96 protein-coding genes and 1 pseudogene (1 of these 97 only partly in view) are annotated in these 111,992 nt (G+C 62.5%); 43 read left to right on the forward strand and 54 right to left on the reverse strand.

Annotated features, from left to right (window positions below; all coding sequences use genetic code 11):
- Window positions 1-1,510, forward strand: the 3' portion of a protein-coding gene (gene pdxR, locus NCR93_RS27165) for a MocR-like pyridoxine biosynthesis transcription factor PdxR (RefSeq protein ID WP_175980320.1). The gene continues 8 nt to the left of window position 1, outside the view; the window shows 1,510 of its 1,518 coding nt (coding positions 9-1,518); the start codon falls outside the window, past its left edge; it ends in the stop codon at window positions 1,508-1,510.
- Between the two features lie 10 nt (window positions 1,511-1,520).
- Here pdxR and NCR93_RS27170 read toward each other — a convergent pair whose 3' ends face one another.
- The 8 genes from NCR93_RS27170 to NCR93_RS27205 all read right to left on the reverse strand — a co-directional run bounded on the left by NCR93_RS27170 (window position 1,521) and on the right by NCR93_RS27205 (window position 9,220).
- Complete coding sequence (locus tag NCR93_RS27170; protein WP_008346072.1) at window positions 1,521-2,054, reverse strand: cytochrome b; 534 nt, start codon at window positions 2,052-2,054, stop codon at window positions 1,521-1,523.
- A complete protein-coding gene (locus NCR93_RS27175) occupies window positions 2,051-3,112 on the reverse strand; it encodes a catalase family peroxidase (protein ID WP_175980319.1) in 1,062 nt (353 codons plus the stop codon). Before NCR93_RS27175 ends, NCR93_RS27170 begins: the two co-directional genes overlap by 4 nt.
- A gap of 162 nt (window positions 3,113-3,274) precedes the next feature.
- Complete coding sequence (locus tag NCR93_RS27180) at window positions 3,275-4,312, reverse strand: hypothetical protein (RefSeq protein WP_175980318.1); 1,038 nt, start codon at window positions 4,310-4,312, stop codon at window positions 3,275-3,277.
- A gap of 2 nt (window positions 4,313-4,314) precedes the next feature.
- Entirely contained in the window at window positions 4,315-5,871 is a 1,557-nt protein-coding gene (locus tag NCR93_RS27185) for an MBOAT family O-acyltransferase (RefSeq protein ID WP_175980317.1), read from the reverse strand.
- 195 nt (window positions 5,872-6,066) lie between these two features.
- Window positions 6,067-6,396 (reverse strand): ribbon-helix-helix domain-containing protein, encoded by a 330-nt coding sequence (locus NCR93_RS27190; RefSeq protein WP_033536923.1) that lies wholly within the window; start codon window positions 6,394-6,396, stop codon window positions 6,067-6,069.
- A 90-nt stretch (window positions 6,397-6,486) separates the two neighbouring features.
- Window positions 6,487-8,070, reverse strand: coding sequence for a GMC family oxidoreductase (locus NCR93_RS27195; protein ID WP_008346081.1), 1,584 nt, complete (start codon window positions 8,068-8,070; stop codon window positions 6,487-6,489).
- A 36-nt stretch (window positions 8,071-8,106) separates the two neighbouring features.
- Window positions 8,107-8,748 carry a twin-arginine translocation signal domain-containing protein gene (locus tag NCR93_RS27200; protein ID WP_250532309.1) on the reverse strand — a complete coding sequence of 214 codons (642 nt, stop codon included), beginning with the start codon at window positions 8,746-8,748 and terminating at the stop codon, window positions 8,107-8,109.
- Between the two features lie 73 nt (window positions 8,749-8,821).
- Window positions 8,822-9,220 (reverse strand): VOC family protein, encoded by a 399-nt coding sequence (locus NCR93_RS27205; protein ID WP_008346085.1) that lies wholly within the window; start codon window positions 9,218-9,220, stop codon window positions 8,822-8,824.
- 303 nt (window positions 9,221-9,523) lie between these two features.
- Here NCR93_RS27205 and NCR93_RS27210 point away from each other — a divergent pair, with 303 nt between their 5' ends.
- From NCR93_RS27210 to NCR93_RS27220, 3 genes are read left to right on the forward strand one after another with little or no spacing between them, the layout of a single operon-like run.
- A complete protein-coding gene (locus tag NCR93_RS27210; RefSeq protein ID WP_008346087.1) occupies window positions 9,524-10,810 on the forward strand; it encodes an MFS transporter in 1,287 nt (428 codons plus the stop codon).
- Between the two features lie 24 nt (window positions 10,811-10,834).
- Complete coding sequence (locus NCR93_RS27215; protein ID WP_175980316.1) at window positions 10,835-13,249, forward strand: glycoside hydrolase family 31 protein; 2,415 nt, start codon at window positions 10,835-10,837, stop codon at window positions 13,247-13,249.
- Window positions 13,250-13,280: 31 nt separating this feature from the next.
- Window positions 13,281-14,471: a porin gene (locus NCR93_RS27220; RefSeq protein WP_175980315.1), complete on the forward strand. Its 1,191-nt coding sequence runs from the start codon at window positions 13,281-13,283 to the stop codon at window positions 14,469-14,471.
- Between the two features lie 11 nt (window positions 14,472-14,482).
- Here the strand turns inward: NCR93_RS27220 and NCR93_RS27225 are convergent, their stop codons facing one another.
- Window positions 14,483-16,045, reverse strand: coding sequence for a glycerol-3-phosphate dehydrogenase/oxidase (locus NCR93_RS27225; RefSeq protein WP_175980314.1), 1,563 nt, complete (start codon window positions 16,043-16,045; stop codon window positions 14,483-14,485).
- 1 nt (window position 16,046) lies between these two features.
- Window positions 16,047-17,570, reverse strand: a complete 1,524-nt coding sequence (gene glpK, locus NCR93_RS27230) for a glycerol kinase GlpK (protein WP_175980313.1) — start codon at window positions 17,568-17,570, stop codon at window positions 16,047-16,049.
- Between the two features lie 224 nt (window positions 17,571-17,794).
- Between glpK and NCR93_RS27235 the strand changes: the two genes are divergently transcribed.
- Together NCR93_RS27235 and NCR93_RS27240 are read left to right on the forward strand one after the other, a co-directional pair.
- On the forward strand, window positions 17,795-18,562 hold the full coding sequence (locus NCR93_RS27235) for a DeoR/GlpR family DNA-binding transcription regulator (RefSeq protein WP_175980312.1): 768 nt from the start codon (window positions 17,795-17,797) through the stop codon (window positions 18,560-18,562).
- A 99-nt stretch (window positions 18,563-18,661) separates the two neighbouring features.
- Entirely contained in the window at window positions 18,662-19,585 is a 924-nt protein-coding gene (locus tag NCR93_RS27240) for a DMT family transporter (RefSeq protein ID WP_175980311.1), read from the forward strand.
- A gap of 3 nt (window positions 19,586-19,588) precedes the next feature.
- On the opposite strand, the gene NCR93_RS27245 is transcribed toward NCR93_RS27240, so the two are convergent.
- The gene (locus NCR93_RS27245) at window positions 19,589-21,331 is read right to left on the reverse strand and encodes an IlvD/Edd family dehydratase (protein ID WP_008346097.1); all 1,743 of its coding nucleotides are present in this window, start codon (window positions 21,329-21,331) and stop codon (window positions 19,589-19,591) included.
- Between the two features lie 325 nt (window positions 21,332-21,656).
- On the opposite strand from NCR93_RS27245, the gene NCR93_RS27250 reads away from it, so the two are divergent.
- From NCR93_RS27250 to NCR93_RS27265, 4 genes are read left to right on the forward strand one after another with little or no spacing between them, the layout of a single operon-like run.
- Window positions 21,657-22,763 carry a sugar ABC transporter substrate-binding protein gene (locus NCR93_RS27250; RefSeq protein ID WP_008346098.1) on the forward strand — a complete coding sequence of 369 codons (1,107 nt, stop codon included), beginning with the start codon at window positions 21,657-21,659 and terminating at the stop codon, window positions 22,761-22,763.
- Window positions 22,763-23,773: an ABC transporter permease gene (locus NCR93_RS27255; protein WP_008346099.1), complete on the forward strand. Its 1,011-nt coding sequence runs from the start codon at window positions 22,763-22,765 to the stop codon at window positions 23,771-23,773. The genes NCR93_RS27250 and NCR93_RS27255 overlap by 1 nt, the downstream gene beginning before the upstream one ends.
- On the forward strand, window positions 23,773-24,564 hold the full coding sequence (locus tag NCR93_RS27260) for an ATP-binding cassette domain-containing protein (RefSeq protein WP_175980310.1): 792 nt from the start codon (window positions 23,773-23,775) through the stop codon (window positions 24,562-24,564). Before NCR93_RS27255 ends, NCR93_RS27260 begins: the two co-directional genes overlap by 1 nt.
- Window positions 24,565-24,583: 19 nt before the next feature.
- Window positions 24,584-25,327 carry a FadR/GntR family transcriptional regulator gene (locus NCR93_RS27265; protein WP_008346102.1) on the forward strand — a complete coding sequence of 248 codons (744 nt, stop codon included), beginning with the start codon at window positions 24,584-24,586 and terminating at the stop codon, window positions 25,325-25,327.
- Window positions 25,328-25,581: 254 nt separating this feature from the next.
- Here NCR93_RS27265 and NCR93_RS32060 read toward each other — a convergent pair whose 3' ends face one another.
- A complete protein-coding gene (locus NCR93_RS32060) occupies window positions 25,582-25,995 on the reverse strand; it encodes a hypothetical protein (protein ID WP_175980309.1) in 414 nt (137 codons plus the stop codon).
- A gap of 40 nt (window positions 25,996-26,035) precedes the next feature.
- Here NCR93_RS32060 and NCR93_RS27270 point away from each other — a divergent pair, with 40 nt between their 5' ends.
- Window positions 26,036-26,944, forward strand: a complete 909-nt coding sequence (locus NCR93_RS27270; protein ID WP_175980308.1) for a lipopolysaccharide biosynthesis protein — start codon at window positions 26,036-26,038, stop codon at window positions 26,942-26,944.
- Here the strand turns inward: NCR93_RS27270 and NCR93_RS27275 are convergent.
- The 10 genes from NCR93_RS27275 to NCR93_RS27320 all read right to left on the reverse strand — a co-directional run bounded on the left by NCR93_RS27275 (window position 26,937) and on the right by NCR93_RS27320 (window position 35,822).
- Entirely contained in the window at window positions 26,937-27,257 is a 321-nt protein-coding gene (locus NCR93_RS27275; RefSeq protein ID WP_175980307.1) for a Rieske (2Fe-2S) protein, read from the reverse strand. The two genes, NCR93_RS27270 and NCR93_RS27275, sit on opposite strands and share 8 nt — an antisense overlap.
- Window positions 27,254-28,072, reverse strand: a complete 819-nt coding sequence (locus tag NCR93_RS27280; RefSeq protein WP_175980306.1) for an intradiol ring-cleavage dioxygenase — start codon at window positions 28,070-28,072, stop codon at window positions 27,254-27,256. Before NCR93_RS27280 ends, NCR93_RS27275 begins: the two co-directional genes overlap by 4 nt.
- The gene (locus NCR93_RS27285; RefSeq protein ID WP_175980305.1) at window positions 28,069-29,124 is read right to left on the reverse strand and encodes a maleylacetate reductase; all 1,056 of its coding nucleotides are present in this window, start codon (window positions 29,122-29,124) and stop codon (window positions 28,069-28,071) included. The genes NCR93_RS27280 and NCR93_RS27285 overlap by 4 nt, the downstream gene beginning before the upstream one ends.
- Window positions 29,125-29,138: 14 nt before the next feature.
- Entirely contained in the window at window positions 29,139-30,602 is a 1,464-nt protein-coding gene (locus NCR93_RS27290) for an aldehyde dehydrogenase family protein (protein ID WP_175980304.1), read from the reverse strand.
- Window positions 30,603-30,692: 90 nt separating this feature from the next.
- The gene (locus tag NCR93_RS27295; RefSeq protein WP_033536888.1) at window positions 30,693-31,688 is read right to left on the reverse strand and encodes a hypothetical protein; all 996 of its coding nucleotides are present in this window, start codon (window positions 31,686-31,688) and stop codon (window positions 30,693-30,695) included.
- A 38-nt stretch (window positions 31,689-31,726) separates the two neighbouring features.
- Window positions 31,727-32,218 (reverse strand): cupin domain-containing protein, encoded by a 492-nt coding sequence (locus NCR93_RS27300; protein WP_033536925.1) that lies wholly within the window; start codon window positions 32,216-32,218, stop codon window positions 31,727-31,729.
- A gap of 137 nt (window positions 32,219-32,355) precedes the next feature.
- The gene (locus NCR93_RS27305; RefSeq protein WP_008346123.1) at window positions 32,356-32,802 is read right to left on the reverse strand and encodes a nuclear transport factor 2 family protein; all 447 of its coding nucleotides are present in this window, start codon (window positions 32,800-32,802) and stop codon (window positions 32,356-32,358) included.
- Between the two features lie 23 nt (window positions 32,803-32,825).
- Window positions 32,826-33,203, reverse strand: a complete 378-nt coding sequence (locus NCR93_RS27310; RefSeq protein WP_175980303.1) for a c-type cytochrome — start codon at window positions 33,201-33,203, stop codon at window positions 32,826-32,828.
- Window positions 33,200-34,924 (reverse strand): FAD-dependent oxidoreductase, encoded by a 1,725-nt coding sequence (locus tag NCR93_RS27315; RefSeq protein WP_008346126.1) that lies wholly within the window; start codon window positions 34,922-34,924, stop codon window positions 33,200-33,202. Before NCR93_RS27315 ends, NCR93_RS27310 begins: the two co-directional genes overlap by 4 nt.
- A 25-nt stretch (window positions 34,925-34,949) precedes the next feature.
- Window positions 34,950-35,822: a transporter gene (locus tag NCR93_RS27320; RefSeq protein WP_033536889.1), complete on the reverse strand. Its 873-nt coding sequence runs from the start codon at window positions 35,820-35,822 to the stop codon at window positions 34,950-34,952.
- Between the two features lie 287 nt (window positions 35,823-36,109).
- Between NCR93_RS27320 and NCR93_RS27325 the strand changes: the two genes are divergently transcribed.
- Window positions 36,110-36,955 carry a helix-turn-helix domain-containing protein gene (locus tag NCR93_RS27325; protein WP_175980302.1) on the forward strand — a complete coding sequence of 282 codons (846 nt, stop codon included), beginning with the start codon at window positions 36,110-36,112 and terminating at the stop codon, window positions 36,953-36,955.
- A 13-nt stretch (window positions 36,956-36,968) separates the two neighbouring features.
- Window positions 36,969-37,934, forward strand: a complete 966-nt coding sequence (locus NCR93_RS27330) for a LysR family transcriptional regulator (protein WP_008346131.1) — start codon at window positions 36,969-36,971, stop codon at window positions 37,932-37,934.
- Between the two features lie 6 nt (window positions 37,935-37,940).
- Here the strand turns inward: NCR93_RS27330 and NCR93_RS27335 are convergent, their stop codons facing one another.
- From NCR93_RS27335 to NCR93_RS27355, 5 genes are all read right to left on the reverse strand, one after another.
- Window positions 37,941-38,861 (reverse strand): AEC family transporter, encoded by a 921-nt coding sequence (locus NCR93_RS27335; protein ID WP_175980301.1) that lies wholly within the window; start codon window positions 38,859-38,861, stop codon window positions 37,941-37,943.
- 119 nt (window positions 38,862-38,980) lie between these two features.
- A complete protein-coding gene (locus NCR93_RS27340; RefSeq protein WP_250497473.1) occupies window positions 38,981-40,027 on the reverse strand; it encodes a catalase in 1,047 nt (348 codons plus the stop codon).
- Window positions 40,028-40,029: 2 nt separating this feature from the next.
- Window positions 40,030-40,350: a c-type cytochrome gene (locus NCR93_RS27345; RefSeq protein WP_241814147.1), complete on the reverse strand. Its 321-nt coding sequence runs from the start codon at window positions 40,348-40,350 to the stop codon at window positions 40,030-40,032.
- Between the two features lie 98 nt (window positions 40,351-40,448).
- Window positions 40,449-40,814, reverse strand: a complete 366-nt coding sequence (locus tag NCR93_RS27350) for a hypothetical protein (protein WP_175980298.1) — start codon at window positions 40,812-40,814, stop codon at window positions 40,449-40,451.
- Window positions 40,815-41,135: 321 nt separating this feature from the next.
- Complete coding sequence (locus NCR93_RS27355; protein ID WP_239295284.1) at window positions 41,136-41,405, reverse strand: hypothetical protein; 270 nt, start codon at window positions 41,403-41,405, stop codon at window positions 41,136-41,138.
- 375 nt (window positions 41,406-41,780) lie between these two features.
- Between NCR93_RS27355 and NCR93_RS27360 the strand changes: the two genes are divergently transcribed.
- A complete protein-coding gene (locus tag NCR93_RS27360) occupies window positions 41,781-42,248 on the forward strand; it encodes a zinc-finger-containing protein (RefSeq protein ID WP_175980297.1) in 468 nt (155 codons plus the stop codon).
- 31 nt (window positions 42,249-42,279) lie between these two features.
- Window positions 42,280-42,753, forward strand: a complete 474-nt coding sequence (locus tag NCR93_RS27365; protein ID WP_175980296.1) for a hypothetical protein — start codon at window positions 42,280-42,282, stop codon at window positions 42,751-42,753.
- A 15-nt stretch (window positions 42,754-42,768) separates the two neighbouring features.
- Here the strand turns inward: NCR93_RS27365 and NCR93_RS27370 are convergent, their stop codons facing one another.
- The 3 genes from NCR93_RS27370 to NCR93_RS27380 form a co-directional block, all read right to left on the reverse strand.
- The gene (locus NCR93_RS27370; RefSeq protein WP_239295285.1) at window positions 42,769-44,907 is read right to left on the reverse strand and encodes a TonB-dependent receptor; all 2,139 of its coding nucleotides are present in this window, start codon (window positions 44,905-44,907) and stop codon (window positions 42,769-42,771) included.
- 1,373 nt (window positions 44,908-46,280) lie between these two features.
- On the reverse strand, window positions 46,281-47,258 hold the full coding sequence (locus NCR93_RS27375; RefSeq protein ID WP_034470099.1) for a ParB/RepB/Spo0J family partition protein: 978 nt from the start codon (window positions 47,256-47,258) through the stop codon (window positions 46,281-46,283).
- Entirely contained in the window at window positions 47,255-48,466 is a 1,212-nt protein-coding gene (locus NCR93_RS27380) for a ParA family protein (RefSeq protein WP_033536892.1), read from the reverse strand. The genes NCR93_RS27375 and NCR93_RS27380 overlap by 4 nt, the downstream gene beginning before the upstream one ends.
- Before the next feature lie 643 nt (window positions 48,467-49,109).
- Here NCR93_RS27380 and NCR93_RS27385 point away from each other — a divergent pair.
- On the forward strand, window positions 49,110-50,516 hold the full coding sequence (locus tag NCR93_RS27385) for a replication initiation protein (protein WP_008346150.1): 1,407 nt from the start codon (window positions 49,110-49,112) through the stop codon (window positions 50,514-50,516).
- Between the two features lie 24 nt (window positions 50,517-50,540).
- Here the strand turns inward: NCR93_RS27385 and NCR93_RS27390 are convergent, their stop codons facing one another.
- Entirely contained in the window at window positions 50,541-51,707 is a 1,167-nt protein-coding gene (locus tag NCR93_RS27390) for a YbfB/YjiJ family MFS transporter (RefSeq protein ID WP_175980365.1), read from the reverse strand.
- Between the two features lie 494 nt (window positions 51,708-52,201).
- Between NCR93_RS27390 and NCR93_RS27395 the strand changes: the two genes are divergently transcribed.
- The 6 genes from NCR93_RS27395 (at window position 52,202) to asnB (ending at window position 61,179) form a co-directional block, all read left to right on the forward strand.
- Window positions 52,202-54,313, forward strand: a complete 2,112-nt coding sequence (locus NCR93_RS27395) for a phosphocholine-specific phospholipase C (protein ID WP_175980295.1) — start codon at window positions 52,202-52,204, stop codon at window positions 54,311-54,313.
- Window positions 54,314-54,644: 331 nt separating this feature from the next.
- Window positions 54,645-55,091, forward strand: coding sequence for an NUDIX domain-containing protein (locus NCR93_RS27400; RefSeq protein WP_051078963.1), 447 nt, complete (start codon window positions 54,645-54,647; stop codon window positions 55,089-55,091).
- A gap of 208 nt (window positions 55,092-55,299) precedes the next feature.
- Window positions 55,300-55,428: a hypothetical protein gene (locus NCR93_RS31950; RefSeq protein ID WP_275446092.1), complete on the forward strand. Its 129-nt coding sequence runs from the start codon at window positions 55,300-55,302 to the stop codon at window positions 55,426-55,428.
- A 999-nt stretch (window positions 55,429-56,427) separates the two neighbouring features.
- Window positions 56,428-57,762 carry a glucosamine inositolphosphorylceramide transferase family protein gene (locus tag NCR93_RS27405; protein WP_175980294.1) on the forward strand — a complete coding sequence of 445 codons (1,335 nt, stop codon included), beginning with the start codon at window positions 56,428-56,430 and terminating at the stop codon, window positions 57,760-57,762.
- A gap of 215 nt (window positions 57,763-57,977) precedes the next feature.
- The gene (locus NCR93_RS27410; protein WP_008346158.1) at window positions 57,978-59,111 is read left to right on the forward strand and encodes a glycosyltransferase family 4 protein; all 1,134 of its coding nucleotides are present in this window, start codon (window positions 57,978-57,980) and stop codon (window positions 59,109-59,111) included.
- Between the two features lie 46 nt (window positions 59,112-59,157).
- Window positions 59,158-61,179 (forward strand): asparagine synthase (glutamine-hydrolyzing), encoded by a 2,022-nt coding sequence (asnB, locus tag NCR93_RS27415; protein ID WP_008346159.1) that lies wholly within the window; start codon window positions 59,158-59,160, stop codon window positions 61,177-61,179.
- Between the two features lie 210 nt (window positions 61,180-61,389).
- Here the strand turns inward: asnB and NCR93_RS27420 are convergent, their stop codons facing one another.
- Window positions 61,390-62,523, reverse strand: coding sequence for an MraY family glycosyltransferase (locus tag NCR93_RS27420; RefSeq protein ID WP_033536894.1), 1,134 nt, complete (start codon window positions 62,521-62,523; stop codon window positions 61,390-61,392).
- A 781-nt stretch (window positions 62,524-63,304) separates the two neighbouring features.
- Between NCR93_RS27420 and NCR93_RS27425 the strand changes: the two genes are divergently transcribed.
- From NCR93_RS27425 to NCR93_RS27470, 10 genes are all read left to right on the forward strand, one after another.
- Window positions 63,305-65,545, forward strand: a complete 2,241-nt coding sequence (locus NCR93_RS27425; RefSeq protein WP_033536895.1) for a polysaccharide biosynthesis tyrosine autokinase — start codon at window positions 63,305-63,307, stop codon at window positions 65,543-65,545.
- Between the two features lie 93 nt (window positions 65,546-65,638).
- A complete protein-coding gene (gene tviB / locus NCR93_RS27430; protein ID WP_008346170.1) occupies window positions 65,639-66,916 on the forward strand; it encodes a Vi polysaccharide biosynthesis UDP-N-acetylglucosamine C-6 dehydrogenase TviB in 1,278 nt (425 codons plus the stop codon).
- A 115-nt stretch (window positions 66,917-67,031) separates the two neighbouring features.
- Window positions 67,032-68,243: a glycosyltransferase family 4 protein gene (locus tag NCR93_RS27435; protein ID WP_008346171.1), complete on the forward strand. Its 1,212-nt coding sequence runs from the start codon at window positions 67,032-67,034 to the stop codon at window positions 68,241-68,243.
- Window positions 68,236-69,306 (forward strand): SDR family oxidoreductase, encoded by a 1,071-nt coding sequence (locus NCR93_RS27440; RefSeq protein ID WP_175980293.1) that lies wholly within the window; start codon window positions 68,236-68,238, stop codon window positions 69,304-69,306. The genes NCR93_RS27435 and NCR93_RS27440 overlap by 8 nt, the downstream gene beginning before the upstream one ends.
- Window positions 69,303-70,469 carry a glycosyltransferase family 4 protein gene (locus NCR93_RS27445; RefSeq protein ID WP_175980292.1) on the forward strand — a complete coding sequence of 389 codons (1,167 nt, stop codon included), beginning with the start codon at window positions 69,303-69,305 and terminating at the stop codon, window positions 70,467-70,469. The genes NCR93_RS27440 and NCR93_RS27445 overlap by 4 nt, the downstream gene beginning before the upstream one ends.
- 13 nt (window positions 70,470-70,482) lie before the next feature.
- Window positions 70,483-71,646 carry a glycosyltransferase family 4 protein gene (locus NCR93_RS27450; protein WP_008346177.1) on the forward strand — a complete coding sequence of 388 codons (1,164 nt, stop codon included), beginning with the start codon at window positions 70,483-70,485 and terminating at the stop codon, window positions 71,644-71,646.
- Entirely contained in the window at window positions 71,646-72,665 is a 1,020-nt protein-coding gene (locus tag NCR93_RS27455) for a hypothetical protein (protein WP_175980291.1), read from the forward strand. The genes NCR93_RS27450 and NCR93_RS27455 overlap by 1 nt, the downstream gene beginning before the upstream one ends.
- A 47-nt stretch (window positions 72,666-72,712) precedes the next feature.
- Window positions 72,713-73,819, forward strand: coding sequence for an EpsG family protein (locus tag NCR93_RS27460; RefSeq protein ID WP_235366307.1), 1,107 nt, complete (start codon window positions 72,713-72,715; stop codon window positions 73,817-73,819).
- 5 nt (window positions 73,820-73,824) lie between these two features.
- Complete coding sequence (locus tag NCR93_RS27465) at window positions 73,825-74,835, forward strand: polysaccharide deacetylase family protein (RefSeq protein ID WP_175980290.1); 1,011 nt, start codon at window positions 73,825-73,827, stop codon at window positions 74,833-74,835.
- A 124-nt stretch (window positions 74,836-74,959) separates the two neighbouring features.
- On the forward strand, window positions 74,960-76,897 hold the full coding sequence (locus tag NCR93_RS27470; protein WP_239295286.1) for an acyltransferase family protein: 1,938 nt from the start codon (window positions 74,960-74,962) through the stop codon (window positions 76,895-76,897).
- 10 nt (window positions 76,898-76,907) lie between these two features.
- Here the strand turns inward: NCR93_RS27470 and murJ are convergent, their stop codons facing one another.
- The 3 genes from murJ to NCR93_RS27485 all read right to left on the reverse strand — a co-directional run bounded on the left by murJ (window position 76,908) and on the right by NCR93_RS27485 (window position 80,528).
- Window positions 76,908-78,293, reverse strand: coding sequence for a murein biosynthesis integral membrane protein MurJ (murJ, locus tag NCR93_RS27475; protein ID WP_175980288.1), 1,386 nt, complete (start codon window positions 78,291-78,293; stop codon window positions 76,908-76,910).
- A gap of 171 nt (window positions 78,294-78,464) precedes the next feature.
- On the reverse strand, window positions 78,465-79,028 hold the full coding sequence (locus NCR93_RS27480) for a serine O-acetyltransferase (RefSeq protein ID WP_008346189.1): 564 nt from the start codon (window positions 79,026-79,028) through the stop codon (window positions 78,465-78,467).
- 1,158 nt (window positions 79,029-80,186) lie between these two features.
- Complete coding sequence (locus NCR93_RS27485) at window positions 80,187-80,528, reverse strand: hypothetical protein (protein WP_241814146.1); 342 nt, start codon at window positions 80,526-80,528, stop codon at window positions 80,187-80,189.
- On the opposite strand from NCR93_RS27485, the gene NCR93_RS27490 reads away from it, so the two are divergent.
- Window positions 80,506-81,381 (forward strand): hypothetical protein, encoded by an 876-nt coding sequence (locus tag NCR93_RS27490; protein ID WP_239295288.1) that lies wholly within the window; start codon window positions 80,506-80,508, stop codon window positions 81,379-81,381. The two genes, NCR93_RS27485 and NCR93_RS27490, sit on opposite strands and share 23 nt — an antisense overlap.
- A gap of 69 nt (window positions 81,382-81,450) precedes the next feature.
- Here NCR93_RS27490 and NCR93_RS27495 read toward each other — a convergent pair whose 3' ends face one another.
- From NCR93_RS27495 to NCR93_RS27505, 3 genes are all read right to left on the reverse strand, one after another.
- A complete protein-coding gene (locus NCR93_RS27495) occupies window positions 81,451-82,662 on the reverse strand; it encodes a GDSL-type esterase/lipase family protein (protein ID WP_239295289.1) in 1,212 nt (403 codons plus the stop codon).
- Between the two features lie 260 nt (window positions 82,663-82,922).
- Window positions 82,923-85,271 carry a transglycosylase domain-containing protein gene (locus tag NCR93_RS27500; RefSeq protein WP_175980286.1) on the reverse strand — a complete coding sequence of 783 codons (2,349 nt, stop codon included), beginning with the start codon at window positions 85,269-85,271 and terminating at the stop codon, window positions 82,923-82,925.
- Between the two features lie 83 nt (window positions 85,272-85,354).
- Complete coding sequence (locus NCR93_RS27505) at window positions 85,355-85,882, reverse strand: Lrp/AsnC family transcriptional regulator (protein WP_008346196.1); 528 nt, start codon at window positions 85,880-85,882, stop codon at window positions 85,355-85,357.
- Window positions 85,883-86,034: 152 nt separating this feature from the next.
- Between NCR93_RS27505 and NCR93_RS27510 the strand changes: the two genes are divergently transcribed.
- Window positions 86,035-87,051, forward strand: a complete 1,017-nt coding sequence (locus NCR93_RS27510) for a 1-aminocyclopropane-1-carboxylate deaminase (RefSeq protein ID WP_175980285.1) — start codon at window positions 86,035-86,037, stop codon at window positions 87,049-87,051.
- On the opposite strand, the gene NCR93_RS27515 is transcribed toward NCR93_RS27510, so the two are convergent.
- From NCR93_RS27515 to ppnP, 3 genes are all read right to left on the reverse strand, one after another.
- Window positions 87,048-87,917: a nucleotidyl transferase AbiEii/AbiGii toxin family protein gene (locus NCR93_RS27515; RefSeq protein WP_175980284.1), complete on the reverse strand. Its 870-nt coding sequence runs from the start codon at window positions 87,915-87,917 to the stop codon at window positions 87,048-87,050. The two genes, NCR93_RS27510 and NCR93_RS27515, sit on opposite strands and share 4 nt — an antisense overlap.
- Window positions 87,895-88,911: a type IV toxin-antitoxin system AbiEi family antitoxin gene (locus NCR93_RS27520; RefSeq protein WP_175980283.1), complete on the reverse strand. Its 1,017-nt coding sequence runs from the start codon at window positions 88,909-88,911 to the stop codon at window positions 87,895-87,897. Before NCR93_RS27520 ends, NCR93_RS27515 begins: the two co-directional genes overlap by 23 nt.
- Window positions 88,912-89,057: 146 nt before the next feature.
- A complete protein-coding gene (gene ppnP, locus NCR93_RS27525) occupies window positions 89,058-89,378 on the reverse strand; it encodes a pyrimidine/purine nucleoside phosphorylase (RefSeq protein ID WP_008346204.1) in 321 nt (106 codons plus the stop codon).
- A gap of 356 nt (window positions 89,379-89,734) precedes the next feature.
- Between ppnP and NCR93_RS27530 the strand changes: the two genes are divergently transcribed.
- Window positions 89,735-90,172 (forward strand): YqaA family protein, encoded by a 438-nt coding sequence (locus tag NCR93_RS27530; protein WP_008346207.1) that lies wholly within the window; start codon window positions 89,735-89,737, stop codon window positions 90,170-90,172.
- Between the two features lie 127 nt (window positions 90,173-90,299).
- Here the strand turns inward: NCR93_RS27530 and NCR93_RS27535 are convergent, their stop codons facing one another.
- On the reverse strand, window positions 90,300-91,154 hold the full coding sequence (locus tag NCR93_RS27535; protein ID WP_175980281.1) for a class II aldolase/adducin family protein: 855 nt from the start codon (window positions 91,152-91,154) through the stop codon (window positions 90,300-90,302).
- A 774-nt stretch (window positions 91,155-91,928) separates the two neighbouring features.
- On the opposite strand from NCR93_RS27535, the gene NCR93_RS27540 reads away from it, so the two are divergent.
- Complete coding sequence (locus NCR93_RS27540; RefSeq protein WP_008346211.1) at window positions 91,929-92,660, forward strand: Crp/Fnr family transcriptional regulator; 732 nt, start codon at window positions 91,929-91,931, stop codon at window positions 92,658-92,660.
- Window positions 92,661-92,758: 98 nt separating this feature from the next.
- Here the strand turns inward: NCR93_RS27540 and NCR93_RS27545 are convergent, their stop codons facing one another.
- The 6 genes from NCR93_RS27545 to NCR93_RS27570 all read right to left on the reverse strand — a co-directional run bounded on the left by NCR93_RS27545 (window position 92,759) and on the right by NCR93_RS27570 (window position 99,332).
- A complete protein-coding gene (locus NCR93_RS27545) occupies window positions 92,759-93,577 on the reverse strand; it encodes an ABC transporter permease (RefSeq protein WP_175980280.1) in 819 nt (272 codons plus the stop codon).
- A 14-nt stretch (window positions 93,578-93,591) separates the two neighbouring features.
- Entirely contained in the window at window positions 93,592-94,845 is a 1,254-nt protein-coding gene (locus NCR93_RS27550; RefSeq protein ID WP_175980279.1) for an ABC transporter permease, read from the reverse strand.
- Window positions 94,846-94,871: 26 nt separating this feature from the next.
- Window positions 94,872-95,918, reverse strand: coding sequence for an ABC transporter substrate-binding protein (locus tag NCR93_RS27555; RefSeq protein WP_175980278.1), 1,047 nt, complete (start codon window positions 95,916-95,918; stop codon window positions 94,872-94,874).
- 1 nt (window position 95,919) lies between these two features.
- Window positions 95,920-97,101, reverse strand: a complete 1,182-nt coding sequence (locus tag NCR93_RS27560) for an ABC transporter ATP-binding protein (protein ID WP_175980277.1) — start codon at window positions 97,099-97,101, stop codon at window positions 95,920-95,922.
- Between the two features lie 19 nt (window positions 97,102-97,120).
- The gene (locus NCR93_RS27565) at window positions 97,121-98,251 is read right to left on the reverse strand and encodes an aromatic ring-hydroxylating oxygenase subunit alpha (protein WP_008346220.1); all 1,131 of its coding nucleotides are present in this window, start codon (window positions 98,249-98,251) and stop codon (window positions 97,121-97,123) included.
- A 154-nt stretch (window positions 98,252-98,405) separates the two neighbouring features.
- Complete coding sequence (locus NCR93_RS27570) at window positions 98,406-99,332, reverse strand: LysR family transcriptional regulator (protein ID WP_008346221.1); 927 nt, start codon at window positions 99,330-99,332, stop codon at window positions 98,406-98,408.
- Between the two features lie 175 nt (window positions 99,333-99,507).
- Here NCR93_RS27570 and NCR93_RS27575 point away from each other — a divergent pair, with 175 nt between their 5' ends.
- The 7 genes from NCR93_RS27575 to NCR93_RS27605 all read left to right on the forward strand — a co-directional run bounded on the left by NCR93_RS27575 (window position 99,508) and on the right by NCR93_RS27605 (window position 107,430).
- Window positions 99,508-100,848 carry a flavin-containing monooxygenase gene (locus NCR93_RS27575; protein WP_175980276.1) on the forward strand — a complete coding sequence of 447 codons (1,341 nt, stop codon included), beginning with the start codon at window positions 99,508-99,510 and terminating at the stop codon, window positions 100,846-100,848.
- A gap of 31 nt (window positions 100,849-100,879) precedes the next feature.
- Window positions 100,880-101,323, forward strand: coding sequence for a RidA family protein (locus NCR93_RS27580; protein ID WP_008346225.1), 444 nt, complete (start codon window positions 100,880-100,882; stop codon window positions 101,321-101,323).
- Window positions 101,320-101,997: a DUF1028 domain-containing protein gene (locus tag NCR93_RS27585; RefSeq protein ID WP_175980275.1), complete on the forward strand. Its 678-nt coding sequence runs from the start codon at window positions 101,320-101,322 to the stop codon at window positions 101,995-101,997. The genes NCR93_RS27580 and NCR93_RS27585 overlap by 4 nt, the downstream gene beginning before the upstream one ends.
- Window positions 101,990-103,153, forward strand: a complete 1,164-nt coding sequence (argE, locus tag NCR93_RS27590) for an acetylornithine deacetylase (protein WP_008346228.1) — start codon at window positions 101,990-101,992, stop codon at window positions 103,151-103,153. Before NCR93_RS27585 ends, argE begins: the two co-directional genes overlap by 8 nt.
- Before the next feature lie 77 nt (window positions 103,154-103,230).
- The gene (locus tag NCR93_RS27595) at window positions 103,231-104,652 is read left to right on the forward strand and encodes a purine-cytosine permease family protein (RefSeq protein ID WP_175980274.1); all 1,422 of its coding nucleotides are present in this window, start codon (window positions 103,231-103,233) and stop codon (window positions 104,650-104,652) included.
- Window positions 104,653-104,893: 241 nt separating this feature from the next.
- Window positions 104,894-106,225, forward strand: coding sequence for an epoxide hydrolase family protein (locus NCR93_RS27600; RefSeq protein WP_175980273.1), 1,332 nt, complete (start codon window positions 104,894-104,896; stop codon window positions 106,223-106,225).
- Window positions 106,226-106,410: 185 nt separating this feature from the next.
- Window positions 106,411-107,430 carry an alcohol dehydrogenase gene (locus NCR93_RS27605; protein ID WP_008346234.1) on the forward strand — a complete coding sequence of 340 codons (1,020 nt, stop codon included), beginning with the start codon at window positions 106,411-106,413 and terminating at the stop codon, window positions 107,428-107,430.
- Window positions 107,431-107,469: 39 nt separating this feature from the next.
- On the opposite strand, the gene NCR93_RS27610 is transcribed toward NCR93_RS27605, so the two are convergent.
- From NCR93_RS27610 to glyA, 6 genes and pseudogenes are all read right to left on the reverse strand, one after another.
- Window positions 107,470-108,072: a dimethylsulfoniopropionate lyase gene (locus NCR93_RS27610; protein ID WP_175980272.1), complete on the reverse strand. Its 603-nt coding sequence runs from the start codon at window positions 108,070-108,072 to the stop codon at window positions 107,470-107,472.
- A 13-nt stretch (window positions 108,073-108,085) separates the two neighbouring features.
- A complete protein-coding gene (locus NCR93_RS27615) occupies window positions 108,086-109,279 on the reverse strand; it encodes a M24 family metallopeptidase (RefSeq protein ID WP_175980271.1) in 1,194 nt (397 codons plus the stop codon).
- A 12-nt stretch (window positions 109,280-109,291) separates the two neighbouring features.
- Window positions 109,292-110,422: an FAD-binding oxidoreductase gene (locus NCR93_RS27620; RefSeq protein WP_175980270.1), complete on the reverse strand. Its 1,131-nt coding sequence runs from the start codon at window positions 110,420-110,422 to the stop codon at window positions 109,292-109,294.
- 101 nt (window positions 110,423-110,523) lie between these two features.
- Window positions 110,524-111,072, reverse strand: a complete 549-nt coding sequence (locus tag NCR93_RS27625) for a GNAT family N-acetyltransferase (protein ID WP_175980269.1) — start codon at window positions 111,070-111,072, stop codon at window positions 110,524-110,526.
- A gap of 27 nt (window positions 111,073-111,099) precedes the next feature.
- A complete protein-coding gene (locus NCR93_RS27630; protein WP_175980268.1) occupies window positions 111,100-111,702 on the reverse strand; it encodes a helix-turn-helix domain-containing protein in 603 nt (200 codons plus the stop codon).
- Between the two features lie 104 nt (window positions 111,703-111,806).
- A pseudogene (gene glyA, locus NCR93_RS27635) lies at window positions 111,807-111,992 on the reverse strand (serine hydroxymethyltransferase); the annotation flags it as partial.

Raw genomic sequence — 111,992 nt, forward strand, 5'->3', positions numbered from 1 at the left:
CCGTCCTACCGCGATGCTTTGGGCGCAGCTCTTCGAGCGCTCGCGGGTCTCGGGGATGAGCCTGCAAAACCAGATCCGCCAGATGATCGTCAATGCGATCCTGAGCGGTCATATCGCGCCCGATTCCGCCTTGCCTTCGAGCCGCGAACTCGCCGATCAGCTCAACGTGTCGCGCAACACCGTCGTGCTCGCGTATCAGCAACTCGTCGAGGAAGGCTACCTCGTCTCGCGCGAACGCAGCGGCCATTTCGTGAATCCGGCAACCGACGAGTTGCAACGCGGCTTCACCGCAGCGGGCGTCGCGGAAACATCGAGCATCGAGACGCAGCAAGGTCATCCCGACTGGAGCGCGCGCATCCGGCACGCCCCGTCGCATCAACGCAATATCGTCAAGCCGTCGAACTGGCAGAGTTACGAATATCCCTTTATTTACGGGCAATTCGACACCGAACTCTTCCCGACGAGCGACTGGCGCGAGAGCTGCATGCACGGCTTGTCGGTGATGGAAATCCGCAACTGGGCGCCCGATCTCATCGAACGCGACGACGAAACGCTCGTCGAACAAATACGCACGCGCGTGCTGCCGCGTCGCGGTGTCTTCGCGATGCCCGAAGAGATCGTCGTCACGAACGGCTGCCAGCAGGCGCTCTATCTCATCGGCGCGTTGTTGTGCGGCACGCAGACGAAAGTCGGCATGGAGAACCCCGGCTATCCCGATGCGCGCAACATCTTCCAGCATCACAACGCGCAAATCGTGCCGCTCGAGGTGGACGGAGACGGCGCCGTCATCGACGATGAAAGCGTGATCGCGCCTTGCGATTACGTGTATGTCACGCCGAGCCATCAATGTCCGACGACCGTCACGATGCCCATCGAGCGGCGACGCAAGTTGCTCGACCTGTCGGTGAAGCATGATTTCATCGTCGTGGAGGATGACTACGAGAGCGAGAACACGTTCTCGGGCACGCCGCATCCCGCGTTGAAGAGCCTCGATACGGCAGAGCGCGTCGTCTATATCGGTTCGCTGTCGAAGACGCTCGCGCCAGGACTGCGGCTCGGTTATATCGTCGCGCCGCGCGAGCTGATACGCGAGCTGCGCGCGCTGCGCCGTCTGATGATTCGTCATCCGGCCGCGTACATCCAGCGCGCATTCGCGACCTTTCTCGCGCTCGGTCATCACGACACGCTATTGCGCAAGCTCGGGCGCGTCTACAAGGAACGCGCCGAAGTGCTGATGGATGCGCTCGCCACGCATCTGCCGGAATTGCGCGCATCGAACGTGACGGGCGGCGCTTCGTGCTGGGTCGAAGGTCCGCCGTGGCTCGACGCGACGCGTCTCGCGAAAGACGCGCAAGCGCTCGGCGTGCTCATCGAACCGGGCAGCGTGTTCTTCGCCGATCCCGCCGATGGTCAGCGATGCTTCCGCATGGGTTTTTCAGCGATACGCGCGGAGCTGATCGAGCCGGGTGTGCGGGCGCTCGCCCAAGTCGTGCAGCAGCGGCGCCCCTGAACGTGCGCGTCTATTTCCACGGCGCCATCGCGTGAAAGACGCCATCGCGACGCACGAGCGCATGAAACAGCGCCGCCGCGAGATGCACGACGATCAGCGCGAAGAAGCACAACGCGAGGAACCGATGCGCGTTCCAGAGCAGCGTGTGCAACGAATTGCTATGCGGCAAAAGTGACGGCAGGCGATAGCCGCCTATCACGACCGGATAATCCGCCGCCGACAACATGCCATAGCCGAGCAATGGCAGCGCGATCATCAACGCATAGAACGCATAGTGCGATAGATGCGCGGCGAGCTTCATCGGCTCGGGCATGTTCGCGGGCAGCGGCGGCGCACCGCGCGCGATTCGCACGGCGAGACGGATCAGCGCGAGCACGAGTATCGCGATGCCGAGCGGCTTGTGTATCGACACGAGCGTCAGATAGTCCGGCCTCACCGTCGACACCATGCCGACGCCGATGAACAGCATCGACAGAATGCAGATCGCCATGATCCAGTGCAGGGCGCGTTGCAGCGGCGAGAACCGCTCGTTGATCGCGTTCATTGCTGCGCTCCTTGCGAAGGCGTGTGCGGATAGGCCTTGTCCTCGGCGGTGCGTCGATTGAACGATACGGAATAGGCAGCCGAGCGCGCGGCAGGAAACGGATCGTCCGATACGCGCATGCCCGAGGGCAGCACGGTCGGATCGAAGTTGAGATCGCGGCAAGGACCGTCCGGCTCCGGCTCGATGGCTTTCACGACGAGCGTGCCCACTTCGACCGTATGCCGGTCTTCCGGCCACGCCTTGCTCGGGTCCGCGGTCGGATCGCCGGGATTCGCGACGGTGACGACCATCGCCCAGCGTTGCGGCGCGCCTTGCACGCGCTGCGTGATCTCGGCATCGAGAAAATTCGCGCCCTTCTGCTTCAATTCGTCCGGCGTCAGCGTCTCGGGCTTCGCGGCGGGAATGAAGGACCAGCGCACCGTCTGATCCTGTCCCTCCGCGTTCGTGAAGACGAAGCTGTTGAGGCTGTTGTAACGCTCGTCCGCATACGATGCCGTCCACGGCGCACTGCCGGCCCACGCGCCGAACGCAGCGATCTCCGGGTGCGCGGCGGCGAACTTCTGCATCGACTCGGGATCGCTCTTGTTCGCGAGCGCGCGTTGCAGGTCGAAAAAGGCCTGCGGTGTCGCAACGGGGAAGAACGGCGCATCGATCATCGCGGAGCGCCACTCGCTGCCGTCGGGCATCACGATGCGCAGGCTCAGGCCGCGCACGCGCGCCATCGCATCCGATGCTTTCGGGTCCGGCGTCGCGAGATTGAAGCGCCCCGTGACGGGATACGTACCCGGCATGAACATCCTGGCTTTGGAGATTGCCGCGCCCGAGCCGTTGGATTCGAAATCGCCGCTGAAGCAGATGCCCTTCGCATGATTGCGTCTGAAGCCCGGCACCGCGCCGCCCGGTGGCGCGAGGCTGCCCACGATCTTCGCCGGTGTGAGGCGATTCGGCGTGAGCCAGCCCGCCGTGTAGGCGAAGGCCGCGACCAGCACGGCGACGATGGCCGCGATTAGGATCAGCGCGGGAAGAGGCGAACGCGGGGAAGCGGATTTGTCAGGCATCGTAGTCTCTCGATCAACGATTCTGTTGCACGGTAATCTAGCAGCGTGACGGAAATCGTGCCAGCAACGCGCAAAATTCGCAGATACCCCCGCTTCGCATTGTCTCCTGGTTCGAAAAAGGAAGTTATGGCCTGCCGATAGCCGCTCGCGATAACTTCGCGTTCATCGCAAGTCGAGCCATTGCTTCAATGCGGGATGGCTTTTGATCGAGTCTTCGAGCAATCCGGTTCTCAATGTCCTGCCTTCGGTGTTCATGTGGAGGTCGGTGTTCAGAAACAGTTTGCGGTTGAAAAGAAGCTGGTTCCGGTCGTCGAGCACGGTTCCGAGCGGAGAAATGGCGCTGGCGAATTGCTTCGATGCCTCTTCGACCCGATCCGCGCGCGTCGTGCTCGTCTGCACATAGGGCGTATTGGCGAAGTAGACCGACACGCCCTTGTCGTGCATCGCATGGACGAATCGCTTCAGCACGAGAAAGCTATCCGGACAGATTTCCGTTTCCTGTTCCGCCGATTCCGGACGTCCCGTGTAATTCGAGCCATCGATCTGCTGCATGTTGCCCAGGCCGTCGAGGTGATACGCGGAATAGGCGAATGATGTCGGCGGCGGCGCATCGATGAATCTCGTCACGATTTCCTGATCGTGAAATGCGCGAAGCCTGTCTTCGATGGATTTCGGAAACCATGTCTCGCGAATTCGAGCCTGCGCGAGTTCGAAGATGAGTCCGGGACCCATCGATGTAATTGCGTCCAGCCGCCGGAATACCGACCACGTCCGCCAGCGGTCGTGATCCCAGGCGATGGCGTTTCGCGCTCTCCAGGTGGCATTCTCCTTGTTGGCATCGTCGCAATAGTATTCGCGCTCCAGTGCGAGAATCACGGTGTCGTCGTTCTCGGCGACGGACGTCACTTCGCCAAGGATTTCATCGAGCGCGAGTCCCGCGTGAAATCCGTAATTCAAAACCGGAATGCCGAGATCCTTGCTCAGTTGCGTCGTGTCCACGCTGAAAAGCACGTTCGATCCGGCCGCTACGATCAGCTTTCGCTGTCCCTTGTAATGCTGCGCGATGCTCCGCTTCACGACCGTCATTTCCCGTACCCAATACTCGCCGGCAATTGGCGCGGGCGCGAGCATCAATGCCGCCGAGAACCAGGCAATCGCGATAATGGCCAGCGACGTCGCGAAGATTTTCAAGTACGTCATGGTCAGAACTCGAAATAGAGAAACTCCGATGGACCCGCTGATCCAATAGCCAGAACCACGACGAAAAAGAGCAACGCCGAAAGACTTGCGGCCAATAACGTAGCGTCGACCCGGCGCGGCAATATCCGGTTCCGGACGCGCGTGAATGAAAGTTCAGCCGACCTGTAGCGCTCCAGCAAACGCTGCAGGTTCGGAAATCCCCACACGAGAACGAAGCCGAACAGCAGCGTGACGAACACCATCGACGGAATGCCGACGGATGGCAGAAAGCCGTCGAAACGCAGCTTCGAACCGAGAACGGGAGCGATATGCCGTTCCAAAGACGCGGGTAGCGAAACACCGTGAAAGCCCGCCATGCCCGCGAGCATGTTCCAGGCGGTCTGAAAGTTCTCGGCCCTGAAGAATACCCATCCCACGACGACGGCTAAAAAGGTCAGCGCTACGCCTGCGATTCGCGCGAACCGGCTCGAACCATCTATTCCCAGACGCGGAGACACGGCGCGCCAGCCGTGATTCACGATCAGATACGCGCCATGCAATCCGCCCCACGCGATGAACGTCCATCCGGCGCCGTGCCACAAGCCGCCCAATAGCATCGTTATCATCAGATTGACGTAGCGGCGCAGCGGGCCGCCGTGTTTGCTTCCGCCGAGCGGTATATACAGGTAATCCCGCAGAAACGCGGATAACGTCATGTGCCAGCGCCGCCAGAAGTCGATGATGCTGGCCGCCTTATAGGGCGAATCGAAATTGATCGGAAGTTTGACGTTGAAGAGCAGTGAGATGCCCACGGCCATATCGCAATAGCCGGAAAAGTCGAAATACAACTGGAGCGTGTACGCGAGCGCGCCCGTCCAGGCTTCCAAGAAAGTCAGCGGCACGCCCGCACTCGCCGCGCTGAAAAGCGGCACGGCGCCTTTGGCGAGCGTGTCTGCAATCAGAACTTTCTTCGCGAGCCCCAGCACGAAAACCGTCAATCCGGCGGATATGTTCTCCGGATTCATCCGGAAGGTTTTCGGATTGCCGAACTGCGGCATCATCTGACTGTGATGCAGCACCGGGCCTGCGATCAGATGCGGGAAATACGTGACGAACAGTAAGTAGTTGACGAAGTTATATTCGCGCGCGATGCCGCGATAGACATCGACGAGAAAGGCGATCTGCGTGAACGTAAAGAACGAGATTCCCAACGGCAGAATGATGTCGAGCGCCGCAAGATTCATCCCCAGCAGATGATTCGATGAATCGATGAGAAAGTTGGCGTATTTGTAGTAGCCGAGCAGACCCAGATCGATTGTTATGGCGCCGATAAGAATCAGCTTCGGATGGCCGCTTTTCCTTTCGCTTTCCCTGCCGATCCACCACGCGGCGGCATAGTTGAACAGGATGGAACCGAGCAAGAGCACGACAAAGCGTGGCGTCCATATTGCATAAAACCAAAGCGACGCCAGCCCGAGCCAGAGCGCAGCGAGCCGATGGCTATAGCGCCCGAGCAGAAACGCGCCGACGAAAACCACGGGAAGAAACGCGAAGATGAACGAATAGGAATTGAAAAGCATGCTCGAGACTCCGCGGCAAACGGCGTCCGGGCGTGCATCACCGCGGATGCGTCGTCGTTCGTTGTCGGTCGAACAGGATGCTAGATGCTGAATGGGACGGCGGGCGGCGCTTGGCCGATGTCACCATCGCTTTGGCTGACGGAAAGGGGCACGCCGAAGCCCGGCGCGCTCGCGTTCAATGAGGAATGCGTCGAACTAGCCCGCTTTCAGCACACGCAGGGCCACCGCGCCCGCCGCCTCGCCTTCGGCCGCCTGCTTCGCCTCGCGCATCGACAGATAGCGCAAACAGCACACGCGCAGAAACGACGCGAAGTTGGTCGGCGCTTCGCCGCGCAGCGCGATCAGTTCGTCGTAGAGCTTGACGGCGAACTGGCTCGTCGTGAGATTTTCGCGCCCGGCGATTTCGTGCAGCACGTCCCAGAAGAGATTTTCGAGCCGGACGGTAGTGATCACACCATGAATGCGCAGCGAACGCGTGCGCGATTCATAAAGGATCGGATCGGCGTTGATGTACACCCGACACATGACGTTGATCTCCAGGAAACGGGCCGCCATGCTCGTCGCACGACGGCCGACCGAACAAACTACTCCGCTACGCGATCATCGGCAATCACGTCAAACCCTGCGCTGCTTCATCTGGCCGGCGATGTAGTCGGCCTGACGGATCGCCAGCGTGACGATCGTGAGCGTCGGGTTTTCCGCCGCGCCCGTCGTGAACTGGCTGCCATCGGAGATGAACAGGTTCGCCACTTCGTGCGTCTGGCCATGCGAATTGCAGACGCCGTCGGCGGCTTTCGCGCTCATGCGCGCGGTGCCGAGATTGTGCGTCGACGGATACGGCGGCACGAGATACGTCGCCTTCGCGCCCGCCGCTTCGTACACCGCGCTGCCCTGCTTGTACGCGTGCTGGCGCATCGCTTCGTCATTCGGATGATCGTCGAAGTGGACGTTCGGCACCGGCAAGCCGTACTGATCCTTCACGTCGGTGTTAAGCGTGATGCGGTTCTGTTCGCGCGGCATGTCCTCGCCGACGATCCACATGCCCGCCGTGTACTGATACTGATCCATCGCCGCCGCGAAGTTCGGCCCCCACGAGCCGGGATCGAGAAACGCCGCATAGAAGGGCAGCCCGAGCGAAAGCGTCTCCATGTGATAGCCGCCCGCGAAGCCGCGCTTCGGATCGAACACGGATTCATCCTCGATGATGCCGGCCATCGTCGTGCCCTTGAACATCTCGACCTTGTCGTTGAACACGCCGTAGACCGAGCCTGTCGTGTGCCGCATGTAGTTGCGGCCGACCTGGCCCGAGCCGTTCGCGAGGCCATCGGGGAACTTGCTCGACTGTGAGTTGAGCAGGAGCCGCGGCGTCTCGATCGCATTGCCCGCCACCGCGACGACGCGCGCCCTCTGCCGTTGCAGCTTGCCGTCCTTGTCGTAATAGACGACGCCCGTCGCCTTGCCGCGCGCATCGTGCTCGATCTTCACGACATGCGATTGCGGGCGCAATTCCATGCGGCCCGTCGCCTGCGCGCGCGGCAGTTCGGTATAGAGCGTCGACCACTTCGCGCCCATGCGGCAGCCCTGAAAGCAGAAGCCGCGCTGAAAGCAGTGCGTGCGATCGTCGCGGACCGTGCTGTTGATCGCCATATGGCCGGTGTTGCACTCCTTGTAGCCGAGCTTCGCCGCGCCCGCCGACATCACTTTGAAGTTGTTGTTGCCCGGCAGGCCCGGATTGCCGTTCGTGCGCGTGACGCCCATCTTCTTTTCGGCGCGGTCGTAGTAGGGATCGAGCTCCGCGCGCGTCACCGGCCAGTCGAGCAGATTGGCGCCCTGCACGTCGCCGTAAGTCGTCTTGGCCTTGAACTCGTGCGGCTGAATGCGCAGGCTCGCGCCCGCCCAGTGGACCGTCGTGCCGCCCACGGTCTTGCAGATCCACGCGGGCAGGTTGGGGAAATCTTTCGCGACGCGCCAGTTGCCCGATGTCGTGCGATTGTCGAGCCATGAAAGCTGCTTGAACGCGCTCCACTCTTCCGTCGCGAAATCGCCTTGCGTGTGCATCGCGCCTGCTTCGAGCACGACCACGTCGACGCCCTTCTGCGCGAGTTCGTTGGCGAGCGTCCCGCCGCCCGCGCCCGATCCGATGATCACCACGACGTGATCGTCGTTGTGCCTGAACTGCACCTTGTTGTCCGTGTACATGTCTGTCTCCGTTTTCCGTCGGATCGCTCGAATGGGTTAGCTGTCTTTCGGAATCGGACCGCTGTTCGCGAGAGGCGGATCGGGCAGCCATGACAGGTTGTTGAAACCCTGATAGAGATAGCCGCCATCGCCCTTCGATGCGCCATAGCCGAAGTGCTGATACGCCAGCGCATTGCTGTACAGGGACACGACGGCCGTGCTGCGTACGGTGTTGAAGAACGGCGTGCCCGCGAGCGCGGCGACGTCCTGCGCCTTGTCGTTCGCGCCGCGCCTCGTCCAGTCGGAGCCGGCTTTGGCGTCGAGCTGCGCGACGCCGTCGGCGAGTTGCTGGCGCACGGCGGGATCGGCTTTCGCCTTGGCGTCGAGATCCTTGACGACGAGCGCGTAGACGGCGTCATCGAGTGTTGCGTGCGGATAGATCTGTCGCGTGACTTGCAGCAGCACTTCGCCCTGATGCGTGTCGAGCCCCTGCATTTCGAGCGCCCAGACGCGGCTCGGCGCGAGGCTCGCGAAGATCGAGGTCGCCGCGATGGTGCCGACCAGCACGCCGGTGCCGTGCAGAAATTCGCGTCGCGTCAGTGCGATGTTCGGTGGCGCGGCGATGTCGTCGTGGTCGTGATGCTCTTCACCGTCGTGCGCGCGCCGCTGCGCGACGATCGGGATGATCGTGTCTCGCATGTCTCTCTCCTTGTGGGGCACTGCAACAGCTTATTTATGTGTGTGGTCCCGCGTGATGCCGCTGACTATCTGACTATTCGTAATGTCCATGCCGTTCGAGAACTTCGATCTTGTAGCCGTCCGGATCCTGAATGAAGAAGTAACGCGCGATGAGCGAGCCGTCGTCGTTCTTGAATTCGCGCACGTCGTTGGGTGAGAGACCGAGGCCGATCAGACGCTCGCGCTCCGCCTTCGCATCCGGCACGCTCACGGCGACGTGGCCGTAGCCGTCGCCATGTGTGTATGGCTCGGCGCGTCCCTTGTTCCAGGTGAGTTCGAGCTCGGCGTTGGTTTCGTCGTTGCGCAGATAGGCGAGCGTGAAGTCCGGAAAGTCCAGCCGGTGCGCGACGCCGAGATCGAAAGCCTTCTCGTAGAAATCGAGCGAGCGTTGCAGGTCCTGCACGCGAATCATCGTGTGAATGAGCTTTGACATGAGCGCCTCCCCTTTTTAGTGAAGTTTAGGAAGCCGCGCGCGCAAAGGGTAATGGCCGGTTAAATCGGGCGTAGGCGTTTGCCCGGGGCTTGCGCATTGGCTCGACGCCACATGATCGCAAACGAACATTCGATCGATGAAACGAAACTATTTGTCGCAATTGAGATAAATTTCGGTCGCCGAGAGTAGGATTGAACCGGCTTTTCGATGCCGAACGTTCGAATTCGATCATCGCGATAGCCGAACAGAAAGGGCACTGCGCGCCGCCGCTCATCGCCCGTCGAGAACAACGGAGACTCAATCTTGAAAACAGTCATCGGCTTGCGCTGGTGGATCATCGCGCTCGTCTGCGCGGGCACGATCGTCAACTATCTTTCGCGCAACGCGCTCGGCGTCATGGCCGCCGAGCTGAAAACGCTCATGAACATGAGCACGCAGCAGTATTCCTATGTCGTCGCCGCGTTTCAGGTCGGCTATACGATCATGCAGCCGGTGTGCGGACTCATCATCGATGTAATCGGGCTGCGGCTCGGCTTCGCGCTGTTCGCGTGCCTCTGGTCCGCGACCGGCATGGCGCACGCGCTCGCCGGCGGCTGGGTGTCGCTCGCGGCGCTGCGCGGACTCATGGGCCTCTCGGAAGCCGTCGCGATTCCGGCGGGGATGAAGGTCGTCGCAGAATGGTTTCCGAATCGCGAGAAGTCGGTCGCGGTCGGCTACTTCAACGCCGGCACGTCGCTCGGCTCGCTGTTCGCGCCGCCGCTCGTCGTCTTTCTTTCGCTGCGCTACGGATGGCAAAGCGCGTTCGTCGTGACCGGCGCGATGGGCTTCGTCTGGGCCGCGTTCTGGTACTGGCTGTATCGCGGGCCGCGCGAGCATCCGAAGATCGGCGAGCAGGAGAAGAACGCGATCATCGAAGGGCAAACGCCCGTGACGAACCGCCCGGGCGAGCAACGCCGCATCCGCGAAGTGCTCGGCACGCGCCGCTTCTGGGCCATCGCGCAGGCGCGCTTTTTCGCCGAACCCGCGTGGCAAACCTTCAGCTTCTGGATTCCGCTCTATCTCGCGACCGAGCGTCACATGGACCTCAAGCAGATCGCCATGTTCGCGTGGCTGCCGTTTCTCGCCGCCGATCTCGGCGGGCTGTTCGGCGGCTATCTTTCGCCGTTTCTGATGAAGCGTTTCCGCGTGCCGCTCATCGCGTCGCGCATCGCGGGCGTCGTGCTCGGCGCGTTCATGATGATCGGGCCCGCGTGCATCGGGCTCGTCGCGTCGCCGTATGAAGCCATCGCGCTGTTCTGCGTCGGCGGCTTCGCGCATCAGATGATCTCGGCGCTCGTCAACACGCTCGCCGCCGATGTCTTCGAGCCCGGCGAAGTCGGCACCGCCGCGGGCTTCGCGGGCATGGCGGCGTGGATCGGCGGACTGGGCTTTTCGCTCGTCGTCGGCGCGCTCGCGGATTCGGTGGGCTTCACGCCGCTCTTCGCCGCGCTCGGCGCGTTCGACCTGATCGGCGCGGCGCTGCTCGTCGTGCTGATGCGCGGCGTGACGAGCGACGCGAATCCGCCCGGCGCGGCGCATCGGGCCGCCTGAGATCGAATGAACGGGAGACACATCATGGCCAACTTGAAGAATCGTCCGCGTTTCGCGATTTCGGAGCGAACGGACAACCGCGTCGCGCTGAGTTCCGCCGATGGCGCGGGCATCGAACTGTTCGTCCTCGCCGATGACATCATCCGCGTGCTGGTCTTGCCGCACGGCGAGCTGCGCGGGCCGCGCACCTGGGCGATCGCGCCCGGACAGGACGACGTGCCGCTCGAAGGACGCGACCGCTACGATACGAGCGGCTTCGCGAGCGCACCGTTCACGATGTCGGACGATGACCAACACGTCGTCATCGAGACAGCGATGATCCGCTTGACGATTGCGCTCGACGGCGGCTTCTGCTCGTGGCAAATCGTGCGCGACCACCAGTGGCATCACGTCATGAACGATCGCAAGACGCAGGCGTACAACTTCGGCTGGTGGGACGAGCGCGTGTATCACTACATCGCGCGCAAGCCGGGCGAAATGTACGTGGGACTCGGCGAACGCGCGGGTTCGCTCGACCGCGCGAATCAAAGCTACGAGATGCGCAACGTCGATGCGATGGGCTACAACGCCCGCACGACCGATCCGCTCTACAAGCACATTCCGTTCTACGTGACGTGGCAGCCGGAGACATCGACGGGCTTCGGTCTCTTCTACGACACGCTCGCCGATTGCCGCTTCGACATGGGCCGCGAGCTCGACAACTATCACGGGCACTATCGGCACTTCATCGCGGAGCACGGCGATCTCGACTATTACTTCATCGCGTCACCCGACACGCCGCTTCACGCCGTGCGCCGCTTTACATGGCTGACGGGTCGTCCCGCGTGGATGCCGAAGTGGGGCCTCGGCTACTCCGGCTCGACGATGAGCTACACCGACGCCCCCGACGCGCAAAAGCGCATGGCCGAATTCATCGACCGATGCCGCGAGCACGACATCCTGTGCGATTCGTTCCATCTTTCGTCGGGCTATACGTCGATTGGCGGCAAGCGCTACGTGTTCAACTGGAATCGCGACAAGTTTCCCGATATCGACGGTTTCGTGACGAGCTATCTGCGCGAAGGCGTGCGGCTGTGTCCGAACATCAAGCCGTGTCTGCTGCGGGATCACCCGCTGTTCGATTCCGTCGCCGATGCCGGTCTCCTGATCGAAACGCGCGACGGCGAACCGGCGTGGGTGCAGTTCTGGGACGAAGTCGGCGCGTATCTCGACTTCACGAATCCGCGGACCATCGACTGGTGGAAAGCGCGCGTGAAGGAAAGCCTGCTCGCGCACGGCATCGCCGCGACGTGGAACGACAACAACGAGTTCGAAATCTGGAGCGCGGATGCAATCGCGCGCGGCTTCGGCGAGCCGTTTCCGGCGCGCGAGGCCAAGGTCCTGCAGACGCAACTGATGATGCGCGCCTCGCGCGACGCGCAGCGCGAACATGCGCCCGGCGTGCGGCCGTTTCTCGTATCGCGCTCGGGCGGCGTCGGCATGCATCGATATGTGCAGACGTGGTCGGGCGACAACTACACGTCGTGGGACACGCTGCGCTTCAATCTCAAGATGGGCCTCGGTCTCGCGATGTCGGGCGTGTCGAACAGCGGGCATGACATCGGCGGCTTCGCGGGGCCCGCGCCGGATCCCGAACTGCTGTCGCGCTGGGTCGCGTTCGGCATCTTTCTGCCGCGCTTTTCCATCCACTCATGGAACGACGACGGCACCGTCAACGAGCCTTGGATGTATCCGCAAACTACCCATCTCATCGCCGGTCTCATCAAGCTGCGTTACCGGCTGATTCCGTACCTGTACCAACTGCTGTGGCGATCGCATCGCGCGTACGAACCGGTGCTCCGTCCGATGTTCGCCGAATTCCCCGACGATCCGCTCTGCCTCGAAGACGGCGACGACATGATGCTCGGCTCGTCGCTGCTCGTCGCGCCGGTCGTCGAGGCGGCGCAAAGCGAGCGACGCATCCATCTGCCGAAGGGCGCGCGCTGGTCGTCCTACTGGAGCGGCGAAGTCTTCGACGGCGGCCAAACGGTCACGCTGCCCGCGCCGCACGATCGCCCCGTCATGCTGATCCGCGAAGGGCATGTGATTCCGCTGAACATCGCGGAGCAGCACTTCGCGCGTCCCGCCGATGAACGCGCGTTCATCGCGTTGCCTTGCGCGGGCGCCGGCGTCGCGCGCGGCGATTGCATCGAAGACGACGGCGAATCCGAAGCGTGGCGCGACGGCGTGCACGGGCGCTGGCGCGTCGTCATCGAAAGCGATGCGCGAAGCCTGCGCATCGCGATAGAACGCCACGGCGCGATGCCACGCGTACAGAACGAAGTCCGCGTGAGCGTGCCCGCATCGGATACGCGCGTCGCGACCTGCGCGACGGGCGAGCTGGCCGGCGAGCGCATCGCGGACGGCTGGCGTCATATCACGCTGCGTCTTGCAGACTGAGCCTCAACACTTCACGGGAAAGTGATCAGCAATGAAGTCCTTGAATCGCGCACGGACGCGCGCAGGCGTCCTCACGTCCATTTCTCTCGCCGTCGCCCTGTTCAGCGGCACGGCGACGGCCCAAAGCAGCGTCACGCTCTACGGCGTCGTCGATAACGCGTTCGCGTATGTCAGCAACCAGCGCGGGCAGTCCAACGTCTACATGAGCCAGGGCAATCTGCAGGCGAGCAAGTTCGGGCTTCTCGGCGCGGAAGACCTCGGCGGCGGCACGAAGGCGATCTTCCGGCTCGAAAGCGGCTTCAATTCGCTGACGGGCGCGCAAGCCAGCGCAAACGCGATGTTCAATCGTCAAGCCTATGCGGGCTTGAGCCACGAGCGTTACGGCACGCTGACGCTCGGCCGCCAGTACACGCCTTACTTCAGCATGGTCGGCGCGCTCGGACCGACGGGCGTGCTGACCGGCGCGACCGGCGCGCATCCCGGCGACGTCGATGCCCTCGACACCACGCTGCGCTTCAACAACGCGGTCACGTATGCGTCGCCGGTGATCGCGGGTCTCGCGTTCACCGTTCAATACGCGCTCGGCGGCGTGCCGGGCAGCATCGCGAGCGGCAGCAACTTCAGTGCCGCGCTTCGCTACGACTACAAGCCTTTCGCGATCGCGGCGGGCTACGTGAAGCTGAAAGACATCGCGACCAGCCCGGCGCTCGGGAGCTTCGCGATCAACTCGCCGGTGAACAACGGCTACGCGAGCGCACAAAGCGCGCAACTGATCGCGGCGGCGGCGCGCTACACGTACAACGATCTGATGCTCGGCCTCAACTATTCCAACGTGCACTATGCGCCGGGCCCGCGCTCGCTTTTCGCCGATGAAGCCGTGTCCAACAGCTACGGCGCCATCGCCGCTTACCGGTTCACGCCCGCGGTGAATGTCGCGGCGGGCTACAGCTACACGCGCGCGAGCAGGGCCAACGGCATCGGCGATGCGGCGCAGTATCACCAGATTTCGTTCGAGGAAACGTACAGCCTGTCGGCGCGCACTACGTTCTATGCGCTGCAGGCGTATCAGCACGCGCGGGGTCAGTCGCTCATCGCGTCGGGCGGAACGGGCGGCGTGGCGATTGCGAATGCCGTGGCGGTCGTCGGCGATTCGCAGAACGCGTCGCCTTCGTCGGGACCGTCGCAGTTCGTCGCGATGGTCGGCATCCGGCACGCGTTCTGATCGACGCGCCGCTACGACAGCATCCAGGTTCGCGCGAACGCATCGAAACGCGCGATTTCCTCCGCTTGCCATTGCGCGCCGTGCCCGAGTTCTTCGGCCATGATTCTGGCGACTTCGGGCGCGGCATCGCGGGCGGCGGCGGCATCGAGAAACAACGCGCGATTGCGCCGCGCGAGCACATCCTCGACACAGCGCGCGAGTTCGGCCCGCGCCGCGAAGCGCGTCTGCGCCTCGGTCAGGCCGCTCGCCTTCACCAGAACGTTTTGCGCGCCCGGCAGACGATCGATGATTGCCCCATCGGAACCGTAGTAGCCGTGTTGCTCCGCCGTCGATCCATGCAGCGGCAACGACGCCGTTCGGCACGGCGCAGCGCTCAGCAGTTGCTTGGAGACGGCGAGATCGATCACCTGCTGCGCCATCAGACGGTACGTGGTCCACTTGCCGCCCGTCACGGTGATCATGCCGGTCGCGTTCATTTCGATGGTATGTTCGCGCGACAACGACGCGGTCGATGCCGCGCCGTCACTCTTCACGAGCGGACGCAGCCCCGCCCATACGCTCAGGACATCGTCGCGCGTCGGCTTGACGGACAGATAATCGGCAGCCGTCGCGAGAATGAAATCGATGTCCTCGTCGCTCGCGCGCGGATCGAGCGGCAAGTCGTGACGCGGCGTGTCGGTCGTACCGACTATCGCGTGACCGTGCCACGGCACGATGAACAGCACGCGCCCGTCCTGCGTCTTGGGCACGAGGATCGCGCTATCGCTGCGCAGGAAGCGGCCGGGCAAGGTCAGATGCACGCCCTGGCTCGGCGCGACGATCGGGCGCGCGCCGGGCTCGGCCATCGCGCGGATCGAATCGACCCAGACGCCCGTCGCATTGACGACGCAGCGCGCGCTCACCGCGAACCGGTCGCCGCTTTCGACGTCCTCCACCTCCAGCCGATGACGCCCCGCCGCGCGATCGAACTGCACGCCGCGCACCGCCGCATTGTTCAGCGCGACGCCGCCGAGATCGAAGAGCGTGCGCATCAGCGTAATGGCGAGACGCGCGTCGTCGAACTGGCCGTCGAAATAAAGCGTGCCGCCGCGCAGCGCGTGACCGTGCAGCGATTCGGCGAGCATCGGCGATTTCGCGCGGGTTTCGGCGAGATCGAGGCTGCGGCTCGCGCGCAGGTTGAGCGAGCCCGCGAGCCAGTCGTAGATCTTGAGGCCCGCGCCGTACGTCAGCTTGTCGCCGAGCCGGTACGCGGGAACGATGAAACCGAGCGCGTGCACGAGATGCGACGCATTGCGCGCGAGCAGTCCGCGCTCTCGCAACGCTTCGCGAACGAGCGGGATGTTGCCCTGCGCGAGATAGCGCACGCCGCCGTGCACGAGCTTGGTGGCCTTGCTCGATGTGCCCTTCGCGAAGTCGCGCGCTTCGAGCAGCAAGGTCCGATAACCGCGCGACGCCGCATCGACGGCCGTGCCGAGACCGCTCGCGCCGCCGCCGATCACGACGACATCGAAGAACGGCGTCTGATCTGTTTCGCGCAAGAGCGCCGCGCGTCCGGATGGCATGTTCGTTTTCATGTCAGACCGTGGAAAGCGGTTCTTCCGCGGGATGTTCCCAGGCGCGGGCGCGATCGATCGCGCGATGCCAGCGCTCGATGTGCATCGCGCGTTCCGCCGACGCCATCGCGGGTTCGAACCGGCGCGCGGGCGGCCACGCGCTCGCGATTTCGTCGCGGCTCGACCAGAAGCCCGATCCGAGTCCGGCGAGGCAGGCCGCGCCGAGCGCGGTCGATTCCGTGACGCTCGGGCGCACGACGGGACGGCCGAGCAGATCGGCCTGAATCTGCATCAGCAGGTCGCTCTGCGACGCGCCGCCGTCCGCGCGCAGCTCGCTCACGGCGATGCCGGCATCGGCTTCCATCGCGTCGAGGACATCGACCGTCTGGAACGCGATGGCTTCGAGCGCGGCCCGCGCGATATGCGCGCGATTCGTCCCGCGCGTCATGCCGAGCAGCGTGCCGCGCGCGTAGGGATCCCAATACGGCGCGCCCAGACCCGCGAATGCGGGCGCGAGCACGACGCCTTCGCTCGACGAACATTGCGCGGCGAGCGCGCTGATTTCCGCCGCGCTTTCGATGAACCCGAGACCGTCGCGCAGCCACTGGACGATCGCGCCGCCCATGAAAACCGCGCCTTCCAGCGCGTAGGTGCGCTGCCCGCCGAATTCCCAGCCGATCGTGGTCAACAGCCGATGCCGCGATGCGACCGGCTGCGCGCCTGTGTTCATCAGCATGAAAAGGCCGGTGCCGTAGGTATTCTTGACGAGGCCCGGCTCGACGCAGCCCTGCCCGAAGGTCGCGGCCTGCTGGTCGCCGGCGACGCCTGTGATCGGAATCGGCGCGCCGAACAACGCGGCGTCGGTATGGGCGATCGCTCCGCTCGATGCCACGACTTCGGGAAGCACGGCGCGCGGGATATCGAAGAGCGCCAGCAGCCCGTCGTCCCATGCGCCTGCGCGGATGTCGAAGAGCGCGGTGCGCGCGGCATTCGATACATCGGTTACGTGGCGGCGGCCTGCGCTCAGTTGCCAGAGGAGCCAGCTATCGACGGTGCCGAACGCCAATTCGCCGCGGCACGCGCGCGCGCGCAGGCCGGGCGCGCTGTCGAGCAGCCACGCGAGCTTGGTCGCGGAAAAGTATGGATCGATGCGCAAGCCCGTCTTTTCTTCGATGAGCGATTCCGCGCCGGATTCGATCAGACGGGCGCAATGCGCGGCGGTGCGGCGGTCCTGCCAGACGATCGCGGGTCCGACGGGCGCGCCCGTTTGCCGGTCCCAGAGCAGCGTGGTTTCGCGCTGATTGGCGATGCCGATGGCGGCGATATCCGAAGCCCGCGCGCCGGCCTTCTGCATCGCTTCGTGCGCGACGGCGAGTTGCGACTGCCAGATGTCGGCGGGATCGTGCTCGACCCGCCCCGGCTGCGGATAATGCTGCGCGAACTCCCGCTGCGCGCTCGCTATCACGCTGCCCGAATGGGCGAACAGCATCGCGCGGGAACTGGTCGTGCCCTGGTCGAGGGCAAGGATAAAACGTCGCTGGCTCATGCGGCCACTCCAGACAGCCGGTTCGGAGAATGTTCGAATACGAATCTGAATATTCGTTTTCAACCATCGTAGCATCGCGTGGCGTCGACGGAAAGATGGCGGACGCACTGTTCGAGCGCATGTGAACCGGCAATTTCAGAGCCGGCGTTGGTCGGCGGCGGCTTTCGTCGTACACTGCGCGCATCCGATAATTTTCATTTTTTTGCGATTCCGAGCAGCTTTCGATGACATCCGACCAAGCACTGAACGGCAGGCAGCGCGCGCTGCTGGATCGCGTCGCCCGAGACGGCTTCGCGACCATCGAAGACCTCGCGGCGCAATTCGACGTCACACCGCAGACGATCCGGCGCGACGTCAACTGGCTGTCCGATCGGAACCTGCTGCGCCGATATCACGGCGGCGCGAGCGCGCTGACGAGCTCCGAGAACGCCGCGTACACGGCGCGTCAGGAGATGTTTTTCGACGAGAAGCGTCGCATCGCGAGGCGGGTCGCGGCGGAGATTCCGAATCACGCGACGCTCTTCATCAATCTCGGCACGACGACCGAGGAAGTGGCGCGCGCGCTGCGCCAGCATACGGGCCTGCGCGTCATCACGAATAACCTGAACGTGGCGAACATTCTCGCGGACGAGTCCGACGCGGACCTGATGGTCGCGGGCGGCAAAGTGCGCGCGCGCGACAAGGGCGTCGTGGGCGAGCAGGCCGTCGACTTCATCCGGATGTTCAAGGTGGACTTCGGGATCATCGGCATTTCGAGCATCGAGGAAGACGGCACGCTTCGGGACTTCGACATCGCGGAAGTGCGCGTGGCGCAGGCGATCATCGAGCAGTCGCGCACGGTGTTTCTCGTTGCGGATCATTCGAAGTTCGGCCGCGCCGCGCTCGTGAAACTCGGGCATCTCAGCCAGATCGACGCGCTCTTCACCGACGCCCCGCCGCCCGAATGGATCGCGGAAAGTCTCGCCGATGTCGCCGTGCATGTCGCGGATTAAGGCGACGCGATCGGCGAACGGTCCTTGTCGTCCGCAGCGTCGCGGACACTACAATCGGGTACTTTGACAGCATCCGCTTACAAGCACGGGGACGCGAACATGGCGCAAGCGCCGCACATCGGCCGGAAGGAAGACCGCAGCACGCACAACGAACGCCGCTGGCTCACGACCGGCGGTCCGATTCTCTTTCTGCTGCTCTGGTCCGCGGGCTTTCCGATTGCGAAAACCGGCCTGCATTACGCGTCGCCGCTGACGTTTCTCGCAATACGCTTCGCATTGAGCGTCGGCGTGCTGCTCGCGGTATGCGCCGTGAAGCGTCCGAAATGGCCGCGCAACGCGCGCGCGTGGCTGCATCTCGGCGTCGTCGGCTTTCTCGTGCAGGTGATGTACTTCGGACTGAGTTATCTGTCGATGACCGCGGGCATCGCGACGTCCGTGCTCGCGCTGATCGTGTCGTTGCAGCCGATTCTCGTCGGCGTGCTCGCGCCGAAGTTCGTCGGCGAACGCATCGGCGTGCGCAGATGGATCGGCTTGCTGCTCGGGCTCGCGGGCGCGGCCGGCGTGATCGTCGCGCGCGGGCCGCTGCATGCGGAATCGCTCGGTCCGGTGCTGATGGCGATCGGCGCGCTTGTCGGCATCACGGCCGCGATGCTCTATGAAAAGCGCTTGGGGACCGCGCAAGATCCGGTGACATCGAATCTCGTGCAATACAGCGTCGGCTTCGTGTTTTGCGCGCCGATGGCCTTGCTCTTCGAGCACACGCAAGTGCAATGGACGCCGGCATTCATCGCGACGCTCGCGTATCTCGTCGTCGGCAATTCGCTGATCGCGATCACGCTGCTGCTCGCGATGACGCGTGCGGGCAAGGTCTCGCAGGTCGCGTCGCTGTTCTTCTTCGTGCCGCCGGCAGCCGCCGTGCTGTCGTACTTCTTTCTCGGCGAAGTGCTGCCGAGGACCGCATGGTATGCGATGGGCGTCGCCGTGCTCGGCGTCGCCATCGCCACATGGAAGCCGCGCAGATAGCGGCTAGTGCGAATGCTTCGGCACTTCCGCGCCACGGCATCCGACGAGAAAGTCGAAGTCGCAACCTTCATCGGCCTGAAGAACGTGCTCGACGTACAGCTTGCGATAACCCGTTTTATCCTCGGGAATCTCGCTCTTCGCCGCGTTCCACGCATCGAGGCGCGCGCGGATTTCATCGTCGCCGATGTCGATGCGTAGCACGCCGTTGTCGCAATCGAGCTCGATCCAGTCGCCATCGCGCACGATCGCAAGCGGCCCGCCCGCGCGTGCCTCGGGCGCGACGTGCAGCACGACGGTGCCATACGCGGTGCCGCTCATGCGCGCATCCGACACGCGCACCATGTCCGTCACGCCTTGCGCGAGCAGCTTCGGCGGCAAGCCCATGTTGCCGACTTCCGCCATGCCCGGATAACCCTTCGGCCCGCAATTCTTCATGACGAGCACGGAGTCCGCCGTGACATCGAGATCGGGATCGGCGATACGGTGCTTGTAGTCGTCGAAGTTCTCGAACACGACCGCGCGCCCGCGATGCTTCAGCAACGCAGCCGTCGCCGCCGACGGCTTCAGCACCGCGCCATTCGGCGCGAGATTGCCGCGCAGCACGCACAATCCGCCATCGGCGACGAGCGGCTTGTCGAGCGGGCGAATCACTTCGTCGTTGTAGAGCGGCGCTTCCTTCACGTTCTCCCACAGCGTGTGGCCGTTCGCGGTGAGCGCATCCGGATGCGGAATCAGGTTCGCTTCGCCGAGACGCCGCAAGACGGCGGGCAAGCCCCCGGCGTAGTAGAACTCTTCCATCAGGAAGCGACCCGAAGGCTGCAAATCGACGAGCGTGGGCGTACCGCGACCGATGCGCGTCCAGTCGTCGAGTTCGAGCTTCACGCCGATGCGCCCCGCGATCGCCTTCAAATGAATCGCCGCATTCGTCGATCCGCCGATCGCCGCGTTCGCACGAATCGCGTTTTCGAAGGCCTCGCGCGTGAGCAGCTTGGACAGACGCAAATCCTCGAGCGCCATTTCGACGATACGCATGCCCGACAGATGCGCGAGCACATAGCGACGCGAATCGACCGCCGGAATCGCGGCGTTGTGCGGCAGCGTGACGCCGAGCGCTTCGGCCATGCACGCCATCGTCGATGCAGTGCCCATCGTGTTGCAGGTGCCCGTCGAGCGCGACATGCCCGCTTCCGCCGACATGAACTCGTGAATCGAAATCTTGCCCGCCTTCACCTGCTCGCTGAGTTGCCATACGACCGTGCCCGAGCCGATGTCGCGTCCTTCGTGCTTGCCGTTCAACATCGGTCCGCCCGAGACGACGATCGCGGGCACGTCGCAGCTCGCCGCGCCCATCAGCAACGCGGGCGTCGTCTTGTCACAGCCGACGAGCAGCACGACCGCATCGACGGGATTGCCGCGTATCGCTTCCTCGACGTCCATGCTCGCGAGATTGCGCGTGAACATCGCGGTGGGACGCAAATTCGATTCGCCGTTGGAGAACACCGGAAACTCGACGGGGAACCCGCCCGCTTCGAACACGCCGCGCTTCACGTGCTCGGCGAGCTTGCGGAAGTGCGAATTGCACGGCGTTAGTTCGGACCACGTATTACATATGCCGATGATCGGCTTGCCCGCGAACTCGTGGTCCGGAATGCCCTGGTTTTTCATCCAGCTCCGGTACATGAACCCGTTCTTGTCGGCGGTGCCGAACCACGCGGCCGAACGGAGCTTGGCTTTTGGGGCGCTCATGGCTTTGATCACTTGATGGGAAAGACCTATAAATAGCATGACTATATCGATGGGGCGTACCGGGAAAACGCTAATCGCCACGTCAAAACACTCTGCATATAGTTTGTCTATTGAAGTCAGCGCGCGGGCTTCGTCGTCCCAATTACTAGTTCAAAACGCCGCGCTCTCGAATCGCCCTCTCGCACTGTTCGCATGGTCATCCGCAACGCTTCGTTCTTTCATCGATGAAAGCCGCGTGTGTATGACGTGCCGTGAAACCCAGTATCTGACAGCGATCGACGATGAGTCGACCCATCGACCAACGAAGAAGAGACCGGAGGAACACATGGCGCAGAATCGGGATGACGACGCAAACGACAGCAAGCTCATCAGCGCGGGCCGGCGCGGCATCATGCAGGGCGCGGGACTCGGCGCGGCGCTGTCGCTCCTGGGCGGCGTGACCGGTGGCGGCGGTTTGATCTCGTCCGCGCAGGCGGCCGAAGCGGCGTTTCCGCAGCACAAGAAATGGAAGATCGTGTTCGTCAATCATGTGACGACGAACCCGTTCTTCGTGCCGACGCAATACGGCATTCAGGATGCGTGCTCCATGTTCGGCATGGACTATCAGTGGACCGGCTCGGCCACGTCCGACGCGGGCGAAATGGTGCGCGCGGTGAATTCTGCGATCGCTGCGAAAGCCGATGCGATCGCCGTGCCGATCGTCGATCCGAACGCATTCGACAAGCCCATTCAGGCCGCGCTCGACGCCGGCATTCCCGTATTCGCTTACAACGCCGATGCGCCGCGCGGCAAGACGAATCCGCGGCTCGCTTACATCGGACAGGATCTGTATCTGTCGGGTTATCAGATGGGCGAGCGAATCGCCAGCATGATCGACAGCGGCATGGTCGCGCTTTTCATCGCGACGCCGGGACAGTTGAACATTCAGCCGCGTCTCGACGGCGCGAGCGATGCGATCAAGAAATCCGGCAAGAAGATCGACATTCAGACCGTTGCGACGGGCGCGACCGTCAACGAAGAACTGTCGAAGATCAAGTCGTTCTATCTCGGCCATCAGGACCTGAAAGGCATGTTCGCAGTCGATGCCGGCAGCACGCAAGGCGTCGCGCAAGTGATGAAGGAATCGAACCTGCCTTCGAAGGGCGTGCATGGCGGCGGCTTCGATCTGTTGCCGCAGACGATCCAGCTCATCCACGAAGGCTTCCTCGATTTCACCATCGACCAGCAGCCGTATGTGCAGGGCTTCTACACGGTGATGGAAGCGTTCGTGTTCCTCGCGTCGGGCGGGCTCGTCGGGCCGGCGAACATCAATACCGGTCTCAAGTTCGTGACGAAGGATACGGTGGAGCCGTATCTCAACACGTCGACGCGTTATGAAGGCAAGACCACCAAGCCGCAAATCGTGCCGATGAAAGGGGCGATCAAGTCCTGATGAACACAGTGAACGAACCCCGTAAAGCAACGACGCCCGCGCGGATCGCCAGTCCGCGCGGTGCGTGGGCGTCGCATTGGGCGCCGGAGTTGCGCATCCTCCTCGTGGCCGTGCTGCTCGCGGCTTACTTCCAGTTCATCAACCACGACTTCCTGTTCAGCAACGCGAGCCTCGTCAACCTTTCGCAGTATGTCGCGCCGGTCGCGATCATCGCGTTCGGCGAGATCATGCTGATGATCGGCGGCGACATCGATCTGTCGGCGGGCATGGTCTTCGCATTCGCGCCGTTCATGATGGTGTTCGCGAACGAAGCGGGCGCGCCGATGTGGCTCGCGGTGATCGCGGGGCTCATCGCCGCGGCGATCATCGGCTTCGTGAACGGCGCGGTGACGGTCTTTCTGCGCCTGCCTTCGTTCGTGACGACGCTCGGCACGCTCTTTCTCATCAACGGCATCACGCTGACCGTCTCGCGGGGCACGCCCGCCGCGACGCCGGGCTCGCCGGAATTCGCCGCCGTGATGGGCGCGTGGGGCTATAGCGAGATCATCTGGACCGTTGCGATCGCGTTCGTCATGCATGTGCTGTTGCGGCATACGCGCTGGGGTCTGCACACGCAGGCGGCGGGCGCGAATCCGCTCGGCGCGAGCGAAGCGGGCATTCATGTGAACCGGCTGCGGCTCGGCAATTTCGTGCTCGCGGCGGTGCTCGCCGGATTCACGGGCATTCTCGAAAGCTTTCGCATCACGTCGATCGATCCGCAAGCGGGCGGCAATCAGATCATGTTCCTCGCCGTGGCCGCTGCCGTGATCGGCGGGACGCCCTTGACGGGCGGCTCGGGCACGATTGTCGGCGGACTGCTCGGCGCGGCGGTGCTCGGCATTCTGAGCGATGGCTTCACGCTCATCGGCATCAACGCGTTCACGTTCAACATCATTCTCGGCGCCGCGATTCTCGCCGCGATGATCTTCAATATCCACATCGGCCGCATTCGCCGCAAGGGAGCACGGTGATGGCAGACCCGCAAGCAGTAGCCGCCACCGATCTCGCGCTGCGCGGCGACAAGCTCGTCAAACGCTTCGGCGCGGTGACGGCGCTCGACGGCGTGTCGCTTACGCTCGGCCGTGGCGAGATTCTCGGCATTCTCGGCGACAACGGCGCGGGCAAGTCGACGCTCGTGAAGATTCTCACGGGCTTTCATCAGCAGACGAGCGGCACGCTGCATGTGCACGGCGAGGAAACGCTGCTGAAGTCCGTCGATCATGCGCGCGCGCTCGGCATCGAATGCGTGTATCAGGACCTTGCGCTCGCGAATTCGCTGTCGATTTATCACAACATGTTCCTCAATCGCGAGATCGTGCGGCGCGGTCCGTTCAGGCTCGTCGACCACAAGCAGATGCGCGAGCGCGCGGCGCAATGTCTCGAGGATATCGGCGTACATGTGCCTTCGGTCGATCTGCCGGTCGAGCGTCTGTCGGGCGGTCAGCGTCAGGCGATCGCGGTCGCGCGCGCGGTGCATTCGAACGCGAAAATCCTGTTGCTCGACGAGCCGCTCGCCGCGATGGGCGCGCGCGAGGCCGCGCTCATCATCGATCTCGTGATGCGTTTGAAGGAAAAGGGCGGCCTCTCGATCATCATGATCATGCACAACTATGCGCAGACGCTGGACATCGCGGATCGCATCATGTTGATGCAGCGCGGCCGCGTGACTTACGAGCAGCGCAGCGCGAACACATCGGTCGCGGAACTGATGGATATCGTGAGACGGGAATATCGGGCGATGCGCGCGACGACCGCTCAATAGCCGTTTCGAGCTGCGCGTTATGGATTACCGCAACCCCAAGCAACGCAAGAGCATGCACGGACGCATCGTGCAGGAGCTCGGCATGCAGATCGTAAGCGGGCGCATTGCGCCGGGCGAGCGTCTGCCCGCCGAGCCCACGCTCTGCGAAAGCTACGGCGTGAGCCGTCCCGTGCTGCGCGAAGCGACGCGCGTGCTCGTCGCGAAGGGGCTCGTCGTATCGAAGCCGCGCGTGGGCAGCGTCGTGCGCGCGCGCGACGAATGGCACATGCTCGACCCCGACGTGCTCGTCTGGACCATCAGCCATCTTCCCGAAGGCGAGTTCTTCCGCTCGCTGATGACAGTCCGCCAGATCATCGAACCGGCCGCTGCCGCGCTCGCGGCCATCTCCGCGACGGATGACGACATCGCGCGCATCGGCGCTGCGTATGAGCGCATGGAAGGTGCGCAGACCGCCGCCGATCTGCTCGTTCCGGACCTCGAGTTTCATCGCTCGATCATGGCGGCCACGCACAACGACATGCTCGCGTATATCGGCAACATGCTGTCGCTCGCGCTCAGCGAGTCGATCAAGCTCACGAGCCGCCACCCGAATACGCACGCGCTGTCACTACCGCGTCACAAGGCGATCTTCACCGCGATCGCGAACCGCGATGCGCTCGCGGCGCGTCAGGCGAGCGTCGTGCAGCTCGACAACGCACGCGCCGACGCCACGTCCATCCTCGGCGGCGCGGCGCTCGAACCGGACCGTCCCCTCTCCGGGTAAGTTTTCCCGATCTTTCGCGTCGTAACGTTTGCATCGGACGAAATTCGTTCAAGTCCCGTTCATCCCTGCCGTAAACCCTATTGAGACCGGCTTCGACGCGGTCTCCTCTTCGCCCCACGTGTCCGGCAGCGCCCTCTTCCGGACGGCTCACCGGGGTTAATCGACAAGCATTCCACCGTTCCTGCGTCCGACGCGGGACGAAGGTCCGTTACCGGTCCGTCCGCGTTCGTCCGGACGACTCGCGCAACGTACGCCTACTTCGTGGAGATGGATGTCAGCCACTTAGTAATCCGTATTGAAATGACGAACTTCGCTCCGGCCTTCCGCTTCATCCGATTCAAGTCTATTGCGCTCGTTGCAGCGGTGAGCGTGTTGGTCGCCGCATGCGGCGGCGGCGGTGGCGGCGGCAGCGACAACGCATCATCGAGTAGCGCCGCGCAGAGCGGCAGCGCGTCGGCTTCTTCCGCGAGCGTGACGGGATCGGATACATCGCCATCGGGCACGGGGACGACCAAGCTCACGACGAGCCCGCCCGCCACCGCGAGCGACACCTCCGACGACGCCGCGTCGAGCGGCACATCTTCGCCCACGGCCAGCGCGCCCGCTCCGGCGTCGAGCACGGATAGCACGAGCACCGATAACTCGAGCACCGGCAACACAGGCACCACGACGCCGACGCCGACGCCGTCCGCGCGACTCTTCTACGGCGTGAACGGTCACAACAATGAAGGCGGCGCCTACGATATCTCCAGCCCCGCGCTGCAGCTTTCGCAATTGCAGGATCTCGGCGCGAAGCTGTATCGCAACGAGGTCTATAGCCAGGGCACCGCGAACAAGCTCGCGGGCATCGCCGACATCATGGCGGCAGGCGGCGTCACCGTGTATCCGGTGATCCTGATGGATATCGCCACGTTCATCAACGAAACCGACGGCTACAACGCCGGTTTCGCGCTCGGCCAACAGACGGCGAGTTCGCGCCGCTATGCGTACTACGAGGTCACGAACGAGATGGAATCGGCGCTGTTGCTCGGCAATGTCGATGGCGTGCTTCCGTCGCAATACGATGCCGTCAAGTTCAGGATCCTGCGCGGCGTCATTCGCGGGATGATCGCGGGCATCAAGTCGGTCGATACGTCGGGGAAGATCATTCTGGGCGGCGGCACCTGGCTGCACTACGGCTTCGCGCAAATGCTCGCGGCCGGCACGGAGCCGGATGGCAGCACGGGGCATGAGGTCGTGAATTGGGACATCACCGCGTGGCACTGGTACTCGGACATGAACGACATCACCAACGCGTGCGGCGGCACGGGCTGTCACAACGTGCTCGCGGCGCTTCAGGCGCTCGGCAAGCCGATCTGGATCAACGAGGCCGGCGTGCGCCCGAACTTCGGCACCGATCAGCAGATCGCGGCATATCTCGTCGGCAACAAGATGTTGGCGCAGTTCGTCGCGCTCGCATCGACCTACGGCATCGAATCGGTTCAGACGTACCAACTCTACGACGATCCGGCGGGTCTTCCGGGCGGCGGCGCATACGGCTTGCTCGAGAACGACGGCCACACGCAGAAGGACGCCTATGCCGCGTACAAGAATTTCGTCGCGGCGCATCCTATGTGATGCTTTCCCCTTCGATCAGCACGCGGCCATTGTCGATGCAGATGGGTATGTGCCTGAGACTCGCGCCAAGGCATGGACCATCGACGCACACGCCGTCTTCGAAGCGAAACATCGCGCTGTGATGCGCGCACATCAGCAGCGCGCCTTCATAGGTCCAGAACGCGTCGGGCTCGTAGTTGAGCGGTATCGAGAAATGCGGGCAAACGTTGCGATACGCCCACGCATCGCCGCCGCGTCGCAGAACGAGAACCGATGGCGCGGCTTCGAAGCCGCCGCCATCGGGAATGTCGTCGAGCGCGCAAAGAACGTTCACGCGGGCTCCTTCACGAGCAGCGTGAAATCGCGCGCCACCTCGTAACCGCCCTCCTTCGCCACATACTCGATGACGAGCGAGCGCTTCACGCCGAACACTGCATCGGAGTTCACATACGGATCGTCGGACGAGTAGAGCGCGGTTGTCAGCGGCTCGTAGCCGGGTGCGTCGATACGAAAATGGATGTGCGCGGGACGCATCGGATGACGTCCCGTCGCGACGAGCATCTGGCCGACGGGACCATCGGTCGGAATCGGATAGCTCGTCGGCTTGATCGAATGGAACGCGTACGCGCCGTCGGCATTCGTGCGAAAGCGCCCGCGCAGATTGCCTTCCGGCTGATCCGGGTCTTGCCCTTCGTACATGCCGTTCGGCGCGGTTTGCCAGACTTCGATCAGCGCATCGGCGACGGGCTTGCCGTTCACGTCGCCGACCGTGCCATGAAAGAACACCGGCTCGCCATCGCTTTGCGCGATGTTCGCGCCGAACGCCGATTCCTTCACGCCATCGCGATAGAACGGGCCGAGCAGACTGCTCTCGGTCGCGGCTTCATCGTGATGCTGATTGATGTCGTCGAGCACGATGGAAAGCCCCAGCGTATCCGACAGCAGAATGAACTCCTGCCGGATGCCGTCGCACTTCTTGCCCGTCGCCGTGAGGAACTCGATGCCGCGTCGCCATTCGTCGTGCGTGAGGTTCACTTCGCGCGCGAACGCATGCAGATGACGCACCAGCGCGACGACGATCTCCTTCGTGCGCGCATCGGCGCATTGGCCGAAGGCGTCGGCGACGGATTGCGTGAGGTGTTCGTTCATGGTCGTCGTCCTTCGTAGGCCGCTTCGATCAGCGCACGCAGCGGCGCGCGTTCGACCGGACGCGGATTCCAGTACGGGCTTTTCAACGCGATATCGACGGCGATGTCGATATCGCTCTCCTTCATGCCGATGTCCTTGAGCGCGGTCGGCGCGCCGTTCGCCCGTGCGAGGTCGAATGTGCCTTGCGCGGCATCGTCGGCGTCCAATGCGCGAGCGATGCGCTTCATCGCGCCGGGCGCGGCATCGCGGTTATAGGCGAGCGCGTGCGGCAGCACGATGGTATGCGTTTCCGCGTGCGGCAGATTGAACGTACCGCCGAGCGTATGACACAGCTTGTGATGCAACGACATGCCTACGCTTCCGAGCACCGCGCCGCACAGCCAAGCGCCGTAGAGACAATCGCTGCGCGCATTCATATCCTCAGGATTCCGGACGACCTTGCCGATCCCTTGCGCGAGCGCGCGAATGCCTTCTTCGGCCATCAGGCTCACGATGGGATTCGCGTCCTGCGCGTACAGTCCTTCGGCAGCGTGCGCGATCGCGTTGATGCCGCTCGTCACTGAAAGCGACGCAGGCAGCGAGACCGTGAGTTGCGGATCGTAGATCACGGTTTTCGGCAGCACGCGCATGTCGCGGCCGGTCTTCTTCAAGCCGGCTTCGGTGAGGCCGTAGATCGGCGTCATTTCCGAGCCTGCGTAAGTGGTCGGCACGGCGAGTATCGGCAATGACGATGTCAACGCGATCGCCTTGCCGAGACCGGTCGTTGAGCCGCCGCCGATGGCGATCGCGCAATCCGCGCCGATGCGCTCCGCATACTCCCGCGCCGCGCGCGCCGTTTCGACGGGAACGTGCATCACCGCTTCGGCGAACACGCCCGCCGCGCGATGTCCGATGCGTTCGGCGAGCGCTTCGGCCTGATCGCGTTGCGGCGGCGTCGAGAGAATGAGCGCGCGCCTTGCGCCCAGAAGTTCGATCTCGCGTTCGACGTGTTCGATGCTTCCGGCACCGAACACGACGCGCGACGGCATGCCCTGATAAACGAACGATTGCATGATTTCGGGTGCGCTCAACGTGGATAGTAAGGCGGAATATTGGCGTCGACATTCACCCACACCGACTTTGCCTGAGTATATTCGCGCATCACTTCGAAGCCCATCTCGCGTCCGTATCCGCTCGCGCCGACGCCGCCGAAAGGCGATCCCGGACTCACGCGCTTGTAGCAGTTGATCCACACCATGCCGCTCTTCAGTTGCCGCGCGAAGAGATGCGCGCGTTGCAGATCGCGCGTCCAGAGTCCCGCGCCCAGGCCGTATTCGGTGCCGTTGGCAATCGCCAGTCCTTCTTCATCCGATTTGAACGTGCTGACGGTGACGAACGGGCCGAACACTTCCTCCTGCGCGACGCGATCGGTCGGCTTCGCCTGCACGATGGTCGGTTCGACATAGCAGCCTTTCGCGAGCCCCGCGGCGTCCGGCGACTTGCCGCCCGCGAGCACGCGACCGCCCTGCTCCCGCGCGACATCGACATACGAAAGCACGCGATCGCGATGCATCTGCGATGTGAGCGGACCCATTTCCGTGGACGGATCGAGCGGATCGCCGATGCGGATCGAGCGCGCGAGCGACGTAAAGCGTTCGAGCAAGTCATCGGCGATGGATTCGTGCACGATCAGCCGCGATGCCGCAATGCACGCCTGCCCTTGATTATGAAAGATGCCGAACGCGGAACCTTGCACGACAGCATCGAGATTCGCGTCGCCGAACACGACGTTCGCCCCTTTGCCGCCGAGTTCGAGCTGCACTTTCTTCAGATTGCCGCTCGATGCCTGCACGATCTTGCGGCCCACCGCCGTCGATCCGGTGAACGCCACCTTGCCGATCTCCGGGTGCTCCGCGATGTATTGACCCGCGACGTGACCGAGACCCGGCAGCACGTTCACGACGCCCGCCGGAAAGCCGACCTCGGCCATCAACTGCGCGATCGCGAGGCTCGACAAGGGCGTGAGTTCGGCGGGCTTCATCACGACGCAATTGCCCGCCGCGAGCGCGGGCGCCATCTTCCAGCTCGTGAACATCAGCGGAAAATTCCACGGCACCACTTGTCCGACGATGCCGACCGGTTCGCGCGTCAGATAGTTGAGAAAGCCGGCTTCGACAGGAATCACCGAGCCTTCGAACTTGTCGGCCATGCCGCCGAAATAGCGGAACGTCGCGGCCGTGCGCGGCACGTCGAGATTGCGCGTATCGCGAATCGGATGGCCGGTGTCCATCGATTCGAGGCGCGCGAGTTCATCGGCGTTCGCTTCGATAGCGTCGGCGAGTTTCAGGAGCAGGCGTCCGCGATCCGCCGCCGCCATCGCGCTCCACGCCGGGAATGCCTTTTTTGCGGCTTGAACCGCGCGATCGACATCCTCGCGGCCGGCCATCGAGACTTGCGCGATCTCGCTGTTGTCGTGCGGATTCAGTGTCGCGAGCGTTTCGCCGGACAGGGCGGCCACGAAGCGGCCGTCGATGAAGAGTTGCGTTTGCATGTCTTGCTCGTGTCGAAGATTGAAGACGAAGCGTTCCCCGCGACGCCTTTTTCAAGGCATCGTTCTTGTCGAAGGGAAACCGTAGGCGGCTTAGAACGCGACCGGATACGGCGGCAGTTCGCCGCTTTCGTAGCGCCTCGGCAGATCGGGCGTCGCGTTCTCCCAGACGAGAAGCATCGAGCGTTTCTGCGAATAACCCTTGTGGCGGATGTCGGCGGGCATCGCGGCGATATCGCCGGCGTTCATCGTGATGCGCGCGCGCGGCTCGCCGGTGTCCTTGTCGGCCACATCCCAGATGATCTGATCCGACAGTTGCAGGAACCACTCGACGCGATCGTTGCCGTGAAAAACCGGCAGCACGAATTCCTCGGTCGTCGGGCAAAAGAGGCTTTGCTTGCACACGGACGTGACCGATGGATTCCACGTCACGTCCGAACGCGACAGATACTTGAAGAGGCTGAACGCGTGCAATTGCCCTTCGAATTCAGGCTCCGCGTGAATCTCCGGCTCGTCTTGCGATACATCCGCGAACTGGCGATTCACCGGGAAGTCGTCGCGCAACGGCGAATCGCCTTCGAGGCCCGGCATGCGCTTCGTCGCGATGCGCGTGCGGTCGATCGCCGCGATGTTGTCGCCGTGCTTGGCGCCGAATGCCGAGCCGGTTTCCTCGGGAGCCGCGAACGGATCGAAGCCTTCGTTCACCCAGTCCTTCAGGATTGCCTTGAACGTCGCCATGATGATCGGCGTTTCGAATTGCTGCGTGTAATCGACGCCCGCTTCGCGGAAGCTCGCGTTGTACGCGCCGGCATACATGTCGACCTTGCCGTAGTGATTGCGCGTGCCGATCACTTCATCGAAATTGACCCAGCCGTAGAAGAAACCCCACGCGACGTCGCGCATCATCGCGCGCAGGAAGTCGTCGGCGTGCATCTGATGCGAGCGCGTCTGTCCTTCTGCCGGCCACTTCACGGTGACGAAATACGCGTCGCGGCTGAACTCGAACTCGCCGAGCTTGAACGTGCGATAGCCGGTGGACGCATCGGGGTCGGTGGCGACGACGCTTTGCAGAAAAATGGCTTGATCCATGATGTTTTTGCTCCGAAAGATGAGAGTTCGCGGCGGCGTTACTGGATGCAGATGTCGGCCCATTTCTCGACCGATTCCGCGCCGGCAATCGTCTGCACGAGCAGCACGCCGGTCTTTCTCGCTTCGAAGCGATACGCCGCGCCCGCAGGCAGCAGCGCCTGATGTCCGCGACGCAAGCGCACGAAGCCCATCTTCTGGCCTGAGGGCTCGCCTTCGAGTTTCACCGAGCCTTCGATATCGGCGCTTACGAGCGCGCCATCTGAAGGCTTGATGAAGTGCACGTCGATCTCGCCATCGAGCGCGACGACGAATTCATCGTGCGATGCCGTGAACCACGCCGACACGCCTTCCGCGCGCAGCGTTTCGATCACGTACTTGAGGTTCTTGCCGACGACCACTTTTTCGTACGGCGCGGACTGGCTCGCCACGTCGAACACGTTGGACATCACGTAATGCGATGCCTGTCCCTTGATGATTTCGATATTGCCTTTGCGATAGTTATCGAGGCTGCCGAGTCGGGTCTGTTGCATGTCTGTCTCCATGTCCGCGGTCACGTTCGCGGTGTCGCGCTGGAATCAAGATTAGGGCGGCGAGCGCTGCGAGGCAATGAATCGAGGTTCGCGTTTGCCGAACGATGCGTGCTCGATCGCAGCCCTAGGGAAAGTACTTACTTTTGCGCGTTTTTATCCGCGAGCCACGGATAGCGCTGCGTGTCCGCGCTTTCGTAATCCGGGTCGAGATAGATGAAGCAGCGCTGGATCTTGAAGTCGCGGATCTCGAAGACATCGATCCAGCGGCCCGCGTGCGTGACGCCCGCGCGCCAGTCGACGCCGCTTTGCGTCGTGCCGTAACTCGTGCCTTCGATGACCACCGTATCGCCCTGCTGGATCACGTTCAGATACGCGAGATCGTGCTTGAACTTCGCGACGATCGAGCCGAGGTCCGCGAAGAGTTGTTCAAAGGCCGCGCGGCCTGTCGCGATGCCCCATTTGGGGAAATAGACTTCGGCGTGATCGTCGAAGAGATCGAAGAATGCTGCGCCGCGATCGAGCCTGCGCAGATATTCGAGCGCGATGGTCTTGCGCTGTTCGTCGCTCATGGTGATGGGGTTCATGCTTTAGTCTCCTGATGTCGGATTCAATGCAGCGTGCGCAGATACGCGATGATTTTTTGCCGCCGTGCTTCGTCGCCTTCGAAATAGGTCATCGCGTTGCCGGGCGCGACGGCTTGCGTGTCGGTGAGCCACGCGTCGAGCAGCTTGTCGTCCCAGACCTTGCCCGACGCGGCCGCCTTCATGCCCGCCGAATACTTGAATCCGGGCTCCGATGCCATCGGCTTGCCGACGATGCCGAAGAGATTCGGCCCTTGTCCGTTGGGTTCGCCCTTGCCGAAGGTGTGGCACACGGCGCAGTTGTTCGTCGTGAGTTTCTTGCCGATCGCGACGCTGTCCTGCTGGGCATGTGCCGCAGAACTGGCGAGCGCGAATATCGCAATTAAGTTAGCCATCCGAATCATGATTGACCTCCATTGGCTGATTGCGCCGCGCGATACGCGAACGCGATGATCGGTCCGAGCGTGCCGCCGCCCGCCCAGTAAGCACGCGCGGACGCCGACGCCACGCAATTGCCCACGCCGTACAAACCCTTGATCGGCTCGCCGCGCGTATCGAGCACTTGCCCATGCGAATTGGTCTTCGGACCGCCTTTGGTATCAAGATTGCCTGCGACGATGAGCGCCGCGTAATACGGTCCTTTGGCCGAGAGCGGATACATCGTCTCGTTCTTCTGATCGGCTTTCTTCGATACGGGTCCGTTGAAAAGCTTCTCGACGATGCGCTCGCCGCGATGGAAGTCCTGATCCACGCCCGTCTTCGCGAAGCCGTTGAAACGCTTGATCGTCGCGTCGAGACTGCGCACGAAGTCGTCGCTCAACGTGGCGCTACCGAGCGCGCTCTGGTACTTCGCCATGCGTTCGCGAATCGCGCCCGCCAGTTCCGCAAGCGTGTTGCCGCGCAGTACGTGCCGGTCGTTCGATCCCTTGGGAACGATGAGGCTGCCGTAGTCATCGCTTGCGCAATGCTCCTGCGCCTGCTGATCCCAGATGGAAACGAGCGTGAGATTCGGATACTCGCCCTTCGCGCCGTCCCATTCGGAGAACGCCGCACAGACCTCGTTGTATGCGAGCTTCTCGTTCACGACGCGCTTGCCGTACTTGTTCACGTAGAGCATCGAATCGCCCGTGGGCGTGAAGATGCCGGACAGCGAGCCATCCTTCGCGATGGCCTTGTCGAGCGAGATCGGCGCCATCCACGAGTAGTTCATGTTGCGCAACTGCACGTCGAGCGCGCTGGAAATCCGCACGAAATCGCCTTCGTTGGTTGGCGCTGCACAACCGCCATACACCGCGCCGTGCAGGAAGTTCTTGCGCAACTCGGGATCGTGCGTGAAGCCGCCGGTCGCGAAGATCACCGCCTTCTTTGCGCGCACGCGAAAGAGCGTGCCCTCTTCCGTCAGCGATTCGACGCCGATCACCGCGCCCGTTTCATCGACGAGCACTTTCTGCACGCGATAACCCGTCTTGATGTCGATGCCGTCTCGGCGTGCTGCCGCGCTCATCGTGCGGATCGCGACGCGGCCGCCGTCCGACATGCTCGGCAAGCCGTCTTTAGGAAACAGCACGCGGCCGCGCGGCGCCTTGTCTTCGGGCAACTCGGCCCAGTAATCCGGCACCGCGCCTTCATGCCGATACGGCAGCGCGCCCTTGCTCGCGAGCAACTCCGCCGCCGGCGATGCGCTGTCGTAGATCGCCTCGCACATCTCGTACTCCCAGTCGGACAGACCGAGCTTCGGCAATGACGGATCGTATTGCTCGGGCCGCGACAGACGCGCGACATAGCGCATGTAATCAGGCTTCGGATCGGCGATGCCCGCGCGGCGCATCGGCTCGTTGTTCGGCACCCAGTACCAGAACGCGGCCTTCGCGGCCGTGCCGCCTACGCTGCCTGCCTTCTCGAGAATCACGACGCGGTTTCCCAGCCAGCGCGAGAACAGCGCGCACGGCAATCCGCCGCCACCGCCGCCGCACACGACCACGTCATACTCCGCGTCGAACTTGACATCGCTCGCCGCGCGCGCCGTGAGCGACACCGCGCCGAACGCCGCCGCCGCCGTTCCTGCGCCAGCGGCCTTGATGAAGCTGCGCCGCGATGCGGCAGAAAGCTTGTTGGTCTCACTCATGTTTGTCTCCATCGTTTGAATGTGCTCACCAGTAGTGCCACGCCTGCACGAGAATTCCGTTGGTGAGCGTGGTGTTGCGGCCCGAAACCGAGTGTTGGTATTGGATCGAAAGCTGGTCGTACATCTTCTGGTGCAGGAACGGCAGGCTATTCGGCTTGAACTGGAACAGCACGCCGAGTCCCACGGTCGTTTCGCGGCTCGCGCTGTTGGAAAGCGGCATCCCCGCCGTCTGATTGAAGGTGCCCCCGCTCGTCTGATAGTCGAGGCCGACGAAAGGAATCGCGAAGGGGTTGTCGGGCGGCGAGATGCTGTAGCCGACACGCAAATTCAGATGGAACGTGTTGCCCGGGCTCAGATCGTCCTGACCCGAGCGCAGCGTGCGTCCGCGCAGAATGCCGCCGAGCAGGAGGTCTACGTTCAGGTGTCCGTACCAGTCGTCATAGAAGACTGACGGCCAGAACGACCACGTATTCGTCGATACCGCGTTCTGCCCGACGGGCACTTGTACATAGGTCTGAAAGCCGAGCGTCGTCGCGGGCGCGGGGTTGTACCAGACGAGCCCGCCGACGAGCGGATCGCCAATGCCGCTTGCCGAGAATTGCGAGCCCTGCGTGCGGATCGCGGGCACCGTAATGCTCGCGTTGAAGCCGACATGCGGCAGCGACGGCACTTTCCAGTAGTGGATGAACGTCGATAGCCCGACGAAGGTGTTCGTGCCCGGACCCGCGACCTGATTGCCGTGTGAATCGAATGCGCGGCTGTCGTGATTCCATTCGAGGTTCTGGCCGAAGGAATCATAAGTGCCTTCGAAGTCGCTGCTGAACTGCCACGTTTGCGGACGGTCCGTCGCGAAGGGAATGCCCGACGCGTGGGCCATCGTGCAGGTTGCGCCAAGCATGGCGAGCGCGCATGCGTGACGTCGTCGTATCTTTGATTTCGGGTGCCGCATTTGCATCGTCGTCTCCGGTCGTTGGTGTCGTATGAGCGAACGTTACGAAGGCGCGGCGTATCGGTCTTTCAGGTTTCGGAAATTACAGATTCCGGCGGATGCGGGTTTACACCACGCACAAAGCACGCACGCGGCGTTCGCAAACGGCGACCCATCGCGCGTGCAAGAGCTTTGCGCTCGCATCTATACTCGCGTGGACAGCGGCATCGAAAGCCGCGAGAAAAGGAGACGTAACGATGAGCGCCATTGCAGCGCCCGCTCGCATCGACCGCTTCAGCAAGCTCGCGGGCGTTCCGGGACTCGAATACTGCATCTCGGGCCCGCGACCTTATTCGCTGGAATTGAGCAATTCGTCAGACATGATCTGCCTGCTGCTCGGCACGATCGTCTCCGATACGCGCTACGACGACGGCCCCGCCGCGCCCTTCACGTTTCGCGCGGAAACGGCCGCGTATCATCCGCGCGGCGGCAGCATGCGTATCGACGCGCACGATGTGCGGCATGGCTTCATCGCGTTTCGATATGCCGATGGGTTCGTGGACCGCATCGCCGATCGCAACGCGGAACCGTTGCGTCGCGCGGGCAGCCGCAGCAATCTCGACGCCGATCCGATCCGTCATCTCGTGCGCTATGCGCGTCAGAAAGCGCATGACGGATCGGGCAAGATCGATCCGTGGGAACTGCAGTGCGTCGCTACGCTCGCGTGGATCGAGACGACGCGTCATCTCGAACGCGCCGCGCGCGAACGTAAATCGGCGCTGACGGACGCTACATTCGCAACGCTCGCAGCTTATGTCGCCGACAACATCGATCAGAACCTGTCCTGCGCGGATATCGCCGCCGAGCTCGATCTGCCCGTGCGCGCGGTCTTCGATGGCGTGAAGGCGCGTACCGGTTATTCGCTCTATCGCTATGTGCTGGAGAAGCGCATCGGCGCCGCTGCGCGCATGTTGCGCGCGGACGATGCGCCGCTTGTCGATATCGCCGCCGCGTGCGGATTTTCGTCGCAGCAACACATGACGGCGCTCTTTTCGAAACGGCTCGGAACCACGCCACTGCGCTATAGAAAAGCCGCGGGATAAGCCAGGAGGAAGCATGGACCTCTTCATGTCGATGGAGGCCTTCGTTCGCGCAGCCGAAGCACAGAGTTTCGCGAGCGCGGCGCGGCAGCTCGGCGTGGCGAAATCGGTTGTCACGTCGCGTGTGAAGCAACTCGAGGAGCACTTCGGCGTCGCGCTGTTTCATCGCTCGACGCGTGCCGTGCGGCTTTCGGAAGTCGGCGAATCCTACTATCAGGATTGCCTGCTGCTCGTGTCGAAAGTGAACGAGCTGTCGGGACGCGCGATTCCCGAAACGCAATCGCTCTGTGGCACGCTCAACGTTCATGTCTTGCCCGGCTTCGCGCTCGGACACTTTTCGCAGGCGCTGATCGCGTTTCGCGAGGCGCATCCGCGCATCGAGTTCGTCGTGACGGTGAACGATCGCGTGATCGATCCCGTGCAGGAAGGCTTCGATCTCGCTCTGCAGATTTATCCGCCCGCGTCGAACCTGCTCGTCGAGCGCAAGCTCTTTCCGGTGCGCGGCGTATTGTGCGCGACGCCCGCGTATCTCAAGGAAGAGCCTGCGATCGAGACGCCGCTCGATTTGCTGCGTCACGATTTCGCGCGTTACGCGCACTATCCGTGGGGCGACAACTGGCCGCTCATGAAGGGCAACGAGTGCTATGAGATCGCGCTCAACGCGGTGCTTAAAACCAATAGCGTGCATCTGCTGCTCGAGTTCGCGCGCGCGGGCGCGGGCGTCGTCTATCTGCCGACGATGGTCGCCGCGAGCGATCTGCTCGAACGCCGTCTCGTGCGCGTGCTGCCCGATTACGCTGCGCCGCCGTTGTGGCTGTCCGCGGTGTATCCGACTTCGCATCGTTCGACGACCAAGGTGAAAGCGTTCGTCGACTTCCTGCGCGAGCGCTATCTGAGCGAGCCGCAATGGGACAAGGCACTCGGCATTTCGCCGCCCGATGACGAAGAGCGCAACGTCGACGAAGAACTCGGCGACGTGTGATCGCAACTAGAGCACGTAGAGCCACGCGAGCAAGGTGACGATCGAAATGAGCGTGGTCATCGAGATGACCGCGCCGACCACGCCCTTCTCGACGTCGTATTCCGAAGCAAGCACGTATGCGCTTTTCGCGGTCGGCACGGCGGCGCACACGACCGCGGCGATGGTCGCGTCGTGACCAAGTCTTGTCGCGAGGCACAGCGCGTACACGACGAGCGGCACGATCGCGAGCTTGAGCGCGGTCAACAGCGCGTAGAGATTGACGCGTCCGCGCAACTCGTCGAGCGTGAGATCGAGACCGATCGCGAAGAGCGCGCATGGCGTCAGTGCTTCGCCGAGTATCGTGAGAAACGATGCGACAGGAACCGACAGCGTCAATCCGACGACGGACCACAGCAGTCCGCAAATCGTCGCGAGAATGACGGGATTGGTCGCGATCTGCCGAACGAGCGCGGTGACATCGATCTTGCGCGATGCATCCATCCGGCCGATCTCGACCAGCACGACAAGCACAGGAAACATGATCGCGCCGACGAACACCGTCGCGACCGCCGCCGCGAGCACGCCGGGCTTGCCGTAGAGCGTCTTCAGGATCGGCAGTGCGACGAAGCCGGTGTTGGTCATCGCGACGGCAGCGGCGAGCATCGCAGCGGATGCGAGACTCGCGCCGCGCACGATGCGCGCGACGAGCAACACGGCGGCGAAGCAGATCATCGAGCCGCCGCCGAACGCCGCGAGAAAGCGCCATTCGAGCAGCGAGCGAAGCGACTCGTCGGCGATGGTCAGAAAAACCAGCGCGGGCATCGCGACGTAATAAGCGAAGCGCATCAGGGAAGGCGCGAGCGCATGCGGCATGTAGCCCGACACGCGCGCCACCCATCCGGTGAGAATGATGGCAAAGATCGGAAGGATCATGCCGGCAAGATGCATGGCGGACTCCGATATCGATGCAGCGCCCGGCGCGAGCGCTCGCTGCTGAAATGGGCATCATTATCGGAGAAAAACGACGCGCGACGTGCGATCTTGCGCAGCCGCGCGACGCTCGTCCGCTAGCGTGCTGCCAGCAACGCTCTCGCTTCCTCGCTCGACAGCACACCTCGCTCCTCGCGATTCGCGGCGCTCGCCGCGTAGACATCCTTGCGTGCGTGCGTGATGCCGAGCGGCGCGAAGCCGTTGGCCGGATTGAACGCGAGCCGTTCGATACGCGCTTCGTCGTCGACGGATGGCGGTGCATCGATTTCGAGTTCGCCGATGGTCACTACATCCGACTTCCACGCGATGGATGCATCGTTGACGGGCGTCGTTTCTTCATCGACGAAGAATTGCACGCCGAGTTGCCACTTGACCGGACCTTGCTCCAGACGATTGCAGATATCGGCGCGCAGATAGTTGTCGCCATGACGCTCGGCGTTCGTCCCCGAGGACGTCGACGGATGCGGATGCAGCGAATACTTGATCGCCGCCTGCCCCAGTTGCACGACCGATCCCCAGTAATGCTCCGTCGCCAGGCTGTCGACGTGATGCACTCTGGTTTCCTTGAAAAGGATCGCCAGAATGCGCGCGCCCTCGACGGGCCCGAGTCTTGCCATCATCATCTCGCGCAAGCCCTGCGCGATCCCGCTCACCGTGCCTTCCGCAAGCAACGCGACGATGATATCGGCGACCGCCATGAACTGAGCGGCGTCGCGCGCATGTGAGCGACCGCCTTCGTTGGTCATCAGCAGATCGGTTTCGGCGCCCTCTTCCGTGAAGAACTTGAGCGCGATGCCGCGAACGTCCGGCGACGTGTCCGGCTGCGGACACGGCTGTCCGTTGGAGATGCGGCATGCGGCGCGATACGTCGCCGGGTGCTTCGCGAAGGGGCCGAATCGCGCGGCATCCGGAATATCATCAGCTATCCGAAGCAATCCGAAAGCGCCGAGCAATGACTTCTGATGTTGCGCTCGATCGACCTGTCCGTTCAGCCCCGTGTGTTTGCTCGCGGCCAGCTTCGTCTGCTGCGCGCCGATCGCCGTGACGAGCATCGCCAGCGTGGCGGCGTCATCGAGCTTGTCGGTCCAGCCGGCGCCGTCGCCGGCGGATTGAGGGGAGTTCACGATCAACCTCCGTTCGCGCCTGGAGTGATAGCGCGCTGTTTAAGTGTAGGTGCGTCAGCTGACTCGTCTGACTCACGCGCCGGCACCGCGCCTGCCGCAATGCTGCCGTCGGCGCGCGCCGCGAAGTAGCGATAGATCGCGTCGATGTGATTCTCGATCAGCGCGTTGCCGCGATAGGCCGGCATACCCAACGGCGGATTGCCGTCGAGAATCGCGGCGATGAAGCGCTCGCGGCTCTGCGTGCGCGCAAAGCCGACGATCGTCGGCGCGGCGAGTCCTTCATGATCCTTGCCATGGCAGCGCGCGCAGTCGGCGACGCGCACGGCCCGCCATGCATCGATCAGCGAGTTGTCGGCTGCGGCCGCTGCGTGAGCATGGGCGACCAGCCAAACGCCGACGATGCCGGCAAGCGCTGCGCGAATCAATGATTGCGTCCTGAGATTCGGCCGACGTACTTCCATCCCTGATCGCGTATCCATACGTAAGTGAAGCCCGTTGGACCGTCGATGAACACGGTCATCGGCCGCTCGCCCGCCGACGCTTCCTTTTGCGGTTCCGTCGACGCCTGCGTGATGCGCGCTTCCGTCGGCTTCAGGTTCGCATCGCGATCGTCGAGGCGCCAGCCGTCGTCAACGGCGTAAATGAGGCGTGACGTTCCGCCCGTTGGCGTCTGAACCGTGAACGCGAGCGGATCGGCGTCGGTCGCGGCAGTCGCGGCGAAGGTGCTGGCGCACGTGAGCATCGTGATCGCGAGGAACGTCGCACGCTTTGTCTGTTGGGATCTCATTTCGGGTACCTCCTTACGGGCCGCGCGGTCGCGGCTGTCCAGATGGGCTTATGCATAGAGAACGAACGTGGCCTCGACGAATGTGAAGCCCGGAGATCCGCGTGGCTGACTATTTGATTTCGCTGCGGACAAGAGTCTGTCGTGTGGAAGCATCGCCACGCGGGGCCGATGAGCGGCCGTCTTTTGATGGGCTCAACTATCGACCGAACGATCGTCTGGAAAAACCATGCATCGGGAGGGATTCAGCCCCGCCATTGGGGGACTGCGAAATGGAACGAGGATCGAATTCGTCGAAGGCGTCCCCGCCGCCTTCGCACATTGCTACTGGCCGCTATAGATGTTGCAGCTCAGGCCCGGCGTGCAGAGTTGCATCGTGCTGCCCGTCCAGGCATCGCGCGATGCGCTGCCGGACTTGCTCGTCGACATCGCTCCGCCATAGCTGGAATCGTTCGTTGCCGTGCTGCCGTCTTGCGCATTCTGCTGCGCGGTGCTGCCTTGGGCCGGCGCCATCTGCATGTTCTGCGTTTGCGCGACGGCGCTCATCGCGAAGACGCTTGCGGCCGATGCGGCCAATAGAAGAGTTGCTCTCATCGCCATCACCTTCTTGAGTCAAGAAACCGATTGAGGACTGCAAGCCTGCGACGAACTCGCGGGCACGCATGCTGGGACCCGGTTTCGAGCGCGAAACGCCGCGCCTTCCGGGCTTCTGATCGAACTTGAGGATGGGGCTTGTAAGCCCCGAAAGCGCGTGGCGGGTAGCACGCACTCCTACCCTATACCGCGGATCGGAAAAGTAAATTCCCGATCCGCGGTTTCCTTGGCCGGCGCGCATGGCAGCATCTGCGCGAACGCGCTTGCTTAAGCAGATTGCGATATCGCGGCATGCATCGAGCTTTCAATCGCGTGGCGTTTCGAAGACGATGCACGGTTTTGCTATATTGGATTTCCCGCCCGGGATTTTCGACGATGCGTGTCGGCCGACCTGTCAAACCTCTGCCTCATCCGAATTGCGATTACTGCGGCGCGCCCGCGACCCTGACGCGCGCGGGCGATGAGGCCTATCCGTATCGCGAAGACCACGGCCCGCTCTGGTTGTGCGCCGATTGTCAGGCGTGGATCGGCATCTTTCCACGCAGCACGCGTAATGTCCCGCTCGGCCGTCTCGCCGATGCCCGCCTGCGCGATCTCAAAGTGAAACTACACGCCGTTCTCGAACCGCTCGTGCAGGCGAAGGTCCGGCGCGACGGCTGCAATGTTTTCGAGGCGCGCTCCAAGGGCATGAAGTGGCTCGCGCAGGCGATCGGCGTCGAGCCGGAGAAATGCAGCATCCACACGCTGGACGCCGATCAATGCGAGCGCGCGATCGCCGTCGTCGAACATTTTGAACAGGAACGCGCCCGGCACCCTTCAGATTCGACGATCGATGAACGTTAACCTGAAAAGGTCAACGTTCATCGGTCCTCGCATGTCACGCACTATTCCTTTTCAGCGCTCGCCGCAAGCGACGCGCGCGCGGCTCAGCAAAGCGCAGCTGCTTCCCATCCCGCGCGCAGTGGCGGACGAGCTCGCACTCGTGGCGCATATGTCGCTGACGGCGTTGCGCTCGGGTTCGTCGGATGTCGCGCCGGCGCAGCATGTCACCGAGGCGATTTATCTCGCCAAGTTCCTCGCCGAAGCGGGACACGGCGATTTCTCGCATGAAGAACTGCTGCTCGCGGATCAGTCGATGGCCGCCGTCTTCGACATTGGACGCACGTCCGGTTCGTGGATCCTCGCGCCCGAGGACTTCGAGCGGATCGCGGCGATCGTGTCGCTCTACGATCATCAGTTGCGGCGCGCGTCGCTCGCGGCCTTGTCGGTTGCGAGCGAACGGCTCGAACGCTTCAAGGCCGGCGAGCCGTATCAGTCGACGCAAGCCGGCAAGTCGGCGCGCGTTTGACGCTCGCGTTCGCCGTCAAAAGGCGGTACGCAAGCCGATCATCACGCTGCGGCCGCCTTCCGGCGCGATGTCCCGCACGACCGAGCTCGCGTAGCGCACTTCCTGATTAGTCAGGTTCTGGCCGCGCAGAAAGGCGAGCCAGTTCGTCGCGCCGACGCGAAATTTGTACGTCAGGATGACGCCGAGCGTGGTGTAGCTCGCGGTCGGCAGTTCGTTTTCCGGCACGCGATGCTGCGCCCACGCGTGAACCAGTTCGGTTCTCGCGCCGTACGGCCCATACGCGTAGTCGAGCGCGAGCGTCGCGCGCAGCGGCGAGATGCGTGGCAATGCCTCGCCGGTATCGATGTTGCGCGCGTGCGTGTAGTCCGCGACGATTTCGACATCGAGACGTTGCGCGCCCTTGTCGAAGACGCGCCAGGTTCCGTCCAGTTCGACGCCGTAGAACTCCGCGCGCACGCCGCGATAGACGGCTTCGTTGAGCGCATCGTCGGTGCCGGGCGCGACGGGTTCATCGTCGTCGTTGACGAGCCGGCCGGTGTTGAATTCCGTCAGATAGTTGCGAAAGCGGCTGTAGAAGACGCCCGCGCTCGCCTTGTTCGCGCCGCTCGCGAAGCGCATCGACAAATCGGTCGAGATCGCTTTTTCTTTTTGCGCGTCAGGGTTGCCGATCAGATATTGGCCGGTCGCATCGTGCGGACCGTTCGAGTAAAGCTCGTAGTACGTGGGCGCGCGTTCCGTGTACGCGACATTGCCGGCGAGGCTCCACGCCGAGTTCAGCTTGAACAGCGCGCCGGCCGAGACGCTGCCTGCGTTGAAATCGCGCTTCGGGGAATCGGCGAATTTTTCGTTTCCACCCGACGTCGGATCGATGTTCACGTGTTCGTAGCGTGCGCCGATGCTCAACTTCAGCGCATCCGTGACCGTCCACTCTTCCAGACCGAAAAGCGCCGCGTTCGTCGTCTGCGATGTCGGCACGAGCGCTTCATCGCCGAGCGCGGAGAACGTGTTCTGGCCGAGTTGCACGCCGATCGCGCCATCGAGCGGACCGATCTTCCGGTGCCGGGCCTCGATGCGCGCCTCGTATCCGTGATTGCGGAAAATCGTGCCGGTCTCGCCGTCGTCGATCTCCTTGTGCTCGTAGTCGGTGTAGGCGAAGTCGAGCTTCAACCGGCTGAAGGGGCCTTGCAGATTGCGTATCTCCGACGACGCCGCGATGTGATCCTGATGCATGCGAAGACGCACATCGTCCTCGGCGACCGAGCCATAGTTCGCCTCGTATCCGTTGTAGCTGATGCCCGCGTAACCGTCCGTCCACGTGTAGGACGAGCCGACGGCGCCGCCGTGCCAGCGGCCGTCACTGTTCGGAATGCTGCCGTAGGGTTGCGCGACATCGGGGCCGTCGAGCGCGCGTTGACCATCCGAGTGCGCGAATCCGGGGATGCGCTCGTTACTCGTCTCGCGATCGAAGGCATCGACGTGGAAAGCGAATCGGCCATTTCCGCCTTCGACTTGCGCGGCGCCGGCGCGGGCATCGTTGGCGCCGCCGTAGCTGGCATCGACTTGTCCCGACACGCCTTTGATCGGGTCGCGCGGGATGCGGTTGTCGACCGTATTCACTACTCCGCCGATCGCGTTCCCGCCGTAGAGCAACGCCGCCGGCCCACGCACGATTTCCACCCGTTCCACTGAGAGCGATTCTTGGGGCACGGCGTGGTCGTAGGACAACGACGATGCGTCGTAAGCCGCGACGCCGTTCTGCAGCAAGCGGATTCGGTCCCCGTCCATGCCGCGGATGATCGGCCTTCCGACCATCGGACCGTAGGTTGTCGTCGAGACTCCGGGGAGTCCGTTCAGGGTTTCGCCGAGGGAGTCGGCGCGTCGCAGTGTGAGGGCAGTGCCGTCGAGGACGCTTGTCGGGGATGCCAAGGCGTTTGAGCCTAGCGGGTTTGCGGTTACGAAGATCGGTTGGAGCGATGTGTCATTTATCGGTTGAGATTGGGCGCTGGCCGCAGTTGTGATTAGGAGCGCCGTCCAAGGCAGGACGTTGAGGGCGCGGGCGGGCGTCGATGTTGGGTTTGGACTGAACACGGTCGCTCTATGTGATGTTATAACGTTTCGTTTGGTCGGCGCTGTCCGGGCATGGAGGCGGCGCATCGCTGTGAACGACGAAATGATATAACGTATCGCGTGGTTTGGCTCGGTCGGATTATGGTGATTTTCAATGGTCGACGACTTGAACTTTACGGATTATGTAGTGTTTGATACGGACGGCGAGTTGCGGGTGTCTTTCGGGCGCTCAGATTTGGCGACCGGGCTGCTTCGCGATGATCCGGACTGTTCGGTGGACCTCTTTTCGTGAAACAAGTTGAGTTTGTTTATATAACCAATTGATTTTTAATTGGTTTTTTGAATGCTATTGTGGTCCGCTTTGTTCCACGCACGAGTAGAGGTTTCGATACCCGTCACGTTGGCGCATTGGTCTTTGGCTAGCCACGAATGATCGGCCGGCCGCACCGAGCACCGATTTTGTTCGCCTTGCGATGGTCCTGAGCCACCGTTGAGTCAGTCCGCGGACATTCGTTATCCATGCACGCTAACTACAAGGTATGGCGTGGCGAATGGACCAGTTTGGATAGCGTCGCATGGTCCGCTCTTGTCTCTGGCGGCAACGATAAAGAATCACCACTCCTCCTCGACCCTCGCCATTCACTTCAGCTAATGGCAATCGGGCGCCAAGGCGGGTTGCAGGTTTAACAGCGGTAACGGCGTCGGCGCGCCTCATTGGGCGAGACAGGGACGTACTCAGCGTTCTTCATTTTCGAGTGCCGTCGAGCACTTCCGCTTTCCGCGGTCGCAAGCAGAAGGTCGCGGTCCGTCGGCTTGGGGTGTGAATGAAGATGGCGGTGTTCGCGAATCGACGCGAGGAGCACAGGCGCGGGCAGAGCATTCCTCCACGCGTACGGATTGCCGGAGATTCGTCGTCGCATGCTGTCCAATCGATGTTGTCACTGCGTGGGTTTTTGATGTTCTCGTCTCCCACTGAGTGTCCGAATTCGGACACTCCGCGTGCAACCGCTTCCGCTGGTGAGGAGCGAAGTGATCGGTGGCCTCGAGTCGCGAACACGGCTGAGCAGCGTCGCGCCTTCCGGATTCGGATCGCTCGTTACGGTCGCGCTGTCGGAGCGGAAGGCATTTTTCGGCTGGTGCGCTCCGTCATGCGATCGAGGCCCGTTAGCGAAAGCCTCGCCTGCAGCCCACGGCGGGCAAGCCGGCCATACATGTCCGAATTCGGACACTAAGGTCGCTGGCAACGATGGTCTCGCATCCTGCCTACGCCGTCGAACCGGGGCATGTGTCCGAATTCGGACACGAAGGTCGTTGGCAACAATGGTCGCGCATCGTGCCTACGCGCTCGAACCCGTGCGTGTGTCCGAATTCGGACACATGCCACTCTCGTCCTTGATCTTTCGTCACGCGAAACTTGGTTTGTCGCCCATAAAGAAACCCGCCGAGGCGGGTTCAAAAAATCACTCAGACCGAATCGAGAACATCTTCCCTATGTGTTCTCTAAGTTGACTTTCCTGCTCCTCTGTCATCACCCCGGCTTTGAACTTGAAGGTCAGTCCCTTGACATCCTTCGTGATGCTCCCGGCTTGGACCTTTCCGGCGAAGATCTTCAGGATGCTCCGCCCACCGGCATCCGTCGCCGATTCTCCACGGCTGGCCTGTGCATTCAAACTCGGCGCAACCTTCGTCTGAACCAGGTCGCCCGACAGCACCATCGGCCATAATTCTTGCAGCACCTTGAGTCCATGTTCGCCCGTCTTCTTCAGTGCGTTCGCGATATCCTGAGCCGACGATGCTCCGAGCACGGACGGGTTCAAATCCAGATCCCGCTTCACGAAGTCCGGGAGCGCATCATATGCAAGAAACCGATACAGGTCGCTACGAGTAATGCCCATAGCTTCCGCGAGCCGCGTTCGGTTCGGAAATTCCGCTTCCGCACGACGAATCGCGATGGCGATTTCATAATCAGACAGATCATCGCGCGTCACGTTTTCCATCAACGCCAAAGCCGCCATGTCCTGATCCGTGCAGTCGATCACCACTGCGCGAACAGTCGCCTTGTTGATCAGTTTATGCGCGCGCCAGCGTCGTTCGCCCGCAACGAGTTGGAACGATTCTCCGACTCGTCGAACCGTTACCGCCTGCAACAGCCCAACCTCACCGATCGACCGCGCCAACTCGGAAAGCTTGCCTTCGTTGAATTGACGACGCGGTTGCCATGGATTCGGCACGATCGCATCGACCGAGATCTCTGTGTCGACACCTCGGGCTTCGAGTTCCTGGATCCGAAGCTGTGCAGCAGCTAGCGCACTCGTGATTCCCGGCATCGTCTGCGGGCCACGAGTGGTCTTATCCTTTTTGTTCTCGCCTTTGAAATCCGCGGGCTTCGGCAGGTTGGCCGTCTTGGCCATGAGTTGTTCTCGGATGTTATTACTCATGCCGACTCCCTCCACGATTTGACGAACATATCATCCAGCCATTTGGCATATTGCATCATGGGCTGCCGCACTCGCTGAAGCGACTTCGCCGTTGAATGCGTGCTGACCACGTCGAGTGCCGTCGAGAAGGAAAGCGCGCCTCCGCTCATGACCGAGCTGGCCGGAATCTCGAACGGGTCGAGCCAGCGCCCGTATGCGCTTTGCGCCCATTGCCGAACAACCGGCGCGGACGACGTCTTGCCGTAATCCACCTTCGACAACAAAATAGAGATGAAGTCGTAGACCTTATCCTCCTCGTAAGGAAGGAAGTCTTCGGCAACATCCGAGAAGAGTCGCCAGAACGCGAGCGAACTAATGAAGTCGAGATTCTCGGGAATCATCGGCATGACGAGCGCGTCGGCGGCGAGCAGCGCGTTCAAATTCATATACGACAGCGACGGTGACGTATCGATCAGGATGTAGTCGTACTGCGAGCGCAATGGCTCGAGACCCTCGCGCAAGACTGCCCAGAATCGATAGCCCTGAATGGTCTTCTGGCGAGCCGGCAGCAAGAACTCCGCTCCATATAAGAATGTATGGCCGGGGATGATGTCGAGCCCATCCCAATACGTCGATTGCACGCTCGCGCCGAGACCGCCCTCTACGTTTTGATCGTAGATATAGGGCAGCACGGTGTCGTCGCCGGAGATTTCCTTTTCGGCATAGAGACCGCACAGCTCCGAAGCCGAAGCTTGCGGATCGAGGTCGATGAGCAATACTTTGCGGCCAAGAAGCGTCAGCGCCTGTGCGAGGCAAACCGTCGTTGTGGTTTTCGCGGAGCCGCCCTTCAACTGAGCCGTTGTCAGCACCTTGCCTCTGAACGTGCCGTTGCTGTCGTCGAGCCGGGTCTGGTAGATATCGGAAGCCATCTTCACCCAGACGCGCACTTCAGGCAGAGTAAATGTCCGGCTGCGGCCGCTGCCGTTCAGCGTGCCTGTCGGAAGCCCGCCTTCGCCTTTCGTGACCAGATATTGAATTTGCTGCCGAGTCAGATTGCACATCTCGGCCAGTTCGCTAATCGTATAGAACGGCGCGAGCTTACGCGGACGCGGCGCCAGAATCTGTTCACGAAGGTTATCCGAGAAGGGTTCCAGGTTATCCGCGAACTCAGCAACTTCGCGGAGCGTAACCTTCCGGTCTTCCATAGGTAGCGTGCCTACGTTTGCCATTCTGCGCTTTCTCCAAGTATTGACGTCGAAGCGCAGAATACACGAATACGCGTAAACAAGGTTGTATTGCGTCGAGTTTTAACCGATCGGCCAGCGGTGTATATCCAACCCCTTGATTTTTCGTTCTTTTCTAAATAGGCCGCTCAGTGCCCTGAATTGAGTAGACGGCGAAGAACGAGTTGAATCCTTAGCATCGTGAAATCACTGCGGCGTCCGCACAAAAACCACCCCGGGGGCGGTTTTTGTGCGGTTCGCTCTCATCCGCTTTTCTATATTAGATTCAACGACTTAACGAAATTCATTCGCCGCAGCGAGCGTAAACTCAGTCGATGTCAGTTCAGTCTTTTTGTAAACCTAGACCCACCCACCAACAAACAGCGCCACCCATTTCCCTTAAAAATCAACACGCAACCCTGTGGATAGAGGCGCTTTTTGTGATGCCTAGGGCGCTTTTTGTGCGGACGGGACCGCAATTTGGGCCGCACGAGGCGGAAATTGTGGCGACCGGGGTGGAAATTGTGATCCGCTTCAGCGAGCGGGGCGATTTTTGTGCGGATAACGTCAAGCGGGAGCGGGGTGGTTTTTGTGTTGACACCCCTCGCTCGCCTGATAGAGTGCCGGGGATCGAAGCCGAATCGGAAGCATGGAAAACCAAGACCTCACTGTCACACCGCAGCAGTTGGCGCTGGACATCTACGAAGACATGTCCGCGCAGGGATCGGCGATCTGCGAGTCGACGAGGGACATCGGTTTCCTGCGCAACAACATCTTCACGCGGGTCGGCGGATTGGGCATCGCCGCGCGGCGCGTGCTCGATGCGGCGTACTTCATCGTTGCGACGAAGGCGCCCGAAGAACTCATCGACGACAAGGTCTATACGTTCACGGCCGACGTCAACTACTTCAAGTGGTTGATGCGCTACGACAGCCGCAACCACAGTCATCTGATCGCGCAGATGCGAGCCGCGGCCCGGGCGCGCGTCGAAATCATGACCGCGCCGTCGATCGAGGAACTGACCGAGAAGGACTCGTGGGGCACCATCAGTTTGCTGGGTGACTGCTACATCGAGCGCAACGTCGTGTGCGTCCTGCTTGCCGGGCGGGTCATCAAATATCTGATCAGCCCGTACAAGGCGCATTGGCTGAGCCTGCGCGCATCGACGGCTTTTTCGCTTTCGCTCGCCCGCGCGATTTACGACCGCCTCATTCCGTGCGAAGGCCACGGTGTGACCGAGTGGTTCGCATTCGAAGACGTGCTCGAATGGCCCGGCAAGGTCGGCGAATCGCGCAAGGAAGTGAAGGAATTCAAGAAGCGGTTCCTCGAGCCCGCCATCGACCAGCTCAACGAAGTCTCCGATTTCGATGTCAGCTGGGAGCCCAATGCCGATCGCGTTCCGGCGGACAAGCTGAAAATCCGTTTCCGCTTCACGAAGAAGCAGGGCGCCGACGCGGCGCGCGCCGGCATTCAGGATTCGATGTATCTGCTTCTGCACAACGAATTCGCTTTCGATACCCCCGACTTCGAGCGCCTCGCGAAGCGGCGCGACGTGTGGACCGACGAGCGGCTCGAACAGGCGATCGAATACACGCGATACAAGCTCAACGAAGGCAAGGTGACGGTCAGCCCGCGCGGCTATCTGTTCAAGGCGCTGGAAGGAAATTACCGCATCGGCGAAGCGGACCGGAAGATGGCGTCGATCAAGGCGAAGCAACTCGAGGACGACAAGAAGGACCGCCGTTCGCGCGATACGGCGCAGGCGCATCTTGAAGCCAGCATTCAGGTTCAGAACGATACGGCCAAAGCCAAGATGAGCGAGGAGATCCGCGCCGGCCGCGAGTACTTCGAATCCGTCGATGCGCCGGCACGCAAGGAACTGTGTCACTCGTTCGTGAGCCAGCTGATTCCGCAGCGGCTCATCGAGAAGCAGGGCGTTTCACGCGAGAGCCTGAGCGCCGACAACATTCTCACCGTCAATCGCGTGGTCGCCGACGCCTTCTGCTCGCATGTCTACGCGAAGATGAAGAAGGCGCGTGCGGGCAACCGAATCTGATCTGCGCGAAGGGTCGAGAATTTCTCAGGCATCCTGTCTATTCAGCAAGGTTTTCTGACAGCCCGCGAGCACCGCGCCGGCAGCCAGCACGAGCGCCGAATAAACCAGTCCGCGAGTGAGCCCGGCGCTGTCCGACACCCGTCCGATCACGACCGGACCGACGATCTGCCCCAGCGCGAACACGATCGTGAACGCGTTGATCCCACGCGGCCACTGATTCGCCGGCAGATTGTGCCGCACGAAAGCCGTCGTCGATGCCACCGCCGATAAAAACGTCGCGCCGAACAACGTACCCGAGACGAACGCCGCCAGCGGATGCGCGAACATCGCGGGAATGAGCGTTGCGGCGGCGAGCAGTCCGTTGAGGATCGCGAGCGCCTGACCGCCGCGCATGCGATCGAGCAGCCCGGACCACATCCGCGCCGATACGACCGTCGCCACGCCCAGCAGGATATAAAAGCCGATCACGACCGCCGCGCTCATGCCTGCGTTGCGAAGCAGGGCGACGATGAACGTCATGTAGCCGATATAGCCGATACCGAAGCACCCGTATCCGGCGAGCGCGAGCGCGAAACGCCGCCGCCGAACCGGCGCGCCCGCGGCGCTGTCCGTACCTTGACGCGTCGCCGAAACAGGCTGCGCGGATTCGATACGCCGCGCGGCCCAGACGGCGGCGCCGGAACACGCCGCGCAACCCGCGGCGAGCGCGAACCACGCGACGCGCCAGCCGTGCGCGACCGGCAGGACCGTCAGCGGAACGAGTATCGACGAGATCACGATGCCCCAGCCCGTGCCGCCGTAATACAAGCCGATGACGAGTCCGGCGTCGCGCGGCGACATCGATGCGAGCCGTGCCGCCAGCACGCCGCCGCTCACGAAGACGAGCGCGCTGCCGATTCCCGTCGCGACGCGTAACGCGAGCAGGGCGTCGGTATCGGTCGTCGTGCCGCTCGCCGCCATCAGGACGACGGTGAGCGCGCAGCCCGCGACGAACAGCGTGCGCGACGGCGCGCGCATCGACAATCGTAAGAACGCGAGTGCGCCGAGCAGGTAGCCGAACGCATTCGCCGTATTCATCGCGCCAGCCTGGGCGAAGTTCCACGCGAGGTCGAGCCGCATCGGCGGAAGCAGCAGCGCGTAGGAGAAGCGCGCGAGCCCGAGCGCGATGGCGCTGCCGAGCGATAGCGCCATCGCGAGCAGAAGCGCCTGTCTGCGAAGTTCCCCGCTTGCATCGTCACGCTGTATCACGCTCTTTTCGTCCTGTTGTCGATACGCGGCCTATGGTATCGCGGACCGGTCATATTGCTTACACAAGCCGTGGCTAAGCTTCGCAGCGCTGTATCGATCTGCGACCGAAGCCGGAGAAACCGATGTCCACTGTTGCATGCCGTCACGCGCTCGTGGCGTGTCTCGTCGTTTGCGCCAGTGCAATCGTTTGCGGTTGTGGCGAGCGGGACACGGAATCATCGGCCTCCGCCGGGCTCACGCGCGACGTATCGTCCGAAACATCCGCGACATCCGGCCCATCCGCGACGAGCGAGCTTCAGAATTGGGCGAAACAGGCCACAGGAGGCGCATCCGATGAAGCGGCGCAGCCCGCGATAGCGCGAGCCGCGTCGGAACCGCTCGCGACACCGGTGATTCACACGGTTGACTGACCCATCCATTTACTTCCCGCAAAACGAATGAAAAACACGAACCGTCGTGACTTTCTGCGCGCGGCCGCCCAGGCCGCAGGCGCGACCGCCGCACTGAACGTGATGCCGCTCGGCATTCGCCAGGCGCTCGCGATTCCCGCGAACAACCGTCATGGATCGATCGAGGACATCGAGCACATCGTCGTGCTGATGCAGGAGAACCGCTCGTTCGATCACTACTTCGGCACCATGCGCGGCGTGCGCGGCTTCGGCGACAAGACCGCCGTGACGCTGCCCAACGGCAAGCCGGTGTTCAATCAGCCGATCGCGTCCGGTGCGGGCGAAGTGCTGCCGTTCCACCCGGACGCCGCGAATCTCGGCCTGCAGTTCCTGCAGGATTTGCCGCACGGATGGACGGACGGGAAGGGCGCGTTCCACGACGGCCGCTATGACCAATGGGTGCCGTTCAAGGGCACGACGACGATGGCGTATCTGCAGCGCGACGACATCCCGTTCCACTATCAGCTCGCCGACGCTTTCACGATCTGCGACGCGTATCACTGCTCGACGAACACATCGACCGATCCGAACCGCTACTACATGTGGACGGGCTATGTCGGCAACGACGGCACCGGCGGCGGCCCGGTCGTCGATAACGCGGAAGCCGGCTACGGCTGGTCCACGTTCCCCGAAGTGCTGGAGCGCGCGGGCATCTCGTGGAAGATCTATCAGGACATCGGCACGGGGCTCGACGCGAAGAATTCGTGGGGCTGGACCGACGACGCGTACATCGGCAACTATGGCGACAATTCGCTGCTGTACTTCAAGCAGTATCAGAATGCGCAGCCCGGCAGTCCGCTGTATGAAAAGGCGCGTCGCGGCACGAACGCGGTCGCCGGCGACGACTACTTTTCGATCCTGAAGCGCGATGTGGCGGCGGGCACGCTGCCGCAAGTCTCGTGGATCGTCGCGCCCGAGGCGTTTTCCGAGCACCCGAACTGGCCCGCGAACTACGGCGCCTGGTATATCGATCAGGTGTTGCAGGTGCTGACGTCGAATCCGGATTTGTGGAGCAAAACGGCGCTGCTCATCAACTACGACGAAAACGACGGCTTCTTCGATCACCTCGTCCCGCCGTTTCCGCCGACGTCGAGCGCGAACGGTCTTTCGACGGTCGATACCAGCGCGGAGATCTTTCCGGGCAGCGCGAAATACGCGAGCGGCCCCTACGGCCTGGGCGCGCGCGTGCCGATGCTCGTCGTGTCGCCTTGGTCCAAAGGCGGCTGGGTATGCTCCGAAACCTTCGACCATACCTCGGTGATCCGCTTCATCCAGAAACGCTTCGGGCGCGCGCACAACCTCGCCGAGCCGAACATCTCGCCGTGGCGTCGCGCGATTTGCGGCGATCTGACGTCCGCGTTCGACTTCCGCAATCCGAATAGCGCGATGCCGACGCTGCCGGCGACGAGCGGCTACGTTCCGCCCGACAAGCAGCGCCATCCCGACTATGTGCCTGTCCCGCCCGCCGCGCAGGCGCTGCCGAAGCAGGAGTCCGGCGTGCGCGCCGCGCGCGCGTTGCCGTACGAGCTTTTCGTGCGCGCGCGCCCGGATGCGTCGAAGGACGCCGTCTCGTTCGACTTCGTCAACACCGGACGCGCGGGCGCGGTCTTTCTGCTGTATCGCAATGCGAGCGCGGATGCGCCCCGCACCTATACGGTCGAAGCGCGCAAGCGTCTCGCGGACAGCGTCGCGGCGAACGCGGACGGCAGCTTCGATTTCGTCGTGCACGGCCCGAACGGCTTTCTGCGGCGGATCGCGGGCAAGGCGAGCGCGCAGTCGCACTGGTGGTCGCGCGAGCAGGCCGCGCCGGATGTCGCCGAAGGCTACGACGTCGCCAACGGCAACCTGCAACTGCGGCTCGCGAACCGCGGAACCGCGGCATGCACCTTCAGCGTGAAGAATGCCTACGATCCGTCGAAGACGATCACGCGGCGCGTGCGGGGCGGCGACACGGAGCAGCTCTACGTCGATCTGCGCGACGCCCACGGCTGGTATGACATCGAAATCACGGTCGACACCGATTCCGCGTTCCTGCGCCGTCTCGCCGGTCACGTCGAAACCGGGCGCGACAGCATGAGCGATCCGGCGTTCGGCGCCTGACGCGATCGCGTCGAGCATTGCCGGCCGCGCGCATCGACCCGCGCGGCCGCGTCGACTTTTCCTCCGCCATCCGCCAGTCCAGCGGAACTCCGCAGCTCGACTCCACTCCCAAAGTCTCGCAAAGGCGGGCATTTTTTGCCGGCCAGCCTCGTCGTGCAGCGCACATACGTGGGACATCACGCATTGCGAAGCGCGACAAAGCCTGTGAAGATCGAACGTGTACGTCAATTCACGCTCAGGTTCGACGCGACGGTGAAATCAAAATGGCACGCCGCGCGCCGTATCGCAGCATCGATCCAATAACGAATTGGGGTGCAACACGGAGACGGGGATGAGAGAACGAGCAACCGTGCTGCTGGTTCGTCGCCAGTCAGTGCTGCTGGTCCGGGAGCGTGGCGGACCGTGGCTTCTGCCGGGCGGAGCGGTGGCATACGACGAATTGACGATTGTTGCAGCGATCCGAGCGCTGCACGAAGACACCGGCGTCGAGGCGAGCGCTGCGGCGTTTCTGTTTCAGCAGGCGTCGGCGCATCATCTGCATCATGTTTTTCGCATTGCGATACCGGACGAGGTGCATCTGCGGCCGAAAGCCGGCGCGCGATTCCATGAGTTGCTGTGGATCGATGCGCCTCAACTCGCGCAAGTCAGTGCGACGCCTGGCACACGCGCGATCCTGACCCGCGCGATGGGCGGCAGCCGGGAGCCGGCGCGGCACGCGTGGAAAAACGGCGACGCCGATGCGGCCATGACGGCCGGCGCCGGCAGGCGCGGGCGCTGAATCGGGTCGCCGATCGGTCGCGTCGAGGCTTTTTTCGTCTGCGCAAATCGCGAAGGCACCTTGTTTCGCCACGAAATGAATACTTTTCCGGCGAACTTATGCCTATGCTAGCGTTGGGACGGTTGCCAGGCGCACCGGCGAGTATCGTCGGACGCGAGCGGCAGCTTGAGCAACGGAAGCATTCGCCCTTTGACTGGCGGAGGAAACCATGAAGCTCGTCAGCCTATTCGCCGGAACCGTCGGGTTCGTGGCGGTGGTCGGCCTTTCCTTATTGGCGGTAGCGGACATTCTCTTGACAACGTCCGACAAACCCGCGGAAAAAGAGGGGCTCGCGTGAAACGCGCTTTCTTACTTGCTGAAATGATCGGTTAATCGTCGGTCAAATAGGCGAGACGACTGGCGGCAAATCGGGAATATCGACGCGCGCATTCGAATGACGCGCCGTTGTCTTTCGAAATCCGCATCTCGACGTGTAATACGCTCTGCATCGGTCTCCGAATAAATCGCGCCGGCCTTCGCGTCGCAGCGGTCGATGCGCGTCCCCGGCCCGCGCCGCACTATGCCGTTCGTCCGCCCGCGCGGCCGCGCTGCCCGGCGAGCGGTCCACGGAACAGATGCGCTTTCACCCTTCTGTTCAGGGATTTGCACGGGCCGCATCCGTCCGAAAATCATCCACATAGGTCCGTCACGCGGAAATTGGCCGATTTCCGATGTGATATAATCCGCGAATAAATCAAAATTTCATTCGGCCAAAACTTTCAGCGGCAGGTTTTATCTAATGCTTGATTCAACGCGTACGAGCGCGGAGGAAGCATGTCTGTAGGCGGTGTTATAGGCGCAATTGTTTTTTTCGCAATAATCGGCCTCGCTTTGCTGGCCGTGTTCGAAATTATCTTTTCGCCTTCTTCCAAACATAAGGCAGATGAAATGAGCAAGCCGGCTCATAAGCGGCCTGCGTGGTATCGCAGGCGCGAGGTCGCCGTGCGCCGCGACGAGCCTTGATCCGCGACAAAATTTCCTGATCCGCCAACAAGTTAGGTCTCCCTCCGTATCGGCCCGTGGCCAGCGCCCGGCGCGCCGGCCATCGCACTGCGCAGCCATTCCGGCACAGCCGTTCAAAATCCCTCGCATTATTTAGCTGTCGCAACTGTGTGCGATAGCGCACCGCAGTCACGTGCCCCAGACTCTAGTCTTTCTTCGCCGGCATCATCATGAAATGTAGGTTCATCATTTCGAAAGCGCCGGAACACAACACATATAAAAGACAGTTAAGCGCTTAGCTAAAGATTTCAATTCTATCGACTGGCGAATCCGCTGCTGTCTGAGGGAAAAGAAAATGGCGCAACCCGCATATCCTTCCGTGCTTGAATGGTGGACGCGCATCGAGAAGCGGCTCTACGGCGACCCCGAAGAGACACCGCGACGCGCTCACGTTCGTGCTCCAATCACCGTCCTGTACGACGGCCACGAGAACATCGAGGCGCTGTGGAAAGCGCTGCTTCAGTGCCGAACGCCACATATCCAGGCCGTCTGGAAGTCCCCCGACTCCGGCGAAATGCGACTGCTCGCCGAGTCGTATGTCGCGATACCGGAGAAGCTTTTCTTCCTGAAGTCGTTGCAGACGAGCCTGCAGCGCGTCGCCGTTCTCGTCGACCGGGCGCAGAAGCGGCTCGACGCGAACCCGCCGCTGCGCGATCTTCCGCTCGTCAAGCCGAAGGCTCGGCCCGCGCGTCTGTCGGGTTTCACTTCGGCGTGCTTCGCGCTGCGCCATCTCGGCCGCAAAGTGCTGAATCAGCCGCTCAAGCTGCTGGTTCAGCGCGGACACTGGGTCCTGGCGTATCGGCGCACCGATGCCCCGTCCGCGGACGGCGACGAAAGCCGCAACTGGGTGACGCTTCCCGGCATGACGTCGCAGTTCCATGCCGATCCGTTCCTCTGGCGCGGCAAGAACGGCGACTATCACCTGTTCTTCGAAAGCCTGCCCTACGACACGAATCGCGGCACGATCAGCCATATCGCGTTCGATCCGGCCACGCAGACTTGGCAAGAGACGCCGCGCGTCGTGCTCGACAAGAACTATCACCTGTCGTATCCGTTCCTCTTCGAGCATGAGGGCGAGGTCTTCATGATTCCGGAGACCTGTGGCAACCGCACGATCGAGATGTACCGCGCGGCGTCGTTCCCGACGGAATGGGTGCTGCACAAGGTGATCATGCGCGATGTCGTCGCCGCCGATACGACGCTCCATCACGACGGCAAGACATGGTGGATGTTCACGAGCATGACGGAGGACGGCGGATCGAACTGGGACGAACTGTCGATTTTCTATTCCGACAGCCCGTTCGGCGAATGGACCGCGCATCCGATGAACCCGGTCGTTTCCGACTGCCGCCTCGCGCGCATGGCGGGCAACCTGTTCAAGGACGGCCAGAACCGCCTGATTCGCCCCGCGCAGAATTGCGAGCGCGAATACGGCGCGGCGCTGACGTTCCGCGAGATCACCGAGCTCACGACGACGACCTATGCCGAGCGCACGGTGTCGGTTCGCACGCCGCCGCGCGGTCATCAGGGGTTGCATACGTGGAATGCGGTCGGCGGGATCACGGTCATCGATCTCAAGACGCAGCTTCGCAAATGGAATCCGTGGCGCGGTGCGATGAGGCGCGCCTGACGCCCGCAGGACGCGCGCGGACAGGAGAACCGGCGTGTGGCACGTCGCACAGTGCGTGCCACCGCGCCGGCTTACATTGATGACTCGCCGGAGCGTGCCCCGGCGAGGCAGCCCATCGTCATAAAACACACCCGTCAGTACAAGCATTGCCGCCAGCGACGCGCGCGTCGGTTGCCTGGAGACGGGCCCATCGTAGAAAAACGGCAGCCGGGACCATGAAGCTTCTCCATGTCATCGTTGCGCTCAATGCGGACGGCGCTGAACGTATGCTTCAGCGCCTCATCGAGTCGCACATCGAAGATCCGCGATTTCGTCACGTCGTCTGCTCGCTGACGACCACCGGCAAGATCGGCGAAGAACTCGCCGCGCGCGGCATCGACGTTCATAGCCTCGGCATGAAATCCCCGCTCGGCTTTCCGCGCGCGTTGATGCGCCTCGTGAAACTGATCCGCGAAGAACGCCCCGACATCATTCAGACGTGGATGTATCACGCCGACTTTCTCGGCGGGCTCGCCGGACGGATCGCGGCGCACAAGCGCATCGTCTGGGGCGTGCGCACCACCGATGTCCGATCGGGCGGCTCGCGCGTGACCGTGCTGCTGCGCAAGATCTGCGCGTGGCTGTCGTACTACGTGCCGCAGACGATCGTCTGCGCGGCCGAGGCGTCGCGCCGCGCGCATGTGTCGGTCGGCTACGACGCGAGCCGCATGATGGTCGTGCCGAACGGCTTCGACGTCGCGCGCCTGTGCGCCACGCCGGAGCAACGCAGCGCGATCCGCGAGCAATGCGGATTCGGCGAGCGCGACGTCGTCGTCGGCGTGCTCGGACGCTTTCATCCGGTGAAGGATCACCAGAATTTCGTGCGCGCGGCGGGCATGTTGGCCGCGCGCCATCCCGATGTGCGCTTCATGCTCGTCGGCCGCGATCTCGACGCGAACAATCGCGAGCTCGCGGACTGGATCGCGCAGACGGGATTCGCATCGCGCTTCGTGCTGCTCGGCGAGCGGCGCGACGTGCCCGCGTGCCTGTCGGCGATGGATGTGTTCTGCCTGTCGTCGCGCACCGAAGGATTTCCGAATGTCGTCGGCGAAGCGATGGCGATGGCGCTTCCGTGCGTCGTCACCGACGTGGGCGACGCGGCCATGCTCGTCGCGAATACGGGCGTGGTCGTCGAGAAGGAAAACAGCGACGCGCTCGCGGCGGGACTCGATCGCATCGTCGACATGAAACCCGACGAGCGCCTTCGTCTGGGTCAGATGGCGAAAGCGCGCATCCACGCCGAATTCACGATGATGCGCGCGCGCGAGCGTTTCGAAGATATCTACCTGCGGCTCGTCGAAGAGAAATGAGCATCGCATAAGCGCGGCCTATGGCCGGATCGTAAGGAGAACCAATATGTGCGGTATCGTCGGCTTTCTGGGTGGACGCGGCTTCGGCGCGGGCGACTCGAAGACAACGGTGCGGAAGATGGCGCTCGCCATCGCCTATCGCGGCCCCGACGACGCGGGCGACTGGACCGATGATTTGCGCGGCATCGCGCTCGGTCATCGGCGGCTGGCGATCATCGATCTGTCGTCGGCGGGACATCAGCCGATGGCGTCGGGCAGCGGGCGATATGTCATCGCGTTCAATGGCGAGATCTACAACCATCTCGACCTGCGCGACGAGCTCGAAGACACGCAACGCGCGCCCGCGTGGCGCGGCAGCTCCGACACCGAGACGCTCGTCGCGGGCTTCGATGCGTGGGGCATCCAGGCGACGATAGAGCGCGCGGTCGGCATGTTCGCGTTCGCGGTGTGGGACCGGCAGGAATGCCAGCTCACGCTCGCGCGCGACCGGCTCGGCGAAAAGCCGCTCTACTACGGCTGGCAAGGGCAGGGCGAGGAAGCCGCGTTCCTGTTCGGCTCCGAGCTCAAAGGGCTGCGCGAGCATCCCGCGTTCGAGAACAACGTCGATCGCGGCGCGTTGACGCTGCAAATCCGCCACGGCTGCGTGCCGTCGCCGTATTCCATTTTCGAGGGCATCCGCAAGCTCGAACCGGGCAAGATGCTCACCGTCTCGCTCGAACGGCGCGAGCCGCGCGTGTGGTCGTACTGGTCGGGCGTCGATGCGGCGGTCAACGGATCCGCACGCGGTTTCGCGGGCAGCGCCGAAGACGCCGTCGATGAACTCGAGCATCTGCTCACGGACGCGATCCGTCAGCAGATGCTTTCCGACGTGCCCCTCGGCGCGTTTCTGTCGGGCGGCGTGGATTCGTCCACGATCGTCGCGCTGATGCAGAAGCAGTCGTCGCGTCCGGTGAAGACCTTCACCATCGGCTTCAACGAAAGCGATTTCGACGAAGCCAAGCTCGCGAAGGCCGTCTCCAGGCATCTCGGCACGGAGCACACCGAGATGTACGTGACGGCGCGCCAGGCGCTCGATGTGATTCCGCGTCTGCCGGAGCTATACGACGAACCGTTCGCTGATTCGTCGCAGGTGCCGACGTTCCTCGTCTCGCAACTCGCGCGGCAGCACGTCACGGTCTCGCTGTCCGGCGATGCCGGCGACGAGCTTTTCTGCGGCTATCAGCGTTACAAGACCGCGCCGGGCATGTGGGACAAGATGACGATGATGCCGGCGCCGTTGCGCAAGCTGGCGGCATCGGGTATAGCCGGAATCTCGCCGAAGCGCTGGAACAGCATGGCGGGCCTGATGGAGCCGATTCTGCCGTCGTCGCTGCGCGGCGTGAAGGTCGGCGACAAGCTGCACAAGGGCGCGGAACTGCTGTCGTGCCAGTCGCGCGACGAGGTGTATCTGCATCTCATGTCGCAATGGAACGACCCCGCCGCGCTCGTGATCGGCGGATACCAGCCGCCCACGCTGATGACCGGCAATGCGCCGGCCTTCACCGGCCTCGACGACGTGCAGCGCATGATGGCGCTCGACATGATTACCTATCTACCCGACGACATTCTCACGAAAGTCGATCGCGCCGCGATGGGCGTGTCGCTCGAAACGCGCGTGCCGTTCCTCGATCATCGCGTCGTGGAGTTCGCGTGGCGTCTGCCGCAATCGATGAAAGTGCGCGACGGACAGACCAAATGGGCGCTGCGCCAGGTGCTCTATCGCCATGTGCCGCGCGCGATGATCGAGCGGCCCAAGCAGGGCTTCGGCGTGCCGATCACGCACTGGCTGCGCGGCGAGCTGCGCGACTGGGCGGAGGCCTTGCTCGATGCGTCGCGGCTGCGTCGCGAGGGCTTCTTCGACGCCGCCACGGTGCGCGCGAAATGGCAGCAGCATCTGTCGGGCGAGCAGAACTGGCATCGTCAGTTGTGGAACGTGCTGATGTTCCAGCAGTGGCTCGAGCACCAGCAGGCATCGTCGATCCCGCTCTTCGCGTCGCACACGGCGGATCTCGCGAGCGTCGCAAGCTGATATCGAATGCGCCGCGCTCGACGCGGTTCGAATGACGAAGGCCTTGATCGGAAGCGATCAAGGCCTTTTTTTATGCGTCGATTGCACGCGCCTCACTGCTCAGGCTCAGTGCATCGCTGCTTTACCGCTTGACTGCATCGCTAAAACTAAAAGGCCCCGGTCGATTCGACCGGGGCCTTTCGTGATTACGTCTGGACGAACTGCTCAGGATCACTTGTGATGTGTCGTCTGCTCGGCAACCGCGCTGGCAACGACGCTGCGCCGCTGACTGCCGAGGAGCCATCGCGGCGTCTTGAACCGCACGATCGCCGTGTAGAGCCACACGTACGCCACCGCGAACACGACCGCCGTCACCGCGAGCACCACCGGGTTGTGCCAGAAGAGCGACGCGGGCACGATGCCGATCATGCTCAGCACCCACAGATACGGCGACGTGCGCGCGTTTCTGCGCTGACGCTGACGCGGGTCCGTTCCTTTGCGCACGACTCGCTTGAAGATGAGCGTGTGCAGATGGATGCCGTCGGGCGCGCCGACCGGACGCCCGCGCACGATCCGGCGGCGGTAGATCGAGAAGAGCGTTTCGAAAAGCGGATAAATCGCGACGACCATTGCATACCACGCACAGACGTTCGGATGCCGCGCGACCAGCAGCACGAGCAATTCGGCGATCGTGAAGCCGATGAAATACGCACCGCCGTCACCGAGAAAAATCGACGCAGCCGGATAGTTCCAGATCGCGAAGCCGCCGATCGCGCCGATCATCGTGAGCGCGGTGCTCATCACGAGCAGATCGCCGACTTCATGCGCGACATAGCCGATCGAACCGAAGATCAGAATCGCCACGACGGCGGCGAGTCCGTTGAAACCGTCGATGATATTGACCGCGTTGGTGAGTCCGGCGACCGCGAGCACGGTGAGTCCGATCGCAATGGGCGTGACGGCGAGGATCGGATCGACGAGCGGCAGATCCACACGGCCGACGACGCCGTTGAGAATGAACGCGCCGAGCAGCGCGGCCAGCATCGCGCTCAGGAGCCGCGCCCGCACGCTCACGCGCTTGGTCAGGTCTTCGATCACGCCGCTTCCGAATGCGGGCGCTGCGCAAAGCAGCAGCAAAAGGGACTCGTCGCGCGGATTGCCGCCGAAGATCGCGGCGATGGGAAACGTCACGCAGGCCGCGACCATCAATGCGATGCCGCCGACCCGCGGAACCGGATGAGAATGGTTCTTTTGAACCCCGTTCAAATCATGATCCAGGGAAAGCGCCCCGTAGCGTCCCGCGAATCGAACTATAAGTAGCGTCATGCAGAAAGAACTGATGAAGCCAAGCGCAAGGTTTAACATTTTTTTCACTCACGAAGAGGGCGCATCTCTTTTCGAATATCAATACCCGAAAGCCTATGGTAGGTACAACCCCTGCCATTGTCCACGCATTTATGGCGCTTTAATGTGTGAAACCGAGCCTACTGCGATTTTATTGGGGCTTCCCCCGATTATTCATACAAACCCGAAATTAATAGCGCGTTAAAACACGGATTTCATATAAAGGACTTAATGCGCGCTTTTGAAATTCGCGCCTTGTCCGTACGCAAGCCCACCTTCGCGCGCATATTCTTGTGAGGGCCGGTACGTTTTTCCCTGCGTTAGAGCGCAGCGGGCCGGCGCTGCCGGCACAACAGGCCCGACGAGCCCGTCCCGGCGGGCGAAAAAATGTCCGCAAATCGAACCCAGGCTAAACCGGTTTTCTTCATAGAATTAGCAGTTCGATTAATAGCGATTATATGTGCGGTGCCGCGCATACAACAAGGCGGCCTATGCTACTTTTCGATTTGCTCAAATGGCCCGCATACTCGTTAAATTCTTAAAAGCGGGAAAGCGAACACTCGGTCGCTCTGAAAGGTTCGATAAACAACAAAAATCGTCTGTGGGAATTTCTCTTTTTTTGGGTCGTGTGTTTCAATACGACTGCAATGCCGGGGCGGGATTTTAACGGCCCTGAATGCAGGCCTGAATTCAAGAATAAGGAAATGATGTTTGCGCCCTTAGGGGTGCGCCGCAGGTGTTTCGATCCGCATCCGGTGCGCTTGCCGCGCCGGTCCCATAAGAGCCTGTAACGAGACGTTCTATGAAAGTTAAAAATCAGGCGTCAGCCGTAATGGCCGAGAGCGAGAAAGAGATCGAGCTAACGTCGATTCTCGAAACGCTGGGCCGTCACTGGAAGATGATCGCGGCGACCGTGGCGGTCGTCTTCAGCATCGGGGTGGTGTACGCGTATTTCTCGGCCCCGATTTATCAGGCCGGCATGCTCGTCAGAGTCGACGACTCGAGCAATGGACAGCCGGCCGACTCACGCGACATGGTTCGGACCGCGGCCACGCTGTTCGATCAGCGTGCGACGGCCGAAGGCGAGATCCAGGTCATCGGATCGAAGTTCGTGCTCGGTCCCGTCGTCGATGCGCTCAAGCTGTACATCCAGGCAGCGCCGCATCGCTTCCCGATCATCGGGGGCATGGTCGCCCGCATGAACGATGAAACGTCGACTCCCGGTCTCTTCGGCCGCGGCGGTTACGCATGGGGCGCCGAATCGATCGACGTGTCCGCGTTCGACGTGCCGAAGAAATACGAAGGCAAGGAATACACGCTGCGCTATCTCGGCAACGGCCAGTATCAGGTGCGCGGCCCGGGCGTCGAAACGGGCGTCGGCGGCCAGGTCGGCAGCGTGCAGCGTTTCGACACGGACGCCGGTCCCATCTCGCTGCTCGTGGGCTTCATCCACGGCGAGAAGGGCGTCGAATTCGATCTGACGCGTAACTCGCGCGTGTCCGCTATCGATCGTCTGCAGAATTCGCTGGCGATCGCCGAGCAGGGCAACAAGTCGGGCGTCATCAGCACGACACTGGAAGGCAAGGACCCGGTGCTCGTGGCGGCGACGATCAACGAACTGTCGCGCATGTACGTGAAGCAGAACGCCGATCGTCGCGGGATCAACGCCGAGAAGTCGCTCGAATATCTCGAGCAGCAGCTTCCCGACGCCAAGCGTCAGATGGAAACGGCCGAAGACAACTACAACGCGTATCGCAACAGCCGCACGCTGTTCAATCCGGACGAAGAAGGCCGCATCGTGATGCAGCAGGCTTCGCAAGCGGATGCGCAGTTGCTCGACCTGAAGCGCCGTCGCGCCGACCTGGCCGTGCACTTCTCGCCCTCGCACCCGAGCGTGGTGGTGATCGACCAGCAGATCGCGGCGACCGAGAAGTACATCAACGACCTGGCAGCGCGCGTCAAGGCGATGCCGCAGGCCGAGCAGGGCGCGCTTCGTTTGCAACGCGACGTGCGCATGAGCACCGACGTCTATTCGGCATTGCGCAACAACATTGAAACGATGCGCCTCATCAAAGCCGGCCGCACGCCGACGGTGGAGCTGCTCGACCACGCCGAAGTGCCCGAGCGTCCCGTCAAGCCGGTCAAGGCGCTGGTGCTCGTGATCGCGGCTGGTATCGGTCTGTTCCTCGGCATCGTGATGGCGTTCGCTCGCGACTTCCTGTTCAAGGGCGTGCTCGATCCGAAGGAACTGGAATCGAAGACGGGTCTTTCGGTATTCGCGACGATTCCGGACAGCGAGCGTCAGAAGGAACTCGCGAAGCGCATCGCCGAGAAGAAGCCGGAACAGCTCGCGCTCGCCTCGCGTTACCCGACCGATCCGGCTGTGGAAGGCCTGCGCATGATGCGCTCGTCCCTGCAGTACGCGTTGATGGATGCGCCGAACAACGTCGTGATGCTCGCGGGTCCGCTGCCCGGCATCGGCAAGTCGTTCGTCTCCGCGAACCTGGCGACGCTGCTCGCCGCCGGCGGCAAGCGCGTGCTGCTCGTCGACTGCGACCTGCGCCGTGGCCACCTGAACCAGTACTTCGGCCTGCCGCGCGGCAAGGGTCTCGTGGATGTCGTGAACGGTTCGGCCACGCTCGAAGAGACCGTGCATCGCTCGGTGCTGAACAATCTCGACTTCGTCCAGTGCGGCTTCTATCCGCCGGACCCGGCCGAGCTGCTTTTGTCGGACGCATTCACGGAATCGGTGAATCGCGCATCGGCGGAATACGACATCGTGCTGCTCGACGCACCGGCCATTCTGGCGGTGTCCGACACGGCGATCATGGCGCCCGTCGCGGGCTCGATCTTCCTGGTTGCGCGTTATGGGGATACGCGTTCCGGGGAAATCTCGGAGTCCGTGAAGCGGCTCGAACAATCGGGCGCAAGCGTCACCGGCGTGTTGCTCAACGGCTTCAAGGTGCACTACGGCAACTATGCCCAGGCGCGCCAGTACGGCGGCTACGCCTACGCTGCCTACAAGGCCGACAAGGAAGACTAGAGACTGACTCATCCGGCATTTGCTTCAGCTGGCCCCGAATCGAACAGCAGTACTAAATAAACGTCCTGAGTTGCATAACGAGGAGAAGTGAATATGTTCTCGCCGCAAGAGTTGAAACTCGGCATTGTCGGATTGGGCTACGTTGGCCTGCCGCTCGCCGTCGAATTTGGCAAGCGCCATCCCGTCGTGGGCTTCGATATCAATCGCGCGCGCATCAACGCGCTGCGCGAAGGGCGCGATGTCACGCTCGAAGTCGACGATGCCGAGCTGGCTTCCGCGACCTTCATGCAGTACAGCGCCGATGTAGAAGACCTGCGCAGCTGCACCGTGTTCATCGCGACCGTGCCGACACCGATCGATCACTACAAGCGTCCGGACCTGTCGCCGCTGATCGGCGCATCGACGACCATCGGCAGCGTGCTCAAGAAGGGCGACGTCGTCATCTATGAATCGACGGTTTATCCCGGCGCGACCGAAGAAGAGTGCGTCCCGGTGCTCGAAAAGATGTCGGGCCTGAAGTTCAACGAAGACTTCTTCGTCGGCTACAGCCCCGAGCGCATCAACCCGGGCGACAAGTCGCACCGCCTGCCGGACATCAAGAAGGTCACGTCCGGCTCGACGCCCGAAGTGGCCGATTTCGTCGACGAGCTCTATCGCGGCATCATCACGGCCGGCACGCACAAGGCGAGCAGCATCCGCGTCGCCGAAGCGGCCAAGGTGATCGAGAACACGCAGCGCGACGTGAACATTGCGCTGATCAATGAACTGTCGATCATCTTCAACAAGATGAACATCGACACCGAATCCGTGCTGCTCGCGGCCGGCACGAAATGGAACTTCATCCCGTTCCGCCCGGGCCTCGTCGGCGGCCACTGCATCGGCGTGGATCCGTATTACCTGACGCACAAGGCGCAGGCGATCGGCTATCACCCGGAGATCATCCTCGCCGGGCGCCGCCTGAACGACAGCATGGGCAACTATGTCGTATCGCAGCTCGTGAAGACGATGACCAAGCGCGACATCGCCATTTCGGGCGCGCGCGTGCTCATCATGGGTCTCACGTTCAAGGAGAACTGCCCGGACCTGCGCAACACGCGCGTGGTCGACATCATCGCCGATCTCAAGGAGTACGGCGTCCAGGTCGACGTGTACGACCCGTGGGTCTCGAAGGAAGAGGCGCATCACGAGTACGGCATCGATCCGATCGATCAGCCCGCCAAGGGCGTCTACGATGCGGTCGTGCTCGCGGTGGCGCACAAGCAGTTCGCCGATGAAGGCGCGGAAGGCATTCACGCCTACGGCAAGTCGCAGCACGTGCTGTGCGACCTCAAGTACGTTCTGCCGCCCGAGGCGAGCGACATGCGTCTCTGAGGTTCGGTGCATCGGCATTGACCGGTGCAGGCCGTCGCACAACATCGCCGCGGTTCGGCTCCCGGAATTTCGGGGGTTGCCCGCGGCGATGTCAACCGGACGTTCGGAGTTCGCAATGAAGATGCCCAAGGTAGTTCTGTACGCCAACACCGATTGGTATCTGTTTAATTTCCGGCTTTCGTTCGCTCGCAAACTGCGCGACGCGGGTTTCGAAGTCATTCTGTTGTCACCCGACGGCGAATACGGCCCGAAGCTGCGCGATCAGGGTTTTCGCTGGCATGCGGTGCCGATGAACCGGCGCAGTCTGAATCCGCTGCGCGAACTGGCGCTCGTGCTCTGGCTCGCGCGCTTCTTCCAGCGCGAAAAGCCGCAACTGGTGCACGGCTTCACGATCAAGAGCGCGGTGTACGGCTCGTTCGCGAGCAAGCTCGCAGGCGTGCCGGCGCGCGTGAACGCGGTCGCGGGGATGGGCTACGTCTTCACGAGCCGCGATCTGAAAGCGCGTATCTTGAAGCCGGTCGTGCGCACGGTGATGCGCTCGGCGCTGAACGGCCGCGACAGCATTCTCGTCCTGCAGAATCCGGACGACATCAAGCTGTTCGAAGCTGCGCGCATCGTCGAGAAGCAGTCGATTCGTCTGATCAAGGGATCGGGCGTCGATCTGACGCGCTTCAAGGTGCGCGAGGCGTCGCCGGACGATGCGGCCAAGCCGCTGCGCATTCTGCTGGCGGCGCGGCTCGTGTGGGACAAGGGCATCGAAGAATATGTGGAGGCGGCGCGCATGCTGCGCCGCGAGAATCGCACCGTGCGCTTCCTGCTCGCGGGTTCGCCCGACGACGGCAACCCGGCATCGGTGAGCACGGCGATGGTGCAGGGCTGGGTGAAGGAAGGGCTCGTCGAATGGCTCGGTCATGTGAGCGACATGCCGAAGCTCTTCACGGAAGTGGATGTGATGGTGCTGCCGAGCTATCGAGAAGGCTTGCCGAAAGCGCTGATCGAAGCCGCGGGCTGCGCGCTGCCGCTCATCACGACGGACGCGCCGGGCTGCCGCGAAGTGGTCAGCGAGTCGGGCGTGGATGGTTTGCAAGTGCCGGTGCGCGATGCACGCGCGCTCGCCGATGCGATCCGCCAGCTCGACGACGACCGCGCGCTCGCGAGAAAGCTGGGCCTCGCCGCGCGCGAGAAGGCACTGAAGAATTTCGACGAACGCATCGTCATCGAGAAGACGCTCGCCGTGTATCGCGAGCTGGTTCCCTCGATCGCGATCGAAGACGAGCGCCGCGAACACGCCGCGCCCGTCGGCAAATTTGGAGACTTTCATGTCTGATCGTTACGAATCGATCCGTCAACAACTGACGCGCACGCCGCAGAAGTGGCTCATTACCGGCGTCGCCGGGTTCATCGGCTCGAATCTGCTCGAAGCGCTGCTGAAGCTCGACCAGGACGTCGTCGGGCTCGACAACTTCGCGACCGGGCATCAGCGCAATCTCGATGAAGTGCGCTCGCTCGTGACGCCCGCGCAATGGGCGCGCTTTCGCTTCATCGAAGGCGATATCCGCAATATCGACGATTGCCGCACCGCGGTGACAGGCGTCGCGCACGTTCTGCACGAAGCGGCGCTCGGCTCGGTGCCGCGCTCCGTGAACGATCCGATCACGACGCACGAAGTCAACATCAGCGGCTTTCTGAACATGCTCGTCGCCGCGCGCGACGCGAAAGTCGAGAGCTTCACTTACGCCGCGTCGAGCTCGACGTATGGCGACCATCCGGGCCTGCCGAAAGTCGAGGATCGCATCGGCCAGCCGCTTTCGCCGTATGCGGTGACGAAGTACGCCAACGAGCTGTACGCTTCGGTCTTTGCGCGCACGTACGGGTTGAACGCCATCGGTCTGCGTTACTTCAACGTGTTCGGCAAGCGCCAGGATCCGGACGGCGCGTATGCGGCCGTGATCCCGAAGTGGACGGCCGCGCTCATCGACGACGAACAGGTGACGATCAACGGTGACGGCGAAACGAGCCGCGATTTCTGCTTCATCGACAACGTGGTGCAGATGAACATCCTCGCTGCGCTCTCCGAGCCGCAAGCGCGCAATCAGGTCTACAACGTCGCGGTCGGCGATCGCACGACGCTCAATCAGCTCTATGACGGCTTGAAGCGCGTGCTCGCGGATAACGGCGTCATCAACGAAGGCAGCCCGGTGTATGCGCCGTTCCGCGCGGGCGATGTGCGTCATTCGCAAGCGAACGTCGATAAGGCCGCGCAACTGCTCGGCTATGCGAGCGCCATTCCGCTCGCCGACGGACTCGCGATCGCGATGCCGTGGTACATCCGCTTTCTGTCGCAGCGCCGCGTGCCGGTCGAAGCCGAACTCGCGACGAGGCCCGCATGAAAATAGTCGTTTTCATCTACTCGATGCACGGCGGCGGCGCTGAACGCGTCACTGCCAATCTCGCGAACGAGTGGGCGGCGCTCGGCTGGGAAGTGACCGTCGTCACGCTGACAGCCGGTGAAGGCGATGTCTATCCGTTTCATCCGGGCGTGAAGCGCATCGAGCTGGGGCTCGCGGGCGGCGTCGAGGGCGGCGGCTTCGTGCGTACGCTGCTGTCGAACGCGAAGCGCGTGCGCGCGTTCCGCAAGGTGTTGCGCGAGACGAAGCCTACTGTCGCGCTCGGCGTCATGGCGACGGCCAACGTGCTCGCCGTGCTTGCGGGCATCGGGCTGCCGTACAAGATCATCGCGAGCGAGCACACGCATCCGCCGCGCGCGCCGCTCACGCCGTTCTGGGAGCGTCTGCGGCTCTTGACGTATCGCTTCGCGGACAAGGTCGTCGCGCTCACCGACGAAACCCGCGACTGGATCGAAACGCATTGCCGCGCGACAGACGTCAAGGTGATTCCGCCGCCGTTCACGCTGCCTATCGCGCGAACGAATCCGATCATCGAGCCGAAAAGCGTCGTGAAGGACGGGCGCAAGTTGTTGCTCGCGGTCGGACGGCTCTCACCCGAAAAAGGTTTCGACAGCCTCATCGATGCGTTCAGGAAGATTGCCGGCGCGCTGCCGCAATGGGATCTGGTGATCGTCGGCGAAGGGCTTGCGCGTGCGAGTCTCGAACGCCGTGTCGAAGAGGCGAAGCTGCGCGGCCGCGTGTTTCTGCCTGGCCGCGCGGGCAACGTCGCGGACTGGTACGAGCGCGCCGATCTCTACGTGCTGAGTTCGCACTTCGAGGGCTTCTCGATGACGCTCGTCGAAGCGATGGCGAGCGGCTGCGCGGCCGTGAGCTACGACTGCGATTCGGGTCCGCGCGTGATCGTCACGCACGGCATGAACGGCCTGCTCGTGAACCCGGTCGGCGATGCGAGCGCGCTCGCGAAGTCGCTCGAATCGCTGATGAAGGACGACGCAGAACGTCATCGCATGGCGCTGTGCGCGACGTCGGTCAACGACACGTTCGCGTTGTCGAAGACCATCGCACTGTGGCAGGAAGTGTTCGAAGAGTCGGGCGTGAAGGTGCCGCGTCGCGCGGAACTCCACGTTCCCGCAGCCGGACGATGAGGAGCCACGACCGATGAAGATCATGCTCGTGGTCAGTTCGATGGGAAGCGGCGGCGCGGAGCGCGTCGCGGCCTCGCTCGTCAATGCGTGGGCGCAACGCGGCGATACGGTGACGCTCGTCATCACGTATAGCGGCCGTGGCGCGTGCTTTTATCCGCTCGCGCCGAACGTGCGCTGCGTCTTCCTCGCCGATCGCGTGAAGGCCGGCGCGCGTATGCTGCAATATCCCGCGCGCTTTCGCGCGCTGCGTGCGCTGATCCGCGAAAGCGCGCCCGATGTGGTCGTGTCGTTCCTCTCGAACGTGAACATCACGACGATTCTCGCGACGCGCGGCCTCGGCATTCCGGTGATCGCGAGCGAGCACATCGATCCGTCCGCCGACGGCCGTTCGCAGCTCATGAGCCAGATGTGCCGCTTCGTTTATCCGAGCGCGGACCTGCTCACGCTGCTCACGGACAACATGGAGGCATCGTTCAGGAAGATGGTGCCGCGCGTGAAGCGCATCGAAGTGGTGCCCAATCCGCTGCCGGACGAGTTGTTGCTGTTGCAGCCCGAAACCATCGAGAAGAGCGCGCGCAAGCGGCTCGTCGCGGTCGGGCGTCTCAACACGCAAAAACAGTTCGATCTGCTGATCGATGTATTCGCGACGCTCGCGCCCGAGTTTCCGGACTGGGATCTGTGGATCTGGGGCGAAGGCCCGGAGCGCGCGGTGCTCGAAGCGCAGGTCGCGCAACTGAAGATGAACGAGCGCGTGCTGATGCCCGGCAAGACGACGACGCCTTGGGAAGAGATGGCGCGCTCGGATGCGTTCGTGCTGTCGTCGCGCTACGAAGGTCTGCCGATGGCGATGCTCGAAGGCATGGCGCTCGGCCTCGCGACGGTCGCGTTCGACTGCAAGAGCGGCCCGCGCGAACTCACGCGCGACGGCCAGGACGGTCTGCTCGTGCCTGCCGGCGACAAGGCCGCTCTGATCGATGCGCTGCGCCGCGTGATGTCGGACGAAGCGTTGCGCGCCGAGCTCGGACGCAAGGCGGCGGCATCGGTACGGCAGCGTTATTCGTCGCCGGCGATCCTGCGTCAGTGGGACGCGATCTTCGCGCAACTCGGCGCACGCTCGCGCGGCGGCGAAGGCAAGAGCACGGCTTATGCGCGTGCGGTGACGGGAGAGAAAGCGTAATGGTCGACCGGCGACAAGTGATCCGCTCGCTGCTGATGGGCGCCGTCGCCGGTGGAGCGGGCGTCGCCGGCTTCGACGCGCGCGCGGCGCAGAAACGCGATGTCGTCACCGACAAGTCGTTCGGCGTGAGGGGCGACGGCAAGACGAACGATCGCATCGCGCTGCAGCGGGCCATCGATCAATCCGTCGATTCGACCTTGCTCATCACGGGCAAGTGCCGTATCGACGACAAAGGGCTCGACCTGCGGCGCGATAGTCACCTGCGCTTCGCACCGGGCGCGTCGATCAAGCTGCTGCCGCACGATACGTCGTTCTATTCGATCTTCCGCATCTGGGACGTGAGCAACGTGCTCGTCGAGAACGCGGTGCTCGACGGTAGCAAGGAGCTTAATGCCGCGAAACCGGCGCTGCGTGAAAACGGTCACGGCATGGGCTTTTCGATTGCGGGAAGCACGGAGGTGACGCTCATCTCGCCGAAGACGATCGGCTGCTGGGGCGATGGCATCTATATCGCCAACAGCTACAACGTCGCGTTTAAGTACAGCAGCGGTATTCGCGTGGTGAATCATCATGCGGACCGCTGCCGCAGACAAGGCGTGTCGATCATCAGCGGACGCAACATCGTGTTCGAGAATCCGCTGTGGGAGAACATCGGCGGCACGCAGCCGGAAGCGGGGCTCGACGCGGAGCCGAACAGCAACGCCGATATTCTCGAGAACATTCGCATCGTCAATCCGACGACGCGCAATTGCCGGTACGGGATCATCGTCTGGCTGGAGGAGATCGTCGGGCCGATGCCCAAGCATGTCGATATCGGCATCACGAATCATCGCGACGAAGGCGCGAGCGATGCCGCGTTCGCCGTGTCATCGCTCAAGCTGAATGGGCGCAAGGTGTCCGGGCAGATCGCGAGTCATTCGCCGACATGGGTGAGTCCGAAGATGTCGACAGTGGAAAGCATCGATTACGACAAGGCGGGACCGAAGATCATCGTCACCAACCTGAGGCTCGTGCCATGAAAGCCGCGCCCACACACAATAACTAAAGCGGAAAAAAGGCCAATACGATGCAAGCAACGACAATGAACAATACGGCGCAGCAAAGCGCACAGAGCGCGCAGAGCGAACCGATACGACGCATGACCGGATTCGCGTACTTCATGACGCCATCCGGCTGGGCGTTCCTTGTGCTCGCGGCCACGGCGCTCTCGATCGTCGCGTTCCGCGAGCGCAGCGTCGGCCTGATCTTCGACCAGGAAGCGTACATCCAGTACTTCCGCTCGACCGACTGGCACTGGCTTGTGCAGTTCTATCAGAACCGCGAGTCGGATATGGGCTTTCTCATCAGCCTTATCACGGAAGAACTGGGCTGGCGCTCGTGGGTCATCCTCCTCAATGCGTTCGGCGTGTCGCCCGAAGGCGGCATCCGCATTACGGTGGTGCTGCTTAACCTGGTCGTGATGTATTCGCTGTTGCAGACGCGCAGGCCGCTCATCGGTCTCGTTCTGTGGCTCGTGATTCCGTATGCGCTCGCTACGGTCGGTCTGTTCCAGATCCGCCAGGGCTTCGGTCTGGCCATCGCGATGCTCTTCGCGCTGCGCTTCAATAAGCCGACCATCGGCATGGGGCTCGCGAGCTTCGTGCACACGACCTTCGCGGTGCCTACAGCGTTCCTGATGACCGCCGGTTTCATCGGCGAGCAAAGGAAAGCGCGCGCGCTCGTCGCGGTGAGCGTGGTGGCGATCGTGCTTGCGTCGGCGGCGAAGTTTCTGTTTGCGACCTACGGCGGCCGTCGTATCGACGAGTACTCGGGCTATCAGGAAAACTTCACGATCAAGCTGCTGTCGCTGCTGCTGTTCTACACGATGGCATCGGTCATGGTGCTCTACTCGACGTGGCGCGCGCAGGATACGCAGCGTCAGCGCGCATTCACGCGGCTGTCGATCATGCATGTCGGACTCTTCGTGTATCTCGTCGTTGCGTTCTTCGTGTTTCCGTTCGCGAAGGGCCGCGTCTGGTATTGCGTGCCGCTGCTGCTGCCGTTCCTCGCGCCCGAGATCAAGTTCAAGAACGCGATGGTTCTGGTCATCACCTTCGGCGTGTTCGTGGCCGTCGCAGCCGACGCCACGAAGAGTTATTTCGAAGGCGTCTATCACTACTTCCTGATGCCCTGACGACGATGTCCTACTTCCTGATTTCGCTCGATTTCGAACTGATGTGGGGCGTGCGCGACCATCGCTCGATCGCCACATACGGAAAGAACATTCTCGGCGTGCGCGAGGCGATTCCGGCGATGCTCGACATCTTCACGAAGTATCGCGTGAAGGCGACGTGGGCGACGGTCGGCATGCTGCTGTTCGATAACAAAAAGGACCTGCTCGCGAATCTGCCCGACGTCCGGCCGACTTATACCGATACGAAGCTGAGTCCATACGCCAACGGTTATCTCGATTCGATCGGCGATAACGAAAAGAGCGATCCGTACCACTATGGTCTGTCGCTCGCGCGTCGGATCGTCGATACCGAAGGCAGCGAGCTCGCGAGCCATACGTTCTGCCATTACTACGCACTCGAAGCAGGGCAAAACAAGGCGCAGTTCGCCGCCGACATGGAAGCATCCGTCGCATCGATCCGGCGTCTCGCCGATCCGCCCGCGAGCATCGTGTTTCCGCGCAATCAGGTGAACAACGCGTATCTGTCGGTGTGCGCGGAGCAAGGGCTCGTCGCGTATCGCGGCACGGAGCGCAGCTGGATGTATCGCGAAACCTCGCGCGCCGATGAAGCGGCGATGCGCCGCGCGGCGCGTCTCGTCGATACGTACATCAATATCTCAGGCGATCACGCGTTCGATCCGCGCCCGGCTCGCGGACTCATCGACGTGCGTTCGAGCCGCTTCCTGCGTCCATATGCGCGCAACAAGCGCGCGCTCGAATGGCTGCGCATCCATCGGATCAAGCAGTCGATGACGTCGGCGGCGCGCACGGGGCGTTCGTTCCACTTGTGGTGGCATCCGCATAACTTCGGTGCGAATCTGGCCGAGAACCTCGGCGTCCTCGAAGCGGTGCTGAAGCATCACGTGTACTTGAGAGAGACCTACGGCATGCAGCCCGCGACCATGGCGGAAGTCGCGCGGGCGACGCAATCGGAAGAAAGCCGGCTTGCGGAGATGGAATTCGGTTTGTTCGTATGACGAAGTAATCAGGAAAGACAAGACGCTAGAAAATAACCCGCACGGCGGGCGCGATGCAATGGCGATGTCCATTGCATCGCGCTGGCGCGTGCGCGGCAAAAAAGAAGTTCTTGGGGGAAGCGCGATGAACTTTCGTAACGACATCAACGGCCTGCGCGCGTTCGCGGTTCTCGCGGTCGTCCTTTTCCACTTCGATGTGCCCGGCTTCAAAGGCGGCTTTCTCGGCGTCGACGTGTTCTTTGTGATCTCCGGTTATCTGATGACGAGCATCATCTTCAGACGCCTTTCGAAGGACAGGTTCTCGGTGCTCGAATTCTATGGCGATCGAGCGCGGCGCATCATTCCGGCGCTCGCGTTTCTTTGCTTCGCGCTCGGTGTGTTCGGCTGGCTGATATTCCTGCCTTCCGAGTTTCGCGCGTTCGGCAAGGCGGCGGGATCGAGCCTCGGCTTCTTTTCGAACATCGTTTACTGGCGCGAAGCGGGTTACTTCGATACGCGCTCGCATCTGAAATGGCTGCTGCATACGTGGTCGCTTTCCGTCGAGTGGCAGTTCTATCTGCTGTATCCGCTCGGCATTCTGCTCGTGCGCAAGCTCTTCGGGCGACGCGGGACGAAGATGGCGCTCGTCGGCGCCGCGCTCGTTTCGTTCGCGGCGTGCGTCTATCTCTCCGATCCGACGAAATGGCCGACGGCCGCGTTCTTCCTGCTGCCGACGCGCGCATGGGAAATGATCGCGGGCGGGCTCGTCTATCTGTTCCCGTTGACGGCGGGCAGGCCCGTGCGCCGCACGCTGGAATGCATCGGCCTCGCGATGATCGCGTACGGCGCGGTCATGTTCAACGAGAACAACGAATGGCCGGGCTACCTCGCGCTCGTGCCGGTGCTCGGCACGTCGTTCGTGATTCTCGCGGCGCGCAGGCATTCGATCTTCACGGGCAATCCGCTCGCGCAGTTCATCGGCAAGATTTCGTACTCGGTCTATCTCTGGCACTGGCCGTTCGTCGTCGCGCTCACGTACTTCGACAGGGAAGGTTCGCTGCGCTGGCGCGCGGCCGCGATCGCGGGCGGCTTCGTGATGGGCTATCTGTCGTATGCGCTCGTCGAGTCGAAGACCAGGAAGCCGCCGGCGCGAGACGAGGCGCGCGCCTTTCCGCGCTTCATCACGCTGCGTCCGATTCTCGCGTTCACGCTGCTGCTGGCAATCGGCGGCGGCAGCATCTATGCGAGCCAGGGCGTGCCGAATCGCTTCGACCGTTCGGTGTTCATCGCCGATAGCGAGACCTACGACACGAATCCGCATCGCACGAAGTGTCACATGATGATCGATCCGTGCGATGTCGCGAACAAGCAGAAGGAGAGCCGCGTCGTGGTGCTCGGCGACAGTCACGCGGAAGCGATCGCCGAAGCGGTCGTCGACGCCGTGCCGAACGGCAAGCCCGATGATGTGCTGCTCATCACGATAGAAGGTTGCCCGACGATCTACGGCATTCGCCGCGGCAATGGCGATTGCTTCGATCAGGACCGCAAGTACATCGATATCCTGAGCCGCGATCAGAGCGCGAAGACGCCGGTCATCATCGCGAATCACTGGTCGCAGTACTGGTCCGGTCCGACGATGGACGACTTCGCGTTCGTCAATCCGGAGCAGCCGGCGCAGACATCGACGCCGTTCACGACGGAGTTGTATCGCGAGCACTTGCTATCGACCGTTTGCCGCATCTCGAAGATTCGCCCGGTCTATCTCGTCGAACCGATTCCCGAGTTCGACTTCAACGTGCCGCTGACGCTCGCGCGCGAGAAGATGCGGGATCCGAAGGCGCCCGATCTGTCGATCACCATGTCGGATTACGTTCAGCGCAATGGCGCGTTGCTGCAGGCGATGCATCAGGCACACGATCAATGCGGCATCCATCTGCTCGACCCGCGTCCGTTCCTGTGCCCGGACGGCAAGTGCATGGGCTCGCACGATGGCCGGCCGCTTTACTCCGACTTCCATCACATGAGCGAATACGGCAACCGCTTCCTCGTGCCGATGTTCCGGCGCGTATTCGAACAAGGTTGAAAGCAGGTGCTTATTGCGGCGTGCCGGTATCGTGCTGCGCGTCGTTGCCGGTGAACGGCGGCGCATAGCGCGTCCAGAAGATATAGCTCGCGAGCACCGCGATCGCGCCGATGCCGGTCGCGAGCAGCACGCCCTGCGCGCCGTAGTAGCGCACGAGAATGACGTTGCCGATGATCTTCGTCGCGAAGCCGATCAGCGAAATGACGGAGATCGCGCGATAGCGTGTCTCGCTCGCGAACAGCTGCACGAGCACGCACATGCCGAAGTAGAACGGCACTTGCAGCAGCCCGTAGCGAAAGAGCGTGGTGACGGCGATGGTGTCGTCGGCCGTGAACGCGCCTTTCTGAAACAGCAGCTTCACGACGTACGGCGCGAGCGCATACGCGAGGATGCTGCCGGTCAGGCCCAGTACGGTCATGATGCCGGACCACTTCAGCGCGGTGCTGCGTGCGCGCGCATGATCGCCGCGATGAAGAATCTCCGCGAGAATCGGCAAGGTCGCGCGCGTGATCGCAAGCGCGCCCATGCTGAGCACGAGCGAGAGCAGCCGGTTCGCGTAGCCGAGCGTCGCGATGGCGCCGTCGCCTTGCTGCGCCATGAAGTACTGATCGATCGGAAGCCACAGACTCGCGACGACCGCGCCGATCGTGAGCATGCCCATCGAGCGGATCGTCGATGGCCACTGCTTCGCGCGCATCGAAACGCGCGGCCGGGCGGGCATCGTGTCGGCGCGCCTGGCGAGCACGCGCAGCCACGCGGCCTGCACGACGAAGCCGAGCGACGTCCCCATGACGAGCGGAAAAATCGATTCGTTGTTGCGCGCGGCAAGCACGAAGACCAGCAGGCCGATGGCCGGCACGCATTCGAGCAAGGTGTTGATGTGCTTGCCCGACGCCTGCAGCCGCGACGACGAAATGCAGATCGTGAAGGTCAGCACGCCGACCGGCGTCATGCTGATGATCATCGCGCGGCACATGTCGCGTGTGGACTCGGCGAGACTGCCCGCGATGACATCGGCGAGATAAGGCCAGAAAAGCCATAGCAGAAGCGACGAGCCGAGGCCGAGCACGAGGCCCACGCCTTCCAGCTCGCCGAGAAAACCGTTGCGCTGCGACTTGTCTTCCTGAAGCGAGACGAGCGCGGGAACGAGCAGCACGGCGAGCACGTTCGTGAGCATCGTCGGCAGCCAGGTGACGAGCGTGAGCGCGAACTGATAGGCGTCGACCGTGCCGCTGATCCCGTAGCGATACGCGATCGCCATTTCCTTCGACGCGCCGATGCACTTCCCGGCGATCACGAAGATCAGCAGGACGACCGCGCTTCTTGCGATTCTCTTGTGATCCTGATGCACGCCGCCGAGACGTCGTCTCACCGATTGCACTGCTGCGCTCAGCACGGGTCCTCCTGCGTGGGAGCCTTTCGCCGCATGGCCTGACGTCGAAACGAAAGCGCCATGCGACAGAAATCACGCGAAGGCCCGCGGCTTTCGCGTGAGAGAGGAGAGCGTGCACCAAAACGGGCGGCGTGACTGTTCGCTAAGGCACCTCGCCATGCCGAAGCCGGTCCTTCATACCGCGCCTGTCTGCCACGGACGCATGATGTAGCGCGCCGCCCGCTCGGGCGTGGCGTCGTCGGTCAGAATGCGCGCCGGGCAGCCGGCCACCGTGACGTTCGGCGGAATATCCTTCGTCACGACGCTGCCCGCGCCGATCGTCACGTTGTCGCCGATGGTCACGTCTTCGATGATGCAGACGTTCGGCCCGATATACACGTTGTTGCCGATGGTCGCCGCCTTGCCGTGATTCGATCCGATGGTCACGCCCTGCGAGATGTTGCAGTTCGCGCCGATGACCGCCGTCGGGTTTACCGCGATCGTGCCGATATGACTGATATAGAAGCCCGGCCCGATGCGCGTGCGCGGACTGATCACGAACCCGAAGCGGCGCTGCTTCAGACGCACGATGTGGTTGAGCACGAGGCGCATGGGCCGCGACGACGCGGCGCTCGCGAGGCGCAGCCAGAACATGTAGTTGAACCCTTCGTTCAGCATCAGTTGCTCGAGAAGGAGCATGACGCTGTACTCGCCCGTATAGCGATAGAGATCGCTTTTGATCAGATCAAAGGTTTTCATCGCGGTGTATCCGCTGGTCGTGTGATTTCTTGTAATACCTCCGGCCGGAATCGGCCGTTCCCCCAACTGTGCTGAGCGCACCAAATCCGAGACTAGTCTTTCTGTCCAACCGGATCAGTGCGAAACGGAACATATGTCCGGCTGGCAATCGAAACGATTCCAACTTTCGCCTGTTTTGTCTGTTGAATAAACCGGTTTCTTTAATCAGATCATTAGCGTTTCGCTCGAATCCCAGGCTGCGCGCGGGATTCAGCGGAAAATGATCCGATTCGTAAAAACCCGATAAGGGTAAGCCCTGTAGGGTCTTTCGTCTTTTGAATGAAAAAAGTTTTTGGACCGCACTTACAAAATCCGATTCGTCGGATGAAATCGTTTAAGACGGTGCTTACTTGAATGTAATGTTGGGACTGCAACCGTGCAGAAGCGGCAATTTTGGTGCGCGTCTGGATAATCGTCGGCGGATTGACCGGTCAATAAGGCGAAATAATCGGCGGATCGTTGCTCGTTTCGGCATACGAAAGGCGCTCTGCAAGCCCCACCGGGCCTTCCGAGGCGATCGGTCGCGCTCTCGGCGGGTGAACGTTCGTGTCGTTATAATCGATTCTTCAGATGATTATTAGTCATCGTACCTCAACTGGTTTGAAGTGGTGTTATTCATCTACCGTATTAACATTAAAAAAGCGGTAGATTAATTTACTCGCCGCCGATTAAAAGCGGAAATGCACAGCAATAAAGACGCGAAAAAGCAAAATAATAAGTTACAAGCGTACATTTTGTAACAAGCGCCGGGTAGAAACGCCTCGTAACAATCTGTAGGATTTAAAAAAGACGGTAATTACTGCCGTCAGACTTCAGCGCTTCATCAGCCCGTTCGCGGGCCAATCAAGCGCGGGGTTGAGTGGGTACTTCCGGATTATCTGGCTCTCCCGACTCTGGTTCGTCCAATCCCGAAGTCGTCATGTTTTTCGCCGAGATGCCTTTCGGAGTCGCCGTGTGCGGCTGTCGAGCGCTGAGCGGCGCAATCGTTTGCGCCTGCTGAATTTGCGTTGGTCATCTCACGCCCATAAAGAAACGTTGCGTGCGGCCGTAGTCGCATGAACGGGTCCGCCCGTCGACAACGCACAACCAACTCGGAAAGACAATGCTTTCGAACAACACTCAGGCAGACACCCAGGCAGACAACACCGTCGTCGACACGCGTATCGCAACCCGTCGCAAACTCCTGACCTCGCTTATCGCGGGTAGCGGCGCGTTTGTGCTCGCCGCATGCGGCGGCGGCAGCGACAGCGCGGCCCCCGATTCGGTCGCCGATCGCTGGAGACGCCGTAACACCGGCAGCGGCGCCTCGACGGCGACGCCCGCGAGCTCGGCTTCGTCGGCAAGCGCCACGACGACCGCCAGCGCTCCGGCCGCGGCAAGCTCGACGAACGCCGCCAGCACGAACACCGCAGGCACCATCAACGCATCGTCGTTCGGCGTGAAGGCCGACGGCTCGACCAACGACCGCGCCGCGCTGCAAGCCGCCATCGACGGTTCCGTCGGTCAGATTCTCCTGATCTCGGGCCAGGTCCGCATCGACACGACGGGTCTCAAGCTGCGCACGAACACGCACATCCGCTTTGCGTCGGGCGCTTCGATCAAGCTGCTCCCGCACAACGCCGACATCTACCAGATGATGCTCATCGAAGACGTGAGCAACGTCATCGTCGAAAACGCGTACCTCGACGGCAGCAAGGAGCTGAACTCGGCTTCGGGCGGCGAGCACGGCATGGGCTTCTCGATCATCGGCGCACAGAACGTGCACCTGATCGCGCCGACCACGATCAATACGTGGGGCGACGGCATCTACATCAACGATAGCCAGAGCAAGAAGAACACGCCGACGTACAACCTCGTCGTCGACAACCACAAGGCCGACGGCTGCCGCCGTCAGGGTGTGTCGATCATCTCGGGCGACACGATCACGTTCAACAGCCCGATTTGGCAGAACATCACCGGCACGGCGCCGGCTTGCGGTCTCGACTTCGAACCGAACGACAACTCGGCCGTGTTCAAGAGCATCACGATCAACAGCCCGACGACGGCGAACTGCAAGGGCGGCGGCATCAACGTGTGGTTCGGCTCGCTGCCGGGTCCGATCAGCAAGACGGTCACGATCGCGATCAACAACCACGTCGACACGACCAGCCCGGGCGGTTCGTTCGCGGTTCAGGGTCTGTCGCTCGACGGCTACATCGTCAACGGCCAGATCAGCAGCACGAATCCGAAGTGGAAGTACCCGCTGATCGTCGAGCAGTGGGACAACGCGGGTCCGCGCATCAACGTGCAGAACCCGACGATCGTCAAGTCGTAATCGGCGATGAAATGAAAAACGCCATGCGGATGAATTTTCCGCATGGCGTTTTTTGCTTTTCCGCGCCGCCTACTTGAGCCAGTTGAGATTCACGGAATTGGCGATCGCCTGCAGCCCCGCCTGATTCGGATGCAGATGGTCGCCGCTGTCGTACGCACCGAGCATGACAGGCGGATTGGCCGGATCGCCGAGCGCGGCGGCCTGATCGAGCACGGCGTCGCAGCCGCTGTCGGGCGTCGCGACGAACGCGTTCACCGCTTGCCGCGTCGCTTCGATGTCGGCCGTCCACGGCGACACGCCCTCGAACGGCGTGAGCGTCGAGCAGATCGCCTTGACGCCCGCCGCGTGCGCGCTCTGCGTCAGTTGCGCGAACGCGCTGTTCAGGCGCGCGGCCGTCGGCGGCGATCCGCCGATCAGGTTGTTGACGGCATCGTCGGAAATGATGACCCACTTGACGTTGTACTTGTCGAGCACGTCGCGCTGGAAGCGCGTGAGGCCGGCATCGCCCGCGTCGTTCGTGAAGAAATCGTTGCCGGCGATACCCTGATTCAGCACGCCCACCGTCATGCCCGCCTGCTGCAGACGCGCGGCGAGCAGGTTGGGCCAGCGGCCGTTCGTGTTCGGCGGCGAATCGATGCCGTCCGTGATCGACGCGCCGAACGCGACCACCGCGCCCGTCGCACTGGCGTTCTGCACGACGACGTCGGTGAGGAAGTAATACGACTGCGCGCCGAGCGCGTTGACCACGCCGCCCGCGAATTCGGTGTCGGCGCTGACATCGCCGGGCGCGACGTACACGTCCTGCAGGCCTTCGGCGTGACCGGTGGTTTCCGATGGCGTCTGCTGCGGGAGATAGGCGCTGACGACGATGTCCGACATCGCCGGCACCGCGATCGCGATCGGATCGCTCATCTCCGTCTTGCCGGGCGGAATCGTCACGAAGGGCTGACCGTTGAAGGTGACGGCCCTGTCGCTGCCCGGCACGGTGCGTTTGCCGTCGGCGCGCAACGCGACGCGCACGTCGCCGATCACGAGCGGCTCGCTGCCGTACTGATTGGAAAACTGGACGCCGGCGGCCGTCCCGCCGATGCTCGTGTGCACGATCTGCCGGATCGTCTGATTATTGAAGCCGCCGCCGCCGACGATCATCGGCGCGGTGCTCCAGGTGCCGGTCCACGGCAGGGTAGCGCTGACGTTCTGCGCAAAACTCGACGACGTAAGCGGCAAGGCGAGCGCGGTGGCCACGAGGGCTCGCTTGAGGCGAGGAAATCGCTTGTTCAACTTGTTCTCCGAAACCAGCCTGGAATGAGATAGACGTCTCGCAGTGCGCGAGACTTTTGGCGGGCGCATGTGGCCACAGCGCGCCGGGGTGCGCGGCGAAATCTTTGAATGCGTTTGTTTCGCCTTGGTGAATCGGAGCACCATTTGTGCGCGTGCTCTGTGCGCGCGCGCTCATTTCGGCCGATAGGCAAGTCTTTCGTCGCTAGCTCGCAACTAACTGTCTACGCAAGCCCGCCTTTGTTCGCGGGCGGCGTAAGCGTTTACGGTTGCACGTCGGAAGCGGGCGCCGGAGAGCTTGCAGTTTCGCCGGGCGTGGGCAGGATCGGCGGCATCGTCGTAAACACTGGCGGTTGCGGCGGCTCTTCGGTCACTTCGGCGGCGGGCTCCGAAGGCGGCCGCTTCGGACGCACCGGATGCTGCGCCGCCGTCTGCGCGGTTTTCGGCTTGCCCGGCTTCGGCGCTTTCGAGAACGTCTCGTCGAACCAGGTTTTTGCGTTCGTGAGCATCGTTTGCCACATGCCCGGCGCTTCCTGCGTATCGAAGCGCGCGCGGGCATCGATCAGATGCGAACGCAGCGAACGCTGCATGAAGTCGCCGACGATCGGCAACGCGCTGTGCGCGCCTTGGCCCCAGTAATCGCTGCGCAGCGTGACGCGGCTGTCGTTGAAGCCGACCCACGCGCCCGCGACGAGTTGCGGATGCATCAGGATGAACCAGCCGTCGGCGTTGTCCTGCGTAGTGCCGGTCTTGCCCGCGACATCCGCGCGAATGCCGAAGCGCGTGCGGATCGTCGTGCCGGTGCCGCGGTTGATGACGTCGCGCATCACATCGACGAGCTTGCGCGTCGCATCGACGGACAGCGCGCGCTCGGGCGTGCTCTCGAACTGCGCGAGGACTTCGCCGACCTTGTTCTCGATGCGCGTGACGAGCAGCGGCTCCATATAACTGCCGTCGTTCGCGATCGTGCCGTACGCCGACACCATTTCCCTCAGCGTCACCGGGCTCGTGCCAAGCGCGAGCGACGGCACCACGTCGAGATGACTGTCGCGCACGCCCATGTCACGCGCGAGCCGCGCGACGCGTCCCGGACCGACTTGTTCCATCAACTGCGCGGTGATGCGGTTCTTCGAATACGCGATGCCGTCGCGCAGGCTCACGGGACGGCCCGACGGCGGCGAGTCGTCGGTCGGGCGCCAGATTTCGTCGCCGCGAATCGGGATTTCGACGGTCTGATCGACGATCGTATCGGCCGGCTTCGCGCCGCGCTCGAACGCCGCGCCGTAGACGAAAGGCTTGAAGGTCGAGCCGGGCTGGCGGCGCGCCTGCGCGACGTGATCGAACGGATCCTGCGTGAAATCGCGGCTGCCGACCCACGCCTTGATCTGCCCGTTGCGCGGATCGAGCGCGACGAACGCGGCCTGCACGCGCGTCTTGTCCTCGCACAGCGCCTGCATGAAGGCGCGGTCCGAGCCGAGTTTCTTGATGGCGTCGGCGTCGTTCGCGCCGCCCGTGCGCAGCGCGCGGTATGCGTCCGTCTCGCGGATGAACGCGTGCCCGAGATCGGCGTTCGCGTTCGCGCAACCGGCGCGGCCGCCCCACGCCGCGTTGGCGATCGATTGCAACTGGTTGCCCTGCAGCGCGAGCGCGTTCGTCGCCATCGCCTGCAGACGCGAATCGATGGTCGTGCGCACGACGAGGCCATCGGAATAGATGTTGTAGTCGTTGTCGTCGGCCCAGCCGATCAGCCATTTGCGCAACTGCTGCGCGAAGTGCGGCGCGCGGCCGGGCTCTTCCGTCTGCCGCTCGAAGTCGATGCGCAGCGGACGTTTCTTCAGCGCGTCGAGTTTGGTCGCCGGCAAGTGGCCGAACTTGACCATCTGCCCGAGGACGATGTTGCGCCGGTCGAGCGCGCGCTCCGGATTGATCACCGGGTTGTAGTAACTGTTGCCCTTCAACATGCCGATGAGCGTCGCGCTTTCGAGCACGTCGAGCTGGCCAGCGGATTTGTCGAAGTAAGTGCGCGCGGCCATTTCGATGCCGTACGCGTTGTACAGGAACGGCACCGTGTTCAGATACGTTTCGAGAATCTCGTCCTTCGAATAGAGCGCTTCGATCTTGAACGCCGTGATCGCTTCCTTCAGCTTGCGCGTGAGCGTCTGCGAGCGGCCGATTTCCTCGGGATACAGATTGCGCGCGAGCTGCTGCGTGAGCGTCGAGCCGCCTTGCCGGTCGCCCGAGAACGTGCGCAGCGCCGCGCCCGCCGTGCGCCGGAAGTCGATGCCGTGATGCTGATAGAACCGCCGGTCTTCGGTCGAGATGAGCGCGTCGATCACCTGCGGCGAAATCTGTTTGAGACTCACCCATTCGCGATGCGTCGGCTTGAATTCGGCGAGGAGCTTGCCGTCGGCGGAATAGATCTGCGCGGGCTGATCGACTTTTGCACGGCGGATATCGCGGATACCGGGCGTGAACGGAATCAGCACCAGCACATAGATAAGGAAGAGCGCCGGCAGAAGGAGCAGCGAACGCGCACGCAGATGCGGACGCAGCCGCGACGCGAGGCGAGCCAGAATCGCCTTGGCCCAGGCTTTGAAATCAGACGCGGTCACAACGAAACGGGATGCCCGGACATGGAAAACCCTGAATCGTAGCGTAATTTTTCAGCAGGTCTTTCGCAAAAGTGTCGCCGACGCTACACCGCCCGCGTTCCCGCCGATTCGCCGATTGGAAACGCCGTCGTCGAAAGCACCTCACGCAACACGACGAACGTGCGGATCTGCCGCACGCCCGGCAGATAGAGCAGCTTTTCGGCGTGGAGCCGGTTGAAGCTTTCGCTGTCGCGCGTGCGGATCAGCATGAAGAAGTCGAATTCGCCGGTCACGACGTGGCATTCCATGCAGCCGGGCACTTTCTGAGCGGCTTTCTCGAAGGCGTCGAAGGAATCGGGCGTCGAGCGGTCGAGAATCACGCCGATCAAGACGAGCATGCCGGCATCGAGCGCTTTCGGATCGAGCAGCGCGACGGTCGCGCGGATCAGCCCCGCTTCGCGCAGCCGCTCGACGCGCCGCAGACACGCGGGCGGACTCAGATTGACCTTCTCCGCGAGCGCGACGTTCGAGATCGACGCATCGCGCTGCAACTGACGCAGGATCGCGCGATCGACGCGATCGGTCTGGACGCTTGCCGGATGCGGGTTTGGAGCGGATGCGGTTTTTTTCATTGCTTCAACAGGCTCTTGTGCGAAATAAAAGTTAGCGAACAGCGTCTCGCGTCCAAAAACGTTAGGCCGAACGGCATTTTTTCGCAACCCGATCCGTCGCGAGAATCTCTACGATTCTGTCCATGCAGTCCCACCATCACGAGGATGCCGACATGAATCTGCAACGTTTTCCCCGCTATCCGCTCACGTTCGGACCGACGCCCATTCAGCCGCTCAAGCGCCTGTCCGCGCATCTCGGCGGCAAGGTCGAGTTGTATGCGAAGCGCGAGGACTGCAACAGCGGCCTCGCGTTTGGCGGCAACAAGACGCGCAAGCTCGAATATCTGATTCCCGAGGCGATCGCCGAAGGCTGCGACACGCTGGTTTCCATCGGCGGCGTGCAGTCGAATCAGACGCGCCAGGTCGCGGCGGTCGCGGCGCATCTCGGCATGAAGTGCGTGCTCGTGCAGGAAAACTGGGTCAATTACTCCGATGCCGTCTATGACCGCGTCGGCAATATCCAGATGTCGCGGATGATGGGCGCGGACGTGCGCCTCGTCGCCGATGGCTTCGATATCGGCATCCGCAAAAGCTGGCAGGACGCGATGGAAAGCGTGCGCGCGGCGGGCGGCAAGCCGTTTCCGGTGCCGGCGGGTTGCTCGGAGCATCCGCTGGGCGGCCTCGGTTTCGTCGGCTTCGCGGAGGAAGTGCGCGCGCAGGAAGCGGAGCTGGGCTTCAAGTTCGACTACATCGTCGTGTGCTCGGTGACGGGCAGCACGCAGGCGGGCATGGTGGTCGGCTTCGCGGCGGATGGGCGCGCGCGGCTCGTGATCGGCATCGATGCATCGGCGAAACCGGAGCAGACGCACGAGCAGATTCTGCGGATCGCGAAGCACACGGCGGAACTCGTCGATCTCGGCCAGGACATCACGCGCGACGACGTGATTCTCGATACGCGCTTCGGCGGCCCCGAATACGGCCTGCCGAACGAAGGCACGCTCGAGGCGATCCGTCTGTGCGCGCGGCTCGAAGGCGTGCTGACCGATCCCGTCTACGAAGGCAAATCGATGGACGGCATGATCCAGATGGTGCGCAACGGCGAATTCCCCGAAGGCTCGAAAGTGCTCTACGCGCATCTCGGCGGGGTGCCCGCGCTCAACGCGTACAGCTATCTGTTTCGCAACGGCTAGAACGCGCTGCGGAATGCGTCGAACAATGCGGCGACGCGTTCCGACGTATCCGCTTCGAAGACTGGCATGCGCGAGCCGAGCATGTGCGTGAGGATCGGCGGCGCGGGATCGCCGGGGCGCAGGATCGCGAGAATCTGCGCGCGGAGGTTTTCATCGACGAGCGCGGCCGTGTCGCGGCCGAGAAGCGCCGCGCCCGCGATATCCGGATCGTGTCCGTGGCGCTCGACGAGATCGAAGGCATCGGCATAAAGACGATCGAGGTTGCCGGCTTGAGCGTAACGCGCCATCAGAAAGAGCAGGTCGATCGCGTCCTTGCGGTCGGCGGCGTGCCGGTCTTGCCACGCGACGATCTTCAGCATTGCCTGCGCGGGCAGCGAAGCGACCGGCACGACGAGATCGCGCGTGACGCGCACGGCGAGCGCCGCATCGAGCGCCTGGCGAAAACCCGCGACGTTCATCCGCACCGAACCATCCGGCGGCCACGCGATTTCGCCGTGCGCGTCCTGCACGCCGCCGAAGGGCACGATATCGAGCCACGTGCGCTCGCCGGTCTGCGGCGCGTTGAAATTCAGCCGATGCGCCGAGCCTTTCGGCGCGGTGAAATGCCCCGACGCGACGAGCGCTTGCCGCAGCGCGTCGTGGCCGGTCCAGCTTTGAATCGAGATGCCGATATCGACGTCGGCGGTGGCGCGCGTCGCCTCGATGTCGTGGACGTGCGTGAGCAGGATGTCTCGCGCGCTCGCGCCGCCGACGAACCACGCGATGTTCGTCGCGTGCGACGCGGCGACGACTTCGCGCAGCATCGCGGAAAAGACGCCGGCGAGCGGGCGATGCGGCAGCAGTTCAAGCGGCAAGATAGCGTTCACGCAGCATCCTGGCGGTTTCGAGATTGCGCGGGTCGCCGCTCGCGACGAGATCCGCATAGACGATGAGCGGCGCGACGACGTTCGGCGGAAGACCATCGACGGGCGCGAGCGCCACGGGCGCGCGCAGGAATTCGACGTTTCCGGCGGGATCGGGCCGCAACCGCGCCGCCTTGACCCATTCGCGCGGCGCGGCGTCGGCGCAATACGCGGTGACGGTCGCGGGCTTCAGGTATTCCGTGAGTATCGCTGCGGCCGGCTCGCCGCCGAACTGGCATTGACCCGGCAGGCCGGGCACGTCGCGCCACCAGTCGTTCGACTCCGCGCGATAACGCCCGATCAGCAGCGATTCGCGCAATTGCCGCGGATACAGCGTCACCCATTCGTCGATGAGCCGTTCCTTGTCGGCGATTTGCAGGCCGGCGCCGTCGGGCCGCTCGAATACATCGCGATGATCGATGAGCGCCCGCACCGCGTTTTGCACCGTGCCGTGGCTCACGCCCGCGTGTTGCGCGATATCGCGATAGCCCCGTTGCAGCAGCGCGGGCGTGATGAGCAGGGCGGCCGTGACGCGCAACGTCGACTTCGTCCAGGTTTTCGAGCGGCGCGCCTTGCCGTGCGCGACGCGCGGACGGCCCGACACGATCACGACGACGCCATCGCCTTCGATGACGCTCGCGTTGCCGGCGAGATCGAGGGCATCGACGTTCAGATCGCGGCAGGCGCGGATCATGTCGGGGGAGAGATGCGCGGTGACGAGCGCAGGTTTCGCGCCGCCGTTCTGCGCGACCGAGGCGCTGAACGCGGATAACGCGCTGAACCGGTCGATGTTTTCCCGCACGATGACAGGGCGCTTGAAGCGCGCGCCGCCGACGCGGAATTCGATGGCGGCGTCGTAGCCGCCGCGCGCGGGTGGTTTGACGCTGCGTGCGGCGAAGCCGGTCGCCTCCGTGAAGGCGGCTGCGGCGGCTTCGGCGAGTTGGTCGGTGGGTGGCATCGGCGGGTTGGGCGTCCAATTTTGGTCAGTGTACACGAAACGTGGACAGACATAAAAGTTGGACGGAGTTCGTCTTGCCGAAATCCACTCTAAGAATCATGAGGTGCGGAATCCCTACCCGACACCGCATTTCCCCTTCACGCCAATCAAAGATAACTACAAACGTAATCCAGCGTTTCCGTCACGTCGATATCGAATCGGCTTTTGCCCGGCACCGAGAACGATTCGCCCGCCTTATACGTCTTCCACTCATCGCTGCCGTCGAGCCGAATACGGCACTGGCCTGCCTGCACCTCCATGAGCTCGGGCGCGTCGGTGCCGAAGTTGAGCGTGCCCGGCAGGATCACGCCGAGCGTTTTCCTGGTGCCATCGGCGAAGAGAACCGTGTGCGACACGCACTTGCCGTCGAAGTAGACATTGGCGCGTTTGATGACGGAAACCTGATCGAATTGCGTTGCGGCGGTCATGATGATGGTCCTTTGGACGGTTGCGAGGGATGGTCCGCCATCATACAAAAAAGGCGATGCGACTCACATCGCATCGCCTGTTTCGAGCCAGCAGGAACAATCAGCGATTCACGAGCCGTTTCGGCATCAGGACCGAATGCAACCGCATGTGGAGGCAAGACAGTCGCGAGAGCGTTTCAGGGATAAACCGCGATTGTCAGAGTTCCAAAACCGATACGATAGAATCGCGAACCAACTTCTGCTCGCGTTGGCAACGTTAGCGATCTTTCGCTTCATCTATTTATTCGCCGATCAATAGCTAGTTCGGACAGACCCATGGCAATAGCGATTCGAGGCGCTGGCATGCCCTTCAAGACATGCTGACGCTGTCGGCATACGGAGGATTGTTTCTTGCCGCATTCGGCGCAGCCACCCTTCTGCCTCTTCAATCGGAGGCTGTGCTTGTGGGCTTGCTGCTGAGTAAAAGCTATTCAACTGCAACGTTGATACTGGTCGCGACGATCGGCAACGTGTTGGGTTCACTGGTCAATTGGGTTTTGGGGCGATACATCGAGCGCTTCAAGAGCCGCCGCTGGTTTCCAGTGTCAGACGAGAAATTGGACCGCGCGCAGCGCATGTATCAACGTTTAGGGAAATGGTCGCTCTTGCTTAGTTGGGCGCCCGTCATTGGTGATCCTCTTACTCTCCTGGCTGGGGTGATGCGTGAGCCTCTTCTGCCATTCGTCGCGTTGGTCACGGTTGCGAAGCTCGGACGTTACCTTGTCTTGGCGGCTGTGACGATGCGATTGATCTAGATCGGTCGGCATCTTCAGATGTGTCCGCGCGCTGATACCCAGGCGACGCCGGGAACGCTTGTCTCGACGTAGTCATGGGGAATCGCCTCGCCTTTCTCCGAAGGCGAGGGGCTGCAACATAATGGAATCAGTCGAACATGTCGGGCTGCGTGGCGACGAGATCGTTCCAGATCGTCTGGAAGTGCAGCCAGCCGATGTAGTCGCTGCCCACATGCTCCCGGCTATAGCGCGCGCGGTCTTCGGGCACGAGCTTGGGCGTGATGCCGGTCGCTTCGATCATCAGTTGTTGCTGGCAGCAACGCTCGAGCGCGACGAACCAGAACGCCGCCGAATCGATGCTGTGACGGCTCGCCGTGAGTAGGCCATGATTCTGATGGATCGCGGCCTTCACGCCCTTGAACGCATTCGCGACCTTGTTGCCGCCCTTCACTTCGACGGCGACCTTGCCGGCTTCATCGCCGATCACGACGTGGTCTTCGAAGAACGCGCACGCGTCCTGCGACATCGGAATGAGCGGCTTGCCGAGCGCCGCGAAGGCGGTGCCGTAGACGGTATGCGCGTGGCACATCGCGACGATGTCCTGATGCTGCTCATGCACGGCCGCGTGCAGCACGAAGCCCGCGCGATTGACCGCGTAATCGCCTTCGACCACGTTGCCCTGATGATCCGCGCAGATCAGGTTAGACACCTTCACTTGCGCGAAGTGGACGGCCATCGGATTGGTCCAGTAAAGCGACGGATGCTCCGGATCGCGCACGGTGAGATGGCCCGCGAACCCGTAATCGAAGCCCTGCAGCGCGAAGGCGCGGCACGCGGCGACGAGGCGCTCCTTCAGGTACTGACGATGTTCCGCGTGGCTCGCAAACGTGGGCAGCTCGGGGAAGATCAAGCCTTGCTGCTCCGGCTGATAGATCGATACGCGGCCCTTGAGATCGATGGCCTGATCGGCGGTCTTTGCGGGGGTCTCCATGACGTCGCTCATCTTTTCGCTCCATGCGGATAGAAGTGGGTATGTCACGCATGGTGCCGGTAGCGATGCTTGCGCACAAACGAAGGTTGTTCAACGTGGCATGAGTCACATTCATGCGCCAAAGGTTTGAAGCGGCTGCCGAATTCGAAATTCACCGAGGTTTAGACGATGCAACATTTTTCGCCGCGCCGCGAAACCGCGACGGTTCACGTCCGCATCCTGTGCCAAGCCTTTGAGAATCCCGCGGACGCCTGTCGCATAAGGCTTTCGCGCGACTCGGCATCGGGGCTTTAAAAACGACTCGCATCGCCGTTAACCACCTTTGCAACATTTTTCGCGTGCGGGCTGTTTCTGCTACGACAAGGCTTTCGAGCCTCCGATTGGCTTCGTTTCGCTAGATGAGCGCATCGGCGGAGCCTGCTCTGACAAGACATTCGCCAGACGAAAACGTTTGGCGTTCTGCTGCCATCGCCCGCGATCCGTCTGAAGGTCGCTTTTCACGGGTGAATCAATTTTCTTCGTACTTGAGCGCACGTTCTCGGCGCTTTGCGTGGGGAATCGCGCAAAGTCCTGTTGGTATAAGGATTGGCGTTCGCTGGCACACCTCTCGCTAATGTATGACCACGCACGAACATCGCTGCGGTATCAAACAAGAAGAAGCAGCGGGTTCGTACTACGGGGCTGGACGCAACAGGTTCGATGTATGCCATCAGATGCATGCGCGAATCCTGTTGCGAGCCAGAAGAAATCAAAAGCGCGAAGCGCAAACGCACGAGACTAAGAAAAATGTTGACACTTCAATCCGATCTGCACGGCAATCATCTGTTGGGCGCGCTTCCGGCGCAGGAATGGCAGGCTATCGCACCGCATCTCGAGCTGGTCCAGTTGCGCACGGAGCAGTTGTTGTGCGATTCCGGGCAGCGCATTCACCACGTGTATTTCCCGACTACGGCGATCATTTCGCTGCTGCATACGATGGAAGACGGCGGTTCCGTTGAAGTCGCGGCGGTGGGACGTGAGGGAATGTCGGGGGTTCCGGTGCTGACGGGCGGCGACACGATGCCGACGCGCGTGCAGGTGCAATGTGCGGGCTTTGCGTATCGCATGAGCGCGGGTGCGTTACGTGAGCACTTCGGCCGTTCCGACTTTCTGCGCCGCGTGATGTTGCTGTATATGCAAGCCCTGCTGACGCAAGTGGCGCAGACGGCCGCGTGTAATCGTCATCACTCGCTGTCGAAGCAACTGTGCCGTTGGTTGCTGATTCAGACGGATCGCACGCCGTCGGATCAACTGCGTGTGACGCAGCAGATGATCGCCGATATGCTCGGCGTGCGCCGTGAAGGTGTGACGGAGGCGGCTGGCAAGCTGCACGATGCGGGGCTGATTCATCATAGCCGTGGGTGTATCAAGATTCTCGATCGTGCGGGACTCGAGGAGCGGGCTTGTGAGTGCTATGGCATCGTTAAGCGCGAGTTTGATCGGATGTTGCCGCGGCGTGCGGCCGAGGCGTTGGCTTAAGCTGTTTTTGGTTCTGTCGCTGGATCCCGCTTTCTTAGTGCTAATAGACCACAAAGAAAACGGGATCCGGCGACAAAAAAGAAAACTCGATTCAAACTTCAAACAAGAGCCCGACTAGCCCGCCCCCGCAACCAATTGATGCTGGCAAAGAGCAGAACAGCAAACACGATCAGCATCGTAGCAACAGCAAGAATGGAAGGATCGATGGAATCGCGAATACCGCTCCACATCTGCCGCGGCACGGTTCGCTGATCCGGCCCGCCGATAAAGAGAATGACGATAACTTCATCGAACGAAGTAGCAAACGCGAACACGCTGCCGGTAGCCACAGCCGGCGTAATGAGCGGCAAGGTCACGCGCCGGAAGGCGATCCACGGCGTCGCCCCGAGCCCCGACGCAGCACGCAAGAGACTTTGATCGAAGGACAACAACGACGCCGTCACGGTAACCACGACAAAGGGCGTGCCAAGCGCCGCATGCGCGAAGATCACACCGGGATAAGAGTTGACGAGCCCGAGCGGCGCAAAGATCAGATAGAAGCCGGCCGCGACAACGACAATCGGCACGATCATCGGCGAAATGATGATCGGCATGATGACCGAGCGCAGCGGAAACTGCGAACGCGAAAGGCCGAGCGCTGCAAGCGTGCCGAGACACGTCGCGATCAACGTCGACGCCGCACCAATGCCGATGCTGTTCAAAAGCGAGCGCTGCCAGTCGGGACTCGTGAGCGCCTGCTCATACCAGCGCAACGAAAACCCCTGCAACGGATAAGAAAAGTAGGATCCCGAATTGAACGACAAAGGGATGATCGCAAGAATCGGCGCGACGAGAAAGAACAGCACGAGCGCGGTATGCACGCGCACCCATCGGGAAGCGATGCGTTCGGTCAGCACCCTGTTGCGTGATTCCGTCATGGAAGAATGGCCCCTTAACCGAAGCGCAACCGGTCGATGCCGACGATGCGGTTGAACAGGAAATAGAAGATCGCGGTGAAGATCACGAGGTACGCCGAGAGCGCGCCCGCAAGCCCCCAATTGAGCTGCGTATTCGTCTGCAGCGCGATGAGCTGACTGATCATTTCATCGCCAGCGCCGCCGAGCAGCGCGGGCGTGATGTAGTAGCCGAGCGCGAGCACGAAAACGAGAAAGCATCCCGCGCCGACACCCGGCAACGTCTGCGGTATGTACACGCGCACGAACGCGGTGAACGGATGCGCGCCGAGCGATTGCGCCGCGCGCAGATAGACCGGCGACACGCCTTTCATCACCGAGAAGATCGCCAGAATCATGTACGGCAGCAACACATGCGTCATGCCGATCAACACGCCCGTGCGATTGAAGATGAGCGGCAGCGGATGCGTCGCGAGACCGAGTCCCATCAAGAGGCCATTGATGACACCGCCCGGCTGCAGCAACACATACCACGCAGTCGTGCGTACGAGCAGCGACGTCCAGAACGGCACGATCACGAAAAGCATCAGGCGGTTGCTGCTTTGCGTCGGCAGATTCGCGAGCAGCCATGCGACCGGATAACCGAGCACGAGGCACAGCAGCGTGACGGACGCGCTGATCGATATCGTGCGCAGAAACGCCTGTCGATACACCGACGAGTTATCCGCCACGAACGCGACGTTGCCTTGCGGCGTCACTTGCGCATCGACGGCGGCAAGCAGATAGTCCGGCGTCGGCGACGTAGCCGCGCGTTTCAACAGACGCCAGATCTCCGGCGAATTCCAACGTTCATCCATGTCGATCAAAACCGGCTTCCACGCGGGCGGCGTCTCCTCGCGCACGCTGCGCGCGGTCCGCATCAGCAAGCTGCGAAACTCGGGCTGCGCGAAGTTGAGCCTGCGCGCGACGGTGCCGAGTTGCCCGTTCTGTTGCGCATCCTTCAGGCCCGAGGCGAGCAGCGCGAACAGATGCTCATCGGGCACGCCGCGGCCGTCCCAGGCATCGAGAGCACGAGTGAGCGCCGGCATGCTGTCCGGCACCTCCTTGTTCTCGACACTGCGCGCAAGCAGCATCGCGATTGGCGCGATGAACGTCGACAGCAAAAACACGATCAGCGGCAAGGCAAGCAACAACGCCTGCACCGATGCGCGGCGGCGCGCTCTTTGATACGAGGCGCGGCCATCGGCTCTCGTCGGAGAACCGGCGGCGTGCGCGTGAATCGATGCAGGCATGTCGTTACTCTCATCCATGAACAGCGTTATTGCGTGAGCCAGACCTGGAAGCGCTTGTTGATCTGATCTGCGTTGTCGGCCCAAAAGTTCGCGTTGATCTGCACCGCGCGCTTGAAGTTATCCGGCGCGGTCGGCATGTCGGCGAGTCGCTGCTTGTCGACGAGCGCGACCGCATCCTTACGCGGCGGCGCATACGCGATGTACTTCGAGAGATCCGCCGATGCCTTCGGCTGCGCTTGCGACACGATGAACTTCGCCGCGGTATCGGCGTGCTTCGCGCCCGTCGGAATAGCCCACCACTCGAAGTCGTAGACTTGCGCGTCCCACACGGCCTTGAACGGCTTGTTGTCTTTCTTCGCGGCGTCGTCGATGCGGCCGTTGTAGGCCTGCACCATCACGACCGCGCCATCGGCGAGCAGTTGCGGCGCCTGCGCGCCCGATTCCCACCACACGATGTTCTTCTTGATCGTGTCGAGCTTCTTGAACGCGCGATCGACGCCGGCGGGCGTGCCGAGCACCTTGTAGACATCTTTCGGGTCGACGCCATCGGCGATCAGCGCCCATTCCATCGACACCTTCGGCGACTTGCGCAGGCCGCGCTTGCCGGGGTATTTCTGCAAATCGAAGAAGTCGTTGACAGTGGTCGGCGCGGTCTTCAGCTTGCTAGCGTCATAGGCATAGACCGTGGACCACACCATGCTCGCAACCGCGCAATCGCTGATCGAGCCGGGGATGAAGTCGCTCGTCTTGCCGAGCGTCTTCTTGTCGAACTTCTGCAGCAGGCCTTCATCGCATGCGGTGATCGCGTCGTTGGTTTCCAGATCGATGAGATCCCACGTCGTGTTCTTCGCCTGCTCCATCGCGGAGAGCTTGGCGAGGCCGCCGTCATACGATTCGGTCGAGAAGTTCACGCCCGTTGCCTGCGTGAACGGTTCGAACCAGGCTTTCTTGGCGGCGGCTTCGAACGCGCCGCCGAACGTCACAACGGAGAGTGTCTCCGCCGCCTGTGTCGAGATAGTTGCAAACGCAAATACTGCGAGTGCGGCGCATTGTGCTTTGATGTGATTGCGCATGTCAGTTGGCTCCTGCGGGTGCGGTCGGGATGAGAGAAGGTGAGGGCGGTGTGCTCGGGGCAATCGCGGGCGCGTTTTTTGGCGCCATCATCGCGAGAATCTTGCAGTCGTCGTGACGCCACGCGATATCGATCGTGCTGCCTGCGCAGGGCAATGCGTGACGCTGGGTATTAGGCACTTTGACGACGATGGAATCGCGCGAGCCGAGCTTCAGATGCACGCGATGATGATCGCCGCAGTACACGAGTTCCTCGACGCGTGCGCGCACGACGTTGCTGTGCTCGTCCGCGTGCGCGTCTTCCGTGCCGGGAATGTGCGCGCGTTCGGGGCGCAGCGCGAGCATCGCTTCATCGCCGGCGCGCAGGCCGTGCTCGCAACGTCCGCGAATGACGCTGCCGTCCGATAGCGCCAGCGTCGCCCATTCGCCGTTCGCACTGACGACGCGCCCCGTGAGCCCGTTGTTCTCGCCGACGAAGTTCGCAACGAACGCGTTCTGCGCGTTCTCGTAAAGCTCGCTCGGCGTCGCGGCCTGCTGGATGCGGCCATCGGAAAAGACGGCGACCCGGTCCGACATCGTCAGCGCTTCGGCCTGATCGTGCGTCACGTAGACGATCGTCAGCGAAAGCTCGCGGTGCAGCCGCATGATTTCGTATTGCATCGTTTCGCGCAGGCGCTTGTCGAGTGCGCCGAGCGGCTCGTCCATCAGCACGACGCTCGGTTCGAACACGAGCGCGCGTGCGAGCGCGACGCGCTGCTGCTGCCCGCCGGAAAGCTGTGAGGGTCGCCGGTTCGCGAGATGGGGCAACTCGATCATCTCCAGCGCGCGCTTCACGCGCGTCTTCTGCTCGGCGCGGCTCACGCGTCGCACGGAAAGCGGAAAGGCGACGTTCTCCGCAATCGTCAGATGCGGAAAGAGCGCGTAGTTCTGAAAGACCATGCCGATGTCGCGCTGATGCGGCGGCTTGTCGTCGAGACGCCTGCCATCGAGACGAATCTCGCCTTGCGTCGGCGTTTCGAAGCCCGCGAGCATCATCAGCGTCGTCGTTTTACCCGAGCCGGACGGACCGAGCAGCGAAAGAAATTCTCCCTTGCGCACGTCGAGGTTCAAATCCTCCACGACGTAATGCGCGCCGTCATACGATTTGCTCACGCCGGAGAAGGAGATGAAGGAAGGGGCTGACATCGTGTTCGTATCCTGTCTTTCAGTGCTGTGCGAGCTTCGTCGCGATATAGCGCGCAAAGTCGAAATTGGGCCGTTCAAGGTGGCTCAGATTTCCGGGCTTCGCGAGCGGCGCATGCACGCCGCGAAACACCGCTTCCACGCCGCGCCTGTCTTCCGCGTTCACTTCGTCGAGCAGCTTCTTCAATGTCGACATATGCGCGTTCGCTTCCGCGTCGGCGATGAATTCAGGCGCGAGACCGCCGCCGAAGCGGATATGCACTTGCCCGACGCCGCGCGGCTGCAACACGAGATACCAGAAATAGCCGGGCGTAAGCGTGACGAGATGCGTCGGATAGATCGCGAGCAGTGCGGTCGTCTTGCGCCAATGACCCGTTAAACGCGGGTTATCCGGATGAGCATTGCCAATGGGCAAGCTCGCTTCCTTCGTGATCCAGTGATAGTTGAACGCGGGATAACCCGGTGGACATTCCATCTCTTCGAGCTTCGAATGCGGCCCTACGGTCGCGCGATGCAGCATTGGCAAGTGATAACTTTCCATGAAGTTTTCGGCGAGGATCTTCCAGTTGGTATCCCACACATGCTCTTCATAGAAAGTTTCGATGTAGTCCGTCATGCCATACGCGCCGATCAATTCGCTCAGTTCGGCTAGCTGCGTTGCGACGGGCGGCGCGCTTTCATCGAGCGTCACATAGATCCAGCCTTGCCATTCCTCGCAGCGCACGGCGGGCAGCCTATAACTTTCCTTGCAGAAGCCTTCTTGCCGGTCCATGAGCGGCGCGCCCTTCAATTCGCCGTCGAGTCCATAACTCCACGCGTGATACGGGCACACGATGCGCCGCTTGTTGCCGCGCCCTTCGAGCAGCACCGACATGCGATGCAGGCACACATTCGACATCGCCTTGAGCTGCATCTGCTCGTCGCGCAATACGACGATCGGCTGCGCGCCGATCTGCGCCGTCAGGTAATCGCCGGGTTCCTTCAACGCGCTCGCGCGGCCGACGCATTGCCATTCATGCGCGAAGATCTCGCGCTCTTCGAGTGACAGGAAGTCGGGCGATGTATAGACGCCAGGCGGCATGGCGTGCGCATCGCTGAATGGTCGTTCGCAGTTCGACCGTAACTGGTCGATGAGCGTGTCCACTGCGATCATGAAGCCCTCCTTGTCTCAACTCGTGAGAGCGCGCTGGCGCGGGCTTTGACCGCATTGCGCTCGACATGGACATCAATCTATCAAGCCAAATTGCCAGCCAAAATATTGTTTTCGGATACAAAGCAAAGCTTTTATCTATGCAGCGCCGATAACTTCACGTATCGATATGCAGTCGCCTAATATAGTTCTCGCAGAACGACGAGAAGCGATGCACCACTTGCCGCGGACGCATTGTGCGCGATTGCGCGATGCCTAACGTAGTCGCGTTGACGTTGTCCTTGAAGCGCTTAATCACGAAGTCCTCGCCATCCACCGTGCGATTCGACTTCAGCGGAAAGTTGAGGATGCTATAGCCGAGGCCGTTCGCCACCATGCCGCGCACGACTTCCGGTTGCGATGACCGGAACGCGGGCACGGGACGGCTGCCGACCGCATCGAAGAGCGCGGCGAAATACTCGCGGCTATGCGGCAGATCGAGCATCACGTAAGGCTCCGATTGCAAATCGGCGAGCGATACCTTGCGCGCTCGCGCAAGCCGATGCGTCTTCGGCAAGATCGCATAAGGCGGCAACGAAAGCAGCGGCGTGAACGCGATGTCTTCGGTCAAGTCCAGACTATAGGTGAGGGCGATATCGAGCGAACCGTCATGCAGGCCGCGCAACAAGCCGTCCTGATGCGCTTCGACCGTGCGAAACGAAATGCCCGCGTGCCCTGCCGTGAAGCGGCTGATGAGCCCCGGCATCAACGGCGGTGCGAGCGACACGAGACAGCCGAGCGCGATGGAGCCGGTCATGCCGCCATCCATTTCTTTCGCGGCCATTTGCAGTTCTTCCGCGATCTTCAGCAGATTGCGCGCTTGCCCGAGCAGATCGCGGCCGGCCTGCGTGAGCGACAGACCGCTCGCATGATGGCGAATGAATAGCTGCACGCCGAACGATGCTTCGAGATCGGCGAGGGCGGTCGATATCGACGGCTGCGAAATATGCAGTTTTTTCGCGGCGGCGGTGAAGGACAAGGCTTCGGCAGCGACCACGAAGTAGCGCAATTGCCGCAGCGAATAGCGCAAGGGATGGCTTTCCATCGATGACATTCGGGAAATGGAGCTTCGATGAGCCGCATTGTGAAGTGCTCAAAATTCATTGCATAGCCAAATCCGATGCCGTGCATTTTTTAAATATATTTTTCGGATTCGATCGGGACGCGTAGATTTTCACGAAGACATCACGGATACAACGGCCTTTCAGAAGGACATAGCCATGACAGTGGAAACAACGTCTATCGACACGCTCGTGGTCGGCGCGGGCCAGGCTGGCGTCGCGATGAGCGAACACCTGAGCAAGCTCGGCGTGCCGCATCTCGTGCTCGAACGCGATCGCATCGCCGAACGCTGGCGCACGGGCAGGTGGGATTCGCTCGTCGCCAATGGTCCCGCATGGCACGATCGTTTCCCTAATCTCGAGTTCGCGGATTTCGACCCCAATGGTTTCGCATCGAAAGATCAGGTCGCGGAATACTTCGTCGAGTACGCGAAGAAATTCGATGCGCCCATTCGCACCGGCGTCGAAGTGAAGAAGGTCGTGCGCAATGCGGGGCGGCCGGGCTTTACCGTCGATACATCCGACGGAACCATCGAAGCGAATCGCGTGGTCGTCGCGACGGGTCCGTTTCAGCGCCCCGTGATTCCGCCGATCGCGCCGTCGTCCGCAAAGCTCACGCAGATCCATTCCGCCGACTATCGCAATCCGCAGCAACTGCCCGAAGGCGGCGTGCTCGTCGTGGGCGCGGGATCGTCGGGCGTGCAGATCGCCGATGAATTGCAGCGCGCGGGCCGGCGCGTGTATCTGTCGGTCGGCGCGCACGATCGTCCGCCGCGCGGATATCGCGGACGCGATTTCTGCTGGTGGCTCGGCGTGCTCGGCGAATGGGACGCGGAAGTGATGAAGCCGGGCCGCGAGCATGTGACCATTGCCGTGAGCGGCGCGCGCGGCGGCCATACGGTGGACTTCAGGCGCCTCGCGCATCAGGGCATCACGCTCGTCGGTCTGACGAAATCGTTCGACGATACGCGCGTGAGCTTCGAAGCCGATCTCGCGGATAACATCCGTCGCGGCGACGAGAACTATTTGTCATTGCTCGATGCCGCCGATGCCTATGCGCAACGCAACGGCCTCGATCTGCCCGAGGAGCCCGAAGCGCGCCATATTCCCGCCGACCCGGAATGCATGACGCATCCGCTTCTCGAACTCGATCTCGCGCAAGCGGGTATTACGTCGATCATCTGGGCGACCGGTTATGCCGTCGATTTCAACTGGCTGCAAGTCGATGCATTCGATGACAAAGGCAAGCCGAAACATCAACGTGGCGTCGCCAAAGAACCGGGCATCTATTTTCTCGGCTTGCCGTGGCTTTCGCGGCGCGGCTCCGCGTTCATCTGGGGCGTGTGGCACGACGCGAAACATATCGCCGATCACATCGTCACGCAGCGCAGATACCTCGCTTATTACGACGCGCCGCAACGTGCTGTCGAGACGAAGCGCGAAGAAGGCGTGGCCGATGCATCGCGCGTCCACAAGGTCAGCGAGATGGGCGTCAACTGATCAGAAACTATCCGGAATCAAGGTGCATTCGATGAGCCAACCTACGCATACCCGTATCCGCATGTTCAACACGAAGGATACGTACCCGAATCAGACCCTCGATAACGATCTCTGCCAGGCCGTTCGCGCGGGCAATACCGTTTATGTGCGCGGTCAGATCGGCACGGACTTCGACGGCAATCTCGTCGGTCTCGGCGATCCGCGCGCGCAGGCCGAGCAGGCGATGAAGAACGTGAAGCAGTTGCTCGAAGAAGCGGGCAGCGATCTCTCGCATATCGTCAAGACGACGACTTATCTCACCGATGTGCGCTTTCGCGAGCCGGTGTATCGCGAAGTCGGCAAATGGCTGAAGGGCGTGTTTCCGATTTCGACGGGCCTTACCGTCGTCGCGCTCGGACAACCTGAATGGCTGATGGAGATCGATGTGATCGCCGTCATCCCCGATGGATGGACGCCGCCTCAGGAGCGCGCATGACATTCTCGATCGTCGGACGATGTGAAGAGACCGGGCAGCTCGGCATCGCGATCAGTTCGTCGAGCATCGCGGTGGGCGCGCGCTGTCCGTGGGTGCGCGCGGGCGTGGGCGTCGTCGCGACGCAGAACGTCACGCTGCCCGCGCTCGGTCCGCAAATTCTCGATTACATCGAAAGCGCCAAGCTCGATGCGAACGCCGCACTCGCACGCGCGTTGAGCGCGAACGAATGGAGCGAGTATCGGCAGGTGACGGTCGTCGATGCGCAAGGCCACACCGCGTTCTTCAGCGGCAAGCAAGCGCTCGGCACGTATCACGCGGTCGCGGGCAGGCAATGCGTCGCGGCGGGCAACATGCTCGCGGGCGTGCATGTCATCGAAGCGATGATTCCCGCATTCGAGAACGCATCGGGCCAGCTTGCGGATCGTCTGCTTGCCGCGATGCATGCGGCGATCGCGGCGGGCGGCGAAGCGGGGCCGGTGCATTCGGCTGCGCTGAAGATCGCGGGCGAGCAAAGCTGGCCGCTCGTCGATCTGCGCGTCGACTGGGCCGATGACGATCCCATCGGCAAGCTCGATGACCTGTGGCATGCGTACGAGCCGCAGATGCAGGACTACGTGACGCGCGCATTGAACCCGACCGCTGCGCCGAGCTACGGAGTGCCGGGCGATGAGTGACACGACGAGCCGCGATCTGCTCGACAAGCTGATTAGTTTCGCGACCGTCAGCCGCGATTCGAATCTCGCGCTGATCGAGTTCGTTCGCGATTACCTCGCGCAGTTCGACATCGAAAGCGAGCTGTTCTACAACGCGGAGCGCACGAAGGCGAATCTGTTCGCGACGATCGGACCGCGCGATCGCGGCGGCATCGTGCTCTCGGGGCATACGGATGTCGTGCCGGTCGATGGCCAGCCGTGGACCGTCGATCCATTCCGTCTCACGGAAAAAGATGGACGGCTCTATGGCCGCGGCACAGCCGACATGAAGGGCTTTCTCGCGTCGGTGCTGGCCGCCGTGCCGATGTTGATCGAGCGCGAACTGAGATTGCCCGTGCATCTGGCGTTTTCATACGACGAGGAAGTCGGATGCCTCGGCGTGCGGCCGATGCTCGCGCAACTGGAGAAGCGCGCGCACAAGCCCGTTCTGTGTCTGATCGGCGAGCCGACATCGTTGAAGCCGGTGCTCGGTCACAAGGGCAAGCTCGCGATGCGTTGTCAGGTGAAAGGCGCGCCTTGTCATTCCGCCTATGCGCCGTATGGCGTGAACGCGATTCAATATGCAGCGCGCCTCATCAATCGGCTTGAAGAAATCGGCGAACGGCTGGCGCAGCCCGAGCATCACGACGAGCGCTTCGATCCGCCGTATTCGACCGTGCAGACGGGCGTCATCAAGGGCGGTCGTGCGCTCAACATCGTGCCGGCCGAATGCGAATTCGATTTCGAAGTGCGCGCGCTTCCCGGCTTCGAAGCGAGCACGGTCGCCAAGGATTTGCAGGCGTACGCACAAGCCGAACTGCTGCCGAAGATGCGCGCCATTGAACCCGAGACGGACGTTCGCCTCGAAGCGCTATCCGCGTATCCCGGACTCGCGACATCGCCCGAAAGCGAAGCGGCGCGTCTCGTCGCGCTCTTGAGCGGATCGTCGGAATTCGGCACGGTGGCGTTCGGCACGGAAGGTGGACTCTTCGATCAGGCAGGCATTCCGACTGTCGTATGCGGTCCCGGCAGCATGGATCAGGGACACAAGCCCGATGAGTACGTAACCCTCGAACAACTCCACGATTGCGACGCGATGCTGATACGCCTCGCCGATCATCTTTCGACCACAGCCTGATTTCTCACACGCCGCAGGCGATACGGGCGCGATGCGCGTCAGGGCATCGCTTTGCCGCGCACAAACTGGAGACGACTTTGACTAGTGCACCACGCAACGCTTCTCCGTTGATCGAGAAGCACACCATCGGCTATGTGCCGCCCGAGGATCGTCACGGCAAAGTGCGCGACCTGTTCACGCTATGGTTCGGCGGCAATATCGCGCCCTTGCCGATCGTGACCGGCGCGCTCGGCGTGCAGATCTTTCATCTGAACCTGCTGTGGGGCATCGTTGCGATCGTCGTCGGACAGGCGGTCGGCGGCGTGCTGATGGCGTTGCATTCCGCGCAAGGGCCGCAAATGGGCATTCCGCAGATGATCCAGAGCCGCGCGCAGTTCGGATCGTGGGGCGCGTTGCTCGTGACCGTCATCGCGGGCGTGATGTACGTGGGCTTCTTCGCGTCGAACATCGTGCTCGCGGGGAAGTCGCTGCATGGCATCGAGACGTCGGTGTCGGTGCCCGTGGGCATTGTGATCGGCGCGCTGGGATCGGGACTGATCGGCATCATCGGATACAAGTTCATTCATATCCTGAACCGCATCGGGACGTGGGTCCTCGGCATCGGCATTTGCGTGGGCTTCGGCTACATCCTCACGCATGTCTCGACGGACGATTTCCTCACGCGCGGCGGCTTCAACTTCGCCGGCTGGCTCGCGACCGTATCGCTTTCCGCGCTGTGGCAGATCGCGTTCGCGCCTTACGTGTCCGACTATTCGCGCTATTTGCCGGCGACCGTGCGCGTCTCGTCGACGTTCTGGGCGACGTATCTCGGCTGCACGATCGGCTCGACGCTCGCCTTCGTGTTCGGCGCGGTCGCGGTGCTCGCGGTGCCGCCCGGCGCCGACGCGATGGATGCCGTGAAGCTCGCCACCGGACCGCTCGGCCTGCCGATGCTCGTGTTGTTCCTGTTGAGCGTCATCAGCCACAACGCGTTGAACCTGTATGGCGCGGTGCTCGCGGTGATCACGTCATTGCAGACGTTCGCGTATCGCTGGATTCCGACGGCGAAAGCGCGCGCCGTGTTGTCGGTCGTGATTCTCGTCGCGTGCTGCTATGGCGCGATCGGCGCATCGACGAACTTCGTCGCGAATCTCGTCGATCTCGTGCTTGCGCTGCTCGTCGTACTGGTGCCGTGGACCGCGATCAATCTCATCGACTTCTATGTGATCCACAAAGGCAAGTACGACATCCAGTCGATCTTTCAGGTAGACGGCGGCATCTATGGACGATTCAATCCGCAGGCGTTGATCGCTTATGCGATCGGTATCGTCGTGCAGATTCCGTTCATGAACACGCCGATGTATGCGGGCGCGGTGCCCAAGTATCTCGACGGCGCGGATCTGTCGTGGATCGTTGGATTGCTGCTGACGTCGCCGGTTTATTACTGGCTTGCATCGCGCGATACGAGTTATCGGCGCAGACAGAACGGTGCGCGTGTGGCGTCGAACGTGGCGCGGTGATTCATAAGCGATGTCGGGCGGGACTCTTTCCCGCCCGACAATTCTGTTGTAACCCCGGCTGCATTTACGTCGAGTGTGCACATGCACATAATCGCGTCACCTGCTGCGAAAACCCTTCGCGGCGCATCGAGGCGGTGACGATCCCAGGCTTGCCGAAGGGCGGCCTGCAAGTGCGGTTCAGTGATTCTGATTCGTTGCGGCACACATCGCTCCTCCTCGCACACGCATTCAGGAGCTTGTCATGTCGAACGATCTTCCTCTCCGGACGGCTTCGCGCCGTCATTTCATCGGCGTCGCGGCGGCGAGCATCGCGGCGAGCGCATTGAGCCGCGTCGCATTCGCCGATTCGATCCAGAGCACGGCGGACATCGTGCAAGTGAAGAGCGGCGACAAGACCGCGATTCGCCCGCTTCGCATCCACGCAACGGATGCGCAACTCGCCGATCTGAAGCGGCGCGTGCAGTCGACGCGCTGGACCGAACGCGAAACCGTCGCCGATGCCTCGCAAGGCGTGCAACTCGCGACGATGCAGCAACTCGCGCGCCATTGGTCGACCGCTTACGACTGGCGCAAGGTCGAAGCGCGGATCAACGCGGTGCCGAACTTCGTCACCGAGATCGACGGACTCGACATCCACTTCATCCACGTTCGCTCGAAACATGCGAACGCGTTGCCGATGATGGTCACGCACGGCTGGCCCGGCTCGATCATCGAGCAACTGAAGATCATCGATCCGCTGACGAATCCGACCGCGCATGGCGGCAATGCATCGGATGCGTTCGATGTCGTGATTCCGTCGCTGCCCGGCTACGGATTTTCCGGCAAGCCGACGACGACCGGCTGGGACCCGCAGCGCATCGCGCGCGCATGGATCGCGCTGATGCAGCGGCTCGGCTACACGCGTTATGTCGCGCAGGGCGGCGACTGGGGCAACGCGGTGACCGAGCAGATGGCGCTTATCGCGCCGCCGGAACTGATCGGCATGCACACGAATATGCCGGCGACGGTGCCGGACGATATCGCCAACGCGCTGAAGTACGGCAATCCCGCGCCCGCGGGTTTGGCCGGCGATGAAAAGCACGCGTTCGATCAACTCGATTACTTCTACAAACACGGCCTCGGCTACGCGCAGGAAATGGCGAATCGGCCGCAGACGCTGTATGGCATCGAGGATTCGCCGATCGGTCTCGCGGCATGGATGATCGATCACGACGCGGCGAGCCAGGCGCTTATCGCGCGTGTGTTCGACGGACAGGCGGAGGGTCTCACGCGCGACGACATCCTCGACAACATCACGCTTTATTGGCTGACGAACACGGGCGTTTCATCGGCGCGGCTGTACTGGGAAAACAAGCTCAACTTCTTCGCGCCGAAGCATGTTGCGATTCCGGTGGCGGTGAGCGTGTTTCCGGACGAGATCTATGCCGCGCCGCAAAGCTGGACGGAGAAGGCGTATCCGAAGCTGATCCACTACAACCGTCTGGCGAAAGGCGGGCATTTCGCGGCATGGGAGCAGCCGCAAGCCTTCACGGATGAAGTTCGCGCGGGCTTCCGTCCGCTGCGTTCGGCGTAAAGGCGGCGCATCGCGGTCAGCGCGCGCATGGACGCGCGGCCGATGCATCGGGCGGAACCCTGTCACAATCGCAATCTCCGACGTTTCTCGACGATGCGCTCGGGAGTGCGATTGACCGGGCCGTCTCATCCGATTGCGGCGCGCGAGGTGCGCCGCGCGTGTTTCTCCATGACAAGGAGCAAGCGATGCCAACGATGCAGGCAGTGCAGGTAACGAAAGCGAATGGTCCGCTGGAAGTCGTCGAGCGCGATGTGCCGGAACCGCCCGCCGGACACGTGCTCATCAAGGTGCAGGCGTGCGGGATCTGCCACAGCGATTCGCTGACCGTCGAAGGACTCTGGCCGGGTCTGCAGTTTCCGCGCGTGCCGGGACACGAGATCGCAGGCGTGATCGAGAAGCTCGGCGCGGACGTCGAAGGATGGGAAAAGGGTCAGCGCGTCGGCGTGGGCTGGCACGGCGGGCATTGCGGCCATTGCGAGCATTGCCGGCACGGCGACTTCGTGCTTTGCCAGCGCGCGCTGGTGCCGGGCATCAGCTATGACGGCGGCTACGCGGAATACATGGTGGCGCCGCAGGAAGCGCTCGCGCGTATGCCCGACGATCTCTCCGACGTCGATGCCGCGCCGCTTCTTTGCGCGGGCATCACCACGTTCAATGCGCTGCGCAACAGCGGCGCGCGAGCGGGCGATGTGGTCGCGGTGCTCGGCATCGGCGGGCTCGGTCATCTGGGCGTGCAGTTCGCGCGCAAGATGGGCTTCCAGACGGTGGCCATCGCGCGCGGACAGGACAAGGCGCCGCTCGCGAAGCAACTCGGCGCGCATCATTACATCGACAGCGAATCGCAGAACGTGGCCGACGCGCTCAAGGCGCTCGGCGGCGCGCGCGTGATACTCGCGACGGCGACGAGCGGCAAGGCGATGAGCGCGACCATCGGCGGGCTGGGGCTGAACGGCAAGCTCATCATGGTCGGGATATCGGAAGAGCCGGTCGAGGTGCCGATCACGCAGTTCATCATGGGGCGCAACTCGGTGCAGGGCTGGCCGTCGGGCACGGCGGCGGACTCGCAGGAAACGCTCGCGTTCAGCGCGCTGTCGGGCGTGAAGCCGATGATCGAGGAATATCCGCTGTCGCGCGCGGGCGAGGCGTATGAACGGATGATGAGCGGCAAGGCGCGGTTCAGGGTTGTGTTGACGCCGGGGAAGTGAGGTGAGCGAAGCCCCGCTGAGCGGGGCTTCGAAAGCCGCCTAATCCCCCTCCCTCGTCAACAGACACCAGATCGCGAAAAACGGCACATCACCCGACCGCATCGCGTGCGGATTATTCCGCACGTTATGAATCCCGCCGCCGATGCCCGGATCGCGCCATTCTCCGCCGTTCTGCCGAAACTCACCCGGCGTGAACAGCACATAAGCTTCCTCGGGCGGATGACTGTGATCCGGATAACGCGTATGCGGCAGCATCAGCGAGAAGCCCAGTTGCACGTCATAACGGCTCTCCGCGCCGCCGGGACCGCAGATCATGCCGTGCACGTGTGCATCGATATAGCCGTCGCTACCGTTCAGGCCCGATGATCGGCGCGACCAGCCGAGATCGGGTTCGAGCGCCTTGATCGCGCGCGCGGCGGTGCCGAAGCCGGTGTCATCGTCGATGAAAGGCGCGAGCGTCGCGTCGAGCCATTCGCATGCGGGATAGCGCGTGCGATGCCGCGCGCCATCGTCGGATGGCGTCTGCAACCGCTCGAACACGCGCGCCGCGACGCGACGTCCCGCTTCCGGCAGCTTCTCCGATTGAAACAGCTTCTCCGCGATGGCGATGTAAGCCGCCACGTTCTGCGCACGACGATTCATGAAGCGCTCTCCGTCACAACCAGTCGGTCTCGAAGCTGCATGCCGTGAGCGGCACGCAGCCGTGCTCCGTAAGCACCACTTGTTCCTCCAGTTTCACGCCCTGACATCCGCCTTCCGCGCCGATATAGCTTTCGATGCACAGCGTCATCCCCGTTTCGAAGACGCCGTCATAGCCCGCGCTGTCCCAATCGACCTGATGCGCGATGGCCGGCGCTTCATCGACCATGCCGATGCCATGCGCGATGCAGCTATACCGGTTCTTCACGTACGGCGCGGGAATCTTCCACGCCTTCTCGGAGAACTCGCGATAGGTCATGCCCGGACGCAGCAGGTCCATGTTGAAATGCACCTGAGAATAAGCCAGTTCGTACAGCTTGCGTTGCTCGTCGGATGGACGCGTGTCGCCCACCGTCCAGGTGCGCGAAATGTCGGAGCAGTAGCCGTGCGGGCCGACCATGTCGGTATCGAAGGCAAGCAGTTCGCCGTTTTGCAGCACGCGCGACGAACATTCGCGCATCCACGGATTGGTGCGCTCGCCGGACGCGAGCAGTCGCGTCTCGATCCATTCGCCGCCGTGACGGATGTTCTCGAAGTGAAGATGCGCCCATAGCTCCTGCTCGGTCATACCGGGCCGAAGCTCGCGACGCATCCGTTCGATACCGGCCTCGCACGCGCGCAGCGATTCGCCGATCAGCACGAGTTCGCTCGCCGACTTGATCGCGCGGGCGTCTTCCATCATCGCCTGACCGTCGAGCAAGGTAAGGCCGCGATTGACGAGCAGCGCCGAGCCGATCGGATCGAGCCGGTCGACCGCGAGCCGGCTGTCGCCGCGCGCGTGCGCGCGAAACACATCGACGATTTCGTTCGCCCACACTTCGGCGCGGCTTTCCGCTTCGTGGCCCGCGCTGAAATAAATCCAGCTCACCGCGCCGCGCATTTCGACGTTCAACTCGATGCCGTCCCACACGTGCTCGCAGCTATGAAACTCCCACGCGACGATGCGGCCATCCGCGAACACCATGATGTAGCGCGACGGATTGCGCGCGGTCCATATCTGCATGTTGGACGTGTCCGTCGCATAGCGGATATTGACGGGGTCGTACAGCAGGATCGCGGGACATTCGTGTCGCTTCAATTGCGCAAGCACGCGCGCGAGCCGATAGGTTCTGACATCGCGCATCGTCCGCACCGGGTCTTCGACCGCCATGTGCGCGTCTCCTCACAGTTCCAGTACGAGGTCCGAAGTCGGACGGCTGCAGCACAACAGGCGAAATCCCTTCTGGACTTCCCTTTCGCGAATGCCGCCGTTGTGATTCATGTCGACGGTGCCTTCGAGCACCTTGGTCTTGCACGTCCCGCACATGCCCTGACTGCACGATGACGCCACCGCGACGCCCGCCTTCTTCGCCGCCGACAGCACCGTTTGCGATGCGTTCATCGTGAACGATTTCGACGAGCGCGACAGCTTCACGGTGAAGGTTTCCTGCGCAACGCCGGCTTCGTTCGGCGAAGGCGCGGGCGCGACGCCCGCACCGATATCGAAGCTTTCCTGGTGATAGCGCGCCGGATCGTGACCGCCTTCGCGAAGCAACGTCCGCACCGCGCTCATGTAGCCGACGGGGCCGCACGTGAAGACCTCGCGCTCCAGATAGTCGGGCGCCCATTGCGACAGCAATTGCAGGCTGAGACGGCCGATCGGACCTTGCCACTGCGTCTCGTCGCCGATGCCTTCGCACACGAAGAACACGCGCAGGCGCGGCGAGAGCTTCGCGAATCGCGCGAGTTCATCGCGGAACACGATATCCGCAGGCGTACGCGCGCTGTGGATGAACACGATGTCGCGATCCAGCCCAAGGTCGATGCTCGCGCGCGTCATCGACATGAGCGGCGTGACGCCCGATCCCGCCGACAGAAACAGCGATTTCGTCGCGGGCGCGACGCTCGGCGTGAAAGCGCCGGAAGGACCGTATGCACGCAGTTCGCTGCCGGGCTTCATGTTGTCGTGCAGCCAGTTGGACATCGTTCCGCCCGGCACGCGCTTCACCGTTATCGAGAGCAAAAACGGGCGCGTCGGTGCGGAGGAGATCGTGTAGCAACGCTCGACCGATTGCCCTTGCACCTTCGCCGACACCGTCATGAACTGGCCCGGTTCGAACCGCACGGGCAGGCCGTCGGCGGTGCGGAATTCGAAGCTCTTGATATCGTGCGTTTCGTCGACGACGCGGCAGCACGTCAGCGTCTGTTGCTCGCCGCTCGGCCATAGCTTGCCGCCATGTTCCCAGGTGGCGGCATCGGCGAGGCGATCGTCGAGATCGACCGCGGGAGCAAAAATTCTGTCGACGGAATTCATGGCGCGAAAAAGAGTGCGTTGGCGATGAGCGAAGTATTGGATCGCCCATAAACACCGTCAACGCGCTTTATTTTCCGCGTTCCATTACTTGATGTTATGCGTCAGCCGTCGACCGGCGCGACGGGCGTTTCGAGCTTGAGCTGATAGAACGCCGCATCCAGCCAGCGGCCGAATTTGAACCCGGCTTCGGTGATCGTTCCCGAATGCGTGAAGCCGAGCCGCGTATGCAGGCGGATGCTGCCCGCATTCGTCGCATCGACGCAGCCGACGAGCACATGCACTTGTGCTTCGCGCGCGCGCCGGATCAGTTCGCGCAGCAGCCGCTCGCCGAGCCCGAGGCCACGGCAATCGCGATGCACATAGACGCTGTGCTCCACGGTGTATTTGTAGGCGGGAAACGCGCGGAACGTGCCCCAGCTCGCAAAGCCCATGAGCTTGCCCGACGCATCGACGGCGCCGACAACGGGAAAGCCGCCCGCGCGTTTCGCGGCGAACCACATCGACATGGCTTCGGCTGGGCGCGGCACGTAGTCGTACAGCGCGGTCGAGTTGACGATGGCTTCGTTCAGTATGTCGAGGATGGCCGGCGCGTGTTCGGCCTCGTTGCAATCGATGAGGCGCACGTCGTCGTGCGGATCGGTGGTGTTCATTCGATATCCGTTCAGGCTGAAGATGAATCAGGTCGCGGACGCGTCGCCGATGGCGAGAATGTAGCGCGCCGCTTTCGAAGCCGGGTTGCTGAAGATGAGCGGGCGGTCGAGGCGCATCGCGAGGCAGTCGCCTTGCTGAAGCGCGTGAAGCTCGTCGCCGATCACGATGTCGATGCGTCCGCTCATCACCCAGACTTGCTGGTGCATGTTCGATTCGCGTCCGCCGGTTTCATACGCGACGCGCGCGCCCGGCGGAAAGTCCACTTCGACGAGCTGAAACGGCGACGGCCAGCCCGCAGGCGATAGATTGCGGCGCGTATAGCCGGATTCGGGATCGCGCCATTTCAATTGCTGGCGGCGCCGCGCGAGCGGTTGCGCGGGCGCGCCTTCCGCTTCCCCGCCGAAAAGGCTCGCGAGCGATACGCCCAGGCCCGCCGCGAGCTTGTCGAGCACGACGGCGGTCGGGCTGGCCGCGCCGCGCTCGATCATCGAGATCATCGAGCGGCTCACGCCGCAGCGCGCCGCGAGCGCGTCCAGCGTGTAGCCGCGCGCGGCACGCAACTCGCGGACGCGATCCGCGATGCGCTGGTTGATGTCGGCTTCAGCGGAAGGCTTGACGGTATCTAGCATAGTGGACGGAGTGTCCAATAAACTAGACGTCGATGTCAAGCGAAAGCGGGCTTCGCTGCACGAAGACAGCGAAGCCCGCCGATCACGCCTATAACCGGTTCAGATCAGCCGTACACGGGGAAGCGCTTGGTCAATTCCGCGACCTGCTGACGAACGCGTTCGAGGTTGCCCGCGTCTTCCGGGCTTTCGAGCACATCGGCGATCAGGTTGCCGACGATCTCCGCTTCCTTCGTGCCGAAGCCGCGCGTGGTCATCGCGGGCGAGCCGAGGCGCACGCCGCTCGTGACGAA

Origin of the sequence: Caballeronia sp. ATUFL_F1_KS39 (genome assembly GCF_023630985.1) — a bacterium.
Taxonomy (GTDB): Bacteria; Pseudomonadota; Gammaproteobacteria; order Burkholderiales; family Burkholderiaceae; genus Caballeronia; species Caballeronia zhejiangensis.

Coding starts and splice junctions, on each gene's coding strand:
- NCR93_RS27170 (WP_008346072.1), bottom strand. CDS start 2,054: ATGAACGCGATCAACGAGCGGTTCTCGCCGCTGCAACGCGCCCTGCAC.
- NCR93_RS27175 (WP_175980319.1), bottom strand. CDS start 3,112: ATGCCTGACAAATCCGCTTCCCCGCGTTCGCCTCTTCCCGCGCTGATC.
- NCR93_RS27180 (WP_175980318.1), bottom strand. CDS start 4,312: ATGACGTACTTGAAAATCTTCGCGACGTCGCTGGCCATTATCGCGATT.
- NCR93_RS27185 (WP_175980317.1), bottom strand. CDS start 5,871: ATGCTTTTCAATTCCTATTCGTTCATCTTCGCGTTTCTTCCCGTGGTT.
- NCR93_RS27190 (WP_033536923.1), bottom strand. CDS start 6,396: ATGTGTCGGGTGTACATCAACGCCGATCCGATCCTTTATGAATCGCGC.
- NCR93_RS27195 (WP_008346081.1), bottom strand. CDS start 8,070: ATGTACACGGACAACAAGGTGCAGTTCAGGCACAACGACGATCACGTC.
- NCR93_RS27200 (WP_250532309.1), bottom strand. CDS start 8,748: ATGCGAGACACGATCATCCCGATCGTCGCGCAGCGGCGCGCGCACGAC.
- NCR93_RS27205 (WP_008346085.1), bottom strand. CDS start 9,220: ATGTCAAAGCTCATTCACACGATGATTCGCGTGCAGGACCTGCAACGC.
- NCR93_RS27215 (WP_175980316.1), top strand. CDS start 10,835: ATGGCCAACTTGAAGAATCGTCCGCGTTTCGCGATTTCGGAGCGAACG.
- NCR93_RS27220 (WP_175980315.1), top strand. CDS start 13,281: ATGAAGTCCTTGAATCGCGCACGGACGCGCGCAGGCGTCCTCACGTCC.
- NCR93_RS27225 (WP_175980314.1), bottom strand. CDS start 16,045: ATGAAAACGAACATGCCATCCGGACGCGCGGCGCTCTTGCGCGAAACA.
- glpK (WP_175980313.1), bottom strand. CDS start 17,570: ATGAGCCAGCGACGTTTTATCCTTGCCCTCGACCAGGGCACGACCAGT.
- NCR93_RS27235 (WP_175980312.1), top strand. CDS start 17,795: ATGACATCCGACCAAGCACTGAACGGCAGGCAGCGCGCGCTGCTGGAT.
- NCR93_RS27240 (WP_175980311.1), top strand. CDS start 18,662: ATGGCGCAAGCGCCGCACATCGGCCGGAAGGAAGACCGCAGCACGCAC.
- NCR93_RS27245 (WP_008346097.1), bottom strand. CDS start 21,331: ATGAGCGCCCCAAAAGCCAAGCTCCGTTCGGCCGCGTGGTTCGGCACC.
- NCR93_RS27250 (WP_008346098.1), top strand. CDS start 21,657: ATGGCGCAGAATCGGGATGACGACGCAAACGACAGCAAGCTCATCAGC.
- NCR93_RS27255 (WP_008346099.1), top strand. CDS start 22,763: ATGAACACAGTGAACGAACCCCGTAAAGCAACGACGCCCGCGCGGATC.
- NCR93_RS27260 (WP_175980310.1), top strand. CDS start 23,773: ATGGCAGACCCGCAAGCAGTAGCCGCCACCGATCTCGCGCTGCGCGGC.
- NCR93_RS27265 (WP_008346102.1), top strand. CDS start 24,584: ATGGATTACCGCAACCCCAAGCAACGCAAGAGCATGCACGGACGCATC.
- NCR93_RS27280 (WP_175980306.1), bottom strand. CDS start 28,072: ATGAACGAACACCTCACGCAATCCGTCGCCGACGCCTTCGGCCAATGC.
- NCR93_RS27285 (WP_175980305.1), bottom strand. CDS start 29,124: ATGCAATCGTTCGTTTATCAGGGCATGCCGTCGCGCGTCGTGTTCGGT.
- NCR93_RS27290 (WP_175980304.1), bottom strand. CDS start 30,602: ATGCAAACGCAACTCTTCATCGACGGCCGCTTCGTGGCCGCCCTGTCC.
- NCR93_RS27295 (WP_033536888.1), bottom strand. CDS start 31,688: ATGGATCAAGCCATTTTTCTGCAAAGCGTCGTCGCCACCGACCCCGAT.
- NCR93_RS27300 (WP_033536925.1), bottom strand. CDS start 32,218: ATGCAACAGACCCGACTCGGCAGCCTCGATAACTATCGCAAAGGCAAT.
- NCR93_RS27305 (WP_008346123.1), bottom strand. CDS start 32,802: ATGAACCCCATCACCATGAGCGACGAACAGCGCAAGACCATCGCGCTC.
- NCR93_RS27310 (WP_175980303.1), bottom strand. CDS start 33,203: ATGATTCGGATGGCTAACTTAATTGCGATATTCGCGCTCGCCAGTTCT.
- NCR93_RS27315 (WP_008346126.1), bottom strand. CDS start 34,924: ATGAGTGAGACCAACAAGCTTTCTGCCGCATCGCGGCGCAGCTTCATC.
- NCR93_RS27320 (WP_033536889.1), bottom strand. CDS start 35,822: ATGCTTGGCGCAACCTGCACGATGGCCCACGCGTCGGGCATTCCCTTC.
- NCR93_RS27325 (WP_175980302.1), top strand. CDS start 36,110: ATGAGCGCCATTGCAGCGCCCGCTCGCATCGACCGCTTCAGCAAGCTC.
- NCR93_RS27330 (WP_008346131.1), top strand. CDS start 36,969: ATGGACCTCTTCATGTCGATGGAGGCCTTCGTTCGCGCAGCCGAAGCA.
- NCR93_RS27335 (WP_175980301.1), bottom strand. CDS start 38,861: ATGCATCTTGCCGGCATGATCCTTCCGATCTTTGCCATCATTCTCACC.
- NCR93_RS27350 (WP_175980298.1), bottom strand. CDS start 40,814: ATGAGATCCCAACAGACAAAGCGTGCGACGTTCCTCGCGATCACGATG.
- NCR93_RS27355 (WP_239295284.1), bottom strand. CDS start 41,405: ATGAGAGCAACTCTTCTATTGGCCGCATCGGCCGCAAGCGTCTTCGCG.
- NCR93_RS27360 (WP_175980297.1), top strand. CDS start 41,781: ATGCGTGTCGGCCGACCTGTCAAACCTCTGCCTCATCCGAATTGCGAT.
- NCR93_RS27365 (WP_175980296.1), top strand. CDS start 42,280: ATGTCACGCACTATTCCTTTTCAGCGCTCGCCGCAAGCGACGCGCGCG.
- NCR93_RS27370 (WP_239295285.1), bottom strand. CDS start 44,907: ATGCGCCGCCTCCATGCCCGGACAGCGCCGACCAAACGAAACGTTATA.
- NCR93_RS27375 (WP_034470099.1), bottom strand. CDS start 47,258: ATGAGTAATAACATCCGAGAACAACTCATGGCCAAGACGGCCAACCTG.
- NCR93_RS27380 (WP_033536892.1), bottom strand. CDS start 48,466: ATGGCAAACGTAGGCACGCTACCTATGGAAGACCGGAAGGTTACGCTC.
- NCR93_RS27385 (WP_008346150.1), top strand. CDS start 49,110: ATGGAAAACCAAGACCTCACTGTCACACCGCAGCAGTTGGCGCTGGAC.
- NCR93_RS27390 (WP_175980365.1), bottom strand. CDS start 51,707: ATGGCGCTATCGCTCGGCAGCGCCATCGCGCTCGGGCTCGCGCGCTTC.
- NCR93_RS27395 (WP_175980295.1), top strand. CDS start 52,202: ATGAAAAACACGAACCGTCGTGACTTTCTGCGCGCGGCCGCCCAGGCC.
- NCR93_RS27400 (WP_051078963.1), top strand. CDS start 54,645: ATGAGAGAACGAGCAACCGTGCTGCTGGTTCGTCGCCAGTCAGTGCTG.
- NCR93_RS31950 (WP_275446092.1), top strand. CDS start 55,300: ATGAAGCTCGTCAGCCTATTCGCCGGAACCGTCGGGTTCGTGGCGGTG.
- NCR93_RS27405 (WP_175980294.1), top strand. CDS start 56,428: ATGGCGCAACCCGCATATCCTTCCGTGCTTGAATGGTGGACGCGCATC.
- NCR93_RS27410 (WP_008346158.1), top strand. CDS start 57,978: ATGAAGCTTCTCCATGTCATCGTTGCGCTCAATGCGGACGGCGCTGAA.
- asnB (WP_008346159.1), top strand. CDS start 59,158: ATGTGCGGTATCGTCGGCTTTCTGGGTGGACGCGGCTTCGGCGCGGGC.
- NCR93_RS27420 (WP_033536894.1), bottom strand. CDS start 62,523: ATGTTAAACCTTGCGCTTGGCTTCATCAGTTCTTTCTGCATGACGCTA.
- NCR93_RS27425 (WP_033536895.1), top strand. CDS start 63,305: ATGAAAGTTAAAAATCAGGCGTCAGCCGTAATGGCCGAGAGCGAGAAA.
- tviB (WP_008346170.1), top strand. CDS start 65,639: ATGTTCTCGCCGCAAGAGTTGAAACTCGGCATTGTCGGATTGGGCTAC.
- NCR93_RS27435 (WP_008346171.1), top strand. CDS start 67,032: ATGAAGATGCCCAAGGTAGTTCTGTACGCCAACACCGATTGGTATCTG.
- NCR93_RS27440 (WP_175980293.1), top strand. CDS start 68,236: ATGTCTGATCGTTACGAATCGATCCGTCAACAACTGACGCGCACGCCG.
- NCR93_RS27445 (WP_175980292.1), top strand. CDS start 69,303: ATGAAAATAGTCGTTTTCATCTACTCGATGCACGGCGGCGGCGCTGAA.
- NCR93_RS27450 (WP_008346177.1), top strand. CDS start 70,483: ATGAAGATCATGCTCGTGGTCAGTTCGATGGGAAGCGGCGGCGCGGAG.
- NCR93_RS27455 (WP_175980291.1), top strand. CDS start 71,646: ATGGTCGACCGGCGACAAGTGATCCGCTCGCTGCTGATGGGCGCCGTC.
- NCR93_RS27460 (WP_235366307.1), top strand. CDS start 72,713: ATGCAAGCAACGACAATGAACAATACGGCGCAGCAAAGCGCACAGAGC.
- NCR93_RS27465 (WP_175980290.1), top strand. CDS start 73,825: ATGTCCTACTTCCTGATTTCGCTCGATTTCGAACTGATGTGGGGCGTG.
- NCR93_RS27470 (WP_239295286.1), top strand. CDS start 74,960: ATGAACTTTCGTAACGACATCAACGGCCTGCGCGCGTTCGCGGTTCTC.
- NCR93_RS27480 (WP_008346189.1), bottom strand. CDS start 79,028: ATGAAAACCTTTGATCTGATCAAAAGCGATCTCTATCGCTATACGGGC.
- NCR93_RS27505 (WP_008346196.1), bottom strand. CDS start 85,882: ATGAAAAAAACCGCATCCGCTCCAAACCCGCATCCGGCAAGCGTCCAG.
- NCR93_RS27510 (WP_175980285.1), top strand. CDS start 86,035: ATGAATCTGCAACGTTTTCCCCGCTATCCGCTCACGTTCGGACCGACG.
- NCR93_RS27520 (WP_175980283.1), bottom strand. CDS start 88,911: ATGCCACCCACCGACCAACTCGCCGAAGCCGCCGCAGCCGCCTTCACG.
- ppnP (WP_008346204.1), bottom strand. CDS start 89,378: ATGACCGCCGCAACGCAATTCGATCAGGTTTCCGTCATCAAACGCGCC.
- NCR93_RS27530 (WP_008346207.1), top strand. CDS start 89,735: ATGCTGACGCTGTCGGCATACGGAGGATTGTTTCTTGCCGCATTCGGC.
- NCR93_RS27535 (WP_175980281.1), bottom strand. CDS start 91,154: ATGAGCGACGTCATGGAGACCCCCGCAAAGACCGCCGATCAGGCCATC.
- NCR93_RS27540 (WP_008346211.1), top strand. CDS start 91,929: ATGTTGACACTTCAATCCGATCTGCACGGCAATCATCTGTTGGGCGCG.
- NCR93_RS27545 (WP_175980280.1), bottom strand. CDS start 93,577: ATGACGGAATCACGCAACAGGGTGCTGACCGAACGCATCGCTTCCCGA.
- NCR93_RS27550 (WP_175980279.1), bottom strand. CDS start 94,845: ATGCCTGCATCGATTCACGCGCACGCCGCCGGTTCTCCGACGAGAGCC.
- NCR93_RS27555 (WP_175980278.1), bottom strand. CDS start 95,918: ATGCGCAATCACATCAAAGCACAATGCGCCGCACTCGCAGTATTTGCG.
- NCR93_RS27560 (WP_175980277.1), bottom strand. CDS start 97,101: ATGTCAGCCCCTTCCTTCATCTCCTTCTCCGGCGTGAGCAAATCGTAT.
- NCR93_RS27565 (WP_008346220.1), bottom strand. CDS start 98,251: ATGATCGCAGTGGACACGCTCATCGACCAGTTACGGTCGAACTGCGAA.
- NCR93_RS27570 (WP_008346221.1), bottom strand. CDS start 99,332: ATGGAAAGCCATCCCTTGCGCTATTCGCTGCGGCAATTGCGCTACTTC.
- NCR93_RS27575 (WP_175980276.1), top strand. CDS start 99,508: ATGACAGTGGAAACAACGTCTATCGACACGCTCGTGGTCGGCGCGGGC.
- NCR93_RS27580 (WP_008346225.1), top strand. CDS start 100,880: ATGAGCCAACCTACGCATACCCGTATCCGCATGTTCAACACGAAGGAT.
- NCR93_RS27585 (WP_175980275.1), top strand. CDS start 101,320: ATGACATTCTCGATCGTCGGACGATGTGAAGAGACCGGGCAGCTCGGC.
- argE (WP_008346228.1), top strand. CDS start 101,990: ATGAGTGACACGACGAGCCGCGATCTGCTCGACAAGCTGATTAGTTTC.
- NCR93_RS27600 (WP_175980273.1), top strand. CDS start 104,894: ATGTCGAACGATCTTCCTCTCCGGACGGCTTCGCGCCGTCATTTCATC.
- NCR93_RS27605 (WP_008346234.1), top strand. CDS start 106,411: ATGCCAACGATGCAGGCAGTGCAGGTAACGAAAGCGAATGGTCCGCTG.
- NCR93_RS27610 (WP_175980272.1), bottom strand. CDS start 108,072: ATGAATCGTCGTGCGCAGAACGTGGCGGCTTACATCGCCATCGCGGAG.
- NCR93_RS27615 (WP_175980271.1), bottom strand. CDS start 109,279: ATGGCGGTCGAAGACCCGGTGCGGACGATGCGCGATGTCAGAACCTAT.
- NCR93_RS27620 (WP_175980270.1), bottom strand. CDS start 110,422: ATGAATTCCGTCGACAGAATTTTTGCTCCCGCGGTCGATCTCGACGAT.
- NCR93_RS27625 (WP_175980269.1), bottom strand. CDS start 111,072: ATGAACACCACCGATCCGCACGACGACGTGCGCCTCATCGATTGCAAC.
- NCR93_RS27630 (WP_175980268.1), bottom strand. CDS start 111,702: ATGCTAGATACCGTCAAGCCTTCCGCTGAAGCCGACATCAACCAGCGC.